The following is a 115,343-nucleotide window of genomic DNA, read 5'->3' as shown; positions in this document are numbered from 1 at the left end:
AACTGGTGCGTATGCAAATGGTTAAACGCCATGTAAACGAGGCCGATGTTGCCAAAAAGATTTACAGAAAAGCCACCCCTGCCGATGTAGACAAATGGAAATTAGCGAAAGATCTGGAATGGGAAACCATGCACAAGGCCCGCACGCTGGCTATCGAATTAGGTTTATCGATGAAGATAAGCGATGTAGATTACCAGGGCGATAAAACCAAAGCCACATTTTATTATACTGCCGAAGGCCGTGTAGATTTCCGTGAGTTAATCAAACGCATGGCCGAATCTTTCCGCATTCGTATCGAGATGCGCCAGATAGGTATGCGTCAGGAAGCAAGCCGTTTAGGCGGAATAGGCTCATGCGGCCGCGAATTATGCTGTTCAACCTGGTTAACCGATTTTAAAACCGTTTCTACCTCAGCGGCACGCTACCAAAACCTATCTTTAAACACCTTGAAACTGGCCGGCCAATGCGGCAAGCTAAAATGCTGTTTAAACTATGAGCTGGATACTTACATGGATGCCTTAAAGCACATCCCGGATAATGTAAACTACCTCAAAACTGAAAAAGGTGATGCCCGTTTGCAAAAGACAGACATCTTCAAAAAGATCATGTGGTTTAGTTACCCCAAAGATGATAACTGGGTTCCGGTTCCGATAGACCGTGTAAAAGAGATCCAGAAGTTGAACCGCGATGGCGTTACAGCTGTTGATTTGGGTGAGTTTGCCGATGTTCAGGAAATAGAAAAATTACCGGATTACGAAAATGTAGTTGGTCAGGACAGCTTGACCCGTTTGGATGATCGTAACCGCAATAAAAACAAAAACCGCAACGGTAATAATAACGACAGAAAGAAATTTGGCCGCGATGGCGACAAACCGGCTAATACCGGCGACAGGCCAAGATCACAAAACCCACAGCAGCAACAGCAGCAAAGGCCTCAGCAGCCCCAACAACCAAGGCCGCCACGCCCCGAGGGAAATCAACAGCAACGCCCGCAACAACCACGTCCGGAGGGTCAGCAACAGCGTCCGCAAGGTCAGCGTCCGCCGCAGCAACAGCAAACGCCGCGAACTGTTGATGGTGCAATAAACCCGGAAGGAGGTGCTACGCCAAACACTAACCCTAACAGGCGTAACAATCGCAGGCACAGACCAAACCGCGGTAATGGCGGCGGCGGTAACCCAAACAATCCAGAGAATAACAACCCTAAGCCAACCGGGAACGAATAATGAAACAGGCTTTAAAAAGCTTTATTGTTATCATAGCGGCTGTGCTGGGCATAGCGTTAAATGGCTGTAACGTAACAGACCCTAAAATGATTGTCGATCAGAATACCGAGATCGACAATCAAACCTGGTCGTACAATAACAAGGTGCGAAGTGATTTTGAGATCAAAAACACCGCCATCGCTTATAACCTGTACCTAAATTTGCGTGTTACGCCAAATTACAAATACTCCAACATTTTTGTGCTGATACACCAAACCGGCCCGGATAAAAAAACCGAAACTATCCGTTACGAATTCAAACTCGCTAATCCAGATGGTGAATGGCTAGGCGCCGGAACCGGGAATCTGTATAGTTACCAAACCATTTTCAAAACCAATTTCAAATTTGCTTTGGCTGGTAAATACCACATTGAAATAGAACAAAACATGCGCGATAATCCACTGCGCAATGTGAGTGATGCTGGTTTACGGGTAGAAAGGACAGAGTAACTCCATTACGTGTTGGAATAATAATATTTTTAGTTTTTGACAAAATTGATACCTTTGTTTACTAAAAATATTATCAAATGGATGTTGCTTTATTGATCGTTTCGGCCGTGATATTGATCATCGCCGTAGTATTGTTTTTAAAGAAACCGGTTGGGGGTGGTATATCAGCAAATGAACTGAGCGAAGCTAAGATCAAACTCGCCCGTGCCGAAGAGCGCGCCATCAATATTGCCGTTGAACGGGATAACCTGTCGCAAGCATTGCATAACGAACGCCTGCGTTTAGAAGCCGGTTTAGCCAATCTTAACCAGGAGTTACTGACCGAAAAAAACATCAGCACCAAAGCGCAGGAAGCTCTGAATGCTCAGCGCGAGCGTTTAGCCGAACAGGAAGTTTACCTACAGCAGGTACAAGCCAAATTTAAACATGAGTTTGAAAATATGGCCAGTAAACTGCTGGATGATAAATCGCAAAAGTTTACCGAGCATAATCGCACTAATCTGGATGTGATCTTAAATCCGTTTAAAGAAAAGCTAAAAGATTTTGAAGACAAGGTAGACAAGGTTTACAAAATGGAAGCCGAAGAACGCAACGTTTTAAAGGGTGTGATCAGTCAGTTAATGGAACTAAACAAACAAATTAGCGATGAGGCCCAAAATCTAACTAAGGCCCTAAAAGGAGATAGCAAAAAGCAAGGCAATTGGGGCGAGGTAATTTTAGAGCGGGTTTTAGAGCGTTCCGGATTAGTGAAAGATCAGGAGTACCGCATACAAGCCAGCATGCAAACCACAGATGGCAGCCGTTACCAGCCAGATGTTATTATTGATTTACCAGATGAAAAGCATCTGGTTGTTGATTCCAAAGTATCGCTGGTTGCATACGAACGTTTGGTAAACTGTGATACCGAAGAAGACCGCAAGCTTTTCGCGAGGGCGCATATTGAATCCCTGCGGAGTCATATCAACGGGCTATCATCCAAAAGATATCACGATCTGTACCAGATCAACTCCCCCGATTTTGTACTGCTTTTTGTACCCATAGAATCATCGTTCAGCATCGCCGTACAACTGGATGGCGAACTGTTTAACTATGCCTGGGATAAACGGGTGGTTATTGTAAGTCCTTCTACGTTGTTGGCAACTTTGCGCACCATAGCCAGCATCTGGAAGCAGGAACGCCAAAACCGCAACGTGTTAGAAATTGCCCGCCTAAGCGGCGAGATGTACGATAAATTTGTAGGCTTTATTAGTGATATGGAAGGCATCGGCAAAAGCATCCGCTCAACGCAGGATAGCTATGATAAGGCATTGAACAAACTATCAACCGGCCGTGGTAATTTGACGGTAACGGCAGATAAGATCAAAAAATTGGGCGCTAAAGCGGATAAGCAAATTGATCAAAAATACCTGATCGACTCTGTAGATTAATTAGTTCGGAATAATGGTAGTTTGTAACCCCATTTCCATTTTCATCCTACCGTTCATTTTTGTTCCTTCCGACTGGGGCATATTCATAGTATAATTTAAGTTCATATTCATTGTAATGCTTGTAGCATAGTTTGATGTAATATCATAAACCATTTTGCCATTACCATCTCCTACTACCGTCATTGATATCCCTTGTAGGTTTAGTGCCATATCCAAATTGTTTTTTGTGTCAAAAAAGGCCTTATTTCCTTCTATTGAACGTAAGGTATAAATCGTTTTGGCTTTCACATCCGAAGGCGTTGAAATAAGTGGAATGTTCAAAGGCAAATCTTGTGTAAATGTATCACCAACCTTCATTGGTGTATTGGGAAATTGAATTTTTGACTGGTAGTTTTCAAACGTTTTCTGCATTTTTTGTGTAAGAGTATCTCCCAATTTTTTGCCGGCCAACGAATCTAAAACAAATGTAGTACCTACCGGGCTGTAAGAGCCATACATTACCTGGCTTTTCAATATATTGGGCAAAGGGGTTGTTTGGCCGTTCACTGTCATTTTGATATCCTGTATCCTGATGTTAGTTACCGCGGGTATCCTGTTTTGAGCGTTGGGCATAGCTGTCTTAATATCCATGCCTACATTGTTTTCCATATTCATAATCATCGGAAATTTTTGACCTTCATTTTTCAATTTACGGACAGCAGCGCTATCGCCAGATACATCCATTATCATATTCATGTTTATTTTAACAAGTATATCATAATGGTGATTGGGCATTATCCGCATTCTAAACAGTACTCCTTTTTGCGCCTGGGCATATGCCGATACAGATAGAAACAGTACGATTATAGTTAGCAATTTTTTCATTGTTGTGATGTTCCAATAAACATAGCAAATATTTATTCGATATTCGTAATTCAAATTCAGCAGCTTTTATTGATATGAAGATCATAACCTACAACGTTAACGGCATACGTTCTGCCATGAGTAAAAACTGGATGGGCTGGCTGGAAGCCAGCGATGCAGATGTAGTTTGCTTACAGGAAATTAAAGCCACACCCGATGTATTGACCGATTTGCATTTAGTTGAGCAATTAGGCTACGAACACTACTGGTATCCCGCCGAAAAGAAAGGCTACAGCGGTACCGCCATCCTAACCAAACGCAGCCCAAAACATGTTGAATACGGCTGTGGCATTAGCGATTTTGATCGCGAAGGCCGTAACATCCGTGTTGATTTTGACGAGGTATCGATAATGAGCACATACTTCCCATCCGGTTCAAGCGGTGAGGAGCGGCAGGATTTTAAGTTCAAATTTTTAGATGAGTTTGGCGAATACCTTAATTACGTAAAAACCACCTGCCCTAACCTGGTTGTATCCGGCGATTATAACATTTGCCATAAAGCCATTGATATTCACAATCCAAAATCGAACGCCAACTCATCCGGCTTTTTACCTGCCGAGCGCGAGTGGATGGATAACTTTGTACAATCGGGCTTTGTAGATACCTTCCGTCATGTAAACCCTGAACCTCATAATTATACATGGTGGAGCTTTAGGGCCAACGCAAGGGCCAAGAATTTAGGCTGGCGTATCGATTATAATATGGCTACCATGCCTTTACAGGATAAAATAAAACGCGCAGCTATTTTATCGGAGGCAAGGCATTCAGACCATTGCCCGGTGTTGTTGGAATTGGATTTGTAGGTAATTGTCATTGCGAGGCACGAAGCAATCGCACGGAGGCAGAGCGGGGCCATGCATATTCCCCTGTACAGTTCGCGGTTGCTTCGTGCCTCGCAATTGACACAGTTTATAACTCCTTCCGCATCACAAAATCATTCATCCAATATGGCCCGATAGAAATATCCTCTTCGTAGGCAACCTTAAACCCCATCTTCTCATAAAAGCTTTTGGCGTTATTGTAACGGTTTACATTCAAATCCAAAACCTGCTTGCCGGCCAATAATACCCGTTGGATAACAGCATCAATTAACACTTTACCATAACCCTTTCCTTGTGTTTGGGGCAAACAATAAAGCTTATGTAATTTATAGATTTCCGGCGCGTCTTCGCGCGGAGAGTATGCAGCAAAAGCTACAGGTTGTTCATCTTCGAGCAAAAGAATAAACGTTTGCTCGGCGTTAAGTATCTGTCCGCTTATCTTTTCAACAGAGTACAGAATACCCAGCATATAGCTGATCTGTTCTGTACCTAAAATGGGAGAATAAGTTGGCCACCAGGTTTGTTCGGCTATCCGGCGAATCGTTTCAACATCGTCAATAGTTGCCTCGCGGATAGTCATTATTCTTCTATTAAAGATGTTGAAGTTGAGCCAACGGCAAAATATTGTTCCAACTCGGCTAAAGTTGATGAGTTGGTAGCAATATCTTTGATGATCTTTCCTTTTTCCATCAGCAAAATGCGGTCACATACATCGGTAACGTGGTTCAAATCATGGCTTGATACAAGGGTTGTCATTCCACGCGATTTGTTCAGATCCTTGATCATATTCTTCAACCTGATCTGGGTACTTGGGTCAATATTCGCGAAAGGTTCATCCAACATCAGCAATTCCGGGTTTTGCAACAGGCAGGCAGCAACACCAACCTTACATTGGTTTCCTTTAGATAGATCGCGGATATACTTACCGCGTTTTAATATCTCACCATTAAAAAAATCGGTAAAGGTTGCCAAAAACTCATCTACCTGGGCGCGGCTTTGTTGCGCCAGTCCGCCGATGAAGTAAAAATATTCTTCGGGCGTTAAGTAATCTATCAAAAAGCCTTCATCTAAATACGATGCTGTATAGTTTTTCCATTTTTCGCTATGGGCCACGTTTTCTCCATTTGATAATACTTCGCCGCGCTCGGGGCGGATCAGATCAAGCATCATGCGGAACAGCGTGGTTTTACCGGCGCCATTGTTGCCAATTAAACCAATGCTTTCGCCCTTGCGAATCTCTAAATGTGGTATATCAACTACTATAGCAGCAGCGTAAACTTTTTTCAGGTCTTTTATTTCTATCATGATTATTTATTTCTAAAGCCTTCGGCAATGGTATATCTTTTTTGTTGAAAATCTTCTTCTAATTTAACGATCAGCGAGCCGCGTATCGTTACAAATAGCAAACCTACAGCGCCCAATATCACCAATGCAATATCGGGATGGTTAAACCAGGCCAATGGCGCATATATTAGGTATGGGAATAATAGCAAAGGGAAACCTATTAATAATTGTGTTGCGCCAACACCTTCCCAGTTAAAGGATGCGCCCTTGCTCAAATCTATCCGCTTATTATTACGGTTGGCAAAAAACAGTACAATAGTAGTATTAACCCCAATGTTCCACAAAAACATGGCGAAGTGTACGGCGATGATGTGCCAGCCAAAATAAGCATATGGAATGGTCAATATAAAGGCAACGGTTGATACTGCGGTGAACAATAAATATTTAGCCCTTAAAAAATCGCGGAAGTTAATTTTGCTTACCAAAATGCCATCAAAGTGACCGGCCTGCCAGCCAAACATAAACTGACCGTAGTTGATAATGAAAACACCCGTCATAAACGTTCCGCAGAAAACTTTCCAGCCTTCGCCGTAGTGTTTGTTGGTATAAAATAGTAATCCGTATAGCAAAAACATCACCGTCATAACTAAAGCCGAGCGGGGGCGCTTATTGCGGAAGATGAGTTTGATCTCGTTACCCACCAGATCGCCAACTTTACCAAAATAGTTAAGCAGCGGAAACTCGGTACTGCTTTTGTATGATTCTTTTCGGGAGCCTAATTCTTCAAGATATAAATTACCTTTCAGATACATGAAGTTTACATAATACACCAACGTACCTAATGCCAGGGGTAACAATGCCAATATAGGCTGAGTTGTTAAATGCCCGAAAAACCATTTTGATGGTTCACGGAAAGAAATAATATGAAATTTAAAATCGGACAGCATCAGTAAAGCTAACCCTATACCAAAGCCAACCGACACCCATCCGTTTAAGTTGGATTTGCGTTTGATATACAAGCTGAGGTAGTTATTAAATGTAGCAAAACTAATTACAGCGATAAAAAAGGTAAGCGCCGCTATTGCGCCGTATTGAGGTACAATAACCTTAAAGATAAAAGGCGTAAACAGTATAAAAGGCCATAGGTTAAAGAAAGACCGCAATGACGCCAGGGACAGATACCTGATCAGCGTATTTTTTTTGATAGGAAGGTGCAGGTATGGCTGAACCCTTAGCGTTGGCAATTCCTGTAGTTGGAAGCGCATTAAAAGATCAAAAATATAATAGTAAAACATCAGGCCTCCTAAGGCGATAACCGTGTTTGGCTCGTCCGAGGTTTTCTTTAAGATGTTATCTAAGTGGTAGGCTACAAAACCAATGCAAGCCGCGAAGTACAGAATAAAAAGACCCAGTATCACACGAACCGCGATAGCTTTACCTGTATTTTTTGAACGCCAAAAAGCTTTAAACTCGTGCTGTATAAAAGAAGTGGTCATGTTAATGTTTTGATTTTGTTAGTTAGATACAAGGTAAATCAAAATATTACAAAAAATCACATTCTTTTTTATGAGAAAGCGTTTTACCTTGTCAATACTTATACCGGTTACCCCAAAGCTTTTTGAGTTTTTCTTTGGCTTCTGCTTCGCGGGCGTTATTGCCGGGCTCGTATATTTTAGTGCCCCTGATGGCTTCGGGTAAAAAATCCTGATCAACAAAGTTGCCTTCAAAGCCGTGGGCATATTTATAGTCTTTACCGTAGCCAATGTTCTTCATCAATTTGGTTGGCGCGTTACGCAGGTGTAGCGGAACAGGTAAATCGCCGGTTTGCCTAACCAAAGCCATAGCCGCGCCAATAGCCGTAGTTGCCGAATTGCTTTTTGCCGATGTGGCCAGATAAATAACCGTTTGGGATAAGATCAATTGCGACTCGGGCATCCCAATCACATTTACCGCGGTAAAGCAGCTTTGGGCCAGCAGTAAAGCATTTGGGTTGGCATTTCCAATATCTTCGGAAGCTAAAATGAGCATCCGGCGGGCAATAAATAAAGGGTCCTCGCCACCGGCTATCATCCGGGCCAGCCAGTAAACGGCACCGTTAGGATCGGAACCGCGCATGGATTTAATGAAGGCCGAAATGATATCGTAATGCTGCTCCCCCGCCTTGTCATACAGGGCTAGGTTTTGCTGAACATTTTGTAATACCAGATCGTTGGTAATGGTAATTTTTTTACCATCTATAGAGTTAATAAGCAGCTCAAAAATATTAAGCAGCTTACGCGCGTCGCCTCCCGAAAGGCGGATCAATGCCTCATAATCCTGAATGGTAATACTTCGTTTTTTAAGCACATCATCTGTTTCCTGAGCGGTTTGCAGCAGGTGTATCAGATCGTCCTCGCTCAATGGCTTCAAAATGTAAACCTGGCATCGCGAAAGCAAAGCCGATATTACTTCGAATGATGGGTTTTCGGTAGTGGCGCCTATCAGCGTAACTATGCCCCGTTCAACAGCGCCAAGCAATGAATCTTGTTGCGATTTTGAAAAACGATGGATCTCATCAATAAACAAAACCGGTAAAGTTTCACCCTGATCGCGCAATATGGATGCTTTTTCAATCACCTCGCGTACATCTTTTACACCCGAGTTTATCGCGCTAAGCGAAAAGAAAGGCCTGTCTAAAGATTGCGAAATAATATAAGCCAGCGTAGTTTTACCTACCCCCGGCGGCCCCCAAAATATCATAGAAGGCAGCGAACCCGATTGTATAGCCTTGCGCAAAACAGCCCCCGGCCCCACCAAATGTTTTTGACCAACATATTCGTCGAGGTTTTTTGGGCGCATGCGTTCGGCTAGTGGCGGTAGGGTACTCATACAGTAAAATTAAGCAAATATGGAATGTAAATCCTAAAAAAATTAGTAAACAATCAAAATTTATGCCTTAAATCTTATACTTATCCCTCAACCTCTCGCTCATCGCGTAAGCATCGTCAATAACCGTTTCCGGATAGCCCAAGCCAGCCATTATGGCTATGGCATTTTTATTTTTAAGGATGCCGGGTTTTATCTTGTAATCAAACACCAGCCGGGTATCGGCAACCTGCTCTTCAAAGCAATAGACAGCGTATTCGTCACCTAATAATTCGGCCAGTTCCAAATCATGGGTTGATACAAATACAAAGTTTTTGTTTGCTGTAAAGTAGGATAAAATAGCCTTTGCAGCAGCAACCCGCTCAATGGTGTTGGTGCCGCGGAAGATCTCATCAATAATAACCAAACTTTTAAGCGGTTGAAGCTGGCTTTGCTGCATAATGTTGAGTACGGAGATAGCCTCGGCCTGGAAATAGCTTTTATGCTCCTCAATATCATCGCTTACGCGGATACTGGTAAACAATTGTAAAAGGGGCGCTTCATACTTTTGTGTACACGAGGTATAGAGTGTTTGCGATAATAATGTATTTAAAGCCATTGCCCTGATAAAAGTAGTTTTGCCCGACATGTTTGAACCGGTAACCAGCACACCCTGATTATCAAAAGTATCCAGCGAGTTGGGTACACAATCCTCTACCAGCGGATGGTATAACCCTGTAACACTTAAAGTGTGATGGTTATTAATAAAATTAGGCTTGCTGTAATAAGGCAAACCAACTCTTAACGATTGTATGGAAATAGCCATATCAATTTTACCTACATATTTAAACAAGGCCTCAATATCATCCCGGTATTGAACAACCTTTTTTATGGATGAAATGAACATGGCCGGCTCAATAAGCAATATGGTTTTGATCAGTTCCCAAACAGCATAAGCCATATCGGTTGGATCGTTGGCTACACCGCTCTCAAAGGTTACGTAACGGAGTGATTTGTTAAGATCGTGGGTGTTATTTAAATGGGGTTGGATATTATCCCCGGCTCCTGTTTTATTAAAGATACTTTTAGCTACATGCGTTAAAATGAAAAGCTGCGGTAACGAATGGATGTATTTTAAGATGTTGTTTTTGTTGTTATAATGCAGGTAAAAGTTAAACAAGGTTAAGCCCAGAGCCAGCAGAAACAAAGCGCCAATATGCAATACAATGGTTAAAATAACCGCCGAGATCCAGATGGCCCAGGCCAGCCTGATGTAGATGCTCAAAATAACGTTGTATAAAGGTGGGTGCTGGCTGGTAAAAAGCTGGTACAAGTAATAAGCGTTTTTATTGCTGAGCCGAAATAATTCTAATTGAACATCGGTTCGGGTAGCTTCGTCGGCAGTTAGTTTTTCTGCCAGTTTGTCCAATTCCCTAAGTTTCTCAACATCGGTTTCGGGCGAACGAAGTTGATGATACAAATATTGCTGGCCTGGTTTTGAACTTGTTCTATCCACATAATTGAAAACGCTTTCAAGGTCTATATCGTTGGCAACCTGGTCGGATAGGGAGCCGTCTGCTTTAGCATGATCGTGGTATGCAGATACCAGATCTATGTTTCTGTAATTGTCGGCAGGTTTCCCCCAAGCCTCTATCAGTTGAACTTTTAACTTTTTAAGTTTAGCTTGTTTGGTGTTTTGATTGTAAAAATAAATGAGTGAAATAGCGACAACTACAATTACCAGGTATATCATATTCTAAAGTAACAGTATTTACTTAATTTAACGCCGATGTTCAGTCAGTTTAACACTACCAACTTTAAACAGCTTTGTAACCAGCTTGGCAACAATGATGCCGACCTGCAGCGCATCATCCAAAAATACGGATACCCGCCTTTATGGGAACGCCCCAATACTTTCGAATCATTGGTTCACGTTATATTGGAGCAGCAAGTTTCATTGGCATCGGCATTGTCGGCATTAAATAAATTAAAGGAAAGGATCCAGGAGATAACTCCTGAAAAGGTAATGCTGCTAACCGACGAAGAATTGCGCACCTGTTATTTTAGCAGACAAAAAACGATATACATCCGTCACCTAGCCGAAAATATTTTAAGCGGCGCACTCAACCTGGACAAATTAGCGTTAATGGATGACGATACCATCCGGCAAAAACTATGCGCCATAAAAGGCATTGGCAACTGGACGGTTGATATTTACTTGATATTTATCGTTCATCATACCGATGTATTTCCGATAGGTGACCTGGCAGCGGTTAACGCTTTAAAAAAGGTGAAAAACATACCATTAGCCTCTCGAGAAGATGTTTTGACTATAGCCGATAATTGGAAGCCATATCGCACCATAGCTACCATGTTGTTATGGCATTTTTATTTGGAGGAGCGGAAGAAGAAATAATGTATATTTAGCTATGGTGAAATATTATTGGTTAACGGTTGCTGTGTTGCTAATGGCAGCATGTAAACCAACTGCCCAAAAACAGCCACAACTTACAGTTACTGATATTGATTATTTAAGAAAAAACACCTACATCCCACTGGAACGCAAGGAAGCGCATGCGTTTATTAATAAATTTATTTTGCCTTGGATGGATAGCTCTTTTAACCATCGTAAATTATTTATCCACCCGATGGCTATCAATCCACCCGATACGCCATCGTTAAAAGCAACCAAATACACCACAATAGGCGGTGTTACGATAGCGCCGCCACCTCCCAATAGGGCAGATACTAATACCAAATGGGATGGTCAACTACTCAACGAGGTAAAAATAGTTGAAGATGCCGATGTGGAAAATTTTAAGAGCACTGGAGGGAACGATGCTACCTATAGTGAAAGATGGAAAAAGAAATTTGGCTGGGGGTATTGGGTTGTATCTTACCCTGCTTATAACCAGTTTACCAACCGGTTGATAATTGAGGCTTATTCTGAAGATGATACCCATTGTGGTACTGGCAGAGAGTGGACCTTGACCTATACTAAAGTGGACAACCACTGGCAATTTAAAAGCGCTTGCTCAAATTAATACACTTAAAGTAAAACAATTGTCATACAGCAATATGCCTGCAATTTAATTTAATATTAAACGTATATTTGTTTTATATAGGAATAAAACGGGTTGATTTATGAGGAAAGCATTTTTACTATTCTTAGTTAGTATTTTTATTGGTTTAACAGCAAATGCCCAGTTTTGGAAAAAGGTACCTCAGGTACGATTCCCGGTTATCCAACCAGTCAATACAAATACAATCGATCTTATTGCTTTAAATCCTCTTCATACTAAAAACATCAATCAGGCGGTTGTTTGGGGCCGGGGCCGCTACAGTCAGGATTTGGAAGAAGCCGCTATCATGAAGGATTTATATCATACCCTTCGCTTTCGGATGTACCCCGAAGCTATTGAGAGCTTTAACCAACTTATCACATTATACATAGAAGAGAGCCGCTATTCCGAAGCCAAATGGTATCTACTGCAGATCATCTACTTCGGTAAAAAGAGCAATAATAACTTCGCCGTAGTTAACGGGATGGTATCCTTAGGCTTATTGAAAGCTGATATTGGCGAATATGAGCAAGCCCGGCAGGATCTGTTGGATGCCAAGGACATTTGCTTTGCCCAAAAAATGAATACACAGGCTATAGATATTGATAAGAAGTTAAAAGTTGTTGAAGCCAAACGCTTTGCCAATGTGAAGAATGATGTGCAATACGCCGAAGTTTTTGAAAACAAAAAAGGATAGTATTTAACACATCTTGCCCGGATGGACGCCCCCAAACTCAAAATTTTTATTGTAGACGATCATTACCTGATACTACAGGGTTTAAGCGCTTTGCTGGCAGACGAGCCTGGTTTTGAGATATGCGGATTAAGCAGCGACCCTACCGAGGTATTAGAATTGCTTGAAAAAACGCGCCCGCATGTTTTATTAACGGATATAAGTATGCCGGTTATATCGGGTGCGGAGCTTACTGTTATGGTCCTCAAAAAATTTCCGGAGATACGTGTTATCGCGTTATCCATGTTTAACGAACCCAAAATTGTTAACGAAATGGTTGATGCCGGTGTATCCGGATATATTTTAAAAGCCACCAGTAAAGTAGAACTACTCAAAGCGTTAATTACGGTGGCAAGCGGACAAAAATATTTTTCAGGCACTATACAGGATAGTTTTAATTCGCCCGCAGATAAAGCTGAATCTCTTTTCACCACAAGGGAAATTGAAATACTCCGATTGGTAGTTAAAGAATTTACCACCAGGCATATTGCCGGAAAGTTGTTTATTAGCGAAAGAACGGTAGAAACCCATCGCCGTAACATTTTGCGTAAGGCCGAAGCCGCCAATACCGCCGGCTTAATGAGGTACGCTTACGAGAACAAGATCATCTAAAGGTCATCCCACGGTAAAGTCATTTTATTTTATAATAACAAACAATAAAAGCACGTTATTCGTACTATTGCTATACTAATTGCGAAACAGCTAACAGGCTGTTTCGCTTTTTATATACATTAGCAAAAATAATACAGATAGAAAATTGATGTTTGGTTCCAATTTTGATTTAAAGAGAGTAAAAGATATGTTCAAGAGGTTATATTTATTTGCATTACTTGCTGCCGCGCTGGCATGTAAGGCCGCCCCATCCCATCCAATAAAAGTTAGAGGGGGCAGTGATTTACAGCCCGACGAAAAACAAATGCTGGTGAGCAGGTATATCGCTCAAATGATAACCACGCAGAACTATAAAAAGGTTGCCCTTAACGATTCCCTGTCTGCCGTGGTATACACCAAGTACCTTAAACTGCTTGACGAAAACCACAATTACTTTTTAGCATCAGACATACAAAGCTTTGAGCCTACTAAAACCAAGCTCGACGACGATATGAAGAATGGCGACCTGAACGACATCTTCTACATTTTTAACGTTTATCAAAAAAGATACGAAGAGCGGGTTAAATATTCACTTACACAAGTAGATAACAATTTTGATTTTAATGCCAAAGAGGTTTTTACTTATGACCGGGAAAACCTGCCATATGTTGCAAGCGAAGCTGAGATGAACGACATCTGGACCAAGCGTGTTAAATACGACCTGTTAAACCTAAAGCTGGCCAGCCCGGATATGGTTGCTAATCGCACCAAGCTTAAAAAACGCTATACCGATCTGTTGAGCCAAAGCAATAAGCTAACCAACCAGGAAGTTTTTCAAACCTTTATGGATGCCTTTACCACATCGGTAGATCCGCATACCAACTACTTTAACCCGTTCAACGCGTCGCAGTTCAATATGGAGATGTCGCGCTCGTTAGAAGGTATCGGCGCTACACTACAATTAACTAACGATTACGTAACCATATCAAGCATTGTACCGGGTGGCCCGGCTTTTAAAAGCAAACAACTTGATGTGAGCGACCGTATTATCGGTGTAGCCCAGGGTAAGGATGGTGAATACCAGGATATCATTGGATGGAGATTAGATAATGCCATTTCGCTTATTCGCGGAGCAAAAGGAACTTTAGTTAAACTGAAAATACTACCTAAAGCCGCAGCGGCATCTGATAAACCCAAAATCGTAGAGATCGTTCGCGAAAAGATCATTTTGCAGGAGGCATCGGCTAAAAAAGAAATCCGTACTTATAACTCAAACGGCCGCACCATAAAAATAGGTATTATCAATATCCCGGCGTTTTATATGGATTTTGAAGCTTACCGTAATGGCGATGCCAACTATAAAAGCACCACCCGCGATGTTAGGCTGATATTGGATACCTTAAAGAAAGCCAATGTTGATGGTATAATTATAGACCTTCGCCAAAATGGTGGTGGCTCATTACCCGAAGCAATTAACCTGACTGGTTTGTTCATCAAATCGGGCCCGGTAGTTCAGGTTCGTGATACCCGTAACCGGATAGAGGTTGAAGAAGACGAAGATCCAACGGTATCATACGCTGGTCCGCTTGCTGTAATGACAGACCGTTTTAGCGCATCGGCATCCGAAATTTTTGCAGGTGCCATTCAGGATTATGGTCGTGGGTTGATCATTGGTTCACAAACCTATGGTAAGGGTAGCGTACAAAGCGAGATCAGTATGGATAAGGTGATCCCTACATCTATTAAAGATCAGATCATGGCTTTGATAGGTTCTGGTCCGGCCAAGCCAACTAAAACTAATCTGAGCGATTTTGGTCAGATCAATTTAACCATAGCTAAATTTTATCGTGTTAACGGTAGCTCAACACAGCATAAGGGTGTAACACCGGATATTGGCTTCCCATCATTAATTCCAGCAGATAAATATGGCGAAGATACAGAGCCATCGGCAATGCCATTTGATACCATAGCCAAAAGCAATTATACTAAAGTTGGTAGTTTTACCGCGGTAATACCTAAGCTAACTAAAATGCATGCCGACCGTATGGTAAACAGTGCCGGTTACAAATATGTATTGAACAGTATTGCTGATTTCAAAAAACGTGATGCTGAAAAAAGCATTTCGCTAAGTGAAGCAGACCTGAAAAAGCAACGTGACGAAGATGAGGCAAAATCGCTTGAGCAAAGTAATATGGTACGAGTGGCTTTGGGTTTACCAGCCTTGAAAAAAGGCCAAACCAAACCTAAAAACGAAGACCTTGATTTCAACAAGGTTGAAGCCGGCCAAATATTAACCGACTATATTTTAATGGATGGTAAGCTAACCAATGCAGGTACCCCGGTTAAGCCTATTAATAAGGATAGATAGCATAAAATAATATCAAATAAAGCAAGCCCTGGCCATAAGCCGGGGTTTGTTGTTTTAGGCTATTTATAAAATAGTAGCCTATGTTTGGATAATTATCGATATTTTAATGCCCTTAAATAAATATATTATTCAACCTTAACCAATTTTATGAAGCAATTTTACCTCAGTACTCTACTTATTATTTTTGTTTTTATCGGTCTTACATCATGTAATACCAAATACCGTTTTGTAACCCGTGGCCTGCCCGATGCAGATTCAAGCTATATTGTAAATAAACGCGGCGAGCGTATTGATGCCACTAAAATTGAAGTTAGAAGAAACACATTAACCGTTGATGGAGAAGAGATGAAGCTTGATGGCCTGACAGCCATTAAATCAAAAAAAATGTATTTTGTTGTAAACGATGGTAGGCTATACTTTGGCGAAATATATGGTAAAATCAATTTACTTTATACCATAAGCTATACGCATACTTATGGCTCTGGTTCTAATCCGGGAACAACCACAACAACCAAAAGATATTATTTGCAAAAGCAGGATAGCGAGGCAGTAGATCAATTAACCAAGGCTACTTTTTTAGAATATGTGGGTGATAATGAAAAAGCGCTGAGCCTGGCAAAGGCACATTACATATGGAACTATACAAGTTACGTGTCTTTTGGTGGCTTTATAGTAGGTGGGGTTTTACTGGTTAAAGCATTAGGGCCGGATAAAACCTTTAAAGATTATACTGCACCTTTAGCATTAGCGGGTGGTACTTTTATTTTGCACGGGGTTTTAACAGGAATATCTAATCATAAGCTTAAAAAATCAATTGAGGTTTACAATAAGCAATAAAACATTGCTTATGCATTAATGTTATCAAAGGCCCGGCATATTACCGGGCCTTTTTTATGGCGAAGAAACCCTTGCTCGAATTTACAGATAGCGGCATATATTGTGCCGAGGGCAAGTTTTATATTGACCCCTGGAAACCGGTGGACGATGCCGTAATTACTCATGCCCACAGCGACCACGCCCGTTTCGGAAGTAAACGCTATCTGGCACATAAACTATCGGAGGAGGTGTTGTTATACCGTTTGGGCGCTATTCAATTGCAAACCGTTGAGTATGGCGAAAAGGTGATTAAAAACGGCGTAGAGATTTCGCTTTACCCGGCGGGGCATGTGATTGGTTCGGCGCAGATCAGGATTTGTTATAAAGGCGAGATTTGGGTAGTATCCGGTGATTATAAGACCGAGGACGACGGTATAGCGACACCCTTTGAACCCGTGAGGTGCCATCATTTTATTTCGGAGTGCACTTTCGGGATGCCGGTGTACAAATGGAAACCGCAGAAAGAGATTTTTGATGATATGAACAGCTGGTGGTGCCAAAATGTAAAAGAAGGCAGGTCATCGGTTGTGGTGGGCTATTCGTTGGGTAAGGCGCAACGTATTTTGCAAAATCTTGATCTATCCATTGGTAAAGTATATACACATGGAGTTATCGAAAATACTAACGAGGCACTGCGCCGTAACGGTGTCATCTTAAACCCAACTACCCGGATCTCCATTGATACACCTAAAGAAGAAGTAAAAAAAGGAATTATCCTGGCTCCACCATCATCCGTTGGTACCCCCTGGATGAAAAAGTTTAACCCATATGATTTTGGCTATTGCTCAGGATGGATGAGTATCCGTGGCGCAAAAAAACGCAGGGCTGCGGATCGGGGCTTTGTACTATCAGATCATGCCGACTGGGACGGTTTGATAAGCGCCATTGACGCTACCGGTTGCGAAAAGGTTTACTTAACACATGGTTACACAGCCAGCTTTTCGCGATATTTAACCGAAATCGGTTTTGACGCGCACGAAGTGCATACCCTTTACGGCGATGATGAAGGTGAGGAAGAGCCGGTTGTATTGCCCGAAGAAGCCGCGATAAACCAAACGAAGGGAGATGCCGAATGAAAGCCTTTGCCCAACTCTTCCTCTCGTTAGACGAAACCAACAAAACCAACGAAAAGGTTAAGATACTGAAAAACTATTTCCTGTCCGTTCCGGATACCGATAAAATGCACATGCTGGCCCTCTTTTCCGGGAGGAAACCGAAACGGCAAATTAATGCCACGTTGGTTAGAACCTGGGCCATGGAGATGTCGCGCATCCCCGAATGGCTTTTTGCCGAAAGCTACCAGGTAGTAGGTGACCTGGCTGAAACAATAGCCTTGCTGCTTCCGCAGAACGATCAAAGCAGCAACAAAACCTTAACAGAGTGGATAGCTGAAATTAACGAACTCAGTACCAAAACCGATGAAGAAAAAAAGCAGTGGCTGCTTGGCTCGTGGGCGATGCTGGATAACCAGGAACGCTTTGTGTTTAATAAATTATTAACCAGTAGCTTTAGGGTTGGCGTATCGCAAAGCCTGGTGATCAAAGCGCTGGCAGATATTACCAATCACGATGCCGCTACATTAACCCATCGCATTATGGGCAAGTGGATGCCAGACGATTACACTTTTGATCAACTGGTTCAGGAAGAGGGCGCGTCGGATGATGTATCCCGGCCCTATCCCTTTTTTCTGGCTTATCCCATTCAGGAAACATCCGAAAAACAAAAAAGCCCGGATGAATTGCAGGCTTCGTTAGGTGATGCCGCTGGGTGGCAGGCCGAATGGAAATGGGACGGCATCCGGGCACAAATGATCAAACGCGATGGACAGATCTTCATCTGGAGCCGGGGTGAAGATCTGGCTACCGAAAAGTTCCCCGAGTTGCACCCATTTTTGAATGCCCTGCCGGACGGGACGGTTTTAGATGGTGAGATATTAAGCTTTAGCAGCGGCTTACCACTGCCATTCAATATTTTGCAAACCCGTATTGGCCGGAAAAACCTAAGCAAAAAGATACTGGAAGAAAGTCCGGTTGCGGTAATTGCTTACGATTGTTTGGAGTATGCGGGCGAAGATATCCGCAGCAAAACACAAAGCGAACGGCGCGAGATATTAGAGGGTTTGCAAAGCGCCACAGAATATCCGGAAATATTCAGGATATCTGCATTGATTAAGTTTGATACCTGGGAGGCATTGGAACAGGAAAGAACCCGGTCGAGAGAAATGGTTGCCGAAGGTATTATGCTAAAACGCAAAACGGCCCCATATCAGGTTGGCCGTCGCCGTGGCGATTGGTGGAAATGGAAAATAGACCCGCTATCGGTTGATGCGGTAATGATCTATGCGCAAAAAGGGCACGGTCGCCGGGCTGATCTATATACCGATTATACCTTCGCCGTTTGGGATGGTGATAAATTAGTTCCATTTGCCAAGGCTTATTCCGGTTTAACCGACGAAGAGATACGCAAGGTTGATAATTTTGTAAAGCGCAACACGCTCGAAAAATTTGGCCCTGTACGTACTGTGAAGCCACAATTGGTTTTTGAAATAGGCTTTGAAGGGATCAACCGGTCTACCCGGCACAAATCTGGCATCGCGCTGCGCTTCCCGCGGATATTGCGCTGGCGTACCGATAAGCCCATGGAAGAGGCCGACAGCATAGAAACCTTACGGGCGCTGTTGGGTTAGCCCGTAGCAGCTTTGTTAAAGCCAACCGTATCCCTAAATACTTGGGGCGATATGCTGGTATTGGTTTTGAAAAAGCGGCTAAAATAGCTTTCATCGTCATAGCCCAACTCATAGGCAATTTCTTTAACGGCTTTGTTGGATAGGTAAAGCTCACGCTTGGCTTCCATAATGATGCGCTCGGCTATCAGATCGGTAAGGGTTTTGTTGAAGTGATTTTTAGCAAGTTTAGCCAGTGCCTTAGGGGTAATATTTAACAGATCGGCATAGTTGCTGGGTGAGTGTTTTGTTTTAAAGTGTAGTTCAATATTATCCTTCAGCTTTTGTAAAATAAAAGGTTCGGGATTATTGGCGAGCGCTTTTTCTGCATCGGGCTGTTGTTGCTTTTTTAAACGCGAAGCAGTGATCAAAAATATTTTCAGGTACGATACCAATAACTCGTGCTGGGCAAGCCCGTGTATCTGCATTTCGGTGCGGATCTGATCGATCAGCATATTGAAGGAGTGCGCTGTGATTTCGTCGATATGTAAATAAGGAGGTTTGTAAATGTTATGGAACAGCACCCCATTGCAGGCAACCTCCTGGTGGTGTTTATGTATGCAAAAAAAATCTGAATGGAAGTTGATAACAATGCCTTCTATTTCGCCATCGGGTAAAAACATGTATGGCTGATAAGGCGAGAAAGCGAACAGGGTATTGGCTTCAAATGAATGTTCTGAAAAATCAGCTTTTACTTTGCCCATGCCAGCTTTTAACCAGATGAGCGTGAAATAATTATTGCGCTGTACATGGTCAAAATAACTATTATCTGTAAAGGGAAACACCTTAAATGCCAGGTTGCCATTTTGAGGGTTAACTAATGTAAGCGCGGATTGATCGGTCATCTGAATAGGGTGTTATAATTTACGTTCGGCTTCGGTAATGGGCATATCGTTAATGCTGGCATAGCGTTTAGCCATATAGCCGTTCGCGTCAAACTCCCAAAGCTCGTTGCCATAACTGCGAAACCATTGGCCGGAGTGATCATGCCATTCGTACTCAAACCTTACAGCCATGCGGTTTTCGCGGAAGCCCCAAAGTTCTTTTTTAAGCTTATAGTCTAACTCATTTTGCCATTTGCGGGTTAAAAACTGTTTTACCTCTTCGCGGCCGTTGATAAACTCGGTACGGTTGCGCCATTCGGTATCTATGGTATAGGCGATGCAAACCTTCTCGGGATCGCGGCTGTTCCAGGCATCTTCGGCGGCTTGCACTTTTAGTATCGCCGTCTCCATGGTGAATGGTGGTATAGGTGGGCGTGGTTGTTCTGTATTCATGGTATGAAGCTATAAATAAAAATAACGTACCGGCAAATATAATGACCGGTACGTATGTACGATGTCATTTTTACAAAGCGGGGGCTAACGGAAAATCAACCGGAACCTGGGTTAAGTTGTGCAGGTAGTTCATTGCTGTTTTATCGCTGATCAATAGTATGGTATCAACCAAATTTTCGTTGGTATAACCTTGCGCGAAAAAGTCGTCAACTAAATCGCCATCTGCTTTTCCACGGTTTTTGGTAATATCGGCGGCAAGCTTAACCAGTGCGTTTAGTTTCGCATTTTCGCTTTTCCCTTTACGAATGTCGAGCAGTTGTTCATCGGTAAAACCATTCATTTTACCTAATACAAGGTGAGCGCTTTGGCAATAAACACATTCGTTCACCTGGCTCACTACCAGGTTAACGGCTTCTTTTTCTTTATTGGTTAAGGATGTTTTGGCATTTTGATAAGCGATGAAGCGGCCCAGGCCATTATCGGAATAAGCGATGGTTGCGTATAAATTGGGTACAAAGCCAATGGCTTTTTGCAGGTTATCAAATATGGCTTGGTTGGCAGGAGCTACTTGTTCGCGGGTTGGTACAGAAAATTGAGTTTTCATTGTTGTGATAATTTATTTGTCGTTATTGACAATACAAAGGTGCGGTGCGGGGGTGCTATAAAAAATGGATGAATGGCGCAAGCACATGGACAAATTTCCCTGCTTTATAAGGAATAGCTATCTTAGTGCATATACAACAATTAATAATGGCTTCTAAAACATACATCATCAGCGGCGCGGGTAGCGGAATAGGTAAAGCAATAGCTCAAAAATTGGCAGCAGAAGGCCATGTCTGTTTTTTATTGGGGCGAAGTGAGCAGACTTTACGGCAAACCCTGTCAAAATTAAAAGGAAATGGCCATCAGGTTTTAGTTGCTGATATCCGCGACAAGCAGAGTTTAGCAGCAGCAGCAGCCAAAATAGGCGGAACTTTAATTGATGGTTTAATAGCCAACTCCGGCATTGGAGGCGAAAACTATTGGGGTGATGCCGACCGCTGGGATGATATCATTTCAACAAATCTTACAGGCACCTACAACTTTGTGAATACCTTTTTGCCACAGTTGCTTAATACGGGCGAGGAAAAACAAATCGTGATCACATCATCGGTACTGGCCCGTTTGGGTGTAGCTAATTACTCAGCGTATTGTGCTTCTAAGGCGGGATTGTTGGGTTTGATGCGATCGTGGGCCGTTCAGTTTGCCCCGCAGAAAATATTAGTGAACGCGATTTGCCCGGGTTGGGTGGATACCGAAATGTCGCAGGATGGTTTACAGGGTATTGCCGATAATATCGGGATAACCAAAGATGAGTTTTATGATATCGCTATGCAAAGCGTCCCTTTAAGACGTATGAGTCAGCCCGATGAAATTGCCGATCTGGTTTACTATCTAACCCGGCAACGCTCTATAACCGGGCAAACTATCGATATCAATTGCGGCGCCATTATGAATAGCTAAATTTTGGTGTATTCCCGCTGATAACTTAAGGGGCTTTTTCCTGTGATCAGTTTAAAATATTTGTGAAACCCTACCAGGTTATTAAAACCGCATTCAAAGCAGATCTGTTTAATGCTCAGCCTGTCTTCAATTAACAGTTTGCAGGCATCGCCAACGCGGATCTCGATTAGAAACTGGGAGTAAGTTTTGCGCGTGCGCGATTTAAAATAGCGACAAAATGAGTTTTCGCTAATGCGGGCTACATCGGCAATTTGTTTAAGTTGGATCTTGTTGCGGAAATTGGCCAGCGAATATTCATAAATGGCATTAATGCGTTCGTTCTCCACATCATTAAAATCGTGCCGGAAACCTATGGAAGATAAATATGCCAGATTGTTAGAAGAGGCTATTTCCGACAAAAGTTCGATCAATATAATAATGCGGTGGATGCCTTCGCTGTTGGCCATTTGCTTAATAAGTTCAGCCACCTTTTTAGCTGTTTCACCGGTGATGTGGATGCCCCGTTTGGCTTTTTCGAGCATTATTTTAATAGCCTTGCTTTCGGGTAAGCCTAAAAACGGATCGCCCCAAAAGTTTTCCAGAAAGTGAATTACGTCCGCATCGGCATGCGCTTCGGCATCCTGCTGAAAATAGAGTTCGTCATATCGCCAGTAATGCGGTAAATATGACCCTACCAAAACCACATCGCCTTCGTTAAACCGCTTAATGTTATCGCCAATAAATTGCGTTCCTGCACCTTTACGGATATGGATCAGCTCAACTTCGGGATGGTAATGCCAATGGTTATTAATGTAAGGATAAGTATCCTGCCTGACGCTGAACGAGTGGGCCGGACCATTGGTAACTTTGAGTAGCTGGGGTTTCATTAAGCTAAAAACTCGTACTTGAGAATAAAATTGTTATTTATATGCCAAAATAAGTTATTATTTAAATAAATCAAAAGAATTGATATCCCACAAAACCTACTTTCTTTGTATTACCAATTATTTTAACCGTTAAACGCCATACCGGCCATTTGTTATGAATAAATACTGTTTAGCCTGCGACCTTGCCAACGACCCGGAATTGATAGCCGAGTACGATAGGCAACATATGGCGGTTTGGCCGGAAATACTAAAAAGCATCACCGATTCGGGCATTAGCAATATGGAAATATATCGCTTTGGCACACGTTTATTTATGATTATGGAAACTGATGATAGTTTTACATTTGAGCGTAAAGGGGCAATGGATGAGGCTAACCCCAAAGTACAGGAATGGGAGCAGTTGATGTGGAAGTTTCAACAGGCTATACCGGGCTCAAAGCCAGGTGAAAAGTGGGTGTTTATGGATAAAATATTTCAACTATAATTTTCTACCAACAACAATATAAACATGTTAAACTTACAAGGAAAAACAGCGGTAGTTACAGGTGGCGGCAGTGGTATTGGTAAAGCTGTTGCCAAAGTATTTGCCAGGCAAGGTGCGGTGGTTCATATTTTAGATCTGAGCTTACCAGCTGGTGAAGTTGCCGTTGACGAAATTAAAGCAGATGGCGGTATAGCTTACGCGCATGCCTGCGATGTGAGCAACCAGCAACAGGTGAGTGCTATTTTTGATCATATAGGTATTGTTAACCTTTTGGTGAATAATGCCGGTATAGCACACGTGGGTAAGGCAGATACAACCAGCGAAGAAGATTTTACACGGGTATTTAATATTAATGTGCGGGGCGTTTACAATTGTTTACATGCCGCTTTGCCTATTATGAAGGCTAATGGCGGTGGTGCCATCCTCAACCTGTCATCAATTGGAGCGGTAGTGGGTATTGCCGATAGGTTTGCCTATAGCATGAGCAAGGGCGCCGTTCACGGCATGACCTTATCTACAGCCCGCGATTACCTGGCCGATAATATCCGTTGTAACTCCATATCCCCGGCAAGGGTGCACACGCCTTTTGTTGATGGTTTTATTGCTAAAAATTATCCTGGTAAGGAGCAGGAGATGTTTGATAAACTATCAAAATCGCAACCTATTGGTCGTATGGGTAATCCCGAAGAAATTGCCAATTTGATACTATATTTATGCTCGGATGAAGCATCTTTTATAACCGGATGCGATTATCACATTGATGGTGGGTTTATAAAATTGAATAACTAAACGCTTTACAGCGAATATATCGACACATGAAACTAATACGATACGGAGAAATTAACAAAGAGAAAACAGGCGTTGTGCTTGATGATCAATATTATGATACCTCGGCATTTGGTGAGGATTATAATGAGGCCTTTTTTGAGAATGATGGCTTGAGCCGCTTGAAAGCCTTTGTGGAGGCTAACAAAGTATCTTTACAACCAATACCAACAGGTTCGCGTTTGGGTAGCCCGGTGGCAAGGCCGTCAAAAATACTTTGTATTGGCTTAAACTACGCCGATCATGCTAAGGAAACCGGTGCGGCTATACCACCTGAGCCTATTTTATTTATGAAAAGCACCACCGCTTTAGCTGGTCCTTTTGATGATATTGTGATCCCCAAAAACTCAGTTAAAACAGATTGGGAGGTTGAGTTGGCTGTAGTGATCAGTAAAAAAGCAAGTTACGTTGACGAGGCCGATGCGCATGAATACATTGCGGGTTACGCGCTACATAATGATGTATCAGAACGTGAATTCCAGTTGGAGCGTGGCGGTACATGGGATAAGGGTAAAGGTTGCGATACATTTGCACCAATTGGTCCCTTTTTGGCTACGCCAGATGAAATAGCCGATGTAAATAACCTGCGCGTTTGGTTAAATGTGAACGGCCAGAAAATGCAGGATGGTACTACATCTAATTTGATATTCAATGTGCCTTATCTGATATCATACTTAAGCCAGTTTATGACCTTGTTACCGGGAGATATTATCTCGACAGGTACACCGGCTGGTGTTGGACTGGGCTTTAAGCCGCCAATTTATTTAAAGGCCGGTGATGTAGTTGAGTTGGGTATTGATGGCTTAGGCACATCAAAACAAACGGTTAAGGCATATGCTAAAGGTTGATTCGCACCAACATTTCTGGATTTTTGACCCGGTTAGAGATAGCTGGATCAACGATGAAATGCGTGTAATTCAACACGATTTTTTACCTCAGGATCTTGGTGCCGTTTTAACGGAAAACGGCGTAGATGGCTGCGTAGCTGTTCAGGCCGACCAAACCGAAGCGCAGAATGATTTTCTTTTAGGATTGGCTCGGGACAATGATTTTATCAAAGGCGTTGTTGGCTGGGTTGACCTGCGGGCTGATAATATCTCCGAAAGGCTGGCATACTACAGCCAATTTAATTTGATGAAAGGTTTCAGGCATGTATTGCAAGGTGAAGAAGATCGGGCGTTAATGCTGAAATCGGCTTTCAGGAATGGCATTGGCGAACTAAAAAAACATGGTTTCACTTATGATATATTGATCTTTCCGGATCAGTTGCAATATGTAAGCGCTTTTGTAGGTGGTTTCCCGGATCAAAAATTTGTGATAGACCATTTGGCTAAACCCTATATCAAGGACCAAAAGATAGATGATTGGGCAAAGGAGATCCGCGCGGTAGCGAAGTATGAGAACCTGTATTGCAAGGTATCGGGCATGATAACTGAGGCCGACTGGAAGAACTGGAAGGCTGAAGATTTTACACCATACCTGGATGTGGTTTTTGAAGCTTTCGGCGCTGACAGGTTAATGTTTGGCTCGGACTGGCCGGTATGCAAAGTAGCTGCTGACTATACCGCGATGAAAGATATTGTTGAACAATACGTATCCAAACTATCTGCAAATGAACAAACCGCGTTTTGGGGTGGTAACGCAACCCATTTTTATAATTTGAAACAATAAAACCCATTAGGGAAGAAATATGGATTTATTATTAAAGAACAAAGTTATTATAGTAACTGGTGGTGCAAAGGGCATTGGCGAAGGCATTTGCAAAGTTTTGGCTGGCGAAGGTGCTATACCGGTTATTGTGGGCCGTGGCGAAAAGGATAACCAAAAAACGGTTGATGCTATTGTGGCTACTGGCGGGCAAGCCTTTCAGGTGGCGGCGGAGTTATCAAATCCTGATGAATGCAAAAGAGCTGTTGAGGCTGTTGTTGCGCAATTTGGCCGTATTGATGGCTTGGTTAACAATGCCGGAGTTAACGACGGTGTAGGCTTAGAGAATGGCACCTACGAAGGCTTTATGGCTTCGTTGCATAAAAATGTGGTTCATTATTATTTGATGGCACATTATGCCTTGCCGGAGTTGAAAAAATCTAAAGGTTCTATCTTAAATATCAGTTCTAAAACTGCCGAAACCGGGCAGGGTAATACTTCGGCTTATGCTGCCGCCAATGGTGGTCGTAATGCTTTAACCCGTGAATGGGCGGTTGAGTTATTGAAATACAGTATCCGTGTAAACGCCATTGTAGTTGCCGAATGCTGGACTCCGGCTTACGATACCTGGATAAATGGCCTGGAAAATCCACAAGAAAAATTGAAAGAGATCACCAACAAAATACCCTTCGAAAACCGCATGACCACTGCCGAGGAATTGGGTAATGCTACAGCTTTCTTATTATCAGAACGCTCGAGTCATACTACAGGGCAAATTGTGCATGTAGACGGTGGTTATGTGCATTTAGATAGGGCGCTGGCTAACGCTTAGATAAAACCTAAACAAACGCCATGTCATTTCGACGATAGGAGAAATCTTCTGCATGTGCCGGGTTTGCTGTAGACTTATCATGCTTAGAAGGCTTCTCTCGTACCTCGTTCGAAATGACATTAATTTTTATCCAATCTTATAATTGTCAATAAAACAATAAATCATGAAAACATTAGTATGTACCACCCCCGGCGAATTTGAATACAAAGATGGGGTAATGCCTGAATTAATACCAGGACATGCTATTATCAAAATAAACCGGATAGGCATTTGTGGAACGGACTTACATGCTTTTGAAGGTACCCAGCCATTTTTTAGCTATCCGCGGATATTGGGCCATGAGTTGGGTGGCGAATTGGTTGACTTTGACGATGCTCCCGGTTTTAGCAAAGGCGAAGCGGTAACTTTTATCCCCTATTTTAACGATGGAACCTGTATCGCTTGCCGAAGTGGTAAGCCCAACTGCTGCCAAAATATTAAAGTATTTGGGGTACATATTGATGGTGGCATGGCTGAGTACGTTTCGGTGCCAAGCTATTCGTTGATCCATGGCGAGGGTTTAAGCGCCGATGAACTGGCTTTAGTTGAACCGCTGGCTATTGGTGCGCATGGCGTGCGGCGTGCGGATGTGCAACCAGGCGAGTTTGTATTGGTAGTAGGTGCCGGACCAATTGGCTTGGGCATTATGGAGTTTGCCCGTATTGCCGGCGCACAGGTTATCGCTATGGATATTAACGAGAACCGACTTGATTTTTGCAAAAACAAATTGAAGGTACACTATACCATTAACGCCGCCACGCAGGATGTGGATGCCGCTTTGCGCGAGATAACCAATAATGATTATCCTACAGTAGTAATTGATGCTACAGGGAACTTAAAAGCTATAACCAACGCGTTTCAATACATGGCTCATGGGGCGCGTTATGTTTTGGTGGGATTGCAAAAGGGAGAGTTAAGCTTTAGTCACCCGGAGTTTCATAAACGCGAGGCTACCTTAATGAGCAGCCGCAACGCTACCCGTGCCGATTTTGAACATGTAATAACCAGCATGAAAAAGGGCTTAGTTGACCCGACCAATTACATTACCCACCGGGTTAAGTTTGATGAGGTGAAGGATAATTTCGCAAGTTGGTTAGATCCTAAGAATGGTGTAATCAAAGCGATGGTTTCCATATAATTGGCACTATACTTGTTTATATCTCATCAAAAACAAAACCATGGGATTTATAAGAACATTAGTAATAGGCGCGGCGGTAGGCTACGGCATACAATACATCACTAAAAAACGCGAAGATGGTTCATCAATATTAGGCGATATTATGAATGATCCGTCTGATTTTGTGAACAAAGCACAAAATTACGCTACCGAAACTGTTGAACGTGTAACAGAAACGGCTAAGAGAAACATCAATATATAATAGCCAATGTTATTAGTAAAAGCCGGGTCTCCGGCTTTTTGTGTTTTTATAAAGAGACAGTTTTCAACTACTTTGCCTTTACTACAGCCTCGGCCAGCCAGATAAATTCGTGAACGAACGTATCAATCTGGTTTTGGAAGGTCGCGTCGATCAGGTTACCATCGGCATCAAACTTTTTATCAACCAAAGGCACTACCAGCAGATAAGGTAGCCCAATGCCAAACAATGCGTTAACCAATAGTTGAAGTTGCTGCGTAGCGCGGATACCTCCAAATGCACCGGGCGATGCCGTAGCTATACCAAAAACTTTATGGTGCTGTTTTGGGAAATGATCAAGCAGGTTTTTCAATGCTGGTGAATAGCTGCCATTATATTCGGGTGTTACCAGTATAAATGCATCGGCGGCAAACATTCGTGTGGACAGTTCTTTATGTTCAGCGGGTGCGGCATCTGCGTTAACAAATACATTTTGGATGGGCGGTAAGGGATTATCGCGAACGTCTATCAGGCCAATATGATGTTCAGTTTTTTCGTTTAGTATTTTGTGCAGAAATATTGCTACACGGTGTGTTAAACTTTGCGCACGCGGACTTCCTGATATAATTTCGATGTTCATGGTTGAGTTTTATTTGTCTTAGTCATTTCGATTATCGGGAAACTTTTGGAGTACTTATTACTACGTGGATTTGTCGCGCGTAGCAGGTCTCTCTCGTACTTCGTTCGAAATGACAACGGTGTATTAAATTAATTTTCGTTTTTATTTGCTGCCTTAGCGGCGGCGATAGCAATAGATGGTTTTCCAATGATCTTGTAATTGCCTTCGCCTTTTAATATGGAAGCTACCAGGGCTTTATCCTGCATGGTTTTTACAGCTTGAGCCAATTCTTTATCGTATTTAAAATGGCATTCGTAACGGCCCTTATCGTAATAATAGCGCGAACTGATCTCATTCTCCAGTATTTGTTTGATCTCGGCTTTGTGCTGATCTAAATCATTAGCTTTCGCGGATGCCAGTTTGGCTTGCAGGGCTTCAAATTCGGGTTTTATTTGGGCAAACTCTTCATCTTTAGTTGCAGCGTTCTTTAACTCTTTCAATACCTTTTCTGATGGGTTACTATAACTGTAATCTTTTTTACTCAGGTATTTTGTAAAGTCGGCAAAGTCGGCATCACTCAGGGCAAATGTTTTGGCAGGGGCCAATTGTGAGTGCGCATTACGGTATTGTGTAGCATAATTAAATACCAATAGTTTACTAACTAACGATTGGGTAATGTTGGCAAAGCGCTCCTGCTTAACTACCATATCCGGATAAATAGCACTACCATCGTAAACAGAACGACCATCTTTGGTTTTAAACTCATGCATTACCGAATCGGCAACACGCTCAACCGAGCCATCATCTTTACGGTGTGTATAATCTAAAGATTGAATACATCTGCCAGAAGGGGTATAATATTTGGCGATGGTGATCTTCACTAAACTATTAAAAGGCAGGTTAAAGGTTTGTTGAACCAGGCCCTTACCATAGCTGCGCTGACCGATGATAACGGCGCGATCCAGATCCTGCAAAGAACCGGCCACAATTTCGGAAGCCGAGGCAGAATGGTTATTCACCAGCACCACCAAAGGCAGGTTAGGCTCAATAGGGTTATTGAAGGTTTTGTACGTGTAGTTTTTCTCTCTAACCTTCCCTTTTTGCGATACTACTTCAACATCTTTGGCAACAAACAGGTTCACTATTTTAACGGCTTCCTGCAAAATACCGCCACCATTTGAACGCAGATCAAGTATGATACCGTTAGGGTTGTTTTTTTTCAGCGTAACTAAAGCGTTGGTTACTTCGTCGCCGGAGTTCTCTAAAAACTTATCGAGTTTAATATATCCCATATTACCATCAACCATACCGAAATATGATACATTGGGTTGTTTGATTTCGTCGCGTATCAGGTTCTTTTCTATGGGCGATGCCGAACCTTCGCGTTTTAAAAGCAACTTGATGGGTGAGCCTTTGCTGCCTTTTAGCAATTGACTAACCTGATCTCCGTTTTTTGAGCTCAGGTCAATATCGTTGATCTTTAAAATTTCATCGCCGGCACGAACATCCGCTTTTTGGGCAGGGAAACCTTCGGCAACTTCGGATATCAGGGTCCTTTTTTCTTTAGAGAAAATGCTGGCTCCAATGCCACCATATTGGGTACTTACGTATTTAAGCTTATAATCTTCAATTTCCGATTCGGGAACAAATTCGGTGTAGGGGTCAAGGTTATCCAGCATGGCGTCCACGCCGGTTTTAACCAGTTTGGCGGGGTTAACCTCATCAACATAATTAACGTTTATCTCTTTATAAACTGCTGTAAAAACATCAAGGTTTTTTGATATCTGGAACAGGTCTTCGCTAAAACTCCATAGCAACAGGGGTAACGAAACCATTACCGCACCTATCGTTATCTTTCTGTATGTTTTGGTCATCACAAATCGCCTTTCCATGGTAGTATTACTTTAAAATATAAAAGTAATAAAAAAGGCGGTGTGTTTTAAATGCGCTTAAAATTTTACAAACGGTTGTTATCCATGTTTACCAAAGCCTTTTTGAGGGTGAAAACAACGTACTCACGCTTACGGTTAACCAGTGCCATTAAACGGGTTATCAGGTCTTCTTCCTGGCCCTCGGTGTAGGTTAGCTGCGCATCGGTAATGTGGTTATACTTGCGTTGCACTTTAATTTTAATTCTGTCCCAATCTTTATTGCTGATAGTGATCTCGGCCATTGCTGTGTTAATTTTGAACAAAAATAAAAAAAATCGGTTCTATATGGTGTATTATTAATTTTGGTACATCAATTGTTGCAATAAACTTGTTATAAATCTTTAGCACCATGAAAAAGTATCTATTTAGTTTAGCTGCTCTGGTTCTCATCAGCGCAAGCGTTAAAGCACAATTTACTTTAGGGATAAAGGGCGGCGTTAATGTTTCGAAACTTAATACGGATAACTATACACAATCAAGCGTAGCAGGTTATTTAGTTGGCGCTTTCGCGCGATTTGGTAAAAGCTTATACCTGCAACCCGAAATGTATGTGGGCAGCAAAGGCGGGCAGTTTAATTATGAAACCAACGGCAGTACAGTTGGCGGCGATGCCAAGGTAAAGTTCACCACTTTAGATGTTCCGGTGTTGATAGGCGAATCATTCGGCGCCAGCCACTTTAATATCAGGGCCATGGTTGGTCCGGTATACTCTTATATACTGGATAGAAATGCAAGTTTCTCCGACAATTTAAGTTCGGCCTATAAAGATCTGGGCGATTATAACCATAGCTCTTTAGGCTATCAGGCTGGTTTGGGTGTCGATTTAGGCAACATAGCTTTAGATGCCCGTTATGAGGGGGGCCTAACCACGCTCAACAAAAAATATGGCGACCGCCCTCACCTGTTCAACTTTACTATTGGCTTTAAAATACTGTAATATCCAAAGTATCTGTAAAGCTAAAATAACAAACGCTCCAGTAATATGGGGCGTTTGTTATTTTAGGATGGCAATATTAGTTACAAACCAACTCATATTTGAGCTTTGTTGTTGATTGATCGTGTTTTGTGCATTAAAATTAAACTATATTAACATATACATAAGCTATTTTATCTGTACTGCTATTTGCTGTTTAAATAATCGGCAATTTAGCACAGTCAATGTACCAAATAAGCGGTTAAAGCCAATTGTTCGGGAACGATTGCGTAGTTTTTTTCAGGAATAAATAGTGGTTTCTAACATAAAACTCCTTAAAATTGCTTGGGAAATACAATACAGAAAGCCAATAACCACATCTATTATAACCAATATGCAAATTCAAAAATTATTTGACCTAACCGGTAAAACAGCCATTGTAACAGGCGCTAACCGGGGTATAGGTAAAGCTATGGCTTTGTCGCTTGCTTCAGCCGGTGCCGATATTATCGCCGTTTCGGCTAACATCGCGTTAAGCGGAAGCGAAATTGAAAAAGAAGTTACCGCTTTGGGTCGTAAATTTAAAGCTTACCAATGCGATTTTGGCAACCGTGTATCATTAGAAGCCTTTGCCAAACAGGTATTAGCCGAAAATGAAGTGATAGATATATTGGTAAACAATGCCGGTACCATTATGCGTAAACCAGCCGCCGAGCACCCTAATGATTACTGGGATACTGTGATCAATATTAACCTGGACGCGCCATTCATCCTGACCAGAGAAGTTGGCCGCCGCATGCTGGAGCAAGGACACGGTAAGGTGATATTCACCGCTTCGTTATTAACCTTCCAGGGAGGTATCAACGTTCCCGGATACGCTGCAAGTAAAGGCGCTATCGGTAGCCTAACCAAAGCATTTGCCAATGAGTGGGCATCAAAAGGTGTTAATGTGAACGCTATTGCGCCGGGTTATATCTCAACAGATAATACTGAAGCTTTGAGAGCAGACCCGGATAGAAGCAAATCAATATTAGACCGTATACCTGCTGCCCGCTGGGGTGAAGCAAGTGATTTAGGCGGTGCAACCGTATTCCTGGCTTCATCAGCTTCTGATTATATCAGCGGTGTTATTCTGCCTGTTGACGGCGGATGGATGGGCCGGTAATTAGTTAATGTGCAGATGTGCAATTGAATCACATCTTTTACAATAAATGAAGAACAATTAAACTCATCGGTGAAATCGTAATCAAATCGGTGGAATAAAATAAGAATATGGAACAACGATATCATAACAGCGCGAAAGAAGTAAGCACTATGGCTACTGTCGATCTGCGCGCTAATTTTTTAGTAGATAACCTGATGAAGGCTGACGAGATCACCTTTACTTACAGCCATTACGACCGTGTAATTGTTGGTAGCGCAGTGCCTGCTAATGGCCCTATCGCTTTGCCAAACTATCCTGAGCTCCGTGCCGAATACTTTTTGGAGCGCCGCGAATTAGGTGTCATTAATATTGGTGGCCCAGGCGAGATCACTATTGATAGCCAAACATTCCCTATCAATAAACTGGATTGCGTTTTTGCGGGTAAAGGGTCAAAAGAAGTTATCTTTAAAAGCCTTGATGCCGCTAATCCTGCAAAGTATTACTTATTATCGGCACCAGCGCATAAAGAATACCCTGCCGCTTTGTTGAAAAAGGAAGATGCTACGCCGGTAAGCATTGGCTCGGCCGAAACGTCAAACGCGCGCACTATTTACAAATACATTCATCTGGAAGGTATCCGCAGCAGTCAGTTAGTAATGGGTTTAACGGTACTGAGCACTGGCAGCGTTTGGAACACTATGCCATCGCACACGCATGATCGCCGTATGGAAATGTATTTCTATTTTGATGTAACTCCTGGTCAGGTTGTATTGCACCTGATGGGTGAGCCACAACAAACCAAGCATTTAGTGATGAAGAATAACGAAGCCGTTATTTCTCCGCCATGGTCTATCCACTCTGGTTGTGGTACTGCTAACTACTCATTTATTTGGGGCATGGCTGGTGAAAATCAGGTTTACAGTGATATGGACCCGGTTGCTATTGACGAATTGAAATAATGAATAAGATATTAAAGTTAAGTTTTGGTCTGCTTGCGATAAGTAATTGCGCTTTAGCGCAGTTTCCGGGCATTAGTTTGCCTAAAGTGAAGCAGGTAGGTTTTAAAACCGATACCATTAATATCACACAATACAAAGCTAAGGGTGATGGCATTACGCTGAACACCATTAGCATTAACGATGCTATAACCGCCTGCAGCGAAAAGGGCGGCGGTGTAGTATTGGTTCCGGGCGGGGTATGGCTCACTGGTCCGGTTGAGTTAAAGAGCAATGTGAATTTGCACCTTGAACGGGATGCGGTTTTGCTATTCACAAAGGATTTTACCCAATACCCTATTGTTGAAGGCACCTACGAGGGGCAACCTGCCGGGCGGTGCAAATCGCCAATATCAGGTAAGGACCTACAGAATATTGCCATTACCGGAAGCGGCATAATAGACGGCAACGGTGATGCCTGGCGCATGGTTAAAAAAGATAAACTGACAGAAACCCAATGGCAGGATAAAATAGCTTCGGGAGGATTATTAAGCGCAGATAAAAAAACGTGGTACCCGAGCGAAAAATCGTTTAAAGGTGCGCAGGCTAAAGATCCTGGTGTTTTAAAAGATGGTCGTACCATTAAAGATTTTGAAGAGTACAAGGATTTTTTACGTCCCAATATGGTTGTGTTGAATAATTGTAAAAGGGTATTGTTGGAAGGGGTTACCTTTCAAAACTCACCGGCTTGGAATTTGCACCCGTTTTTATGTTCTGATCTGACGTTGCGCGGTGTTAATGTTAAAAACCCATGGTACGCTCAAAATGGAGATGGTATTGATTTGGAATCAAGCACTAACACATTGATCGAGAACAGCACTTTTGATGTTGGCGATGATGGTATCTGTATCAAATCCGGCCGGGACGAAGCTGGTCGCAAATTAGGTAAACCTACCGAAAATGTGATCGTTCGTAACTGCGTGGTTTACCATGCGCATGGCGGGTTTGTTATTGGCAGCGAAATGAGTGGCGGTGCGAAAAATATTTTTGTTTATAACTGCTCTTTTATAGGAACCGATGTTGGTTTGCGTTTTAAAACAACACGTGGTCGTGGTGGTGTGGTACAAAACATCTATGTCACCAATATCAACATGAAAGATATTTTAGGCGAAGCAATCCTGTTTGATATGTATTACAGTGCTAAGGACCCTGTTCCGTTGGCTGGAGAAAAACGCGAAGCACCTAAAGTTGAAATATTGCCAGTTACAGCAGCTACACCACAGTTTAAAGACTTTCATGTAAGTAACATTGTTTGCAATGGAGCTGGTACCGCCTTATTCATCCGCGGTTTACCAGAGATGAATATTTCGGGTGTGTACCTTAATGATATGGTGATCCAGGCCAAAAAGGGCATTGTTTGTACCGAGGCTACTGGCATATACATAAAAAACTTAAAACTGGTTACCAGTGATACCAACCCTGTGATCAGCATTGATAACAGCAATAGTATTAACCTTGATAACGTTACATATAATACAGGCAGCGAATTGCTGTTCAAAATATCAGGTGCTAAAACAGATGATATCTCGGTGAAAAATACAGATACCAAACAAGCCAAAAATAAAATTGAGTTTAAGGATGGGGCTACCGCTAAATCAATTGTCATTAAATAAACCGGAATGAAGAAGAATTTAAAATTGGGTATCGTATTGCTTGCGGCCTTGGCCACAGTAAACACGTATGCTCAGGATAAACCCTTATCGCAAAAAATAGCGGCTACCATTATGAAAACCTGGTCTACCGATACTTCGGCAGGGAACAAATCATTCAGAAAGTGGAACTATGATGAAGGTGTAATATTGAGAGGCATGGAAGGCGTTTGGCTGCAAACCGCCGACCGTCAATATTTTAAATACATTCAGCAAAGCATGGATAACCTCATCAGTGCCGATGGTAGCGCCATTACAGGTTACAAAGCCGATGCTTACACTTTAGATAACGTACTTTGCGGCCGCAACTTGTTGTTGTTATACAATACGGTGGGCTCGCTCAAATACTACAAAGCCGCCACTACTTTATACGATCAGTTAAAAACCCACCCGCGGACTCCCGAAGGTGGTTTTTGGCACAAAAAAATATACGAAGAGCAAATGTGGCTTGACGGCTTATACATGGGCGATACCTTTTATGCACAGTACGCCGCCAATTTTCATCAAAATGCCGCTTTTGACGATATAGCCAAGCAGTTTATCTTAATGGAACAGCACGCCCGCGACCCTAAAACCGGCTTGCTTTACCATGGTTTTGATTATAGTAAAACACAAAAATGGGCCGATCCTAAAACCGGCTTATCTCCAAACTTCTGGGGCCGTGCCGTTGGATGGTACGCCATGGCTGTGGTTGATGTGCTGGATTATCTTCCGACGAACCATCCAAAACGCCCGGAAATTATAGCGATATTGAACAGGCTTGCAACAGCTATCCAAAAATACCAGGATCCAAAAACGGGTGTATGGTACGATATTATGGATAAGCAAACCGAAAAAGGCAACTATCTGGAATCATCAGCGTCAAGCATGTTTTTGTATGCTTTGGCAAAGGGTATCCGCAATGGTTACTTATCGGATAGTTATCTGGCCATGACCAATAAAGCTTACGCGGGCATTCAAAAAGAATTTATTGAAACAGATGCCGATGGCTTTACTAATTTAAAAGGAACGGTTACCGTATCTGGGTTGGGGGGCAAACCTTACCGCGATGGTAGCTATGCTTATTACATGAGCGAGAAAGTTATTACTAACGATGCCAAAGGTATCGGTGCATTTTTACAGGCCTCGGTTGAAATGGAGCGTTTAGCTAACCGTAATTTAGGCAAAGGCAAAACCGTAATATTGGATTCTTATTTTAACGATGAGCATAAAAAGGATGTAACCGGAGCCAATATTTCGTTTCATTATAAATGGGATGAAGAAGATAACAACGGATTCACATTCTTTAATAATGTGTTCCAAAATTATGGTGTAAGAACCACTACTTTATCTCAGGCGCCAACAGCGGACAACCTGAAAAAAGGTGATATCTATATCATTGTTGACCCGGATATCCCGAAAGAAAACCCAAATACCAAATACATTGAAGAAGCGCATGTTAAAGCCATAAGCGATTGGGTTAAAGCTGGTGGTATGCTCATTGTGTTAAATAATGATACAGGTAACGCTGAGTTTAACCACCTCAACAAGCTGATGGCTAAATTCGGTATTCAGTTTAACCAGGATAGCCGCAACCATGTAACTACGCCGCATTTTGAAACCGGAGCCATCAATATCCCGGCAACGGACCCGATATTCAAAACAGCTAAAAAGATCTACATTAAAGAGATCTCGACCTTTAAAGTAACTGCTCCGGCTGTAGCATCATTGGTTGATAATAAGGATATCATCATCGCGACAGCAAAGTATGGTAAAGGAACTGTATTTGCCGTTGGCGACCCCTGGTTTTACAATGAATATACTGATGGTCGCAAACTACCTGCCGATTATGATAACTACAAAGCCGCACAGGATTTAGTAAAATGGGCGCTTGAACAAATAAAGAAATAACAAAATGGGCAAGTTATTAAGGCATATTCAGTTGGTAATTGTAGCAGGTTTAATTTGCTATGGTTGCGCCTACGCGCAGGATGTAAAGAAAGATGCTGTTGCCGAGAATATGTTAATTTACCAACGTAATGTGGGTGGATGGCCTAAAGCGGTTAACGAGGTTCCCGTAAATTATAACAAAACATTAACCGATGAGCAGCGCCAGGCTGTTGCAGCCGGAGCCAATGGCATTGATGCGACCATTGATAATAACGCTACTTTTAAAGAGATCACTTACCTGGTAAAAGCCTACAAGCAAACCAATAATCCGGCCTATCTGCAAAGTGCCGAAAAGGGCATTAAGTATTTGCTAAAGGCACAAAACAAACAAGGAGGCTGGCCTCAGTATTTTCCGGATGCGAGGTTATACCGAGCTCAGATCACGTTTAACGATAATGCCATGATCAATACCCTGAACGTATTGTTTGATGTTGCGCATGGCTTGAATAATTTTGAGGTTGTTGATAAAACGTTAGTTCCGCAGGCTGATGCCGCGGTTCAAAAAGGGGTAACCTGTATTATTAAAACACAGATCCGCAGGGATGGGGTACCAACAGGCTGGTGCCAGCAATATGATCAGAATACATTGAAACCCGCTATGGCGCGCAAGTTTGAGTTGGTTGGAAATTCTTCATCAGAAACGGTTGGTATCGTGTTGTTTTTGATGCGGATCGATAAGCCATCCGAAGAAGTTAAAACGGCTGTTGCCAAAGCCGTTGAGTGGTTGAACAATGTTAAGATAGTTGGTTATAAGTTTGAACACTTTGCTGATCCATCGCAAGCTAATGGCAAAGGCGCTCGTTTGGTGGCCGACCCTACATCAACCATCTGGTCTAGATATTATGATATTGATACCGATAAACCATTCTTCTCCGGCAGGAACAGTGAAAAGGTTTACGATGTACAACAAATAGAAAACGAACGCCGTACAGGTTATGCCTGGTATGGTACATGGCCACAAAAATTGATTGACAAAGCTTATCCGCAATGGGCCAAAAAGAACGGATTAGCAAATTAATACCTTAAAATAGTATGATACTTTCACAAGATAATTTAAAAAACATTGCTGTACCGGGCCTTATAATTCCCGAAGAAAAACTGTTTAGCCTGCCCGAAAAGGTATTGCAGTTTGGTACCGGCGTTTTATTGCGCGGCTTGCCCGATTATTTTATTGACAAGGCTAACCGCCAGGGAATTTTTAACGGCCGTGTAGTGGTTGTAAAATCGACGGATACGGGTTCGGCTACCGAGTTTGATCAGCAGGACAGCCTATACTCACTTTCGATAAAAGGTATTGAGAATGGCGAACGTATTGAAGAAAACATAATTTGCTCGGCAATTAGCCGCGTGTTAACAGCCGGTAAAGATTGGGCCTCCATTATGGAGTTTGCCCGCAACCCGGAGTTTAAGGTTGTGATATCAAACACTACCGAGGTTGGCATTCAATTGGTTGAAGATGATAATATCACCAATACCCCGCCAATATCTTTCCCAGGTAAATTATTAGCGGTTTTGCATGAGCGCTATAAAGCTCTTGGCGGAACAGTAGAAAGTGGATTAGTAATTGTACCAACAGAATTAATTGTTGATAACGGCAAAAAACTAAAAGCTATTGTTTTACAATTAGCTTCGAATAATAATCTGGATGGTAAGTTTATCGATTGGTTAAACGATGCTAATCATTTCTGCAACTCGTTAGTTGATAGAATTGTTCCCGGTAAGCCGGATGCTAAAACTCAGGAGTTATTAGAATCGGCAGGTGGTTATCAGGATGATTTGCGTATCGTATCCGAAGTTTACAGTCTTTGGGCCATTGAGGGCGATGAGAAAGTAAAATCGGTATTAACCTTCGCGCAAGCAGATAAAGGAGTGGTTATAGCTCCTGATATTGAGATATTCCGTGAGTTAAAGTTGAGGTTATTGAACGGTACCCATACCATGAGCTGCGCGGTTGCTTTCCTTTCGGGATTTCCAACAGTGAAGGTTGCTATGGATGATAAAGCCTTTGGGGAGTTTATCCACGAGCTGATGATCCACGATATAGCCCCGGCAATTCCTTATGATGTATCTACGGAATTGAAACACGATTTTGCGAACAAGGTTTTGGATCGGTTCCGTAATCCGCATATCGAGCACCAGTGGATAAGCATATCAGCCCAATACTCATCAAAAATTAAAATGCGTGTATTGCCTGTTTTACAACAGCATTACCGTACAACAGATGTAGTACCTGAGTATTTAGCATTTGGTTTTGCAGCTTTCCTTCGTTTTATGAAAGTTGAAAAGAATGCCAAAGGTGAATACATTGGCACGAACAACGGTGTTGAATACAAAGTGACTGACGATAATGCAGCTATTTTTGCCGAGGCATGGAAATTGGGTAGTTTGAACGAAGTAGTTGAAAGCATCTTATCTAACGAAAACCTTTGGGACGGGCCAAACCTGACCATTTTACCTGGCTTTAAAGATGCGGTATTAGAGAAACTAACCGCCATTACAGAACATGGCGTGTTGGAATTGATCAGTAAAAAAGAATTAGAAAGTTAAGAGCATGAAGCAGACCATATTAAAAGTGCACCCAAGCGATAATGTTGTTGTTGCACTAACAGACCTTCAACTAGGCGAAACCGCAGAGTACGCCGGCAGAACCTATACTGTTAAAGAGTTTATAGCAGCCAAACACAAGTTTGCCGAAGACCTGATCAAACAGGACGAGCAAATTATTATGTATGGTGTACTGGTTGGTAAAGCACAAAGCGATATTCAGGCGGGTGGTTTATTAAGTACAGCCAATGTTAAACACGCGGCCAGCGGCTTTTTAACCGCGCAGCACCATGATGATTGGCACAAGCCAGATACATCAAAATGGGCAGGTAAAACGTTCAACGGCTTTCATCGTGAAGATGGTGATGTAGGTACAGCTAACTACTGGCTGGTTATACCAATGGTGTTTTGCGAAAACCGGAATTTAGAAGTACTTCAGGATGCCTTGGTAAAACCATTAGGCTATGGTCGTCATAACTCATACCATACTAAAGCGCAGCAATTGATCAATTTGGTAAAGCAGGGTGGCAGTGTTGAGCAGGTTTTGTATACCGAAGTAAAGGATGGTTTGGCTGTTGATAAAGCAAGCCGTGTATTCCCTAATGTAGATGGTATTAAATTTTTAACCCATAACGGCGGTTGTGGTGGTACCCGTCAGGATGCTACTGCCCTTTGCGGATTATTGGCAGGTTATATTACTCACCCCAACGTTGCGGGTGCTACAGTAATGAGTTTAGGCTGCCAGAACGCACAGGTTTCGATATTGGAAGAAGAGATCAAAAAGCGTTCTCCAAATTTCAGTAAACCGCTTTACGTGCTTGATCAGCAAAAGGTTGGTAAGGAGTCTGATTTATTAGAGTTGGCTATCCGCCAAACTATGGCCGGATTAATTGAGGCTAATAACAATGTTCGTCAACCGGCACCATTGAGCAAAATTACTATTGGTTTAGAGTGTGGTGGTTCTGATGGTTTCTCCGGTATATCGGCAAACCCTGCTATCGGCTATACTTCCGATCTGTTGGTGAGTCTTGGTGGTTCTGTGATCCTGGCCGAGTTCCCTGAACTTTGCGGTGTTGAGCAAAACCTGATAGACCGTTGCGTTGATAAAGAAAAAGCAGATCGCTTTAGCTATTTAGTTAAAACATATGCACAGCGTGCCGAAGAGGTAGGCTCTGGTTTTGACATGAACCCTTCTCCGGGTAATATTAAGGATGGTTTGATTACCGATGCCATCAAATCTGCCGGGGCAGCCAAAAAAGGTGGTACATCACCGGTGGTTGACGTTTTGGATTATCCCGAAAAGGTAACCAAACCAGGTCTGAATTTATTATGTACTCCGGGTAACGATGTGGAAAGTACTACTGCCGAAGTCGCTTCTGGCGCTAACGTGGTATTGTTTACTACGGGTTTAGGTACACCTACGGGTAACCCTATTACTCCGGTTATCAAAATATCAACCAATACCAAACTCTTTAATAAGATGAGCGATATTATTGATCTCGATACGGGTTCAATTATTGATGGCGATGAAACTATTGAGCAGGCAGGCGAGCGTATTTTAGATTACGTTGTAAAAGTAGCCAGCGGCGAAATTGAAGTAAGCGCTGTACGCCACGGTCAGGACGATTTTATTCCATGGAAACGCGGTATATCACTTTAATCAAATACTAATCGGTGTGATCATCACAAAACATCGGTGAAATCAAAATTATAATGAAGAAGTTCTTAGACGAAAATTTTTTGCTGCAAAGCGCAACGGCACAAAAGCTTTATCATGATTATGCTAAAGAAATGCCTATTATAGATTATCACTGCCATTTGCCCCCAGATCAAATAGCTGATGATATCAACTTTAACAACCTTACCCATGCCTGGTTATATGGCGATCATTACAAATGGCGTGCAATGCGTGCTAATGGTGTAGATGAGCAATATGTTACCGGTGGCGCCAGCGATGCTGACAAGTTTCAGAAATGGGCCGAAACGGTACCATATACCTTACGCAACCCGCTTTACCACTGGACACATCTGGAGCTTCAACGCTATTTTGATATCGACGCGGTTTTAAGTGGGAAGAATGCGAAGGAGATTTACGATGCCGCTACAGCTAAATTGCAAACCAAAGAGTTTTCAATTCAGGGGTTGATCAAAAAAATGAATGTGAGGGTGATCTGTACAACGGATGATCCGATCGATAGCTTAGAACATCATCAAAAAATTGCCAGGGATGGCGCTGTTGCTAAAATTGCACCGGCTTTCCGTCCCGATAAGGCAATGCATGCCGACGATGTTCCGGCTTTGAATACTTATATTGATAAGGTTGCCGCGGTTAGCGGTATCGAGGTAAATAGCTTTGATGACTATTTGAAGGCTTTGAAAAACCGTCATGATTACTTCGCGGCCAATGGCTGTAAGGTATCTGATCATGGTTTAGAGCAAATTTATGCTGAGGATTATACCGATGCCGAGATCGGCGCCATCTTCAAAAAGATCCGTGCAAACGAAGCCATTACTTATACCGAATTGCTGAAATTTAAATCGGCAATGTTAGTTCATTTTGCCTATTGGGATCACGAAAAGGGATGGGTTCAGCAATACCATTTGGGTGCTTTGCGTAATAATAATGCGCGTATGCTATCTAAATTAGGCCCTGATACGGGGTGGGATTCCATCGGTGATTTTAGTCAGGCACGCGCCTTGTCTAAATTCCTGAATAAACTTGATGGTACTGACCAATTGGCTAAAACTATACTATATAACTTGAACCCTGCCGATAATGAGTTGATGGCTACCATGATTGGTAATTTTAACGATGGATCGGTTGCTGGTAAGGTTCAGTTTGGTTCGGGCTGGTGGTTTTTAGACCAAAAAGATGGTATGACCAAGCAACTGAATACATTATCAAACATGGGCTTATTGAGCCAAATGGTTGGTATGCTGACTGATTCTCGCAGCTTTTTATCGTTCCCTCGGCATGAATATTTCCGCAGGATACTTTGTAACCTGTTTGGCGATGACATAGAGAACGGTGAATTGCCTAACGATATTGAGTGGGTAGGTAAGGTGATACAGGATATTAGTTATAACAACGCTCAAAAATATTTTAACTGGTGATAAGTAAGGTTTTGTGTTTTGGCGAATTGCTGCTGCGCGTATCACCAGCGCTACAGGATAGTAATGCCGAAAAACATCCTTTTTTACTATACATGGGCGGTGCCGAGGCTAATGCCGCAACCGCTTTGGCAGGATGGAATGTTCCGGTAAAATATTGTACTGTTTTACCGGACAATTTCATGTCGCATCACCTGATCGATTACCTTGAATACAAGGGCATCTTCACTTCATCCATCTTATTCGCAGGAAACCGTATTGGCGTTTATTATTTAGAGCGTGGCGCCGATTTAAAAGGCAGCATGGTTTATGATCGCGACCGTTCATCGTTCTCCGAATTGAAACCGGGAATGATTGATTGGGACAAAGTGCTCCGCGATGTATCGTGGTTTAACTTTACAGCGATAAGCCCTGCATTAAACCAAAATGTAGCGGATGTTTGTTTGGAAGGTATAGAAGCTGCGTCCCGAAAGGGTATCACCATTTCTGTTGATTTGAATTATCGCTCTCGTCTTTGGAAATACGGGAAAGAGCCCATTGAGGTTATGCCTGAATTAGTAAAGCATTGTGATGTAATTATGGGGAATATCTGGAGTGCTAATACTTTGCTGGGAACCGCCATAGATAGTGATATACATGGTAAAGGAAGCAAACAAGCTTATCTTGATCACTCCACAGCTACAGCAGCAGAAATTATGCAGCTATTCCCTAAGTGTAAAACGGTTGCCAATACCTTCCGCTTTGACAGCGATGGCGACCATTTGAAATATTATACCGCCTTACATACCAACGGCAAACACTACCACTCGCACGAGTTTAGTTGTGCCGGTGTAGTTGACCGCTCGGGCAGTGGCGATTGCTTTATGGCCGGATTAATATATGGCCTGTACAATCAGCACGAAGCACAGGAGCTATTAGATTATGCTACCGCGGCAGCATTCGGTAAACTGCAAGAACAAGGTGACGCTACTGGTCAGGATGTTTTGACTGTGAAAAAAGTTAAAGGGGTTGATTAATTATCAGCTTCGGAATAACCCAGATCCAACAGCGTAAAAATATCTCCGGGCTCATTGATCGGAGTTTTGGATTGCCAGCCTTTAATGGGCACATAATCTATTTCGGCATCCCTGAGTTTATACTGTGCGAAGCTGACGCGGCTGTAAGTATCCTGCAATTCGCTTAACTCATTTGCGGTGAAACCCGCGAAAATAAATTTATCAGTATCAAATTCATCTACAACAGCGGTTATGGTATAGCCCTGTTCGGTTAGCTCAACCTGCTTTTTTACCTTGGCCATTGTGATTATACAAACTTCCTGACCGGTTATAGTGTCCTGATTATCTGTAATGTTGATCACTTTATAATCTCGCTCAACGTTAATGATGTGTTGCAGGGAAAACCAGTCGCTCGTGCTATTGTTATCAAAAAACCTTTCGTTAATATAGGTGTCGTTGTTGAAAACAATTTTATAACAATGTTCTTGCTCATTAATTTCGAGAACGGTACCCACCTCCAGATCAAGATCATCCAAAGTTGACATTTTAGTAGGCGATAGCTCAACTATATCACCAATGCGTATTTCTGTTTCAATTATCATATTATCCACAAAACAAGAATAAGGCCAAAATGATAATCTATAGTGGGATTGCGACAACAATCACATATACAAGCGATACTAATTAATCTATGTTTATGATACTTGCAATAGCGGGTTTAATTTCAGGGTATTCAAATTTATAGCCGGCTTCGAGCAACCTTTCGGGTAAAACCCAACGGCTCTTCAGTATCAATTCGGTTTCGGTACCAATTAAAAACGCGCCTATTTTAAGCATCCATTCGTAAGCTGGCAGCCCTAATTTCACTCCCATGCTTTCGCGGATAGTTTTCATCAATGTACTATTATCAACCGGGTTTGGTGATGAGCAATTGTAAGCGCCTGTTAGCTGCGGGTTATCCCGGATGAAGAGAATGATATTAAACAGATCGCGAATGTGCAGCCAGCTAAATATTTGTTTGCCGCTACCTTGTTTGCCACCCAAGCCAAATTTAACCAGATTTTTAAAGGGCTTCATCACGCTGCCATCACCTAAAACAACAGCGATACGTAGTGCTATCTGCCGCGTTTGGGGCAATTGGAAAGAGTAAAACATATGCTCCCATTGCGTGGCTATATCTACAGAAAAGCCGCTGCCAATCTCGCCGGTGCTTTCGGTCATGGGCCTATCGCGTGCATCCCGGTAAATAGTTGCCGTGCTTGAATTTAGCCATAGCGGCGGTGGGTTTTTACATTTCAATATCGCTTCGCCCAATGCCTTTGTTGTTAAGGTACGAGAAGATAATATTTCGGCTTTGTTAGTTTCGTTATATCGACAATTAACAGATTTTCCCGCAAGGTTAATTAGCATCTCGGCACCATCTAAAGCAGCGATAATACTTTGTTCATCGCCCCATTGTACATGGCCGGATTGCCTTGATATGATGATCACCTCATAGCCCAATTTAGCGAACTCTGTGTTGAGGTTGCTTCCTATAAAGCCGGTACCACCAGCTATTACAATTTTTTTATTCATGATAGGTAAGATAAATAAAACGCCGGAATAACTATTAAATATCCGGCGTTTTAAAGATAGAATTAATTGACTGTTTCTTCTTTCAATTGTTGTTGCGCACGGTTTCTCAATTTGAAAAAGATGATGAGATTTAAAAAATGCATAGCACCGAGTATGAGTATAATGCAACCGAGTTTGCGGCTCAATACTTCTACCACCACTTGTGTGCTTGGTATGGCATCCACCTCTTTGAGCACCAGGCTCATGTAGCCAATGTTAATGAGATAAAAGCCAACTACTAAAAGTCGGTTAACAGAATCGGCCAAGAGGGTGTTGCCATGAAAGATATCCACCAAAAATATCCGCCCGTTTTTAAAAAGAACTTTGGCTACCCAAACAGTTAGGGCGATGCTGATAGTTAAATAGAACGCATAGGTTAAGATAAAGTAGTTCATGATGATTGTTGTTTAAGTTATTTAATATTGAAATTTCAGTAATAAATGAAATATTGATTTAAAAAATATAGAGCTTTGTTGCCCTATATTTTTTATGCTTTCAATTACATGTACAAATGTAGAAATAGTTTTTAAACTTTCAAATAATATTGAAAGTTTATTTTTGGTATTTGATAGCCATCACCAATGCTGAAATTTTATTAACTTTAGACATGTCATTCACTTTAGCTAGTTTCTTTCCTTCCGGCAATCTAGTTAATGAGCCATTCTTAACACTTGACTCACCACAATGGAAAGAACTTGAAGGTGGTTATAGAAGAGTAAAGTATGATGCTTCGGTTGCGTTGAAAAAACTTGAACAAGCAATTGAAATTAAAATTGTGAAAGAACTTTACCTGGAGCTATGGAACGAATTGCACCACCAGGGAGATGTAGGCCCTGCCTCTTATTACGCGGTTCCTCATTTGGTAAGAATCGCTTTAGAAACTAAGCTGATTGATTATAATGTGCTTGCCCTAGTGTCAGTTATTGAGATACAGCGGCATAAAAATAACCCACCATTGCCTAAAGCCTTTGCTACAGTTTATACGAGCGCGATTAGTCAACTACAAGATATTGTCAACATCATATTGGAGCAAGACTGGAATCTTGATCTCACAAACTCAGCGTTAACTGCTATGGCTTTAGCCAAAGGGCAATTGAAATTGGCCGAAGCAATATTTGGTCTTGATAGCGATGATAGAATTGATGAGGTTTTGGAGATATATTAGCCTACATCAAATCAAACCCAATATCTTTTCTAAAATAAACCCCGTCATAATAAATCCTTGCCGCATCGGCAGTAGCGTGCTGTAAAGCTTCAAATAAATTATCCTGTAAACTGGTTACAGCCAAAACACGGCCACCTGCTGTTCTGATCACGTCATTATCCAGTGTGGTACCTGCCTGGAAAACGATTGAATCGCGTACATTGTCAATTCCTGTTATTTCTTTGCCGTTAACGTAATCACCGGGGTAACCGCCTGCAACACACATAATGGTGGCGGCTGTTTTGTTGGATATCTTCAACTCTTTGGTTTCGAGGTTCCCTTCGGCTACACCTAAAAGCAGATCGGCAAAATCACTTTCTATACGCATCATTACGCTTTCAGTTTCCGGATCGCCCATGCGGGCGTTGTATTCAATGGTATAGGGTTCGCCATCGCAATTCATTAGTCCGATAAAAATGAAACCTTTGTATGGGATGCCTTCCTTTTTCAAGCCTTCAACCGTGGGTATCACAATACGCTCTTCAACCTTGCGCAAAAAGTCGCCCGCTGCAAAGTGAACCGGGGAAATAGAACCCATGCCACCGGTATTCAAACCAGTGTCGCCTTCGCCAATGCGTTTGTAATCTTTGGCTTCGGGTAATATTTTATAATTTTTACCATCGGTTAATACAAATACCGATAATTCAATACCTTGTAAAAATTGTTCAATTACTACTTTGGAGCTGGCTTCGCCAAATTTTGCATCCTGTAGCATGTTCACCAGTTCAAGCTGGGCTTCTTCTAAAGTCAAACAGATCAATACGCCTTTACCTGCCGCCAAGCCATCCGCTTTTAACACCACCGGAAGTCCGGCGGTAGCCAGATAAGTTAATCCATCCTGTAAAGTATCTTTAGTGAAAGTTTTGGAAGCAGCTGTAGGAATATTATGCCTGAACATAAATTGCTTCGAAAAATCTTTGCTGCCTTCCAATTGTGCACCCTCTGCTTGCGGGCCAATTACGGGGATGTTTTTCAATTGTTCATCCGCCAAAAAATAATCATGAATACCTTTAACCAATGGCTCTTCGGGGCCAACCAAAACCATGTTCACGTTATTGGCTAAAGCAAAACTGCCAATGCCTGCAAAATCGGTAACCTTTAGGTTTACGTTGGTGCCATACTCCCCAGTTCCGGCATTACCGGGCGCAATAAATAACTGGCTGCATTTTGGGCTTTGCGAAAGTTTCCAGGCAAAAGCACTCTCCCTGCCGCCGGAACCTATGATAAGGATGTTCATACCGGCAAAGATAAAATTATAAAGTCTACCTGTTTAGAAGATTATCAAAAAAACCAGCTCCGATACCTTTCACATAGCTTACCTATCATAATTAACACCTGTTAACATACTTATTCGTGCTCATTACTTAACTTTCCGGCAAATAAACCGTAATTTCGCCTGTCATTATGGCCTTTAAATTGCCGTGGCGCAATTGTTGTTTAAGCCATTTTATAAAATATAATAAACCATGTTGGGATTTATCAGTAAGCTTTTTGGTAATAAGAGTGACAGAGATGTCAAAGCAATACAACCTATAGTTGAAAAAATTAAAGCTGAGTTTGCCAAATTGGGCTCACTAAGCAATGATGAGTTAAGGGCCAAAACCCTCGATTTTAAAGAAAGAATAAATAATGGCCTGGCCGAAATTGATGCTCAACTGGTATCATTAAAAACGCAAGCGGAAGATCCGACCCTGGATGTTAGTGTCAAGGTTGAATTATATACCGAAGCCGATAAATTAGAGAAAGACCGTAATAAAACGCTTGAGTCTATTTTGATGGAGATTTTACCGGAGGCTTTTGCCGTGGTGAAAGAAACCGCCAAACGCTTTACCGAAAACAAAACCATTGAAGTTACCGCTTCTGATTTTGACCGTGAACTGGCCACAAAGAAGAAGAATGTAACCATCATCGGTAATAAAGCTACACACAATAATAGCTGGTTGGCCGCCGGAAACGAGGTTACCTGGAATATGGTACATTACGATGTGCAGTTGCTGGGTGGTGTGGTATTGCACCAGGGTAAAATATCGGAAATGGCCACTGGTGAGGGTAAAACATTGGTTGCAACCCTGCCGGCCTACTTAAATGCCGTTGCCGGACAAGGTGTTCACATTGTTACTGTGAATGATTATTTGGCTAAACGTGATAGCGAGTGGATGGGGCCATTGTATGAGTTCCACGGGTTATCTGTTGATTGTATCGACAAGCACGAGCCTAATACCGAAGAACGCCGCAACGCGTACCTGGCCGATATTACTTTTGGTACCAATAACGAGTTCGGTTTTGATTACCTGCGTGACAATATGACACGCAGCCCCGAAGAGTTGGTACAACGCAAATTGCATTTTGCCATGGTGGATGAGGTCGATTCAGTTTTAATTGATGATGCCCGTACACCTTTGATCATATCTGGCCCGATACCCCGCGGTGATGAGCACGAGTTTTACGACTTAAAACCACGTATTGAGCGTTTGGTAAACACCCAAAAGAATTATGTTTTAGGTGTATTGAACGAAGCCAAAAAGCTAATTGCCGAAGGCAAGACAGATATCGACACCGGCGGTTTAGCCCTATTGCGTGCGCACCGTGCCCTACCTAAAAATAAAACCTTAATTAAGTTTTTAAGCGAGGGCAATCACAAAACCATCCTGCAAAAAACCGAGAACTATTACATGCAGGATTCGGCCAAAGAAATGCCTAAGGTTGACGCCGAGTTGTATTTCATTATCGACGAGAAAAACAACCAGGTTGAACTGAGCGAAAAAGGTATTGAACTGATCACTACTTCTGGCGAAGACCCACACTTTTTTGTGATGCCTGATGTTGGCAGCGAGGTTGCTGATATTGAAAAATCGAGCTTAAGCATAGAAGAAAAAGTTGCCAAGAAAGATGCGTTGATGCGTGATTTTTCGATCAAGTCGGAACGGATACACTCGATCAATCAACTATTAAAAGCTTATACCCTATTTGAAAAGGATGTGGAATACATTTTGGACGAGGGCAAAGTTAAAATTGTAGATGAGCAAACAGGCCGTATAATGGATGGCCGCCGTTACTCTGATGGGTTACACCAGGCTATTGAGGCTAAAGAGAATGTTAAGGTTGAAGATGCATCGCAAACCTTTGCTACCGTTACGCTGCAAAACTACTTCCGTATGTACCACAAGCTTTGCGGTATGACGGGTACCGCTGTAACCGAAGCCGGCGAGTTTTGGGAAATATACAAACTGGATGTGGTTGAAATACCAACCAACACGCCAACAAGCCGCAGCGATTACCAGGATCTGGTTTACCGTACCGTGCGCGAAAAATACAATGCCGTAGCTGCCGAGATACAGACCTTAGTGTTCCCATACTCGCATTACGAACCACAATACGAAAAGGATAAAGAAGGCAATAACAAAATTAAAGATGGCAAGCCCGTTCCTAAGTTTGATAGTGCCGGTAAAGTTATTCCTCAGTTGGATGGTAAGGGTATGTTAATACCTGCTCCAAACCCAGCAACTGGCCAATTAGAGTCACGTGTTGGCCGCCCGGTTTTGGTGGGTACAACATCTGTAGAGATATCTGAATTGTTGAGCCGCATGCTTAAACTTCGTGGTATTAAACATAATGTGTTGAATGCCAAGATGCACCAAAAGGAGGCTGATATTGTTGCCGAAGCCGGTAAAAATGGAACGGTTACGATAGCGACTAATATGGCTGGCCGTGGTACGGATATTAAATTGGGCGAAGGTGTTAAGGAAGTTGGAGGTTTAGCCATTGTGGGTACCGAGCGCCATGAATCCCGTCGTGTGGACAGGCAGTTACGTGGCCGTGCCGGTCGTCAGGGCGATCCGGGTTCTTCACAGTTCTTTGTATCGTTAGAGGATAATCTGATGCGTTTATTCGGATCGGACCGGATCTCTGGCCTTATGGTGAAGATGGGTATTGAAGAAGGCGAAGTTATCCAGCACTCAATGATCACTAACTCTATTGAGCGTGCGCAGAAGAAGGTTGAAGAAAATAACTTTGGTATTCGTAAACGCTTATTGGAGTATGATGATGTGATGAATTCACAGCGTACCGTGATTTACACCAAGCGTAAAAACGCTTTATTTGGAGATCGTTTAGATGTTGATTTGAGCAATACCATTTTTGATGTTACCGAAGATGTTGTTGGCGAATATAAAGGCGAAAACAATTACGATGGCTTTAAGCTGGAAGTGATCCGTTTGTTCTCTGTAGATGTTGAAGTTAGTGAGGACGATTTTGCAGCCATGTCTGTAGCGAGCCTAACCGATTTAACTTTCCAAACCGTAACCGAGTTTTACAAACGTAAATCGGAAGCGATAGCCAACCAGGCTTACCCGGTGTTGAAAGATGTTTACGATAATCGCAAAGAGATCGAGAACATCGTTGTTCCGTTTACTGATGGCATTCATGGATTACAGGTTGCTGTTCCGTTGAAGAAGGCTATTGAAAATCATGGGTTAGAGGTATTTAAATCGTTTGAGAAAAACGTTACGCTCACTTATATTGACGACGCATGGAAAGAGCATTTGCGTGAGATGGATGAGTTAAAGCAATCCGTTCAGAATGCTGTGTACGAACAAAAGGACCCTTTATTGGTTTACAAGTTTGAGGCGTTTGAATTGTTCCGCGCGATGCTGGCTAATGTGAATAAAGAGATCGTTACTTTCTTGTTCCGTGGCGGTATCCCGATGCAGCAGGAAGAGGATGTACAAGAAGCGCGCCCTCAACCTAAAACTGATATGCGCAATATGCGTACAACCAAAGCAGAACTGGTTCACGAAACTAACGGTGTGCCGGATATGTTTGATGATACCCGCGAATTGCAAAAGCAAATGCCGGTACGTGTTGAAGCAAAGGTTGGCCGTAATGACCCTTGCCCTTGCGGTAGTGGTAAAAAATTCAAAAACTGCCATGGCGTAGGTCTGGCTTAAAATATAATAAACACGTTCTTACGAGATCGTAGCAATCTTAATAGTCAGAGTGGCAATGCATGTTTGCTTGTCCTGAAGAGATTGCTTCGTTCCTCGCAATGACGCTTCAATAAGAAAACATGCAAAAAAGCAATACCATATCCTTATTAAGTTTAAAAGCTTTAGGATGTGGTGTTGCTTTTTTTATGCTCTTATCCGTTGCGGCATCGGGGCAAACCAGGGGCAAAGTAACCGTGATAAAAGATTCGCGGATAGATTCGCTGATCGCCTTGCGCATCGCGTTAAGCAAAACACCTAACACTGTGCCGGGAGTATATTCTCCTACATCTACGCAGGGTTACCGTGTTCAAATATTCAGCGGTTCAAACCGCAACGAGGCCTATAATGCCCAATCAAAATTTAACGGACTTTATCCGGAAATGAAAACCTATGTTATTTACAACGAGCCAAACTTTAAGGTTCGTGCAGGCGATTTCCGTACCCGGTTGGAAGCCTCTAAACTCATGGAACAGATACGCCCACAATTTGTGAGTGTATTCATCATCTCCGAAAAAATCAATCTATCTAAAAATGATTAAAGAAAAGATTCAAGAGTTATCCAAAAGCATTTTTAACGATGTTGTGGGCAACCGCCGCCATTTGCATGCTAACCCGGAGTTATCGTTCAACGAGCATAATACCCAGGCCTTTGTATCCCAGCAATTAGATGCCTTGGGTATCCCTTACGAGAAGATGGCTAATACAGGTTTGGTTGCCCTGATAAAAGGCAGCAAACCATCTGATAAAGTAGTAGCGCTTCGTGCTGATATGGATGCTTTGCCTATCACCGAAGCTAATGATGTTCCATATAAATCAACCAATGTAGGCGTTATGCATGCCTGCGGACATGATGTGCATACCTCATCACTTTTGGGTACAGCTAAAATATTAACCGAACTTAAAAATGATTTCGGCGGAACTGTGAAGTTCATTTTCCAGCCAGCCGAAGAAAAATTGCCTGGTGGCGCAAGCCTCATGATCAAAGAAGGCGTATTGGAAAACCCTAAACCACAAGCGGTATTGGGTCAGCACGTAATGCCTTTAATAGATGCGGGCAAAGTAGGTTTCCGTTCGGGAAAGTACATGGCATCAACTGACGAGATATATGTTACCGTGAAAGGTAAAGGGGGGCACGGCGCACAGCCACAGCAAAACGTTGACCCGGTAATTATTACCGCTCATATATTAGTGGCCCTGCAACAGGTGGTAAGCCGTATGGCCCAGCCAAGCATTCCATCGGTACTATCATTCGGTAAAGTAATTGCCAACGGTGCAACTAACGTTATACCAAACGAGGTGTATCTGGAAGGAACCTTCCGCACTATGGACGAGGTTTGGCGCAAAGAGGCCCACAAAAAGATGAAGAAAATGGCCGAAGGTATTGCCGAAAGCATGGGTGGTAGCTGTGATTTCAATATTATGCACGGTTATCCTTTTCTGATCAATGAGCCCAGACTAACTGCCGCAACCCGTAGCCACGCCGAGGATTATTTAGGTAAAGAGAATGTGCTTGACCTGGATATCTGGATGGCTGCTGAAGATTTTGCCTATTATACCCAGGTTGCTGATTCGTGCTTTTACCGTTTGGGTACCCGTAACGAAGAGCGGGGTATCATCTCGTCGGTACACACCCCAACTTTTGATGTGGAAGAAAAGGCCTTAGAAGTAAGTACAGGCTTAATGGCATATTTGGCATTAAAAGAGTTGGGTAATTAGTAACCCGCGTCATTTTTTTAAGGGATAATGTGTTGTAAGCTTGTAGTTAACATTGATCTATGAAAAAACTCCTCACCATCATAATTCTCCTTTGCATTGGCACAACAGCCTTTGCTCAACAGATCAAGCGTTTTAACCCGGATACGATCCGGTCTATCATGATCGATAGTAATTTGGTGAACATCAAATCGCACAGGTTAAACGCCCAGGATTTTATTGATGCAATGTTAGCAGATACCAGCTTTTACCAGGCCTTTCGGAATATGAAACGGTTTGCTTTTAATGCGGAGAACCGGGTTTATACCTACGATAAAAAGAATAAGGTTAACGGTAAGATCTATCGCAAAATACACCACAGTAATAATATGGGTGCCCATAAAATGGAGTATCTTGCTAAAAATGACAGTGGGGCCATCTTAAAAAAGAATGGCAAATACGAACTCTACACGGTAGAAATGTTCGATTACATTTTTATGAATGCCTATAACTCCGATTTTGTAAAATCGGATGCTCCGGTAGGCGGTGGCAAGAACGAGGGGTATAAGGCCAAGCTTAAAACTTTAATATTCACACCCGGACGCAAGGTGACTGGTATACCATTCATTAGTAGTAAGACGGAGATATTCGGCCCTGATCTTAAACAATTTTACACCTATCAATTCGCTCGCGGTAAGTATTTGGATACTATTCCGGTTTATCGCTTCAAGATCATACCTAAAACGAGTATTCAGGATGATGATGTAATGATCAAAGAAGTGACCACCATTTTTGATACCCGGACCTTTGAAATTTTGGGACGCTATATTGATATGAAGTTTAAAAACTTTTTGGTTGATTTTGATGTGCAAATGAACATTGAATGCAACAAGTTTGATGGCGAATTGCTTCCCATCAAAATAACCTACCAGGGTAACTGGGATATCCCCTTCCACAAAGAAGAACGCGCCAGCTTTTTGATAGTGCATAAGGATTATAAGAAGGAGAAGTAAGCCCTCCTAATAGACAGTCACCGTTTGTGTGTTTTTAGTGTTTTGCTGCAGCGTAATAACCGGAGCATCTACTTTGTCGTTATTGTTTATTATACCGTCACCATTAGTGTCCTGATATTTTACTCCACCTACGGTACCCGCCGGACTTTGTATCGGGCTACTATTGATATCTGTCTGCGACTGGAAGATACCAATAGGTTTAAATCCGCTGTAATAATTTTTAGCTGTTCCTTTTATAACTACCACATAATATTGGCTTAAGTAGTCGACAGTGATATTAACCTGGTTGTTTTGATCGGTAGTTTGGGTGTATTTAGGTGTATTGTTGTTTACCCCGGCCATGTCTGTATAGAGGTTAACAGTAGCGGTGGCAGCAGCAGATCCCGTGCGTCCGTCTGCAACAGTAATCAGAACCGTAGTTGCTACTTCTGTCTCTGTTTTTTGGTGCATGCGCCAAATGTCATAAGTGCCACAAGTGCAAATAAAATCCAGTTTAAGGTGTTTTTCATTTTTAGAAATTTGGGTATAAACAAAGCTACATTTTTTAGATCGGAAAATCAAAACGTAAACCATGTAATCATCTCATTACTAAAGCATAAAAAAGGAAGTTGGTTTTAAAATTTCAGTTTAGATCAAAAAAATGAGCGCTTTTGGCGCTCATTAATATCAGTGTAATCAATTTTATAATCAGTGCGATCCCAGCAATTAAAACTCCGCAGTCTTCGGCGCTCTTGGGAAAGGGATCACATCGCGGATGTTACCCATTCCGGTAACGAATAACACCAAACGCTCAAAGCCTAAACCGAAACCGGCATGCTCGCATGCTCCAAAGCGGCGGGTGTCTAAATACCACCATAGCTCATCTTTAGGTACGCCCATTTCGTCCATGCGTTGGGTAAGCTTGTCGTAACGTTCTTCACGTTGTGAGCCGCCTATGATCTCGCCAATGCCGGGGAACAGGATGTCCATAGCTCGTACGGTTTTATCATCCTCGTTTAAACGCATGTAGAAGGATTTGATATCTTTAGGATAATCGGTGAGTATTACCGGTTTCTTAAAGTGTTTTTCAACCAAATAACGTTCATGTTCGCTTTGTAAGTCGGCACCCCAACCTTCAATCAGGTATTGAAATTTCTTCTTCTTGTTATGGTTTGAATCTTTTAAGATTTCTATAGCCTCGGTGTAGGTAAGGCGCTGGAAATCGTTATCTAAACAAAACTGCAGCTTATCTAACAAAGTCATTTCAGAGCGCTCGGCTTGTGGCTTTTGCTTTTCTTCGTCTAACAAACGTTGGGTTAAAAACTCAATATCCTCACGGTTGTGTTCCAAAGCGTAGGCTATTAAATACTTTAGCATCTCTTCGGCCAGGTCCATATTATCGTTCAGGTCATAGAACGCCATTTCGGGTTCTATCATCCAGAATTCGGCTAAGTGGCGGGTGGTATTCGAGTTTTCGGCACGGAATGTTGGTCCGAAAGTGTAGATATCGCTTAAGGCCATCGCGCCAAGCTCACCCTCTAACTGGCCGGATACTGTTAGGTTAGTGGCCTTGCCAAAAAAGTCCTGCTTGTAGTCAACTTCGCCGGCATCGTTTAACGGCGGCTTTTGTGCGTCGAAGGTAGTTACGCGGAACATCTCGCCCGCGCCTTCCGCATCCGATGCGGTGATGATGGGCGTGTGCAGATAAACAAAACCTTTCTCATTAAAAAACTTGTGCACGGCGAAAGCCAGCGTATTACGCAAACGGAATATTGAACCAAAAGTACTGGTGCGGAAGCGCAGGTGTGCTTTCTCCCTCAAAAACTCCAGTGTTTGCTTTTTAGGCTGTAAAGGAAATTCTTCCGGATCGCAATCGCCCAGTATCTCAATGGTTGTAGCATTCACCTCAACCTTTTGGCCCGATCCTAAAGAGGGTACCATCTCGCCAATCACACTAATAGCCGCGCCAAAGGTAATGCGCTTTAGCAAAGCAGGATCAGTATTCTCAAAATCAACAACGATCTGGATGTTATTATTTGTTGAACCATCATTTAAAGCGATAAAACGATTCTGGCGGAACGCGCGTACCCATCCCTTCACAGTTACTTCTGTACCGGTTAATTCGCCGGTTAATAGTGCCTTAATTTTAATACGATGACTCATTATTTCTATAAATTGTATTGAAGCGCAAAATTACAATTATTTAGGTATTGCGGTCAATTTGATTGGCATTTAATGCGACATACTTGGCAGCCAAATTAACATTCATAAGTTTGCAACGCCAATTCTATCTTATGAATCCTAAGTTGAGCCTTGCTATCGGCATTATTTGTATCTCGTTTTCACCCATATTTGTCAAACTGGTACCATTGGCGGCACTACCTGTTGCGTTTTACCGTTTAGCTTTCGCCTGGATATTTTTAGCCCCTTATTGCTTTTGGAAAAAGGATCTGCGTATTGGCAGCAAGAGCCTCATCATCGCTATTGTTGGTGGTTTGGTGTTCGGGTTAGATATTGCTGTTTGGAATATTTCCATCCTCAAATCAACCGCAACTATTTCTACCCTTATCGCTAACCTGGCACCGCTTTGGGTGGGCTTGCTTACCCTGCTCATCTTCAAAAAACAACCCGGAATCAGCTTTTGGTTAGGCACGCTAATTGCCATTTGCGGCATGGTTATCCTTGTCGGGATACAAAACATATTGCACCTGCAATTGACGGAAGGTGTACTTTACGCCGTAGCATCAAGCTTTTTATACGCCTTCTACATCCTGATCACTAAAGATGTATTGACCCGCATAGATACCCTCACCTTTATGTTTTACAGCATGTTATCGGCGGCATTGTTTTTAGGAACGGTATGCTTTTTTAGTGATGATGTAATGACGGGCTTCTCCATCCAAACCTGGAGCAACCTCGTCATACTGGGGTTGATTTGCCAGTTATTGGGCTGGATAACCATCAATTATGCTATTCATCATCTCGATCCTACACAAGTATCGCTAACCCTGCTATCGCAAGCCGTGATAACCGCTTTACTGGCTTGGCTAATGCTTGGCGAAAAAATCCACATCACCGAAATTTTAGGCGGAATAATTGTATTAATTGGCATTGCTTTTACGTTTGTTAAGCGGAGATTAATTAGCTAAATTTATTCCTGTTAAACAACAAGGCAATGTATCACCCCTTATTGGAGTCCATTTTTAACGCTTACGAGGATAACTTTATAGACGATCCGGATTACTGCATCCGGTTTTACGAGGGCAACTCGTACAACTTTGACGCGGTGGACGTATTTGACGGGGAGTACCTTTATAAGTACGAAATGATAACTGCCAGGTACATTACCGCGCTGGTTCAAAATAGGCAATACAAAAAGGCTGTTACCGAGTCGGAAAAAATAGTAGCCATTATTAACAGTAATGCCACCCGTTTATGCATTGAGCATGCTATGGACAGCCCCTACAATGGTATTATTTATCAGCGGGCTATTGCCAAGTACAACAGCTATGTGTTTAAATCGGCTTTACAGGATTTTGAGTTTTTGCTCCGTCTTGATCCCGAAAACGAACACTTGCAGCGTTGGCGCATAGCTTCCAAGTACTATTATTACGAGTATTGCTTTATGGGTTTAGCATTTGCCTTGTTTGCCTGTAACTGGTTTTTAGAGCATCATGTACATCGTTTTGTGAACATCGGCATATTGGTGGCAGGCTTTATCTGTTGCGGAATAGCCATCAGATACAGCATTATAACTCGTCGCCGTTTAAAAAAGGCAGAAGAGCCCGAATGATTTAATTCCGGTGCCGTTTAAAATCGTATTTTCGCTGTTGCTATATGATCACAAAAGCTACCGTCGACAAAATAATGGAGGCCACCGACATTGTGGAGGTGATAGGCGAGTTTGTGGCCCTGAAAAAGCGAGGCGCTAACTACATCGGCTTATCGCCATTCGCTAATGAGCGTACACCATCGTTCACGGTATCACCCGCAAAGGGCATTTTCAAAGATTTCTCGACAGGTATTGGCGGCTCTGCCGTGACCTTTTTAATGGAGCACGAAAAGTTCAGCTATCCCGAAGCGCTAAAATGGCTCGCCAAAAAATACGGTATCGAGGTTGAAGAGATCAACAATACCCCCGAGGATGCGGAGCAGGACAATCGTCGCGAAAGCTTACTGATCGTTACCGGATACGCCTCCAAGTTTTTCCAGGAGAGTTTATGGGATACCGACGATGGCAAAAGCATAGCCTTAAGTTATTACAGAGAGCGTGGTTTTACCGATGCCACCATCCGGAAGTTTGAGTTAGGCTACTCGCCCGATCAATGGGAAGCATTTACTTCGCAAGCTATAAAAGAGGGTTACCAGCAAGAGTTTTTAGAAGAAACCGGCTTATCCGTTAAACGGGATAACGGTACGCTATATGATAGGTACCGTGGCCGTGTAATGTTCCCTATCCATAACTTCACCGGAAGGGTGATCGCTTTCGGTGGAAGAACGCTCAAAAAAGACAAGAACGTACCCAAATATGTAAACTCTCCCGAATCGGAAATTTACCATAAATCCAACGTGCTTTATGGACTAAACTTCGCCAAAAAAGCTATCCGAGATGAGGATAATTGTTACCTGGTTGAAGGTTATGCCGATGTAATATCCGTTGCCCAGGCAGGTATCGAAAACGTCGTGGCATCATCGGGTACATCACTTACTGTTGAGCAGATCAAACTAATAGGCCGCCTCACCAAAAACATCACCATTTTATACGATGGTGATCCCGCCGGTATCAAAGCATCCTTACGGGGATTGGATATGATATTGGAAGAGGGCCTTAACGTAAAGGTGGTGTCCTTTCCGCCTGGGGAAGATCCCGATTCATATGTTCGCCAGTTGGGCAGCACCGGGTTCAAAAACCATATTGAGCAAAACAAAAAGGATTTTATCCTTTACAAAACCAATATCCTGCTGGCCGAAGCGGGTAACGATCCGCTCAAGCGTGCTGAGGTGATCCGCGAAATCGTGGAGAGCATAGCCAAAATACCCGATACTATTAAGGCCGCCGTATTCATCCGCGAATGCAGTATGCTGCTGCAGATAGAGGAGCGCTCGCTCAATACCGAGCTCAACAAAATGCGCCAGGCCAAATACAAAAAGGATGGCCAGCAACAATACAAGCAAAACCAAAAGCAGCAGCAACAGTTTGATAACGACCAACCGCCCGAAGATCTGTTCCTTGATGAACCCGTTGCCGCACCGGTAGTAAAGCAAAGTGGCGAAACCCAAGAGAAAGAGATCATCCGCCTGCTGGTAACCTATGGCAGCCGCATCATCAACTGGGATGGTATCGCTAATACGTACATTGGCCCTTTCATCATCGCCGAGTTAAACGATGTGGAATTTGAAACTCCGTTATACAAGCACTTTGCGGATGTGTACCATAAGGAGATAGAAAAAGGCAACCTGCCCGAAGAAACCTTCTATATTAACCATACCGACAAGCAGATCACCGATCTGGCCATTACCTTCCTTATGTCGCAATATGTGTTAAGCCATAATTGGTACGATATGCACCAGATATCAACCAATAATGAAGAAAAGGACATGAAGTCAACCATTCTCGGCGCCATCTTCCACCTAAAAAAGCAAAAGGTAGGCAAAATACTGGCCGACCTGCGCAACCAGCTTAAGGATACCAAAAGCCCCGAAGACGAGGAGATATTATTGAGCCAATTCGTCCACATGAAAAAGGTGGAGAAAAGCATCACCGATTATTTAGGCATCGTAATTACCAAATAATGGCCTTGCATAATGATCTTGGCCGCGAGGGCGAACAATTAGCCAAAGTACATCTGGAAGCCGCGGGATACGAGATCATGGACGAGAACTGGTGCCATGGCAAAGCCGAGATCGACATCATCGCCTATCATAACAAAACCATCATCTTTATAGAAGTAAAGGCCCGCAGCGGTAACTACTTTGGCCAACCCGAAGATTTTGTGGACAATCGCAAACAAAAATTATTAGCTAAAGCCGCAGATGAATATATTTACCTGATGAACCACCAGGGCGAAGCCAGGTTTGATATTGTATCCATCCTGTTCAACAAAAGCGGCGGCCATACGTTAAAGCACATTGAGGATGCCTTTTGGCCATCACCATCTATTTAAAACAGAATAATGAAGTACAGAATTATAGCGCTTATCACGATCGTTGCCACAGCATTTGCGGCCTGTCATAATACAGAAACAGCCAACCTAAGTATTAGCCCCGATGCCGGCACCCGTTACAATCAGGGCCAGGATATCGCTATTAAGGTAAGCGTACCATCGTCTATCAAAGCAGATTCTATCCAGTACCTGATAGATTCCATTCGCATCACATCCCGTAAGGATACTCTGACCGCCAAACTCAAAACCGACTCGCTTAAACTCGGCTTCAAGCTTATTACCGCCAAAGTGTTTAGCGGGGGCCAATCGCAGGAAGTATCAACCAATGTGCTATTGCTGGCTGCCAAAGCTCCCGAAGTTTTAACCTATGTGGTTGAGAAAACCTATCCGCACGATACTACATCGTACACCGAAGGCCTGCAATATGTAGATGGCTACCTGTACGAAAGTACTGGCGAAAAAGGCAAATCGCACTTGTTAAAAACCGATGTGGCCAATGGTAAGATACTGCAATCAGTAAAGCTGGATTCTATGTACTTTGGTGAAGGTATCGCCGTAATAGGCAACAAAATCATCCAGTTAACCTGGCAAGAAAAAGTAGGCTTCATTTACGATAAAACCACCTTTAAACAGCTGGGTACTTTTAACTACAACTGGGGAAAAGAAGGTTGGGGCATGTGCTTTGATGGCACAACCGTTTATAACGACGATAGCACCAACCGCATCTTTATGCTTAATAAAGACAACTACCAACCCAAAGGCTTTATTGATGTGTACGATGATAAAGGCCCGATAAACCAACTCAACGAACTGGAATACATCGACGGTAAAATATACGCCAACATATACACCACCGATACCATTGTAGTGATAGACCCTAAAACCGGCGCCGTACTACAAACCGTCGACCTAAAGAACCTTTACCCGCTATCATCCCGCCCGGCCAGTTTCGGTTCCGATCCGGACAACAACGTGCTCAACGGTATAGCCTGGGATTCATTCGGCAAGCGCCTCTTCATCACAGGCAAAAAGTGGGACAAAATGTTCCAGGTAAAATTCATGAAACAACCCGGAAACCCGATATAAAGCAAATCTCCACAAACAGTAATCACCACTCGTCATTGCGAAGCAAATGCACGGAAAAGATTGGCATGATGTAAACTACTGCCGTAAATAGACCGAATATCTGTTGCCGCCCCGCCAGCAGGCAGCTTCGGATGAAAGTGAGCAGAACAATGGTGGGCTTATGAGGTTGGAGGGCTGGATAGCCCAGGTTCTGCGCGCTTTGCAGGGCAATGGCCTGTGCGTAAAGAAGCATCCTGTTGGCTTGATTTTTTGGTTACTTTTTTATCAAGAAAAAAGTAACTAAGCCTCCGCGGCTATGAGCGGAAACTATGCAAGATCATCACCATACAATCAATACTTCTGATAAACATTATACAGAATATTCAAATCCAATTGCGTCATTTTCCCTTTTACGTCAGTCTGCACAAAATGCCGCTTAAACGCCACAATAGCGCTATTTAAATCGCTAACATCATAACCAATCAACCGCAAGGCGGTAACATAATCAAAATTATCGGGTGCTACTTCCAGCACATCATCGCTCCAGTAACTAAAGCCATGAGCGGCCATTTTCTTCCACGGAAAATAGGGGCCTGGGTCTGGTTTCCGCCTCGGTGCAAAATCCTCGTGCCCAATAAAGTTGGCTGTAGGTATCCCGTAAGCACTCTTTAAGCGGCTCAATAAAGCAATCAGGCTGTTCACCTGCGCGTCAGTATAAGGCTCATCGCCGTTGTTGTCAATCTCTATCCCTATCGAGCAACTGTTCATATCGGTAACACTGCCCCATTTGCCTATACCGGCATGGTTGGCTCTAAAGTAGTCATTCACCATGTGTACTACCTTGCCGCTTTTAGCTACTACGTAATGCGCGCTGGTACCCGTGTGTTTCACGGTAAAAGTACGAAGCGTTTGCCCCAGCGAATCCTGAGCTGTAAAATGAATGATCACATAATTAGGCTTGCGGATGCCAAAATTCACCGTACCCACCCAGTCCGACGGTACTTCCATACCGCTGCTATCCTTCAGCATAGCCGGCTGCTGTAACTGAACAACCTTAGCAAACGAATCTGCCTGATGCTTATAATATTTGTTAGTAACCGCGTACCGCCCCTTAGGCGAACAAGCCGCCATCAGCAGCATAATAACTCCAATAACAAAATATGCCTGCCTGTCGGCAGACAGGGGTATATATTTATGGGTGTTTTTCAAAGCGCAATATCTAAGTGTGAAAAGGTGAAAGTACAAAATAACCGCAATAATCAAAGTAACAAAATCAATGCATTCACCGGCAGTTCAAGGGGGAATAAGGGGGTGTTTTTTCTTCCAACCCGTCATTCCTAATTTATTTCGGAATCCCAAGGTCAATGTCTACATCAGAAACAGGGGGGATAAAGTAGGTTTTTTCCCATGTCTTGATTCCTGACTCTTGTCTCTTGATTCTCTCAAGGGGGATAAAGTAGGTATTTAAAGAAAAATAAACCAATCCCAACGCTGGCGCGTGCGTCCCGCTCGTGACTACTATTTCAAGGCCTCTGGCCTCTTCCACATTGCAGCACATGGGTAAATATGGGTATTTAAAAGAACTATAAAAAGGTGGTTTCAACATCGAGATCAGCGAAACCCACTCCCATAAAGATACGGAAAAATCAGCGAATATTTACAACTCCGAACTCCCAAACGTATCCCCTTCCTTTAAATCTCCCGTATCAAAGCCCTTCTTAAACCAGTAAGCCCGCTGGGCCGAGGTTCCATGCGTAAAACTATCCGGCGAAACATGGCCCGTGGCCTGTTTTTGCAGGCGGTCGTCGCCAATGGCATGGGCGGCGATGAGTATCGAGTCAATATCGCTGCGTTCAATCACAATACCTTTGCCTTTGGTTTGCTCATAATGCGCCCAAACCCCGGCATAAAAATCGGCCTGCAATTCCAGTTTGACCGATAGTTTATTGTATTCCGTACGGCTCATCTGGCTACGGGCGTTATCCATCTTAGCCGAAACCCCTAACAGGTTTTGTACATGGTGACCAATCTCGTGCGCTATCACATAAGCTTCGGCCGCTAAACCCGGGGCGTGAAAACGTTGCTGCATTTCACTAAAAAAGGCCGTATCCAAATACACCTTACTATCAGCCGGGCAATAAAACGGACCGGTTGCCGAACTGGCATACCCACAACCCGCCTCAACACCCTCGCTATATAAAAACAATTTAGGCTTTACATAAGTTCGCCCCTCAGCACGAAAGAGGCTATCCCAAACATCCTCGGTACCAGCCAGCACCACCCGCACAAAACGGGTTTGCATACTTTTTGGCCCGGTAGAGCTGCTGGTTTGCTGCTCATAACCATCACCACCCCGCTGACCGATCCCGATCTGCTGCGGATCGTTCCCGGTGAACAAATAAAACAAAAGCCCTATCACCCCCAAAATACCCCCACCACCAAATATCAACCCGCGGCCACCGCCGCCGCTCCCGTTACCATCCTCAACATTATCACTCTCGCGTCCGCCAAACCATTTCATAATATCCCGTTTAAATCCAAAATATTAACCAGAAGAATTGGTGATTGTTTGACAAATAAATAGTCAAAAATATAATTTACTTACAGCGAACGCAAAAGCATGTGATCACCCTGCAAACCAATCTAATTTAAAACGAAGATATTGTTCTTCTCCCGTCAGCAAAGGGAGCTTCGGCCAAAAGCGGGCAGAACGTGTAAGCCTGTGCGGCAGGAAGGGCCTTTCAGATTTTACAGAAGCCAAGGCCTTGTGCGCATTACGGGGTAAAAGCTGGGCAGCCCGTGAGTTCTGCCCGCTTGTGCGGCATGGCCTGTGTGCAAAGAAGCCTTTTTGCTGACTTGACTTTTGGTTCTTTGTGTCAAGACAAAGAACATATAAGCGATAAGTAAAGTGCAGACCTATCTCATGAAAAAGATTTTTCCTATCGTCAAAATGACAACCGATTAAGCAGTAAACACCTCCAAAGCAACCCCAATCCTCTCAACCGTCTCCTCTTTACCCAATAAAGCAGCAATATCAAACACATGCGGGCCAAACTTGCCACCCACCAGCATAATGCGGAAAGGCAGCATCACATCACCAATTTTTAAACCCTTTTCTTCAACCAGGTATTTAAAAATTACTTCCAATTGCACAGGTTCCCAAACTTCGGCGCTGCTTAGTTTCAAAATCAGTTCGTTAAAAAAATCAGTCTTGGCATCAGTCCATTTCGGCTGAACCGATGGCAGGTCATATTCCGCAGGGATCTCAAAAAAGTACCCTGCCTGCTGCCTAAAATCAGCCAGCAAAACGCAGCGGTCTTTAACTGCCTCAATAACTTTAACCAAATAAGCATCATCAGTAACCTCAACCCCACGTATCTCCAACTCATGCTTAACTTGTGGCTCAAGGCTTGTAGCTTGCAGCTTTTTAATCCACTCGGCGTTATACCATTTGGCTTTTTCAAAATCAAACTTAGCACCAGCTTTACTCACCCGCTCAATCGAAAAACTGTCAATCAGTTCATCCAAAGTGAATATTTCTTTGTCGGTACCGTCATTCCAGCCCAGCATCGCCAACAGGTTCAAAAACGCTTCAGGCAAAAACCCTAACTCACGGAAACCTGGCGTTAATTCCTGCGTCTTCGGGTCAAGCCAGTTCATGGCATATACCGGGAAACCTAAACGCGCGCCATCGCGCTTGCTTAGTTTACCATGCCCGTCAGGCTTTAATATCAAAGGCAAATGCGCCCATTCCGGCATATTGGCTTCCCAGCCTAAATAACGCCACAATAGCAAATGTATAGGTGCGCTTGGCAACCATTCCTCGCCCCTAAAGGCGTGGGTTATTTTCATCAAATAATCGTCAACTACAACAGCTAAATGGTAGGTCGGCATACCATCGGCTTTCAGCAAAACCTTATCATCAACCAAATTGGTTTCAAAGCTTACGTGGCCGCGTATCATATCATTAAAATGCACACTCTCATCAGTCGGCATTTTAATGCGGATCACATGCGGAACGCCTTTATCCAACAAATGTTCAACCTCACCTGTAGTTAACGCCAAAGAGTTATTTAAACCATCACGGTAAACCTGCCCGTACTGAAAGTTGGGTATCTCTTTACGCTTTTGCTCCAGCTCTTCCGTAGTATCAAAAGCATAATAAGCATGGCCCTGCGCAACCAGGCGCTCGGCATATTCGCGGTAAATGGCTTTGCGCTCGCTTTGGCGGTAAGGCGCATAATGGCCGCCAACTTCGGGGCTTTCATCCGGCGTTAAGCCGCACCATTTTAAACAGTCTAAAATATATTTTTCGGCGCCATCAACGTAGCGGTTCTGGTCGGTATCCTCAATACGTAAAACAAAATCGCCGCCATGCTTTTTGGCAAACAGGTAATTGAACAATACGGTACGCACGCCACCAAGGTGTAAACCACCGGTTGGGCTGGGCGCAAAACGCACACGGACTTTTGAATTTGACATGCCGCAAAGGTAATATTTTTGATTCCGGATGTGGGATTTTCGATTTCGGATTTTTGAATCATTACCTTAAAGAAACATTTGCCCTGTTTTTACGTTAGAAAAGCAATCTGAAATCAAAAATTGACCACCTGTAAATCAAATAAATACCAAATCTGGAATCCAACATCCAAAATAATTTCACTTAATTTGGGTATCCGATGAAGATAAACCCATACGAAAACAAACGCCGCTGGAAATACCTGCTATTGGCCTTTGCCGTAGTTATAGCAAGCGGCTCGTTATTGTATACCAGTTTTTTGGTGCGTGGCATTGCCCGCAGCGAGCGTACCCGTGCCGAAGTTTGGGCCATGAGTATCCGTCAGCAATTTTATTCGGACGATAACGACTTTATCAAATTTGTGACCGATGTGCGCGATAGCCTGGTAGTGCCCGCCATTGTGGTTGATGAGATTGGCGATATCAAATTCGTTCGCGGTTTAGATACCAACCGCACTTACCTTCAGGATCCCGTAAATCAGGCCGGTAAAAAGAAAAAGAAGTTTGATCCAACTTACTTTCGTGCCCAGTTGGAATACATGAAGAGCCAGCACGAACCCATCAAGATCAATATCTTCAGTAACGAATATTGGCTCGTTTATTATCAGGATTCGGCCCTTTTAACGCAGTTAAAGGTGTTCCCCTACATTCAGCTAACCGTTATCGCTATATTTTTGCTTGTGGCCTATACGGCCTTCAACTCCTCCCGGAAATCCGAACAGAACCAGGTTTGGGTAGGTTTGGCTAAAGAAACGGCTCACCAGTTAGGGACGCCCATATCATCGCTCATGGCTTGGATAGAATTAATGAAAGATAAGTTTAGTGCCGAGGATGATCCGCTTATCGCCGAAATGGAAAACGATGTAAAGCGACTGGAAATAGTTGCCGATAGGTTCTCTAAAATAGGTTCCAAGCCCATACTCGATGTCCATTTTGTTTACGATGTGATCACCGAATATGTCAATTATTTTAAGGTTCGCGTAAGCAATAAAATAAGTTTTGAGGTAAAAGGCGATCAAAGCTTAAAGGCAGGTATTAACGTGCCGCTGTTTGATTGGGTGCTCGAAAACTTAATGAAGAACGCCATCAACGCCATTGATAACACAGGCAATATCACGCTCGAAATATCATTAACAGCCAAAAAACAAATTGCTATTGATGTGACAGACACGGGCAAGGGTATCCCTAAATCAAAGTTTTTAACCGTGTTCCAACCGGGTTATACAACCCGTAAACGTGGCTGGGGCCTGGGCCTATCGCTAACCAAGCGTATGGTAGAGAGTTACCACGATGGGCGCATTTACGTTAAAGATTCCGAACTGGGTAAAGGCACCACATTCCGCATCATTTTAAATAACCGAACCAATGGCTAAACCACAACCGGGAGATTACGTTCCCTATCACCAAATTTATATAGGTAAAGTTGGCGATGGCAATATTGTAGATATCCTGCAAAGTCAGCAGCAAAGCACCTACGAGTTTTTGAAAAGCATTCCGGCAGATAAGGCTCAGTACGCTTACGCCGATGGCAAGTGGACGGTTAAGCAATGCATAGGACACATGACGGATACCGAACGTGTAATGGCCTACCGTGCCCTGCGTTTTGCCCGTAACGATAATACCGCGTTACCCGGCTTTGATCAGGATGATTATGTAGCCAACTCCCGCCACAACAATTTTGAACTGGCCGATCTGATAGAAGAGTTCCGCTTAACGCGAGAGGCCAATATGTATTTCTTCAAAAGCCTTAACGCCGAAGAGAAGCAACGCTTTGGTTTAGCCAGCGGCAACCGGGTAACCGTAAACGCCCTGCTCTATATCATAGCCGGTCACGAATTACACCATATCCAAATTTTTAAAGAACGCTACGGCTTATGAAAAGATTATGGTTCGGCGAAGCCGATGTAAAAACGATAAACGATCGTCCAAAGAATCACATTGGTGCCTTATTGGGGATTGAGTTTACCGAAATTGGGGATGATTATATTAAAGCCACCATGCCGGTAGATGAGCGCACCCATCAACCCGTGGGTATTTTGCACGGCGGCGCCTCTGTAGTATTGGCCGAAACCCTTGGCAGCGTAGCATCATGGCTAATTATTGATCCGGATAAATATATGGCTGTTGGTTTGGATGTGAATGCTAATCACCTGCGCCCGGTACAATCGGGTTTGGTAACAGGTATTTGCACTCCCATTAACATTGGCGGTAAAATTCACGTGTGGGATATCAAAATTTACGACGACCGCGGCAAAATGACCTGCATCAGCAGGTTAACGGTGGCGATTATACCGAAGGTTTAGTTGCGGGAGTTTCCTGTTGCGGGTTGTCAGTAATTAAATTCACAATGCCTAACACTCAACTCACAACAGGCAACTCGCAACTAATCTTCCTTAATCTATCGTATTCTTTTTTTCTATTAAATAAGATACAAACAAGCCCAATCCGCCAAATAGCATAATGAGCGAAAAATAAGTGGCCGGGTTATCTCCCTTGTTTAGGCCGGATAATAAGGTTTGATCTAAAACATTGGCTAAAAACAAGCCAAAGCCGGAGCCAATTAAAAGTAAAGCCCATTTCAAATATCTAAAAGGACTTTTAGCCGGCCTGCCCAAACGTGGGTCCATACCGCGCTCTATCATCGCCATGGTTTCGCGTTTGTATAAGTAAAATATGCTAAACACTAAAGCAAAAAAGCCTAGTCCAAGTATAATTGCGCACAGTATTCCTAAGTTTCCAGTATCCATGATATTGTTTTTAATGTTATGTTTTCTAATTAATTCCGTTGTATTTGTAAGCTATGACTACATGGTTTTCAGACAGGTTACACCCCGTTACAGAAAAAACAAAATATATTATTAAACCCAATTCCGCGTTAGGGATAGAAGCGGATACCGGCCCGTGGCTAAGGCCCGTGCAGTATGAGCGTATAGCCCGGCCGAAGGCAACGCCCCAATATTACATAACAAATATTCAACAAAGAACCCAATCCACACATTAATATACCCATTTTACCACCCTAAACTAAGCCCAATTAAAATCCACTCTTCTACTATCAATAAATACATTATAATAAACTTCACACCTTATACACAACAATAAGCACAACACGCCCAATAATTAAACGATCTAGCCCTACCCACAATAATCTAATAAGCACTACACTCAATAACTAAATAAACTATATTTACATATACACTGTAACCTCATCAACACAACCCGCGTCATAAACGATAATTGATGCAATCAAAGCTTACAGATATCGAATTGATAAACCAGTCGTTGGCAGGTAACCAGGCCGCATATGCCGATCTGGTTAAACGGCACCAGCGTTTTGTGTTCACTTTGGCCATGCGTTTTTCTAAAAGCCGCGAAGACGCCGAAGAGATCACGCAGGATTGCTTTGTGAAAGCCTACCGTTCACTGGCGCAGTTTCAGGGCGGGTCAAAGTTCAGTACCTGGCTGTATAGCATTGTGTATACCACCGCCATGACGTTTTTGCGAAAAAAGCGATTGAACACCACATCAATTGATAACGAGGACACCTATATTCAACTGGAAAATACCTCGTCGGGATTAGAGAACAATTTAGCCGAGAACAGATCCCGGTCGTTTTACGTGAACCAGGCCATTGATCAATTACTGCCCGATGACGCGGCTATTATAACGATGTTCTATAAAGGCGAGCAATCTCTCGAAGAAATAGCCCAGGCCATGAACATGGAAGCCAATACCGTTAAGGTAAAACTATTTAGAGCGCGCCAGCGTTTGAAAGATAAGCTGGAGCAAAATTTGAAACACGAAGCACGCGAACTGATATGAATGCGATAGAAGAAAAACTCTGGAACTATATTGATGGCACTTGCAGCCCCGAAGAGCAGCAAGCCATCAGTATTTTAATTGATACCGACGAGGTGTACAAACAAAAGTACACCGAACTGCTACAGCTTAACGCCGACTTTGGAGCGATGGAGCTGGATGAACCATCAATGGCGTTTACTTACAACGTAATGGAAACCATCCGTACAGAAAATGCTTTAAAGCCATTAAAAGCCAAGGTTGATACCCGCATCATTTGGGGAATAGGCGGCTTTTTTGTGCTCACCATTACCGCGTTACTGGTATTTGTACTGGCAAGTATTAACTGGCAGCAAACCGGGCATGCATCCACATTTGAACTGCCCAAAGTTGATTTGAACATACCAAAGGTTCAGGATTTGTTTAATGGCAACATTATGCGCGGTTTTGTTCTGTTCGACCTGGTATTGGCATTGTTTGTATTGGATACATTTTTGCGCAAAAAACTAAACAGTAAACAAACACAATAATACACTGTATGGCAAACGCGACAGCGTGTACAGACTGTACGTGCTTATAAGGACGGATTTTTAACCGGATACTGTCATAAATAACCATCAATAATTTTTTTTAGACCGATAATTAATTTTTGGTACAGAAATTGTATAAGTTATAGTGAATCGGTAAAATTACCGGTTTAATTGTGATAAGGTTTAGGTTGAAAGTCTCCCGACGCAAGGTTGGGAGGCTTTTTATTTTTATAGGAGTTTTGTAATCTTCTGAGGCTTACTTTAATTCTCCCCATATTTCCCTAATTTCGTCTAAACCAAAAACTCAAATGAAAACATTAGCATACCTATTCTTATCCGCAATTATATTTTGCGGCAGCTTAACCGTTAATGCGCAGGGCTTAAAAACTCCCGCCGCAAGTTCTGGCCAAACCATTATTCAGGATCTGGGCTTAGGCAAAGTTACCGTAGTTTACTCCCGCCCAAATTCAAAAGGCCGTAAAATGTTGGGCGGACAAGAACCTTTCGGACAGGTTTGGCGCACAGGTGCAAACTCGGCAACAACCATCACCTTTACCGATGATGTAACCATAGAAGGTAACAAAGTACCTGCCGGCACCTACGGCTTGTTCAGTATCCCCGATCCAAAAGAGTGGACCATCATCCTCAGCAAAACCAGCAAAACATGGGGTGCCTACACTTACAAACAGGAAGACGATTTTTTACGTTTCAAAGTTAAGGCCATAGCCTTAAAAGAGCCGGTTGAAACCTTCACCATCCAATTCGCCAACGTTTTCCCAACCAGTGCCGATCTGCATTTGATGTGGGAAAAAACAGCTTTCGCATTTAACATCAAAACCGACGTTGATGCCCGCGTAATGGCCAGCATTGACGAAGCCATGAAAGGCGAAAAGAAACCATACTTCGCGGCAGCACAATACTATTACAACAACGATAAAGATTTGGCTAAAGCTTTAGAGTGGATCAGCGAAGTTGAAAAAACCAACGCCAAATCGCCCGCAATCAAAGTTTGGAAAGCCCGCATCTTATTAAAGAAGGGTGATAAAGCCGCTGCCTTAGCTACCGCCAAAGAAGGTGTTGCCTTAGCACAAGCCGCCAAAGATGGCGAGTATGAGCGTTTGAATGCTGCTGTTGTAGCACAAGCGAAGTAGACATGGCTAAATATTTATATATTTTGGGGGGGGATTATTTTTGTTTGCCTATTAGGTACTTGTATATATTTTGTTGGTGGGGTAAGTGCTACTTACCCGCCAATTATAACTTACGAGTACAACGGGAACAGGGAGCAATTTGAAGATGCTCTTAAGAACTATGATAAAGCTAATTCCAATATTAGATATAAACACATCGATGTGGTAGGTGATAGCAAAGATGGGTTTGCTTATGACTTTAGCATTAAAGATTCAATCACAAACGATAGTGCCAGTATCCGGTATGAAGAGGGTTACAAATCCGATTTAAAAAAGGTTAAAATTTCGGTTATCGGTATCTTCAATACAAAAACTTATAAGGGCGGTTATGGAATAAAGGCTGATGGTATGAAAGAGCTTCTAAGTAATTTTGATAAATACTTTATAATGCCATTGAAGCAACAGCCAAACGTAAAGCTTACGCTGATGCCAAAAGAGTTTTCGCTATATTAAACTACTTTTAGTAATTGAGGCTCCCTTCTCCCTCTTAAGCATCTGCACCACTAAAGCTATCCCAATCACCAAAACACACCCAATCGCGTTAAGCCATAAATAGGCAACTGCATTATAATAGCCCAAAATACAAATGATGATCTCGGTAATCACAGCCGCTATAAACACTGCCTGCCCCTTAACCTGTTTCACATAAAAGGCGACTACAAATACGCCGAGGATGGTTCCATAAATGTATGAGCCTAACTGGTTCACCGCTTCTAATAAATTACCCAGGTGACTGGCATATAAAGCCATTCCTAAACAAACCAAGCCCCACAATACGGTTGCACCGCGCGATGCAAGCATGTAGGTTTTATCGCTGCCGTTGGGGTTTATCATTCGTTTATAAATATCCACCACCGTGGTTGAGGCCAGCGAGTTCAGCGCGCTTGCCGTTGATCCCATCGAAGCCAAAAATATGATCGCGATAAGTAAGCCTATCAAACCCTTAGGCAAATAATGAGTAACGAATGTGAGGAATACATAATTGGTATCATTGGGGTCACTCTTCGGGTCGCTTTTTTTCATCAAAGCTATGGCGCTTTCGCGGATAGTTCCTGCTTGCTTATCGGCAGCTTTTAATTCGCTTTGCGCGGAATCTATCCTAACCTGATCTTTTGAATCTAATGCCGCAACTAAGCTTTCGGCTTTAACCTTTTTCTGACTAAAGGCCACGCTGTATTTCTGTTCTATTGTGTCGTACTGTTTAGCGTATTGGCTTTGTTTGATCTGTTCAACCTGATTATTGTTAAAAAATACCGGTGGCTGGTTAAACTGGTAAAAAACGAATACCAAAACCCCTATCAGCAATATTAAAAACTGCATGGGTATCTTAACCAATCCGTTCATAATTAAACCTAACCTGCTTTGGCCGATAGAACTTCCGGTAAGGTAACGCCCCACCTGGCTTTGATCGGTTCCGAAATACGATAACTGCAAAAAGAAACCACCAATAACACCGCTCCAAATATTGTAGCGGTTGTTTACATCAAACTTCCAGTCAATCACATTCATGCGGCCCAGTTTGCCGGCCAGTTTTAGGGTGTGTACAAAGCCTGTTCCTTGTGGCAGCAGATTAAACACCATAACCCCCGCCACAAACAAGCCGCCGAATATGATACTCATTTGCAGCATTTGAGTATAAGATACCGCCTTGGTGCCACCATAAACGGTATAGCAAATCACTATCCCACCAATAAAAAGCGTAGTGTAAGTAATGTTGATATGCAGTATAGCAGATAGGATGATAGACGGCGCGTAAATAGTAATGCCGGTTGATAGCCCGCGTTGTATCAGGAAAAGGAATGCCGTTAAGGCGCGTGTTTTCAAATCAAAACGCTGCTCTAAATACTCGTAAGCGGTAAATACTTTAAGCTTGTGAAATATAGGCACAAAGGTGATACAAAGCACAATCATGGCCAGCGGCAGCCCAAAATAGAACTGCACAAAACGCATCCCATCGCTGTAAGCCTGGCCCGGTGCCGATAAAAAAGTGATAGCGCTGGCTTGCGTAGCCATAACCGAAAGCCCAACGGTATACCAGGGCATTGATTGATCGCCAAGAAGATAGGTGTTGATGTTTTTGCTGCCCCGGCTTTTCCAGGTGCCATATATTACTATGGTGAGGATGGTGGCGGCAAGAACGATCCAGTCGAGAAGGCTCATCTAAAAATTATGGTGATGAGCCAAAATACAAAAATTAACAGAACCAGCCATGTAATAACAATGCCATAAAACTGGTTCCAGTTACGGATGAATGGAGGCAGATCGGGATCAGCCCTTCTCACTGCTTTTAGACACAACGTTGGCAAAAAATGCCGCGGTTAATAAACCTAAAACACCGCCAATAGGTACCCATATGAACGATTTGTCGATAACGAAACCAGTGATCAGTCCGAAAACTAAACCGATAACATAATACAGGTAATCGTATTTTTTAGCTTCCTCTTCTTGCTTGTGCGAATGTTGATGACTCATAGCTTTTTATATGTGGAGCAAAAATAGTGATTAATTGATGTTTAGCAATTAATTAATCAAATATGTTTATGATTAACCATAAATGGCACTAAGGGAATGCGTAGAGAGAAAAAAAGCCTTATAACGCACCAACTGTGTTCTCTTTAATAAATAGGCCTGTTTCGTTCTTTTAACATTGAATTTAGATAAGTCTAAATTCAATGTTAGCTTTGTCTAATAAGTTAAAAAACAATTCAATCAAATTTTAGTTGATTACCTAATAAATTAATATGAAAAAAGCTTACTCCACCATCATACTCTCGTTGATTTGCTATATTGCGGCAGCGCAAAATAAACCCGACTCAATCGAAAAATGGAGCACCCATTTCCAGATGACGGTTATTGATCAAAGCCACCCATCTTTCAAAGCACCATACTCAGGCGATAACAGCCTGAACAAAGATGCCGAAGAAGCCTTGAGTTTAACTACCACACTTTACATTGGCCGCAAGCTTTGGAAAGGTGGGGCAGTTTATTTTAACCCCGAAGTATCGGGTGGTAGCGGCGTAAGTTCGGCACGTGGTATAGCAGGCTTTTCAAACGGCGAAACTTTTCGCATTGGCAATCCATCGCCTGCATTATATATGGGGCGCTTGTTTTTAAGGCAATATATTCCATTATCAAAAGATGCGGAATTGGTTGAATCGGATATGAATCAACTCAAAGAATATGTGCCTAAAAAACGGATCGTAATAACAGCGGGTAAGTTTGCCTTGTCGGATATTTTTGATGCTAATTCTTATAGTCACGATCCCCGTTCGCAATTTTTAAACTGGTCGCTAATGGGTAATGGAGCCTGGGATTACCCGGCCAATACCCGTGGTTATACCGATGGCGTAGTGGTTGAATACATTACTCCGGAGTGGGAAGTACGCGCGGCAGGTACATTAGTGGGCACCTATGCCAACGGACCAGATTTTGATTACCATTTCTGGGATGCACACAGCGCTACAGTCGAGTTCACCAAAAACATGGTTTTTAACAACCATAAAGGGAAAGTGAACCTGTTATTATTCCGTAATGTAACCAAAGCCCCGGTGTACCGGGATGTGATCAACGCATATTTAAACCACACCGATGTATCATTAGATGTGATAAATGGCAAAACTTATGGCAACGTTAAATACGGCATAGGTGTTAACGCCGAGCAGGAGTTAAACAAAAGCCTGGGCGCATTCTTCCGTGCAAGCTGGAACGATGGCAAAACCGCCACCTGGGCCTTTACCGAAATTGACCGTAGTATAAGTTTGGGCTTTAGCTATAAAGGCGATGGTTGGAAACGCCCGGATGATGTTTTTGGTGTAGCTGGTGTAGTGAACGGTATCTCAAAAGATCACCGCGATTTTTTAGCGGTAGGCGGTTATGGCTTTATTATTGGCGATGGTAAATTGCCAAACTACAGCACAGAGCAAATTGCCGAGGTTTTTTACAATGCCAAACTCAATAAAAACCTTTACCTATCCGGCGATTACCAGTTTGTAAACAACCCGGCTTATAACAGTGATCGTGGCCCGGCAAGCGTGTTTTCTATCAGGGCGCATGTAGAATTTTAAGACTTAAGCCTGATAAAGCTACCGCATAATTTTGCGTAATTTGCCTCAATGAGTGCAAAACGTGTTTCTGGTAAAAACGGATCAAAACCCGATAAGCTAACCTTTAAAGAACGATTAGCAGCACTTAAAAATCTGCCCCGGTTTTTTAAACTGGTATGGCAAACCAGCCGATGGATGACGGTGTGCAGCTTTTTGCTCCGCATCACCCGGTCGGCGTTACCCTTGTCTATTTTATATGTAGGTAAATTAATTATAGATCAGATTGTGATGTTGAGCCGCAGCCACGGTGTGCAACCTCATGATCATTTATGGCAATTGGTAGCGCTGGAGTTTGGCCTCGCCATTCTATCAGACATGTTGAGCCGGGGGATTACCTTGTTGGATAGCCTGCTAGGAGACCTGTTCTCCAATAATACGTCCATCAAAATAATGAACCACGCGGCTACGCTTGATCTTGATCAGTTTGAAGATTCGGTATTTTACGATAAGCTTGAACGGGCGCGGCAACAAACCGTTGGCCGCACGGTATTACTATCGCAAACCATGAGCCAGGTTCAGGACCTGATCACGATGGGGTTTTTAGCTGCGGGCTTAATGGTTTACAACCCATGGCTCATTGTATTGTTATTGGTGGCGGTTATCCCGGCCTTTTTAGGCGAATCGTATTTTAATGATAGAAGCTACGCCCTAACCCGCGGGCAAACACCCGAACGGCGCGAGTTAGATTATGTAAGGTACCTGGGCGCAAGCGATGAAAGCGCTAAAGAGGTTAAGATATTCGATCTGTCGGGTTTTATCATCAAACGATTCAAAAAACTATCCGATCAGTTTTATACCGATAATAAACAATTGGCAGTGAGCCGCTCGGCATGGGGTGTTTTTTTCGCCATGTTAGGCAGTGCCGGATATTATGGCGCTTATGTTGTGATTATTTTAAAAGCGGTAAACGGCAGCACCAGTATAGGCGACCTCACATTCCTGGCGGGCTCATTCAGGCAACTCCGTTCCTTACTCGAAGGCATTTTAACCCGCTTTACCAGTGTATCACAAGGGGCAATATATCTGCAAGATTTTTTTGAGTTTTTTGACATCCAACCAAAGATAAAAGCAGCCACAAACCCGAGGCCCTTTCCAAATCCTATCCGCGAAGGCTTTAGCTTTGAGGATGTTGGTTTTAAATATCATAACGCTGAGCGTTGGGCCAACCGGCATTTAAACTTTACCCTAAAAGCCGGGGAAAAACTGGCGCTTGTAGGCGAAAACGGTGCGGGGAAAACCACACTGGTTAAATTGCTTTCGCGATTGTACGACCCAACCGAGGGGCGCATCACGCTTGACGGTTATGATTTGAAAGAATATGACATTGCCGACCTGCGCTTACAAACGGGAATCATATTTCAGGATTATTTGCGCTACCAGTTAACCTTTGCCCAAAATATAGCCATCGGCAACATTGCCGAAGAAGAGAACCGCGATCTGATCCACTCTGCGGCCCATCAAAGCCTGGCAGATGAATTGGCCGAAAGGTTACCCGGTAAATACGACCAGATGTTAGGCAAGCGTTTTTACGATGGTGTTGACCTATCCGGAGGCGAATGGCAAAAGGTTGCCCTGGCACGTGCCTACATGCGTAACTCGCAATTATTAATATTAGATGAGCCCACTGCCGCCTTAGATGCACGGGCCGAATACGAAGTTTTTGAACGGTTTTCTAAACTAACAGAAGGAAAAACAGCCGTCATTATTTCGCACCGGTTTTCGCCGGTACGAATGGCTGATAGGATATTAGTGCTTGAAAAAGGAGAACTGAAAGAAATAGGTAGCCACACCGAATTATTAAACCTTAACGGCCGTTACGCCGAACTGTTCAATTTGCAGGCTATGGGATACCGGTAGTTAAAAATTACGAACCACAGCAAAAACCGCCGCGGCTATCAAGGCCGAAATAGGGATGGTGATTATCCATGCCCATATCAAATTGATGGTTACTCCCCACCGCACGGCTGAAACCCGTTTGGTTAATCCCACACCAATGATCGATCCCGTTAAGGTATGTGTTGTAGATACAGGGATACCAAACTTTTCGGTAACAAATAAGGTTACGGCACCGGCGGTTTCGGCACTAAAACCTTCCAATGGGCTTACTTTGGTGATCTTGGTTCCCATGGTTTTTACAATTTTCCATCCACCGCTCATGGTACCCAAAGCTATAGCCGAGTAACAGGCCAAAGGTATCCATTCGGGCATATCCGCCTTTGCGGGCAGGGCGCCGCCGGCTATCATCGAAATATAGATAATACCCATTACCTTTTGCGCGTCGTTACCACCATGTGCAAAACTTAACGCGCCCGACGATATGAGTTGCAGGCGTTTAAACCAAACCTCGGCTTTGGATGGTTTGGCGTTTTTGCAAATGTGTAGCATGGCCGCATTAATAGCAAAGCCAATAAAACTACCTATAAAGGGTGCCAGAAATATAAAAGCAATGATTTGGATTATTGGCCCCATATTTATAGCGCCCAATGCGCTTTGATGCATAAACATGGCATTGGTCATTCCGGCTCCGGCAAAACCACCTATCAGCGTATGTGATGAACTTGATGGAATACCAAACCACCAGGTAATTAAATTCCAGGTAATAGCGGCAATCAACCCTGCTAAAATTACATCAAGGGTAATAAATTGCTCGTGAACTGTTTTGGCAACTGTTGCGGCAACTTTATGGTCTTTTAATAAAAAATAAGCCAGAAAATTAAAGGCGGCCGCCCACAAAACAGCTTGCAGGGGGCTTAGTACTTTGGTTGATACCACGGTAGCAATAGAGTTTGCCGCATCGTGAAAACCGTTTATAAAATCGAAACAAATAGCCAGGGCTATTACAATAACCAATAACGACATACTGGTTACGCGTTTTTAACTAATATGGTTTCCAAAACGTTAGCCACATCTTCGCACATGTCAGTAGCGGTTTCAAGGGCTGCTAATACTTCTTTGTATTTGATCAGGTTTATCGCATCTTTTTCGTATAAAAACAGGTCGGCTACGGCACGATCAAAAATATCATCCGCCTGGTTTTCTATATTATTAATGCGGATACAACAATCGGCAATAGCACGAACATTCTTCAGATCTTTTAGCTCCTTAATAGCTTTGTCTATTTCAAGGCTCCCGGCTAATATGAGTTCTGAAAGACTGATCATCGACTTACTGATCTCTTCAACCTTATACAAGCTCATCCGGTTTACCGATCCCTGTATATAATCGGCAACATCATCAATAGCGCTTGTAAGGGCGGTGATGTCTTCCCGGTCAAAAGGGGTAATAAAGTTTTTGCTGAGTTCCTGGTATATCTGGTGGGTTAGCTCGTCGCCAAAGTTTTCCAGCTTATCTATCTGATTATACAGCTCTTCTCTTTTTTTCAGATCAGCAGTATTCACGGCTTCTATTAACACGTTCGACATTACAACCAGGTTGCCTGCCGCCTGCTCAAACAAAGGAAAAAACACTTTTCTGTCTTTAGGGACAAAGTACTGGAATATGCTGTTTAACGACATCGCTTAAATTAATATGCTACAAAGGTACATGTCGAATGTTAAATCTATGTTAACTCTTCAACACCGGTAACACAGGGAACGGTAATTGCTGACGTACCTTTTGTAAAGTAAAGCCAAAAGTAGAACCCAGCCCCTCGGTGCTGCGCACGTTAATGGTTTGCTGGTGCGATTCTATAATGTGTTTCACAATAGCTAACCCTAATCCCGAGCCACCAATTTGCCTTGACCGGCTGCTATCCGTACGGAAGAAACGTTCAAACAAACGGGGCAGGTACTTTTCTTCAATACCTATGCCATCATCGGTAACTTCAACTAAAACCTGCTCATGCAGGTCGTATAACCTTACAAAGGTATTGCCGTTTTCTTTACCGTATTTAAACGAGTTATCAATCAGGTTCACCAATACCTGGTGGATTTTTTCGCGGTCGGCATTTACCAGTACCGATTCATCGTATTTATCTTTATAGGATAACTTGATCTTATGTTGTTGAGCTTTAAGTTCCAACGATTCTATTACTTCTTTGATCAGATCGTTGATCTTAAATTTGCTGTAATTGATCGGTATCTCGCCCGATTCCAGTTTTGAGATCTCGTCCAGGTCTTTAACCAGGTAACTTAGCCGGTCCACATTTTTTGATGCCTTATCTAAAAACTGCTTTATCATTACCGGGTCGTCCATATCATCCTGTAACGCTTCAATGTAACCCTGTATGGCAAAAAGCGGCGTTTTAAACTCATGCGAAACATTAGATAAAAAATCCCGGCGAAATTGTTCCTGCTTTTTAAGGTCTTCAATTTCCGATTTCTTTTGCTTGGCCCATTCCTTTACGTCTTTTTCCACATCGTTTATCGGGTCGCTGGTAACATGGTCGCCAATGGCATCTTTCAAATCTTTACCCAGTTTAAGGTTATGGATAAGCTTGTAAATGATCTTGATCTTACCCACAATAAAGCGCTCTATCATATAATAAATGAAGATAAAGCTGCTCACAAAACTCGCCGAAAAGGTGATGGCCACATCGTACCAGCTATGGCGGAAGTAGTAGTTGACTATAGATATAGTGATGGCAACGGCCAGCGCATTAATTAAAACGAGTACACGGAGTTTCATGTTTAGATACCGGGATAAAAGAATGTTACCCGCTAAGTTACGATTTGTAAATGATGACCTGCCACCTGAAGGCCCATTTCCACTCGATTTTATAATTTGTTAACCCACTTTGTTGTAATAAGTTAACAAGCTCGTGTTTTTTAAAGCTGCGCTTAACGGATAAGGGCCCATCAAACCTTGCCATTTTACTTTTGGTGAAGGTATAAGCGATGAAGATAATAGCATAGTATAATAACCAGTGCCGGTGCAAGTCGGTTATAATAACGGCCTTTTTACTGGAATCAACCATCTTTTTAACGAGCACTATCCACTCTTCATCGGCGAAATGGTGCGTGAACAGGCTAGAGAAAACAACATCGAATTGATTGGAGTGTAACTGGGACCTTTCAAAAGAAGCGTTGGCCATGTGCGATTCCCCTCTTGAGAGGGGTGGAGGGGTGTGTCCTTCGCCGTTTGGCAAACACACCCCTGCTGCCGCACTATATACCGCGCCCCCTCTCGAGAGGGGAATGGTATCGTCGCTTAATACGTCGGTTAAAATAAAATCGATGTTTGGATAGGGTTCAGCCTCCTGCCGGGCAAATTCAACGGCGGATGCGGTGGCATCAACCCCAGTTAATTTAAGTTGGATGTTTTGTTTAGTTGCCCACTTTGCAATGGCTCGTAAAGCATCGCCACCACCGCAACCCCAATCGCTTACCTTATCGCCCGATTTTATGGATAGGCTTTTTAATGCTTTGATCAGCATTTTATGCCCACCGAATAAAGCATTCATTTTTTCCAGCCCTTTCAAAACGGGCACAACCTCGGTATCGGGCAAACTAAAGTCGTCCATTATTTCGGCATCGGTGGAGCGTTGTTTTAGGTTGACCATTGTTTTATGAGAATGGTTGGCCGTGAGTTTTACTGATCAGGTAATCTGCCAATGGCGGCAAGGCATTCAGGGTTTTTAAACTCAAAGTAGTCATGGCGTTAGCGCCGAATAGGCGTTGTAACTGTCGGCCTATCCATAGCCTGCGGGCAAATTTGCTTTCCCATTCGGCGGTATAGGCTTGTTCTATTTGGTTACGCTTGCGCGGATTAAAGTCGTTAGGCTGATAGTATTGCAATATAGTTTCGGATAATATTTTGGCCGAGTGGATAGCCATCGTCATGCCGTTGCCACAAAGCGGTGCAATCATGCCGGCGGTATCGCCACTCATTAAAATGTGGTTTTCTACAGGTTGCTTTTTCTCGAAAGATATCTCGTTGATCACTTCAGGTTTATCCAATAAAAATTCGGCTGTATCAAAAAGCTTTTTGAGATGTGCATTTTTGCAGATGATATTTTGCTCCAGCTCTTGCAGGTTACCATACTTACGCAAATCATCCCGATGTGCAAGGTAGCACATACAATAGCGGTCGGCTTCAATTTTACTCACGCCGCAGTAGCCATCTTTATAGTTGTTGAGTTGGATCAGATCATCCGGAAAATCGGCACGGATATGGAATTTTACGGCGAGGTATGGGCTGCGTTTATAGAAGAAATCGCGCTTTAGTTTTTGATCGAGATTGGAGCGTTTACCGAATGAACCGATAACCAAAGGCGCGGTTAATACCTTGCCGGGGATGGTAACTTCGAATCGTTCATCTTTAAAAACAATGTCTTCTACCTTGGTATCCAGTAGAAAGTTAACGCCTTCGGCCTGTGCTTTTTTGTAGAGGTAGTTATCAAAGGTATATCGGCTCAGGCCAAAACCACCTAAGTCGAGTTTTTTAGAGAGTGCTGTGCCCGATACTGACGTAACTTGTAAACGGTTGATGCGGGCCACATCCAAATCATTCAGATCAATATCTAATCCCGAAAGGAAGGGGATCACTTCATTAGAAATATACTCGCCGCAAACCCGGTGAAAGGGGTAGCTTTTACGTTCTATCACGGTTACCTGCAAACCAGCCCTATTCAACTGTATGGCGTTGAATAAGCCCGCTAATCCGCCACCAACTATGATCACATCTGTCATGCCTTTGTTTCCAGTATCATGCCTTCAACCGTCAATCCCGGTCCAAAAGCAAAGCTCAGGATGTTTTTTCCGGCTTCAATATCCGATCTCAATATCTTCTCCAATACAAATAATATGGTTGCCGATGACATATTGCCGTATTCCTTTAATGTCGCGTAAGCTAATTGGTTAGCTGCCGGATTAATATCAAGCGCCTGCTCGGTAGCCTCTAAAATACTGCGGCCACCGGGGTGAATGGCAAAGTTATGTATCTGCTCAAAGCTCAAGCCTGCTTTTTTTAAAACACTTTCGGTTAATGGTTTGATGTGTTTTTTGATGTGTTTGGATACCTTGCTGGTGAGCTTCATTTCGAAACCGTGGTTACCTACATACCAGCCCATATCATCACTGGCTTCAGGTATAAACTCCGAATAAAAACTCTTTAACAACAGGCTTGGGCCTTTGCTATTCCGGTTAACTTCATTCTCAACCAAAACGGCCGCGGCACCATCCGAGAATAATGAATTTGCCACCCAGTTATCCAATGTATTCGCTTTCTGAAAGTGCAGGGTACAAAGTTCAACACTAACAACTAACACCTTGGCATCAGCATCGGCACGGCAAATGTAATCGGCGGTTTTGAGGGCGTTGATAGCGCCGTAGCATCCCATAAAGTTAATACACGTGCGTTCGGTACGGCGATTGAGGCTCAGTTTTTCTACCAGGTCTATATCTATTCCCGGCGCGTACATGCCGGTGCAGCTTACCGTGATGAGGTGCGTTATGCTTTGCGCGATATCCTGATCAAAAGCTTCAAAACACTTTTTAGCGGCATCGGCGGCAACGCCAACCGCGGTTTGCTGGTATAGTTGTAAGCGATTTTGAGTGCTGGGGAATGGTTCAAGGTTAGCCCCCTTCCCAAAAAAAGTATAAGCTTGAGGGTCAGAATATCCAAAATCCGGAATCACGGAATAGCGATGATCAATACCCGAACCATCATAAATTTGTTTAAGGCGCGATGCGTTATTATCGTCCAAACCAAAAGCCTTCACCATAAAATGGTAAATGGTTTGCTGCGGTATTTTATATTGTGGATTAGCGGTGCCAATGGCACTGATGCAACTGCCCATATTTGTTTGTTCTCTCTTAAAAGGCAGTCTCCACGTTTAAAGTTATAGTTACTTCGTTTGATAACACCATGCTTTTATCGCCAATGGCAAAATCAAGCCGGTTAAATTTGAAACTTCCTTTAAAAACAGCCGTACTGCCACTAACTACGTACGTAAAAGGTAATTCAACAAGTTTTGTTTTACCCTTAATAGTTACGTTGAACTGACCGGTATAGTTGCTTGCATTCTTCGTTTTAAACGAAACAGATTTGATGCTGATCTTTGGATAATGTTCCGCATCAAAATAATCCTCCTTTTTGAGGTGCTCATCACGCATATCGCTTTCAGAATTGATGGTATTCACATTAACCGAAGCTTCGATGCTACTGGTAGCTAAATGATCTTTATCAAATAAAATTGTGGCCTCAAAACCGCCGATGGTTCCGGTTGACATAAAGCCCATGTTTTTAACCTGGTAACTTATATCGCTTTTGGTAACCCTGTGTTTGGTTTGCGCAAAAGCGGAAACGCTAAAACAAATGCATAATATATACAGAACGATTTTTTTCATCCGGATGTTTAATCAATTATCTCAAACATAACAATTACTGGGCTTATTGTTACATTAGCGCATGCAATTTTTACACAACATCATCCCCAGCCGTTCTGCCATTGCACACCTGCGTTTTGTGTTTTCGCTGTTTTTGATGCCTGTTTACTTGTTTGCTTATAGCCAGTCTGTAGCGGTTAATCCAATTAATGCCTTGCTTGTATTCTTAATTTGGCACTTGTTGGCTTTCCCGGCGAGCAATGGTTATAACAGCTATTTTGATAAGGATGAAGAAAGTATTGGTTTGTTGGATAAACCGCCGGTGGTTGATATCAGCCTGTACTACTTCTCATTACTACTTGAAGCGACCGGGTTTTTATTGGGATTTTTAGTGAGCTGGCAATTTGCCTTCGCGGTATTGCTTTATGGTGTGATGTCAAAGCTGTACAGTCACCCCAAAACACGGTTGAAGAAGTATCCCATTATCAGTTTTTTAACGGTATTCATTTTCCAGGGATGCTTTGTTTACTGGACCACCTATACCGCCCTAACCGATACAAGTTTATTTAATGGCTGGACAAGCGATATGCTGATAGCGGGAGCCATATGCTCATGCCTGATCGGCGCGTCATACCCCCTGACCCAGATTTATCAGCATGGCGAGGATAGCCGCCGTGGCGATATTACCATTAGTATTTTATTGGGTTATAAAGGCTCGTTCATTTTCTCGGGAGCTTTGTTTGGAACGGGGATAATCCTGTCTTTTTTCTACTGGCAGCAGCATAATATGATCGAGTATTTCTACTTCTTTTTGCTGTGCTCGGCACCTGTGTTTGTGTTTTTTAACTGGTGGTTTTATAAGGTGGGGCAATCAACCACCAATGCCAATTATAAAAACGCGATGATGATGAATTTTGTGAGTTCGGGGTGTATGTTGTTTTATTTTGGAGTGCTGGCGGCATTGAGCGGGCATATGGTGATTTAGCTGGAGAAGGCCAGAGGCCTAATTATGGCGGGACGCTCGCGCCAGCTGGGTTTTTAGGTGTAAACAGATAATATAATTAAACCGTGCAAACAAAAACGTATATCATCAATACCACAGCGTGGGTTTATGCACGCATAGCTATATTGCTTGCTATTAATTTTATTGTATTATGTAGTTTGAAATCAGATGGAATGATATATCTCGCCGGGTTTGATTTGATCTATTTAGCGTTTAGTTTTCGGGTTTCTAAAATAAGAAGTGTTAGTATAAACGATCAAAAGCTCATTATTGCCAGATCTAATTTTTTAAGAAGTAGTTCAAAAGATGAATACGGATTATCCGGGTTGGACTTTAGTTATAGAAACAACGTTATAGGATATGGCAGAATGGCCAGAAAGGGCAATGTTTTAACTGTTTACCACAATGAGCAATCTGTTTTTGATTTGGAACCTGGTAAGAAAGGCTGGTCTGATAATTCAATTAAAGATGTTGTTGCCGATTTAAAAGGATTGGGACTTAAACAGACTTTTGAAAAGTTTGGTAGTAACGACATTGAGGTATAAATTCCTGATGAGTCACGTTCGCGCCAGCTTGCTTTTTTAGGTGCAAAGAGGCAAAGCCTCTTTGCACCTTTTGTTGTTTCTTTTTCTACTATTTAATACCTCACCCCCATATTGGCAAACACAAACGCCCATTTATCAGCAGCCTCACTAATGCTTTGCGCTGTTGATTTGCCAGCGCCATGCCCTGCTTTGGTTTCTATACGAATTAATACGGGTGCTTCGCCAGTTTGGTACTCCTGCAACCGTGCCGCAAATTTGAAGGAGTGGGCGGGTACCACACGGTCATCATGATCGGCGGTGATTACCATCGTTGCCGGGTAATCTGATGGTTTTAGCGCGTGGTATGGCGAGTAGTTGTACAGGTATTTGAACATTTCTTCGCTATCCTGAGCGGTGCCGTAATCGTAGGCCCAGCCTGCACCGGCGGTAAATTCGTTATATCGCAGCATATCTAAAACACCTACCGCGGGTAGGGCTACTTTAAAAAGATCGGGGCGTTGAGTGATGATGGTGCCAACCAGTAAGCCGCCATTTGAGCCGCCAGCTATGGCGAGATGATTGGCCGAGGTGTATTTGTTATCGATCAGGTATTCCGCGGCAGCGATAAAATCATCAAATACGTTTTGCTTTTGGAGTTTGGTGCCGGCTATATGCCAGTTTTCGCCATACTCACCACCTCCGCGAATGTTGGGTACAGCGTAAATCCCGCCCTGCTCTAACAAGATGATGTTAGACAGGCTGAACGCCGGAGTTAAGCTAATGCCAAAACCCCCATAAGCGTAAAGCAGGGTTGGGTTTTTGCCATTCAGCTCGATTCCCTTTTTGTGGGTGATGATCATGGGTACACGGGTGCCATCTTTCGATTTATAGAATACTTGCTTTGATTCGTACAATTCAGGATCAAATTGAACGCCCGATTTTTTATAAAGTTCAGATGATCCGCTTTCAATATTGTATTTAAAAATGGTGGTTGGATAGGTGTATGATGTAAAAGCGTAGTACAATTCCTTTTCTTCCTTTTTTGCACCGAAACCATTCGCTGTTCCAACGCCGGGCAATTCAATGCTGCGTTCCAATTGCCCATCCATATTGTATTGCTGAACTAAGGATGTGGCATCTTTTAAATATTCGGCGAAGAGTTTGCCGCCACCTGTTGAAGCGCTTAAAACATTTACGGTTTCGGGGAGCAGATCTGTCCAGTTACCGGGAGTGGCTTTATCCGCATCAGCGATAACTACTTTATAATTGGGCGCGTTTAGGTTGGTGAAGATGTAAAGCTTACTGCCGATATTATCGATCACATGGCTTTGGGTATCAAAATTATTTACCAGTGTAATGATCGGGCTGCCGGATGTATTCAGATCCTGTAAATATAATTCGTTGCCTGTGGTTGATGTAGCGGCTGTGATCACCAGGTAACGCTCATCTTCGGTTAAGTAACCGCCTATGTAACGGCGCGGGGTTTCTGTTCCGCCAAAAATCAATACATCATCCTGTTGTGGTGTATCCAGTTTGTGAAAATACAGTTTGTGATATTGGGTTAGACCTGATAACTGGCTACCCGCATCGGGCTTATCATAGGTGCTATAATAGAAACCTTCGTTCCCTTTCCATGCTATGCCACTGAATTTGATATCCTTTAATACATCGCCAAGCTGCGTTTTGCTTTCGGTATGCATGATCACCACATCGCGCCAATCTGAACCGCCTGCCGATAGCTGGTAAGCGCAAAGGCTGCCATCTTTACTAAAATCAATCCCGCCAAGGGAAGTGGTGCCGTCTGTCGAAAAGGTATTCGGGTCAAGAAAAACTTCCGGCTCGCCCCCGCCTGATTGCCGGTATAAAACCGACTGGCTTTGCAGGCCGTTATTCTTATAGAAATAGGTGTAATTGCCCTCTTTAAAAGGGGCGCTATATTTTTCGTAGTTCCACAGGTTTTCCAAACGTTGGCGGATGCTTTCGCGATAAGGTATCTGGCCCAGATAGTTTTGGGTAACATTGTTCTGCTCAATTACCCAGGCTTTGGTATCATCGGCCTCATCATCTTCGAGCCAGCGGTAAGGATCGGGTACCTCGGTGCCGAAATAAGTATCTATGGTGTCGCCTTTTTTTGAATGCGGGTATGGCAAAGGTTTAATATTCATAGCGCAAATTTAATCGTTGGTTTTTGTGATTGGCATGATTTACCTGATTATTTTGATATGATTTTTGCTGGTGCGGACGATTTTGCGTATATTGTATGAAGGCGCAAGGCTATGGAAGATGTGTTAGATAGGATGTAAAATGTGTATGAAAATATCTTACTTTATCCCCCTCTACAATGATTGAAGCCTGCCCGTGTCGGCAGACGGGGATTGATATGTTGAATTAATAAGGGAATGTATAAGTATTAATTCCCCCTTAATCCCCCTCACATTTTTTCGGAGCGAAGCAATAGTGCAGCTGATAGTTTTAAAACACCCGTATTTACCCATGAGCAGGTTGTTTTAAACATAACATAGCTAAAAATCAGCGAAATCGTAAAAATCATTATCAATCAACGGTCAAAAACTCCTACTTTTGACCCCTAATAATTAAAATGCCAGACCGTTATAAACTGTATTTCGCTTCCGACTTTCATTTGGGGGTACCTGATTATGCATCGAGCCGTGTTCGCGAAGATAAGATCGTTCGCTGGCTGGATATGATCAAGGCCGACGCGGCTGAGGTTTTTTTAATGGGCGATATCTTTGATTTCTGGTTTGAGTATACTACCGTGGTACCTAAAGGCTATATGCGCCTGTTTGGCAAATTGGCCGAATTGAGCGATAGCGGCATTAAGCTGTACCTGTTTAAAGGGAACCACGATATGTGGATGTTTGATTACTTTAAAAAGGAACTGAATGCCACCATGGTTAGCAACGAGTTGGAGATTGAGCGCGACGGTAAAAAGTTTTACCTGCACCATGGCGATGGTTTAGGCCCCGGTGATGCAAAGTATAAGGTGTTGAAGAAGTTTTTCCGTAGCCGTTTATGCCAATGGTTGTTTGAGCGGATCCATCCTAATTTGGGTGTAGGGGTGGCCAATAAATGGTCGCAACATAGCCGGATAGTACAGGGACATAACCAGGTACGTAAAGATGTTGAACAGGAATGGCTGGTGGCTTTTAGCCGCGAGCAATTGAAGGTTAAGTATTATGATTACCTGATATTTGGCCACAGGCATTTGCCGCTTGATATACAGTTAGACGATAATAGCCGTTATATTAACCTGGGCGAATGGGTTAATTATTTTAGCTATGCAGTTTTTGATGGGCAAAAGCTGGAACTTAAATATTTTGAGAAGAGTGATACAGTGTAAAAGTTTAGTATGGATAGTAGCCTTATTATTCATAAGCAATGGCCCGGTTATAGCCGGTAAAGTTAAACCCGATTATATTAAGATAACCCAGGTAACAGCCAAACAACGTGTTGACATTACCATTGGTGGCGAACTATTTACCTCGTTGCTTTACGCGGATAGTTTGAAGAAGCCTTCGCTGTTCCCTATATATACCGCGAAGCAGAATATGGTTACCCGTGGCTGGCCGCTGATGCCCAAACACATGGACCGTACCGATTACTCGCACCAGTTTGGCCTGTGGTTTACTTATGGTAACGTAAACGGCGCCGATTACTGGAACAACCAACCCGATGCCGATACCATTCATAATGTTTATGGCTACATCAGGGTTCAAAAGGTGAGTGGTATTAGCAATGGCGAAGGTAAGGCCAGCTTTACCATGGTGTGTAAATGGTTTAACCCAGGCGCTAAGGCCGTGCTGGAAGAAACTTCGGTATTTGTGTTTAAGGTTGAGAATAACCTGCGTATTATAGATCGGTTTATTACTTTGAAAGCCTTAACCAATGTTGACTTTAAGGATAGCAAACAAGGTTTATACGGCTTTAGAGCCGCTACCGAACTGGGCCAGCAGGTATCATCATTAGAGAATGCTATGCTTACTGATGCCAACACCACTAAAACAGATTCTATCCCCCTTACGGGACATTTTACCAGCAGCGAGGGTGTTGAAGGTGAAGCGGTTTTTGCCAAACGGGCCAAATGGATGAAGCTAACCGGCGTAGTAAACAACGAGCCAGTTACCATGGTGCTGATGGATAGCCCTCAAAATGTGAATTACCCGGCATATTGGCTGGCAAGGAGTAATGGTTTAATGTCGGCCAATCCTTTCGGCGCCGATATTTTTACCAATGGGAAAGAGAAGTTTAACTATAGTTTGGCTAAAGGCAAACAGGTTAGCTTTAAATATCGTTTTGTGCAGGGAGGTGATAAATTGGATAAGGATACGATAGAGAAGCTATTCGCTGATTTTAGTGGTGAGCGCTTATAGGGTTGCTATGCTTGTGCTTCTCATGAGCATGTCAATAATGCAGGTGCGGTTATAATTCGCCGAAAATATTAGCCAAAAAGTGCTTATTTTTGTAGCTTAATAGCACAGGACTATGTGAACTAAACCCGATTGCAACGAAAAGCGGCAATGGCATGTGTTTTGGGGATTGTAGTGTAAAGCGGGGCTATCGGAACTGATGGAACGCAGGAAATTGATTTTCAAATAATAAAATGTTAGACAAGTTAGAAGCGATAAAAGAACGCTGGCAAGATGTTGAGCGTGAGCTTAGCAGTCCGGATATTATGAAGGACATGAAGCGTTTTGCGCAAATGAACAAGGAATATAAAGACCTCACCAAGGTTGTGGAGCGCTACAACGTTTACGCCAATGTGATGAGCAATATTGATGGCAACAAAGAGATTTTAGCTACTGAGAAGGATGCGGAGTTTCGTGAGATGGCCAAATCTGAACTGGATGAACTGCTTAAGCAGCAGGTAGAGCTTGAAGAAGAGATTCGCCTGATGCTGATACCTAAGGATCCTGAAGACAGCCGTAATGCTGTAGTTGAGATACGTGGCGGTACAGGCGGTGATGAAGCTGCGTTGTTCGCCGGTGATTTGTACCGGGCCTATATCCGCTTCTGCGAAAAACAAGGCTGGAAAACTGAACTGGTTGACTGTACCGAAGGCACAGCCGGTGGTTATAAGGAAATTGTGTTTAACGTATTGGCCGAGGATGCTTACGGTACGTTAAAGTTTGAATCGGGCGTGCACCGTGTACAACGTGTGCCTGATACCGAAACACAGGGACGTGTACATACATCTGCCGCATCGGTAGTGGTATTGCCGGAGGCAGATGAGTTTGATGTGGATATCCATGTGAATGATATCCGTAAGGATCTGTTCTGCGCGTCTGGTCCGGGTGGGCAATCGGTGAACACCACATATTCGGCTGTAAGGTTAACACACTTACCTACCGGGATAGTGGCGCAGTGCCAGGACCAAAAGTCGCAATTAAAGAATTATGACAAGGCTTTGGCCGTTTTACGCTCACGTATTTACGAAATGGAGTTGCAAAAGCACCTGGAGGTGATATCAAAGAAAAGAAAAACGATGGTATCTACAGGTGACAGGTCGGCCAAGATACGCACTTATAACTACCCGCAAGGTAGGGTTACCGAGCACCGTATAGGCTTAACAATCTACAACTTACCCGAAGTAATGAACGGTAACTTATTAGAGATAATGGAAGCTTTGCAATTTGCAGAGAACGCAGAAAAGTTACAAGAAGGCTCAATGGCCTAACTTATTTGAAATTTTATTTGCGGATTGCAATTAAGACCCTATATTTGCAGTCCCAAACGGGAGGAGTGGTAGTTCAGCTGGTTAGAATGCCTGCCTGTCACGCAGGAGGTCGCGGGTTCGAGTCCCGTCCATTCCGCTTTTTCAATATCAAAAACAGTAAAAACCCCTTAAATGACATCATTTAAGGGGTTTTTCATTTTCAGGCATACCAAATTATTCATCTTTTCGCATACTAAAAGGGAGTAATTCGGGAGTCATTTACAAGTCTGCTTTTGAACTCCCGAATTTTCTTATAATAATTTGATATACAACATGTTCAGTGCTTGAACATCTTGATTCCAAGTGATTAATTAATCAATTTTGTTTCACTTTTAATTAATCAAAAGTTATGAGAACTACACTCACTTTGCTTTTTTCCCTGAGAAAGCCTAAAAATTATCAATCAGGTGAGATGCCAATTTATTTACGCATCACCGTAGATGGACAGCGCACGGAAATTGCCGTCAGCAGAAAATGCCACCCTGAAAGATGGGACGCGGTAACTGGCAGGGCGATTGGCTCAAAAGCAGACTCCCGGACACTGAACGCTTATTTAGAAGATATGCAGTATAAAATCTATGAACTCCAACGCAGGATGTCGGACTCGGATGAATTGATAACCGCAGAAACTGTGAAGAATCGTTTTGTTGGAAAGGCAGAAAAGGAGCGCACATTACTAGCTATTTTTGAGGATCACAATAGCAAAATGAAAAATCTTGTCGGGCAGGAGTTTGAAAAAAGCACACTGCAACGTTATGAAACTTGTCTTATGCACTGCAAAGATTTTATGCAATGGCAATACAACATTTCAGATATACCGGTAACCAAGATCAACTTCGCATTTCTAAATGATTTTGAATACTACCTGCGGAGCGTTCGCAAATGTGGAAACAACTCCGCCATTAAGTACATCAAAAACTTAGGTAAGATCGTACGCATCTGCTTGGGTAACGGCTGGCTGACAGTAGACCCTTACTTGAATTATAAGCCCAAACAAAAGGCGGTACACAGAGAAGTATTAACGAAAGAAGAATTAGAACGCCTAAGCAAAAAGAAATTTAGCGTGGACCGTTTAAGCACGGTTAGAGATATGTTTGTATTCTGTTGCTACACAGGTCTCGCTTATGTAGATGTACATAAGTTGAAACGCTCAGAGTTGGTGAAAGGTGTTGATGGTGATTTATGGATTTATACCCACAGGCAAAAGACAGATACGCTTTCAAGAATACCGGTATTACCCGCTGCTTTGTCTATTATCCGTATTTATGAAGATCATCCGCAATGTGTGGTAAAAGATACCTTACTCCCTGTAATGAGCAATCAAAAAATGAACGCTTATCTTAAAGAGATCGCAGACCTGTGCAACATAGACAAACCGTTGACCTTTCACATTGCCCGGCACACCTTTGCGACAACAGTAACACTAAACAATGGCGTACCTATTGAAAGCGTGGCGAAGATGATGGGGCATACCAGTATTAAGACCACTCAAATCTATGCTAAGGTGATGGATCATAAGATCAGTTCCGATATGCAACTGCTAAGAGAGAAATTAGCAGTTGGGTAAGCCCCTTTAAATCAACTACCGAGTTCTGCTCGGTAGTTGAAATTTAAAAAGAAAACTCAGCCCTTAAATATTTGGTTACGATGCCATTCAAGATTTTCTAATGCAGGTCGGTATTGCTCGACAGTTGGCAGGATCAGCTTTTTCCCTCTTAATTGATTTAAACTATAAGTATGTATAATGTCCTCATTGATATGTTTGGATGTAATTACATTATAATTAGAATCAACGGTGATTAAGCCGCGATCAAAAGCGCGATGTAGGTTAGGGCAGAGCGCTAAACCATTACTGACCTTATCATCGTGGGATATGCTAAAAGGGGTAATATGGCAAGCATCAATAAAATTGTGACCAAATGTACTTTCCAATCTCATCCCGGTAATGCAGCAAGTATTGTTATAAACTTTAGGGATCAACTTTTTAAATAGTCCCCCGCGAACAAATACATCTTCTTCCGTTTCAATCTTGACCGTTTTATACTGTGCCTCAGGTTCATTCAATACATAGCCCTGTAAATCGTGATAATACCCCTCACCTGACTGCTTGTTGTTAAAATACGCCTGTTGCGTCTCCGGAAAACAGGTATAGAGCAATGCCGACAACAAAGACTGGCGGGCTATTGGTTCAGCCAGCAATTGAAATAGTTCAGGATCAAAATGTCCGTATTCCAAGACCTGTATCAGTGTATTCACACTTTTAATGTGAGCGTTAATCTGACAACCCGGTTTGGCAATTAACTGCCAAATGGGTTTATCACCTATCTTCTCACTTTGCAAGTAAAAGAAAGGTTGCGTGAAATCCGGTTGATGTAGAGTATTAACCAATAATCGCCAGTTCTCCTGGAATACACCGACGAGATCCGTATCGACAAAAACCCTGTTCTCCGTAAGATGTCCGTTTGTGATCAGTTCAAGAAGGGTGATTAGCAAAATAGGTTTGTGTGGTGCCAAGCCATACTTTGTAATCCCACGTTTCAGATGAGTAAGTTTATGCAGGTAATTGTTTAAGTTCAGCATTTAGTTCCTTACAGCTTATTCAAATATAAAATATAAAATCAGTCCGCCACTTTGAATTACATAAGAAACCTACTGCCAGTTTGAAATGTGAGGGGCGTGCGGTTTGAGCGCTTGTGAACGCCCGATCCTTATTCAACGCTTAAGCAACAAAAGCGCATAGCCGGATCAAATGTCAAGGGCGGGCCATCCGCTGAAAGCGGACAAAACGGCCCGCTTGTGTACCCTTGACGTTTGATTCCGGCGTGGGCTATATTCGCGAGTGCGGGGAATGAGGATTTTATTTTTTTCCTCACCAGAAGAAACAACCTATAATATGTAAGAGCGACTTGTCAATCAAACACCCGTTGCTTTTTATTCCAAATTTCCTGGTATAATTCCTTTTTTTGGGGACTCAGAAAAGATGCCGTAATCATCTCACTAACTTCCTTGTTACCAGAAGAAAATTTATTATACGTGTTCCGGACGGCGGTTGCAGGTATATTCATGCTTCTTGCCAACACATCAAAATCAGCTAATCTAATTCTTTTCTTCTTGCCGTTTATTGTCAAGGCCAGTTCTTCATCGTCCTGTGGATTAACCAAATTCACATTGAGCAGGTCATAGGCAGGACTTAAACTTACTCCTTCGTCCCCATATAGCACGGAGAAGTTTTTCAGGTGCATATCATTGTTCCCAGTCAAAAAAGAAAATAACACCAGTTCAAAATAAGTCAGCGCATCAAAACCAGTTTGCGTGCAGTATTTAAAAATAAGCTTACCGATCTTTTCATAAGATCCCTTGTATTTATTTTCTGTTAAAAATTCAGAAAGCTGGCAGAAATCTTCCATATGAACTTTATGGCCCTTCACCCGGTCAAACCGCCGGGCAAGATAAACCAAACTACCATCTGACGCTTCCATTAAAGTATGATCACAAGTTGGCATTTTAAACAAGGTTGCCAAATGCATAGTCAGATCTTCTGATTGCGGCATTTCCGGAAAATCAGGATGCTGCGGTTTAAGTATGTATTCTCCCCAAAGCCCTACTATAGTCAGACGGTTCTGCTCCCTCGTCTTTTCCAGGGTCACAGAAAGTTTGGGCTGAACTCCAGTCACAGCGATCCTCTCGTTGATGGTTTGTTCAGCTAACGTTTTTAAGAGTTTATTATTCAATTCCAGCTCAGGTACTTTAGCCGTACCAAAAAATCGCCTTGAACATTTTTCATGATAAGACGCCGTACCTGCATCCTGATAACAAAACCAACAATTTGCCATAGCTTAATCTATTTCGGGAATAACCGTAACAGCTCCGATCGCATCCCTACATGTTAATAGTAATAATTCAAACCGGTCATTGCTTTTGACCTTCCAGTGTGTTGTTGCCAGATCCAGCAGCCAACCTTCCGGTATTAAGCCATCGAAAAAAGCAAACAACACTTTGCTTTCATATTTCTGGGTTGACAATGGAAGCGTTAAGCTCACAGGCTTTGCGTTCTTATGCTCCAAGTAATCTGCCTGGTAAGTAAATTCATAACCATCATCTGTTTCCGCAAGTACACCAGCCAACTTATCCTGAAAATAAACCAAACCTTTTCTACTCATCGTTTTTTACTTTTAATATTACCCCAAGTTCTGCGCCAAACAACATCAACACCTGGTTCACTTTGTCCATCCGTAACGTTGGTTTTCCCTGTTCCATTTCACGAACAACTCTAAGCCCAACACCTGCCTTTGACGCCAGATCTTCCTGTGTAAGATTTAGCGATTTCCTTTTTTTCTTCAAATAATCTGATAACATATTTATACCCTTTCGGGTACAAATATAAGTAAATTTTATTAATTATACCCCATCGGGGTTATAATGGCTTTTTGTATCTAAATTATACCCCATCAGGGTTATAATGTATTATTATACTTGCTTTATACCCTATCGGGATTAGCGGACAGTTCAAAAAATTCAAACATTGGTACTGAGCGTACCAATGTTTGAATAAAAAATAAACTACTCCATAATAACATCAATATCGGAATCTCATTTCACTGATTTCACTTTTTCGAGGTTATCTTTTGCCGCTTTCTGTTCCTTATCCGCTTGTTCTGCCTGGGCTTGAGCTGCCGTAATTGCTTCTTGTTTTTCCATTTCTTTTTCTGCCTGTTCGTTTAAGCTCTTCGGGTCATCCGCTAACTTTTTTTCGATAGTTTTAGATACTTCAGGATACAGCGCCTTAACCAGCCAAAAATTATAGGCGTCATCGTTTAGCCTGTCATTTTGGTGATTCAGGTATAAGGCCGTACCAACAGATAAGGCTGTAACCACAAAGCAAACTACTAACCCGATGATCAGGCTTTTTGACCAAACCCCGAAATGGTGGCTGTTTTTTACCCCTATCACTTTAGGCACGGTTGCCACAAGTTTTTTTACCTCGTCGATCTGTTGCTGGATCTTCGCATCATCGTAACGTTTATTAGCCGTTTCAATTCGGGAGGCTATCCGGTCCAATGTTTCCTTGTACTGCTGTAAAAAGGTCTTTAGAAACTCCGGCATTTCGGTTTCTACAAGGGTCATCCTGGCAACAAAGTCCTGTATCAACTCTTCCATCATCGTTACCTTTTCTTCTAATTCTTCATTTTGCATAACCTTTAATTTTAAAGTTCATGTAATAGTTAGTTAATTACTACCTGCTTATACCCTGTGATTGGGACTGTTCCGCTTCATGTTTCTTCCGTTTCCTGCGGGCTATATCGGCATCACCCATCGGGTCCGGTGCCGCTGCCACAAATTGTGGTTCCAACAGAATTTGCAGCAACCCTTTAACACCATCAGGACTATGGCGATATTCAGCCTGTACGCTTTGCCGAATGGAATCACGTAACTGGCTGGCTATAAATGGTTCATTTGCTTTCATTGCGGCATGGTATAATTTCACCTGCTGGTTCCGGTCCAAAACCGCATTTATTTTGGCATAGCTCAAACTGCGGTCAATAGCAGAACCTTTCATCTTGATGTCGCCCTTTTCAAAAGAAACACCTTGTACCTCGCTGGTACCACTGCGGAATTTATAGGCGATCTTGATACCCTGCTTAGCCAGTTCAATTTCCAGTCCTTTCCAGGTGGTTGCCGTTTTCATACCTGCCTTAATCGCGTCATAGAGTTCATACCTGATCTTCTCTTTTCCTTTCAAGGCTTGGCGGTTCACCTGTTCTTTACCTTCGCCTAAATGGAAGCCATATTTCAAGGTGATCTCCTTACAGGCTTTGACATTCTTAACGAAGTTGTTTTTATCGCTAATCGTCTTACCATTATTATCCACCCTGTTATAAATCAGGTGCAGGTGCGGATGTTCCCGGTCGCTATGTCGCACCACTACAAATTGCGTATTACGGATACCCACTTTTTCCATGTACTCCTTAGCCCGTTCTACCATGATGTCATCACTCAGTTTGGCTAAATCTTCCTTGCTCCAACTCAGTACCAGGTGGCCGACTGCTTTACCCAGCTCCGGCCTCATTTTCCGTTGCAGGTTAAAGTCGTGCGCTAGGGTGCTGGCGTTCTGCATCCGCACGCCTTCGGCTGCCAGTATCTTAGCTTGTTGCTTATCCACCACGTAGCGGATACAGCCGCCGAAGCTTCTTCCCGTAATTGGCTTACCCATCATGGCTACTGATCTTAGTTAATAATTCTTCGATCTGTCTCAGCATAGCCTGGCATTTTAAAGCCAGAGAAAATAGGCCTGCCACATGCGCCAAGTGTGTGAGCTGGTTAAGGTTGTTAGCAAAGCCTGCCAGCATCCTGAACCAGCCGCTTTCTTCGGCAGTAAAGCGCGGAAAAACCTTGGCGCTTTTAGCCGCCCTGCGAAACCATTCACTTGGTTTCAGCCCTGCATTTTTCGCCCGGCCTTCAATCAGTATCCTTTCCGTCGGCGTTAACCGTATCATCAAAAGATCACTCCGCCGGATCGTTTTCTTTGGCCTTCCCGGTGTCCGCCTTTTTAATAAATTGTTATTTTCAACAGTTGCTTTCATGTGTTCGTTCCTTCCTGATTCTTAAAAAACCGACCAACGGGAGCGAGTTCCGGATCATCCCTTTAGGGTGTATCCGGGTTTTTGTATAGCAAAAACATTAACTCGCTCCTTACAGGCGGATAATTTTCTTTACAACCAGTTACTGTGTAACTGGTTCCCATTTTTTTCTTCCGGGCTTAGCCCGTTTCGCTTCCCGATGCTTCGCATCGGGCCTGTACTATTGTCATTTGCAACACCCGTTTTGCTAACGCTTATTCCAATCCGGCCAATAAACAAGGCTACCTTTTGCCGGATGAAAAGATGGTTGGTAACGGATATAGCCATACTCATCCAGTTCCCTGATACACTTATGGTACGTGGCAATGGATGCGATTTTGGCATAAGCCATCACCGTTTTACGGGTGATGGCAAAGGGACTGGCAAAACCACCCCGCTGCCAAAAAATAAACAATGAAGTGAACAAACTTGCATGGGTTGACAATAGCCTTTTGTCCGTTCCCATGCGTTTGACCAAGTCGTTATAGCTTGCTAATTTTTTTGAGACAATCATCTTCCGTTACCCTCCAAAATCTTGTTAATGTCTTCCAACTTGTAATAAATAATGCTGCCTATCCTGGTAAAGCGAAGCGTACCATTGATGCGCAGGTTCTGTAAGGTGCCGGGTGATATATTCAACATCTTCCTGACCTCGCTGCTTTTTAGCCATTTCTTGGTTTGTCCTTGCCCTGGCTGCATGATCTGTTTGAGTTCAATGAGCAATTCGTTTTTAAATTCCCGGAGATCCTCACGGGTGATTAGTTCCACATTCATCTTTCATCCTCCTTCTAATCTTTAATAGTTTGTTGCATGGCATTGAGTACTTCACTTTTTTTGAAGTACACCCGTTTATGCAGGCGCAAATACGGTAAGCCTTTTTTCATCCAGTCGGTAAGCGTTACTAGTGACACGCCGAGTTCAGCGGCAAGCTCCTGCTTGGATAAAAGTCTTTCTGAATCCGGTAGCTGGCTGCCACCTGTTTTAAAGTGTTGCTGTAGTTCTGCCCTGACTGCATCCCTGATGCATTGGCTAAGGGCTTCCTGGTTAATAATCTGCATAGCATTTGTTTTGGTACAAATGTGTGCTATACTGGGTAGATTTCTTGACCACGCAAATCTGCGTGGTTAAAATGGAGTGGTTTAAGGAAAGTTAAAATTGTTTATAAGGCACTGATTGCCAAATTACTGCCATGATGACAAAACAGTCGGCTAATTGATTGGCAAAACACAATATCAGCTTCGCTTTTTTACAGGAATGATGGTAAACAACTTTGATTTGGCTGGAATATCGGCATGTTTATCGCCTGGTTCCCGCTTATCACCGGGGAAATAACGGCGTATAGTTTCGTGGTTGATCTCCTTATCTCCCTCACGGAAATACTTACAGATCATCTTTGTCCAGACACTTTGCGTTTGGGAAAACATCAGTTCTTTCCCTTCAGGGGTTTTGAGTTCCTGCATTTGCAAATGGATGTTTAAAACGGTATTACGGTAACCGTCTGGAATATTGATATAACCTTCGGTTTCCAGCGCAGTCGCTTTCTTGAGGTCGGCTTTCAGCTGAATAATCTCTTGTCTAAGTACAAATATTTCAGAATCCTGTTGCGCAATTACTGCATCATTTGATTTATGAAAATTCCAGCGGTCAATAGAAATTAGCAATTCTGTAAATTTTTGCAGCCGTGCTATTTGACGCTCGTTTCGTAAATGGTTCTTGTCGTAGACATCCTTCTTCAATAAAACATTTAGCTGTCTTTCGATAAGTGACCAGAAATATTTAAAAAATATCTCGTCTGTACCATCTGGGTGATTCGATAAATAGTAAGCCAAGTGCCGCTGGTAAAACTCCTGTATAAGATTCTCGGGGATAGCGAATACCCGTTTGAAAAAATGTTTTAAAAAATGTGACCGGTTCCAACTTACTGGGTTGCCTAAGTCCAAAGTATCCGGTGCGAAATCGAGACGCTCGCGCGGTTTGAAATAAGTTACGCTCATAGGTAGGTGATTTATTCAAAAATAGGCGTTTTGCATGTTGGAAAAAAGACATAATGGAAGCTATTCATTATGCAACTATGTGGTCAAATTAAAAAAGGTTATTAAAAGTGATTAATGTAGTTAGTTCGATCTTGCTTTCGCGGGAGAGTTAGACCTAGCCAGATCAGGAAATGCTGGAATGGTACCCAAAAATCGTTTCGTAGCCTAATTTCCGCACTAACATGATGTTAACGCCGGAGTTTAAGCATATGTTTGGGAAGCTTTAGTAAAGAATGATCGTTAATATCTTTTTGTTTTTCATAATGGTCTTTGTACCGGCCGTCATATCCATAAACGCCAAGGTGAGTGCCATCATTATCAATGACCTCGAACGCACCATTCTCATTATCCACAGAGATCAGTAATTTCGTTCGGTCATAACCACCTTCATAAATATCATATTTTTTATAGTGGCGTGTAAGCTCCGCATTAAACTCGTAGCCGTTTAGTCTTAGAACTAGTCCGCCCCGGATTTGATAATTCGTGATATTTTCATTGGTACCTCCCTTGGGACGCTCTGCCCATCCCGCGAAATATTTCTGGAGTTCCGGCTGTGAACTGGCCGGAAAGGCATAAGTTGAGTTTAACCGGGGAATTGGGGTGCCGCTGACCTTTGGAGTCCAGGCATCTAGGTCGAAGCCGCGCTGGAACTTGAAATAATTCGCAGTAAAGGCGTCGAGATCTTCCTTTTTTTCGAACAACTTTTTTGCCTCCCGATTGATCCATAGCTTTGCAATGGCCGTCCAGGTATCACTCACCGAGGGAATAATGGCCAACTCATCGGCCAGGCTGTCATCAAAGGCGGATCGGAGGACAGGGATATGAGGTCTGGTACAGAACCTGCTGCCCGGCAGATTCAGGATGGAAATATTTTGACCTTCCAAGGTCTTATCGGCAGCAACCGCGATGGTCGTATTGGGGAAATTCTCGAACGACAGCGCGTTTTGGTCATAATAATGGTAAAAATGTGTCGCATCGTTCACATCAATCGAAGGCATCTCTTCCAGCAGCGTATGAAACCGGGTCAACTGCTGCGTCCTCATGACTTCTCCCCAAATACCCAGCCAGCGCTTAAAGGCCGGAACGTCCCCGCTCAAGCGGATATCCGCGGTTTCCAGGGCTACGCCAGCATTTTTAAGAAAGGATAATATGAACTGAAAATCCTCCTGCTCATCCAGGCATTTCTCATTAAACAGCACTTCCATTTCTTACGCTTTTTTTTCAATAGGCGTAAAAAGTATGGTATCGAGATCTTTGTTGATCTGATCAAAAAAGCCGTCGATGTGTTCTTTTTTCAATGGCCGGTCATCCAGCTGGCCGGATACCTCCAGTTCAACGATATGGGACGAACTTGCCAGTTGTTTAGGTCTTTTATAGAAATAGTAAACTTTGGCCAACTTGTGATCCAGGGCGCCCTGATGAACGGCGACACCTACTCCGTTAATGATATGGTCGCTATGAGTTTCGATGAAGACCTGCACGCCAATACCGGCTGTCCTGGCGATCAATTTTCCCAAAGCAGACTGGCCCTGCGCATGCACGTGTGCTTCCGGATTCTCAATGATCACGATATCACCAGGCTGGGCACTGAGCAATTGAACGATCACTGGCAGCGCATAGGTCATCCCAAATCCGGCATTGGTTGGTGTCACTTCGTTAGACCGCCCACTTTCGGATTCATATTCATAGGTCAGCTTGATCGCGTCTATCCCGGGGATCTTTTCGGACCGGACGTAACATCCGGGACTGATCTCGCCCATCCAGGCGGATACTTGATAGTCGAGCGTTCGCACATCGGTAGCAGGGTACCATAAGGACTGATGTACTTCAGCCTCCTTATCGGTTCCGAAATGTGCCAGGAAATGTGCCGTAAATTCACCGTGTTTACCCACGTTGCGGCCTTGCCGTACCTGGAAATCAGATCGCTCATATTGGTTCTTTACCCACCGGTCGGCGTTAAGATATTTTAGACTGGAATTGAACAAAGGCAATTCCTGCAAGCCTTCCGGCGGCGGGCTGGCGCTATCTTCTGCGAATGGGATTACATCCGAATCGGCATACTTAGTACCGTCCGAACCCTGATAATTGAAGATCCACGAGTGCTTCACCGTCTGATCGCCTTCATAAAAGGTTAGATCAAACGAGGTCTCTTCCTTTTCGGCATCCTGGAAAAGCACATCCTTGCCGGTGCCCAGATTGACCAGGTCCCCCTTAAGCGTAAGCCCATTCTTGAGCAGATACCCCTTGTCGAGCGACTGACGCAACACTAACAAACTTTGGATGACAGATGATTTACCCATGCCGTTCATCCCGGTGAACAGGTTCAGGTTGCTGCAGTCCAGTTCAAGAGTTTTAAGCGATTTGAAGTTTTGTATCTTGATTTTACTGATCATGGTAGGTAGCTAAGGTCTGGTCGATGATATGATGGATGTCCGTAAAGCGTCTCACTACCTTTCTGCGATCCCCGGTTCCGGAACTGATCGCGGCATTGAACTCTTCGCTGTTATTCAACAGGTGAATAAAGGCCTCCTTGAGTTTTAACTTGTTGCGCACCAGCAAATCGATCGCCCCGTCATTCAAGCGGCTGATCGCGACCGACCAAACTTCAAATAGCGCCTTGTTGATCGGCTTCCGTTTGTCGCGGATCCGGTAGCGTTTGCGAAAAGCATCTTCTCCAAAGATCTTAATAGCTGCCAGCATGGCTTTATCGAACCGGTCCATCACTTCATCAAGGTCTGTTTTGCTCATGGAGTAGATCACCTCCATTCCCATGTTCAAAAACGAGTCGAGGTCTGATCTATAACGATCCAGGGGCAGCACATAAAATGAAAAAAAGCGGGTGGTAAATTCCCGGTCCAGCATCCGGTCATCTTTGATCGAGAAGGAGGTCGCTTTTTTAAAGGACCGAAGTTCCGCCAGCCGTTTGATAAAATCGGCAGGAACACCTTGGTTCAACGCGTTCCTGATTTCCTGGGAAGTCAGAATGAGTCCGCCCGTATTGATCCTTTTGAAGACAATAAACTTCAATTGCTTAGGCGTCCCCGGTGAAATGATATAGGTCGTGATCTCGAACTCTTCGATCCTTCTTTGCAAGTTGCCAGGAAGATCTGTAAAACGGAAGCCATTGAATTGATTAAGGAATTCCAGGTTTTGCAGGGCGAAAGTTTGCCTGACCACGAAGCCGTTCAGTGCGCTCAACCGCTGCAACCCGTCGACGACCAGCCAGTTGTCGTCATCAGACCCATCGAAATAAAAGGCCGGTAAAGGAAATCTGATCAGGATAGATTCGATCAGGCGGCTTTGTTTGGTCAGATCCCACAAATTGGCCTTGCGCTGAAAGCTGGTGTTCATGTCGATCTCTTCCCGGTCCAATCGTTTTAATATCAGGTCCATCGACATGGTCCGCGTCTTGATGTCCACTTTTCCGGGATCGAAAGGGTTTTCGATGGTATAGTCGCCGCTTTCTACATCTTCGTATTCAACGTCGGTATTGTTGCTATCGGTTTGTATCTCGTATAAATAATCGACCTCGATGTCCCGCTGATTTTCTTCTGAGGCAGATTTGATCAAACGTATCACTTCTGTGGGTTCTATGGAGAATTTTCGTTTACCCTCATCAGTCAGCCGCCACATAGAACGTTTTGGACTGTCGATCAATCCAGTCCTTTTCAAATAATTTCTTGCCCAGGCCAGCCGATAACCAAGTTCTGTCCGGTTACCCTCTTTTTGATTATGCGGTAAGGAACGCGCTTCTTCCGATAGGTTCAATCGCGTCGCGATAACGGACTCCATGGCGTCAACACTGAGTTGTCCTAATTCTTTTAAAGCTTCAAATACCAACGGGGTCAGATGTTCATATTTAGGCACTTCCTGCAAGACGCCGCTGGCATCGTAAAGATGCGCTTCACCCTGGATTTCAGCGGGTAATCCCTGCCCTTTGTCCGTCAATGCGGTACTTTGCAGGTAGAAACGGAGCCAGCTTTCCCGGAAGCAATAAGCCACTTGTCCGATCGATGTACGGTAACGCACAATACCCGAGGCATAGGCTTTCGCCAGTGCCCTCACGTCAACATAGCAGTTGAAAGCCCGCCCGATATTGGCGCCCCATTCCTCGATATTCCAGGCACACAGTAGTTCCGCGGCGCTTGGATCAGGTTTATAAATACCTAAAAGCAGCGTAAGTTCGTTCTCCATATCGCGGAGATCGAATCCCATACGGTCGAGCGCCGCCGAGAACTGAACCTTTTTTTCATAAGGCCGATTTTCTCTTCCGCCAAAAGTGATCTTCTTCAGGTAGACATGTAGGATCCTGATATGCCCTTCCATAATAATATGAAATTGATAATAACCGCCGCGGCCAGTCAGGAGTAACTGAGGGTCAAAGCCTTGATCTTGAAGCATCACCGTTAGCGATTGCAATTCATCAAACTCGGTGAATACTTCACCGGTTTCTATACTGCCATCCATATGTGCTTCGAACCCTGTCATTATAATATTTTAACACAATAATATTCATTCTTTCTGGTATTCGCTTTATCAAAAGCGCCTTTTACGCTATTAACTCGGCGGGAGAGGCATGGTCGTCAAAATTGTCACATGAGATCCGGGTCGATATAGGTCAGGTAAAGAATTTGGTCCTGAAAATGGTAACGTGACCGAAAAGCGAAGATGCTAATGATTTTTGCAAAACAAAAAGACGTGTAAAAAAATCGGTTTTTAAGAATTCGGCTCTTAAATTTGATCCTATGAAACCTTATCCAACAGATCTTCGAAGCCTCACCCGCCAATTAGAAACATTTGAAGGCTGCAGCGATGTCACCGAATATTTCCTTAAACGGTCGATCGATGAAGTGATGTCCACGGATGACGGCGGCGAACTGAGTTACGGCAGTTTTTATCAACTGTTCCTTCCGGGTGTGGTCAGATCGAATATCGAACATATTTATCAGCATAGTGGATCGCCAATAGAGAAGATCTTTTTTGCGTCCCTGCAATTGCTGTTCATTAGAAGTCAGGTCCCATGTCTGCATTTCTGGGGCGCTTCAGAGAATGCCGAAGCGACGATCGCTGCTTACCGGGAAAAACATCTGGGGATCATGCGCTGGATAGATAGTTACCGGGAAGCAACCTGTGATCAGGAATTAGCGCGCTTTAATCTTGCTTTAAACGAAAAGGTCGAAAAAGGACAAATGACCGCGGAGGATGTGACTGAGGTCGGCATCCATCAGCACCTGATCGCCAATTTTGAATGGCATGGCATTCATGCCATGATGCAGGCCGGGCTACCTGGGATCAAGGTGAACGGCCGTTCGATCCGCTGCGACCTGCTGATATGGGTACCCGGCGATGAAAGCGTCAAGATCATTATTGAATGTGATGGTTTTGCCTGGCATTCGTCAAAAGAAAGCTTTGTGAGCGACCGGGCGAGGGACCGGCAATTGCAATTGAATGGCTACCGCGTCATCCGTTTTTCCGGCAGCGAGATCAATGAGGACCCCAGCCGGGTAGCCAGCGAACTTTTTGATCTTTTACAAGCTATTAACCCGGAGATCATCTAGCAATTAACCCAAAACGCCTCTTTCCTGGTACAGCAAAAAAGCCTCCGATACGATATCCGCTGCCTGGGGGTCTAAATAGGGGATCACAATGTCCCGAAAATTTTGAGGCGTCCGAACGATATACTTGCGCAGATAGGTATGCGTTTTTTCTTCCCGCAGGGTGAGTGTATGCAACAAGTGGATGCATTGCAGTAGTTGTGCTTTGAATTGCAGCTGATCGATCTCGCCAGCCTGGAGTTGTACTAATAAGCCATGAATGCCGTCTTTAAAATTACTGATCACGGATTCCGCGCGATCCAGACGCAATTCCAGGCGGTTCAGTAAACAGATCTCTATGGTGCGCTGACCTCTTAGTTGCCCGTCAATGCCGGTGATCCTGATCCCTTCGCCGTTGGGGTCCAGGACAAACTCAAAAAAATCCTCTGGATGGTCGATCTCCGGATGAAGCAGGTAAGGCATTTCATCCAGCAGCGGCGCGGTATGTGCCCTGCAAAGCGCCAGGTCCAGCTGACCATCCGTTAAAAAACTGGGCCCTGCTACCCTTGGCCCAAGAATGGGAAATTGATTGTGTTTAGCGCCATCGCGGTTACAGGTGATACAGGAAGGTATCAGGTTACTCCATTCGTAGCATAACCAATAATACCCCAGATGGCCCGCTTCTTCGGATATGCCCTTTTTAGGCCGGTAATGTTCGATATCCGCTTTGGTAAGCCGTTCGCAATAAGCGCATTTATATTGATAGGCTATCGACAGCTGATCCTCTACGCGGGAGCGCCGGCCGTCGGGGGTGTTATAAGTCTCCCGGTAGACGGCATCTGAGATCAGCGTTAAGTTACGCGTATTTACAATAAGCGTTAAAGCCGCGAGCGTAGCTTCGGAGGCCAGCCGTACCGTTTTGTCTTCATCCCGCTTGATCACATATCTCATTGGCCGCGCTGTCTAAATAAACGGATCAGTTCCTGTTCTTTTTCATCAGAGAGATAGGCAGCGATCCGGGACTTGACCTGATCATTGAATTCCAGTTCGGAGTAAGTGGTCTCAGTTCTTACCAATTTCTTGTCCTCGTGACTTTCCGGAATGATGTCATCAAGACCGAAGATCGGTGAGGTCAAAATGGTATTGGGTAGCAGGTCCCCTAAATGCAAACGCTCGTCAAGGCGTGTTACCCTGACCCCCTCATCGCGGATGCGCTCCACCCTGAACAGCTGACTGTTCTTGGGAGCCCCCAATAGTGGAATAGGGCTATGCGTTGATGCGATGAATTGGATCTTAGGAAAGGTCCTGGTCAATTGGATCACGATATTCTTCTGCAGCTTGGGATGGAGATGGATATCGATCTCATCGATCAGCACAATACCAGTGAATTCCGAGGGATCGCTGATCTCGGGCTGCTGCATATAGAGGCGGACAAGGATATCGCCGATCATTGCGATCATGCTTTTAAGCCCCGAAGCCAGCTTATCAAAGGTAACACTTGGTAATTCCTGGCCGTCGTTATCCTGCTCGATATAGGTGGTGCCGGCCTGATCATTGACCTGATGGCTAAAGTCGATGCGATGCAGGTTCGGCAAAATATCGGTCAGGATCTCCGTAATAAAATATTTGCGCTTATCGAAAAGCGCTTTGCCGGCCGGGTCGCTGCGCCAACGTTCGAATTGGTGCTGCAAATCGATCAAATAGGTCTCGTCATCAAATAAAGAGGCGGTCAAATCATCGAAATTTGGATCCGGTAAGGGCGATTGTGGCCGGTTCTTAAGATGATTGGTGCGTAACCGGGATTGCCCGTAAGCTGCGAATCCATAAGTGAGCGGATAATTTTGTACAGAGCCTTCAGGCGGGTGCACGATCCAGGTGACCTCGCCGTCTTCAAAAAACAATTTCAGATTCACTTTGGGTGCCGCGTTGTCTATGCCCTTTGAACCCACATCAATACCGCAGATCGCGGCTGCAACCGCTCTTAATATCGACGACTTCCCGGTACCGTTCTCCCCGGTAAAAAATATCCATTGGGAGGAAAAAGGGATATCGGTGATTTGCAAATGCTTGATCGGGCCGAAATCCGTAATTTCGATGCTCTGGAGTTTGATGGTTGCGGGTGCTTCACTATCGATATAGGCGTTGGTCTGCTGAGCCCTGTAACTATCTACCTTCGATTTTTGTTCCTCAAACTCGGTCGCCGAAATGAAGCCGATGCTAGTTTTGTCGTCTTTAAAAAAGGTGGGACCATATTGGGTGATGATCTCATCGATCTCAGCTTTGTCCGTACGGATAAAAGTGTCTAATGAAGACAAATAAGGGCCGGCGTATTTTTTGCGAAAGCGCTTGCCGCTGACCTCCAACTGAAGTTCATTTAACAGGTAGGTATTGATGAACCGCCGCTTCTCATCAGAATCCGAGGTGTTTATCTCCAAATAGGTCTCGCCGGTAAGAAATTCTATGACGAAAATAATATTGGGGGATTTATTCTTCCAATCCATCCCTGTCCAAAAAGAAACTGCCAGATAGCTTTCGTTACCGTAGAACCAGTAGCCGTGTTCCAATTTACCTTCCCGGTTGCTCCGCCGAAATGTAAAATGGAACGATGGATCAGTATTCCAATGTCTGACCAGCAGTTGGTAAACTTCATTATGTACCGTCTGGACTTGCATTGTCAAGGTCTCAACTCAAAATAACTTGTCATTTGATTAGGGTCACTTTTCTTGGGCAGTTTTTTCGTTCCCCATTTTCCGATACCGAACTGCTCGTTCATAAATCGGGGCACCCAATCCTGTGCAAGGTCTTCTTTGTTTTGAAGATCGTCAGGTAAAGATCCGGCGATCTTCATTTTTAAAGCCATCCAGCGCCCGGTCCCTGCTTTTATTTCGCTTAAAAGCTTACTATCATCGCGGACCTTTGCGAATGCGTTCTTGACATACATTTCCAAGACGTCTTCCTGACTCAGTTCTGCCTGATATCCTTCCTCATCATCAATTTCTACTTCTACTGTACCAACAGTCTCCCGTACACTCTGCAGCTGCTTGGCGAACTTGTCTTTTAGAAGTGACCCATAGGTTTTAGCGGCCGGAGCCTCATAAGCCAGATCACGGACTTTATAAATGGCTTCGAAGCTTAAAACTCTTACCGATAAAGGATACGGCTTACCGCCCGAACTACTCCAGAAAATTCCGTTACCGGGTATCGGCTCATTCAACAAGGAACTGAGCAGGTCATTACTGAAGTGCGCATTCGCTTTGCGAAGTGCGGTCAGATCGACTGCTGATAGTAGATGAAAGATGAACCAATTATCGCCTTGACTTAGGATCTCATCGGAAATACTGCCCGGTTGCTGGGTGATCAAAACCGCACCTAAACCGAATTTACGGCCTTCTTTTACCCAGGCTACATATGGCCCTTCCGCGCCTCCGGAACTACCCAATACAGACTGCGCTTCTTCAATGACCGCGATAGTCGGTATGCTGTTAGGCTCTGCTTTCGTAAATTCATTTTGATTATGCTCGAAGATTTGCTGCAAAATGATACCTGATAAGATCAGTCCGTTCTGACCGCGCATCTGCGAGATATCGACAACACATAATTTACCGTTGCGCAGAGATTCAAAAAGCATATCCAGCATTTGGCTGCTCGGATCGTGAATGAGTCTGACGATAGTGGTAATATTCGATCGGATAGCGATAATCTCGGCATCCTGACGGTCCGTTTCTCTGTCTCCCAGAATGATTTCCCGAAGATCTTCGAGCGGCGTCGTATTTCCAAGCCGGTAAACGAGGTCGACCAGTCTGGTCCAATTGGCCGCATTTAGGGCTTTCAATTTTTGCACGTTTTGCTGCGCCTGCCGTTCAGCAGGCAAGGCGATCGCAATAACCTCTGCGGGTTTTAAACGCCGGATATCTAGCTTGATACTTCCTGCTACGAAGGACTGGTATAACGGGCTTGTCGAAGCTCGGTTGGTAAAAACCACAACCTTATCTTCCAATTCCGGCACATCGCAAAGCCCTGGCCGGCCGCTATCGTCGGGCCAGAAATACTCACCATCAGGGTCAAAGATGACGGTACCTACCGGAACCTGTTTCCCTTTTCGGGTGATAGTTGGCGGTGTGGCATAGAGGGTACTGAACAAGAGTTTAACCAGGTTGGATTTTCCGAATCCGGCTCTCGCAAAAACGAAAGAACGCCTGGAGACTAATTGCTCGACTTTGAATCTGGCCTTTACCTCAGGCGATTTTGGCAACATCCAGGGTTCCAGAATAGCTTGGCTATTAGGTTTAGATCCATTGAAGACAAATTCACCATAAGCTAGGTAGCCAAAGGCTGCGGCGGGTCTGACTTCATCGATCATTAGGTTATGTCCTGCGACCTCCTGTAATAATTCATCACTTAAAAAAGCCACTTTACTGCCTACATGTGGAAGACGGCGGTGAGAAGGAGCGAATTGTATCTCTTCCCCTTTTTTGCGCAGCACACCCAATACCCGGATATCGATCTTATATTTCAGATAACCTTCTCTAAGATCCTCCGAAATTTCTCTGCGTTCAGAGATAGACCGCAGAGCGTAATCCTCGCCTGCTGAACCTGCCAGCTTTCCCATAGCGGCTACCGCAGTGATACGGCCAAGAACGGCCTCATCGTCGCCTTCCAAAGCTACGATCAAAAACTGTCCGTGCATTGGGATGTTCTGGAACGAATTGTCATAACCAAGTACGATATCCGCGTGGAATTCAAGCCCGCCTTCGCTAAAGCCTTTGAATATGCCTACGATCTTGCCTTCTGAGAAAAATTTCATGATTGACGATTTGCGATAGAGGAGTTAGTAAAGGTTTGGTGATCAACAATATGCCGTTGATCAGATGGAAGTAAATTTTTTACGGAAGCAACGACCTCGTCCTGTAGGATGTCCAGATCAAAATCGACCACTTGAGCATGTTCCAGTGCTTTTTGGAGGCAAGCCGGATAATGCGGTACCGGAAAGCCGTCGAAGGTATCCATGTATAGATAACCAAAGATATCAGCATCAGAATCCGTCTGCGAATTGAGCAGGTCAATTGCCCAGACCGGGTCACCCGCTTGTTTACCGAAACGGGCTAAATATAGACTGCCTGCCGAGAATTTATTCACTTCGCTATCGGCATTGTCTTCGTCTGTACGAGCCATGTATTCTTTCCATACATAAGACCGCTCTTCCATCAGTTCCGGTACACGAGCGAAACGGGGATCTCCGGCAGGAAAGACCCCTTCGAGTTGCATGGCCAAGGAATAACGGCTCAGCACCTGACTATGTTTAGCGATGCCCGCAATATAGATTCTGATCTTTTTTTCTTTGTAGTCATTGTCGATCTTCTGCTTGATCCGATCCATCATTTCAATGAACAAAGGTCGCTTCTTCGCTTGATCGTATTTGAAAATCTTGCTTCGGAGCAAGCCGTCCCGGACGATCACTGTATGGTTAGCAAATCCTTTATAACAGATCTTATCATATAAGACCGCCCATTCACAAAGGTCCCGATAGGTAAGTACCCAAGATTTTGAGATATCCTCGGGATGTTCCCGCATCTTTTTACCAGAAGGTATCATTGGACTGAGTTCACTCAGCGTTTTGCATTTAAGATCGCGCATTAGTGTGCCCAAAACTGTTTTAGGTTCGCCTCGTTCGTCAAACTGGCGGGCGCTTAATTCGTCCGTATTAGTCGAAGGTGTCAGGACGTCCGAACACTCATTATTGCCATTAGAATCTACTACGCGGATCAACTGAAAATAAAAAGGGTTGTAGACCAGTTTATTGCTCGTTCCATCGGTCGCCACTAAAGAAAAGGTATTGATCGTACGCGGCTTAATCACCCGGACGGAGGCCTTGATCTCCGAAACTTCGCTGCGCAGATCAGTTAATAGCTGCCGCTCTACAAATGCGCAATCTCGGATCGCCTGCTTGATATAAGGTAATTCATCCGGATCAAACATAATTAAATGGTTAAGGTCGCATAAACATCTATTTCTTCTACGTAAGTCCCGGTTTGCCCTTTGAACTGATTCGCCTGCCGTTTCGCTGGAAAAGGCTCACCGGCTGATCTCAGTGCTTTGAGTTCCCAGCCGCAATCTGCCGTGATCAGGGACTCTTTGATGATCTCCCTGGGTGTTTTAACCGACAAACTGGGCAAGGCGCCGAAGCGGATCACCATCTTTGCATTGGGTTTGCATTTGAGCGCCGTATTAGACCATACTTTGGCCAGATCATTGATAAAAGTTGTTTCCGAACCATGCTTTAACTGACTGGCCGAAGAGTAATTGACCTGGTCACTTCCGCCCAGAAACCAATTTCGCAGCCATTGGTCCTGTTCGTAGGTGGACATCCCAAAATAAGGCGGCGAGGTGATCACCCAGCTGATATCCTGATCGAAAGTATCCGCTATCGAACGGCTGTCTCCTAGAATGATTTGACCATCCACTTTTCGGGGCAGTTCTTTGTTGAACACATAGGCTGCCTTTCGCTTGACCAGGCTAGCCAAGTCAACTTTATCAGCGATCAGCCCATTTTTTATCCAATATTGGACGGAATAATTTGGCTTGGTCGCAAAGGTCCTCGGCATCTGATTAGACAGGTAAGAAGCTTGCGTTTTCATTTTGGGGCCGTGCAGAATACCAAGGATAATTGCACGCAGAGAAATATCGATGTCGTCCAGCACCGCTTTGGTCATAAAATATAGACGTAATTTGCATATTTCCGCCAGTGTTTCAGGATGATAAGCTAGTTCCCAGTATTCACCCTGCGGCAGATCAGTATCGGACATTTCGGCCAATACCGCCCGGCAGCGGGCATCGATCTCGTTCTCTGATACATAGAGTAATTTACTTTGTGCTACGGCCTGCGCAATAGGGTTGCTGTCAACACCATAAGAATTTAATCCCAGCAAGCGTGCCGCAAAATTTGTAGTCCCCCGCCCGCAGAAGGGATCGTAGACCAAATCGGTTTTCCTGGCGCGCTGCAAAGTTTGAAACGGAAAAGCCAAAGGAAACATCGTAAAATAAGGGCATATCGTATTAAGCCTAAGCCTAGGATGTGATCTGTTATGTATCTGGATAGTTTCCTTTTTCATACGGCCGCAGCGACGTCTCCATCGTTATAGTTTAAAAACAGTGCGCTGAACTGATCGATGATCACCAGCCCGTTTGTACTTAACGGTGACCGCAGATCATAGTGGATAATCCGATCAAAAAAACAGTTTGATGATCGAAAAATAAAATTGTATAAGTTGCTATTGTTGAGGATTATGGTCATGAAGTTGGATCACGCTTAGAGCAGCTAAAGCTATAAATGTTTTTTAAATTTACAATTTTTAAATTGATTACGGTTTTGTCTATCAAATTAACAAAAATGTAGCCTGTTTTGGTTGAATCTTTATCTAAAATCAGCGGCGCCGTGCCACAAAATGATGGGAGGCCGCCGTTTATGTAGTTGTTTTAATACTATCGGCAATCGCCTCCGACGCCGCCCAACTTGTTTCCTTTTTTCCTTCTTTTGGGAGTAGCTGCAAGCATCAAATAGTTGTTAATGGTGTTTCGCGAGTGCAGATGCATTCAAGGCTATGTAAACTAAATTACAGATTAGAAGGGCTTGTACCTAAAAAACTCGTTTTGCTGATATGCTCCCAAATCGTTACTTTTATCCAAAACCCTTATAATGCCTTTTCAACCTGAATTAATTACCCGGGAAAGCGTACTGCAGGCTGTTGAGCAGATCGAACGGGATCAGTTCCAGCTCAATCCTGCAACTGCCTACCAGGTAAGGATCAACGATAAAAATTACCCAACCAAAGAGATTGTTCGCTATGCCTACCGCCTGGCAACAGGTGAGGAGCCGGGTATCCTTTATGGCGGCGAACAGGTAAACCGCATCCTGCGTAACCTTAAATTTGAGGTAGAACGTAAAATCAAATTGTGGAAGCTAGGCTGTAACTGGGATAGCGGCGCGCCCAATTTCTTTCCCATGCTTCAACGCGAGCGGATGGTTATTACGGTTGGAAAGTATCACTATAATGTTGGTGATATCGTCATCATCACCGAAGGCTTCACGGTTATTGCATTGGGTAAAGTGCAAACCAAACTAACGCCGATAACGGAACGCCCGGAGCTGAACGAAGAATTCGACCGTCTCGAAGTTCCGTTTGACGATTGGTTGCTTTTCGCATCAGTAGAATGGTATAATCTGACCGAAACACAAATTTTTCTTTATAAACTTCAGCCGGGCATCCGCCAGGTGCACAAACACGAAGTTATTCAGAAAGTACTTGATATCTGGGATAACCGCCAGCTCAAATACTCTGAGATCAGTTTTTACCTGAAAGACTACCACGAAAAAGCAGATCCCAACTGGCATTTTCCCTGTTTGGTGCTCGTACCAAGGGCCTGGAATGACTTCGGCTATCAAACGTGCTTCGAACTGCTGTTTTTTACCACCGAAGAAAAACGCACCAGTTTCGGCGAAGTGAAGATCCTGCAGCGCGGAGAAATGCTGACTCGTCTGCCACGGGAATTTACAGAACTCGGCCCGGAATACGCCTCACTGGGACAGTCGATCGCTTACTATAAAGACCTCCGGAGCGAGTTTCCTTCGGAATATAGGGATATTGCACGTGCATTGCGCGACTGTAGTTATTTCCCAGATGTCCGCAGGCTAGTCGAAGATGAGCCCGCGTTTAATTCATCGCTGATTCGTACCAGCGAAGCACAGCTTGCGCTCTACGAATCCAGCGACCTTATACAAAGCGGGCTGGCCAATATGGAGCCGGAGTTTAGCTTTAAATTTGAATACCAGGTTCCCGGAGCTGCTTTACCGCACGAAGTTGACTTTTCCTTTAACAGAGAAAAACCCTTAGCAAACAGTTTTTTCTGCCTGATCGGGAAAAACGGCACCGGAAAAACACAACTACTAGCCCAACTCGCTAAAAAACTTTCTGATAACAGTGAAGAAGGGGTCTTCTCACCTGAGCGGCCTTCCTTCACCAAGATTATCGCCATTAGCTTCAGCCTCTTTGATGATTTTGAAGTGCCCACTAAACAAGCGATCAATTATGAACTCATCAGTTTCAAACAAAACAAAAACCTGCTGAACACGGAAGAAATATCCCAACTGCTCTGGAAAGCTTACAACCAGCTGCTGAAAAGCCGGACCCGAAAAAATATCTGGCTAAACTGTATACGAAATTACCTAGACGTGGATTTCATGCGCATCAATCTCACCGAACTGGAAATGCTCGGGAAAAGGCAGGATTTTGATCAGCGGGTCAACCAGGCACTCAGTTCCGGCCAGCGCATCATCTTTCACCTCATCACCCGACTGGTTGCGGGGATGGAACAGAATTCGATCATCATTTTCGATGAACCTGAAACCCATCTGCATCCCAATATCGCAGGCAAACTCATGGCCGCATTACGCTACGTGCTACATAGTTTCAGTTCCGTTTGCGTGCTCGCCACTCATTCCCCAGTCATAGTCCAGGATATTCCATCGCGCTTTATCCGCATCATTGACCGTAAAGATGATATCCCTTTTGTCCGCCGGCCGATTATTGAATGCCTCGGTGAAAACCTCACCAATATCAACAATGACATTTTCCACGTGGATGAAGACACCACCTTATACAAAACGATCCTGAAGGATTTGTTTGAACGCTTGTCCTTGCAGCAGATCGACCGCCTTTTTGATGGCCACCTGAGCCTCAATGCCAGGATGTATTTACAAAACCTAAGCGACAACGCCA

Annotated in this window: 109 protein-coding genes and 1 tRNA gene (2 of these 110 cut by a window edge); 58 read left to right on the top strand and 52 right to left on the bottom strand. The window is 43.4% G+C overall.

From position 1 onward, the window contains the following. From ricT to rmuC, 3 genes are all read left to right on the top strand, one after another. Nucleotides 1-1,226, top strand: the 3' portion of a protein-coding gene (gene ricT / locus ABIN91_RS13090; protein ID WP_348051562.1) for a regulatory iron-sulfur-containing complex subunit RicT. Its footprint begins 286 nt before the window's first position; only the last 1,226 of its 1,512 coding nucleotides appear in the window; its start codon lies off the left edge, out of view; the stop codon is at nucleotides 1,224-1,226. Continuing rightward, entirely contained in the window at nucleotides 1,226-1,714 is a 489-nt protein-coding gene (locus tag ABIN91_RS13085; RefSeq protein ID WP_348051561.1) for a gliding motility lipoprotein GldH, read from the top strand. The genes ricT and ABIN91_RS13085 overlap by 1 nt, the downstream gene beginning before the upstream one ends. A gap of 77 nt (nucleotides 1,715-1,791) precedes the next feature. Further along, nucleotides 1,792-3,141 (top strand): DNA recombination protein RmuC, encoded by a 1,350-nt coding sequence (gene rmuC / locus ABIN91_RS13080; protein WP_348051560.1) that lies wholly within the window; start codon nucleotides 1,792-1,794, stop codon nucleotides 3,139-3,141. On the opposite strand, the gene ABIN91_RS13075 is transcribed toward rmuC, so the two are convergent. After that, entirely contained in the window at nucleotides 3,142-4,005 is an 864-nt protein-coding gene (locus ABIN91_RS13075; protein ID WP_348051559.1) for a hypothetical protein, read from the bottom strand. A gap of 74 nt (nucleotides 4,006-4,079) precedes the next feature. Here ABIN91_RS13075 and ABIN91_RS13070 point away from each other — a divergent pair, with 74 nt between their 5' ends. Beyond that, nucleotides 4,080-4,847: an exodeoxyribonuclease III gene (locus ABIN91_RS13070; protein ID WP_348051558.1), complete on the top strand. Its 768-nt coding sequence runs from the start codon at nucleotides 4,080-4,082 to the stop codon at nucleotides 4,845-4,847. A gap of 106 nt (nucleotides 4,848-4,953) precedes the next feature. Here ABIN91_RS13070 and ABIN91_RS13065 read toward each other — a convergent pair whose 3' ends face one another. The 5 genes from ABIN91_RS13065 to ABIN91_RS13045 all read right to left on the bottom strand — a co-directional run bounded on the left by ABIN91_RS13065 (nucleotide 4,954) and on the right by ABIN91_RS13045 (nucleotide 10,746). Next, complete coding sequence (locus ABIN91_RS13065) at nucleotides 4,954-5,445, bottom strand: GNAT family N-acetyltransferase (RefSeq protein WP_348051557.1); 492 nt, start codon at nucleotides 5,443-5,445, stop codon at nucleotides 4,954-4,956. Further along, nucleotides 5,445-6,170: an ATP-binding cassette domain-containing protein gene (locus ABIN91_RS13060; RefSeq protein WP_348051556.1), complete on the bottom strand. Its 726-nt coding sequence runs from the start codon at nucleotides 6,168-6,170 to the stop codon at nucleotides 5,445-5,447. The genes ABIN91_RS13065 and ABIN91_RS13060 overlap by 1 nt, the downstream gene beginning before the upstream one ends. A 2-nt stretch (nucleotides 6,171-6,172) precedes the next feature. Continuing rightward, nucleotides 6,173-7,645 (bottom strand): DUF5687 family protein, encoded by a 1,473-nt coding sequence (locus tag ABIN91_RS13055; protein ID WP_348051555.1) that lies wholly within the window; start codon nucleotides 7,643-7,645, stop codon nucleotides 6,173-6,175. A 91-nt stretch (nucleotides 7,646-7,736) separates the two neighbouring features. Beyond that, complete coding sequence (locus tag ABIN91_RS13050) at nucleotides 7,737-9,017, bottom strand: replication-associated recombination protein A (RefSeq protein ID WP_348051554.1); 1,281 nt, start codon at nucleotides 9,015-9,017, stop codon at nucleotides 7,737-7,739. Nucleotides 9,018-9,084: 67 nt separating this feature from the next. Continuing rightward, nucleotides 9,085-10,746 (bottom strand): hypothetical protein, encoded by a 1,662-nt coding sequence (locus ABIN91_RS13045; protein WP_348051553.1) that lies wholly within the window; start codon nucleotides 10,744-10,746, stop codon nucleotides 9,085-9,087. A 36-nt stretch (nucleotides 10,747-10,782) separates the two neighbouring features. Here ABIN91_RS13045 and ABIN91_RS13040 point away from each other — a divergent pair, with 36 nt between their 5' ends. The 8 genes from ABIN91_RS13040 to ABIN91_RS13005 all read left to right on the top strand — a co-directional run bounded on the left by ABIN91_RS13040 (nucleotide 10,783) and on the right by ABIN91_RS13005 (nucleotide 19,309). Continuing rightward, nucleotides 10,783-11,409 carry a DNA-3-methyladenine glycosylase 2 family protein gene (locus tag ABIN91_RS13040; RefSeq protein ID WP_348051552.1) on the top strand — a complete coding sequence of 209 codons (627 nt, stop codon included), beginning with the start codon at nucleotides 10,783-10,785 and terminating at the stop codon, nucleotides 11,407-11,409. A gap of 13 nt (nucleotides 11,410-11,422) precedes the next feature. Continuing rightward, complete coding sequence (locus ABIN91_RS13035) at nucleotides 11,423-12,037, top strand: hypothetical protein (RefSeq protein ID WP_348051551.1); 615 nt, start codon at nucleotides 11,423-11,425, stop codon at nucleotides 12,035-12,037. 100 nt (nucleotides 12,038-12,137) lie between these two features. Beyond that, nucleotides 12,138-12,752, top strand: coding sequence for a hypothetical protein (locus ABIN91_RS13030; RefSeq protein ID WP_348051550.1), 615 nt, complete (start codon nucleotides 12,138-12,140; stop codon nucleotides 12,750-12,752). A gap of 21 nt (nucleotides 12,753-12,773) precedes the next feature. Further along, nucleotides 12,774-13,400, top strand: coding sequence for a response regulator transcription factor (locus ABIN91_RS13025; RefSeq protein WP_348051549.1), 627 nt, complete (start codon nucleotides 12,774-12,776; stop codon nucleotides 13,398-13,400). Between the two features lie 187 nt (nucleotides 13,401-13,587). Next, the gene (locus tag ABIN91_RS13020) at nucleotides 13,588-15,747 is read left to right on the top strand and encodes a carboxy terminal-processing peptidase (protein ID WP_348051548.1); all 2,160 of its coding nucleotides are present in this window, start codon (nucleotides 13,588-13,590) and stop codon (nucleotides 15,745-15,747) included. A 147-nt stretch (nucleotides 15,748-15,894) separates the two neighbouring features. Continuing rightward, the gene (locus tag ABIN91_RS13015; protein ID WP_348051547.1) at nucleotides 15,895-16,584 is read left to right on the top strand and encodes a hypothetical protein; all 690 of its coding nucleotides are present in this window, start codon (nucleotides 15,895-15,897) and stop codon (nucleotides 16,582-16,584) included. 56 nt (nucleotides 16,585-16,640) lie between these two features. Then, on the top strand, nucleotides 16,641-17,699 hold the full coding sequence (locus tag ABIN91_RS13010; RefSeq protein ID WP_348051546.1) for a ligase-associated DNA damage response exonuclease: 1,059 nt from the start codon (nucleotides 16,641-16,643) through the stop codon (nucleotides 17,697-17,699). After that, entirely contained in the window at nucleotides 17,696-19,309 is a 1,614-nt protein-coding gene (locus ABIN91_RS13005) for an ATP-dependent DNA ligase (protein WP_348051545.1), read from the top strand. The genes ABIN91_RS13010 and ABIN91_RS13005 overlap by 4 nt, the downstream gene beginning before the upstream one ends. Here the strand turns inward: ABIN91_RS13005 and ABIN91_RS13000 are convergent. The 3 genes from ABIN91_RS13000 to ABIN91_RS12990 all read right to left on the bottom strand — a co-directional run bounded on the left by ABIN91_RS13000 (nucleotide 19,306) and on the right by ABIN91_RS12990 (nucleotide 21,226). Then, nucleotides 19,306-20,190: a helix-turn-helix domain-containing protein gene (locus tag ABIN91_RS13000; protein ID WP_348051544.1), complete on the bottom strand. Its 885-nt coding sequence runs from the start codon at nucleotides 20,188-20,190 to the stop codon at nucleotides 19,306-19,308. The two genes, ABIN91_RS13005 and ABIN91_RS13000, sit on opposite strands and share 4 nt — an antisense overlap. Before the next feature lie 12 nt (nucleotides 20,191-20,202). Next, nucleotides 20,203-20,622 (bottom strand): nuclear transport factor 2 family protein, encoded by a 420-nt coding sequence (locus ABIN91_RS12995; RefSeq protein ID WP_348051543.1) that lies wholly within the window; start codon nucleotides 20,620-20,622, stop codon nucleotides 20,203-20,205. 70 nt (nucleotides 20,623-20,692) lie between these two features. Continuing rightward, nucleotides 20,693-21,226: a carboxymuconolactone decarboxylase family protein gene (locus ABIN91_RS12990; RefSeq protein ID WP_348051542.1), complete on the bottom strand. Its 534-nt coding sequence runs from the start codon at nucleotides 21,224-21,226 to the stop codon at nucleotides 20,693-20,695. Between the two features lie 146 nt (nucleotides 21,227-21,372). Between ABIN91_RS12990 and ABIN91_RS12985 the strand changes: the two genes are divergently transcribed. Then, the gene (locus ABIN91_RS12985; protein WP_348051541.1) at nucleotides 21,373-22,125 is read left to right on the top strand and encodes an SDR family oxidoreductase; all 753 of its coding nucleotides are present in this window, start codon (nucleotides 21,373-21,375) and stop codon (nucleotides 22,123-22,125) included. On the opposite strand, the gene ABIN91_RS12980 is transcribed toward ABIN91_RS12985, so the two are convergent. Further along, complete coding sequence (locus tag ABIN91_RS12980) at nucleotides 22,122-22,991, bottom strand: AraC family transcriptional regulator (protein WP_348051540.1); 870 nt, start codon at nucleotides 22,989-22,991, stop codon at nucleotides 22,122-22,124. The two genes, ABIN91_RS12985 and ABIN91_RS12980, sit on opposite strands and share 4 nt — an antisense overlap. A 154-nt stretch (nucleotides 22,992-23,145) precedes the next feature. Between ABIN91_RS12980 and ABIN91_RS12975 the strand changes: the two genes are divergently transcribed. The 7 genes from ABIN91_RS12975 to ABIN91_RS12945 all read left to right on the top strand — a co-directional run bounded on the left by ABIN91_RS12975 (nucleotide 23,146) and on the right by ABIN91_RS12945 (nucleotide 28,197). Next, on the top strand, nucleotides 23,146-23,475 hold the full coding sequence (locus ABIN91_RS12975; protein ID WP_348051539.1) for an L-rhamnose mutarotase: 330 nt from the start codon (nucleotides 23,146-23,148) through the stop codon (nucleotides 23,473-23,475). 24 nt (nucleotides 23,476-23,499) lie between these two features. Continuing rightward, complete coding sequence (locus ABIN91_RS12970) at nucleotides 23,500-24,264, top strand: SDR family oxidoreductase (RefSeq protein WP_348051538.1); 765 nt, start codon at nucleotides 23,500-23,502, stop codon at nucleotides 24,262-24,264. Between the two features lie 26 nt (nucleotides 24,265-24,290). Further along, nucleotides 24,291-25,148, top strand: coding sequence for a fumarylacetoacetate hydrolase family protein (locus ABIN91_RS12965; protein ID WP_348051537.1), 858 nt, complete (start codon nucleotides 24,291-24,293; stop codon nucleotides 25,146-25,148). Continuing rightward, entirely contained in the window at nucleotides 25,135-25,971 is an 837-nt protein-coding gene (locus ABIN91_RS12960) for an amidohydrolase family protein (protein WP_348051536.1), read from the top strand. Before ABIN91_RS12965 ends, ABIN91_RS12960 begins: the two co-directional genes overlap by 14 nt. A 19-nt stretch (nucleotides 25,972-25,990) precedes the next feature. Further along, a complete protein-coding gene (locus ABIN91_RS12955; RefSeq protein ID WP_348051535.1) occupies nucleotides 25,991-26,779 on the top strand; it encodes an SDR family oxidoreductase in 789 nt (262 codons plus the stop codon). 163 nt (nucleotides 26,780-26,942) lie between these two features. Beyond that, entirely contained in the window at nucleotides 26,943-27,956 is a 1,014-nt protein-coding gene (locus tag ABIN91_RS12950; RefSeq protein ID WP_348051534.1) for a zinc-binding alcohol dehydrogenase family protein, read from the top strand. Between the two features lie 40 nt (nucleotides 27,957-27,996). Continuing rightward, the gene (locus ABIN91_RS12945) at nucleotides 27,997-28,197 is read left to right on the top strand and encodes a YtxH domain-containing protein (protein ID WP_348051533.1); all 201 of its coding nucleotides are present in this window, start codon (nucleotides 27,997-27,999) and stop codon (nucleotides 28,195-28,197) included. A gap of 67 nt (nucleotides 28,198-28,264) precedes the next feature. On the opposite strand, the gene ABIN91_RS12940 is transcribed toward ABIN91_RS12945, so the two are convergent. From ABIN91_RS12940 to ABIN91_RS12930, 3 genes are all read right to left on the bottom strand, one after another. Then, entirely contained in the window at nucleotides 28,265-28,813 is a 549-nt protein-coding gene (locus ABIN91_RS12940; protein WP_348051532.1) for an NAD(P)H-dependent oxidoreductase, read from the bottom strand. 128 nt (nucleotides 28,814-28,941) lie between these two features. Further along, nucleotides 28,942-30,684 (bottom strand): S41 family peptidase, encoded by a 1,743-nt coding sequence (locus tag ABIN91_RS12935; RefSeq protein ID WP_348051531.1) that lies wholly within the window; start codon nucleotides 30,682-30,684, stop codon nucleotides 28,942-28,944. Nucleotides 30,685-30,749: 65 nt separating this feature from the next. Then, nucleotides 30,750-30,965, bottom strand: a complete 216-nt coding sequence (locus ABIN91_RS12930; protein ID WP_348051530.1) for a hypothetical protein — start codon at nucleotides 30,963-30,965, stop codon at nucleotides 30,750-30,752. A 107-nt stretch (nucleotides 30,966-31,072) separates the two neighbouring features. On the opposite strand from ABIN91_RS12930, the gene ABIN91_RS12925 reads away from it, so the two are divergent. The 10 genes from ABIN91_RS12925 (at nucleotide 31,073) to ABIN91_RS12880 (ending at nucleotide 44,024) form a co-directional block, all read left to right on the top strand. Further along, complete coding sequence (locus ABIN91_RS12925; RefSeq protein ID WP_348051529.1) at nucleotides 31,073-31,660, top strand: porin family protein; 588 nt, start codon at nucleotides 31,073-31,075, stop codon at nucleotides 31,658-31,660. 370 nt (nucleotides 31,661-32,030) lie between these two features. Then, nucleotides 32,031-32,801 carry an SDR family oxidoreductase gene (locus tag ABIN91_RS12920; RefSeq protein ID WP_348051528.1) on the top strand — a complete coding sequence of 257 codons (771 nt, stop codon included), beginning with the start codon at nucleotides 32,031-32,033 and terminating at the stop codon, nucleotides 32,799-32,801. 107 nt (nucleotides 32,802-32,908) lie between these two features. Further along, entirely contained in the window at nucleotides 32,909-33,739 is an 831-nt protein-coding gene (gene kduI, locus ABIN91_RS12915; RefSeq protein ID WP_348051527.1) for a 5-dehydro-4-deoxy-D-glucuronate isomerase, read from the top strand. Then, nucleotides 33,739-35,388, top strand: coding sequence for a glycoside hydrolase family 28 protein (locus ABIN91_RS12910; RefSeq protein ID WP_348051526.1), 1,650 nt, complete (start codon nucleotides 33,739-33,741; stop codon nucleotides 35,386-35,388). The genes kduI and ABIN91_RS12910 overlap by 1 nt, the downstream gene beginning before the upstream one ends. Before the next feature lie 6 nt (nucleotides 35,389-35,394). After that, complete coding sequence (locus tag ABIN91_RS12905; protein WP_348051525.1) at nucleotides 35,395-37,314, top strand: glycoside hydrolase family 88 protein; 1,920 nt, start codon at nucleotides 35,395-35,397, stop codon at nucleotides 37,312-37,314. 4 nt (nucleotides 37,315-37,318) lie between these two features. Next, nucleotides 37,319-38,371, top strand: coding sequence for a pectate lyase (pelA, locus tag ABIN91_RS12900; RefSeq protein ID WP_348051524.1), 1,053 nt, complete (start codon nucleotides 37,319-37,321; stop codon nucleotides 38,369-38,371). A 14-nt stretch (nucleotides 38,372-38,385) separates the two neighbouring features. Then, on the top strand, nucleotides 38,386-39,900 hold the full coding sequence (locus ABIN91_RS12895) for a tagaturonate reductase (protein ID WP_348051523.1): 1,515 nt from the start codon (nucleotides 38,386-38,388) through the stop codon (nucleotides 39,898-39,900). Between the two features lie 4 nt (nucleotides 39,901-39,904). After that, nucleotides 39,905-41,557 (top strand): altronate dehydratase family protein, encoded by a 1,653-nt coding sequence (locus tag ABIN91_RS12890; RefSeq protein WP_348051522.1) that lies wholly within the window; start codon nucleotides 39,905-39,907, stop codon nucleotides 41,555-41,557. A gap of 53 nt (nucleotides 41,558-41,610) precedes the next feature. Next, on the top strand, nucleotides 41,611-43,011 hold the full coding sequence (gene uxaC, locus ABIN91_RS12885) for a glucuronate isomerase (RefSeq protein WP_348051521.1): 1,401 nt from the start codon (nucleotides 41,611-41,613) through the stop codon (nucleotides 43,009-43,011). Next, a complete protein-coding gene (locus ABIN91_RS12880) occupies nucleotides 43,008-44,024 on the top strand; it encodes a sugar kinase (protein WP_348051520.1) in 1,017 nt (338 codons plus the stop codon). The genes uxaC and ABIN91_RS12880 overlap by 4 nt, the downstream gene beginning before the upstream one ends. Here ABIN91_RS12880 and ABIN91_RS12875 read toward each other — a convergent pair. The 3 genes from ABIN91_RS12875 to ABIN91_RS12865 form a co-directional block, all read right to left on the bottom strand. Beyond that, nucleotides 44,021-44,605, bottom strand: a complete 585-nt coding sequence (locus tag ABIN91_RS12875; protein ID WP_348051519.1) for a hypothetical protein — start codon at nucleotides 44,603-44,605, stop codon at nucleotides 44,021-44,023. The two genes, ABIN91_RS12880 and ABIN91_RS12875, sit on opposite strands and share 4 nt — an antisense overlap. A gap of 82 nt (nucleotides 44,606-44,687) precedes the next feature. Further along, complete coding sequence (locus ABIN91_RS12870; protein WP_348051518.1) at nucleotides 44,688-45,578, bottom strand: TIGR01777 family oxidoreductase; 891 nt, start codon at nucleotides 45,576-45,578, stop codon at nucleotides 44,688-44,690. 62 nt (nucleotides 45,579-45,640) lie between these two features. Continuing rightward, nucleotides 45,641-46,012: a hypothetical protein gene (locus ABIN91_RS12865; RefSeq protein ID WP_348051517.1), complete on the bottom strand. Its 372-nt coding sequence runs from the start codon at nucleotides 46,010-46,012 to the stop codon at nucleotides 45,641-45,643. Between the two features lie 149 nt (nucleotides 46,013-46,161). Here ABIN91_RS12865 and ABIN91_RS12860 point away from each other — a divergent pair, with 149 nt between their 5' ends. Beyond that, nucleotides 46,162-46,782, top strand: coding sequence for a hypothetical protein (locus tag ABIN91_RS12860; protein WP_348051516.1), 621 nt, complete (start codon nucleotides 46,162-46,164; stop codon nucleotides 46,780-46,782). Nucleotide 46,783: 1 nt separating this feature from the next. On the opposite strand, the gene purD is transcribed toward ABIN91_RS12860, so the two are convergent. Beyond that, the gene (gene purD / locus ABIN91_RS12855; RefSeq protein WP_348051515.1) at nucleotides 46,784-48,058 is read right to left on the bottom strand and encodes a phosphoribosylamine--glycine ligase; all 1,275 of its coding nucleotides are present in this window, start codon (nucleotides 48,056-48,058) and stop codon (nucleotides 46,784-46,786) included. A 229-nt stretch (nucleotides 48,059-48,287) separates the two neighbouring features. Here purD and ABIN91_RS12850 point away from each other — a divergent pair, with 229 nt between their 5' ends. From ABIN91_RS12850 to ABIN91_RS12835, 4 genes are all read left to right on the top strand, one after another. Continuing rightward, nucleotides 48,288-51,767: a preprotein translocase subunit SecA gene (locus ABIN91_RS12850; RefSeq protein WP_348051514.1), complete on the top strand. Its 3,480-nt coding sequence runs from the start codon at nucleotides 48,288-48,290 to the stop codon at nucleotides 51,765-51,767. A 119-nt stretch (nucleotides 51,768-51,886) separates the two neighbouring features. Further along, a complete protein-coding gene (locus ABIN91_RS12845) occupies nucleotides 51,887-52,345 on the top strand; it encodes an SPOR domain-containing protein (RefSeq protein WP_348051513.1) in 459 nt (152 codons plus the stop codon). After that, the gene (locus ABIN91_RS12840; RefSeq protein WP_348051512.1) at nucleotides 52,338-53,522 is read left to right on the top strand and encodes a M20 family metallopeptidase; all 1,185 of its coding nucleotides are present in this window, start codon (nucleotides 52,338-52,340) and stop codon (nucleotides 53,520-53,522) included. The genes ABIN91_RS12845 and ABIN91_RS12840 overlap by 8 nt, the downstream gene beginning before the upstream one ends. Nucleotides 53,523-53,581: 59 nt before the next feature. After that, a complete protein-coding gene (locus ABIN91_RS12835) occupies nucleotides 53,582-54,511 on the top strand; it encodes a hypothetical protein (RefSeq protein ID WP_348051511.1) in 930 nt (309 codons plus the stop codon). 6 nt (nucleotides 54,512-54,517) lie between these two features. Here the strand turns inward: ABIN91_RS12835 and ABIN91_RS12830 are convergent, their stop codons facing one another. Both ABIN91_RS12830 and asnS read right to left on the bottom strand, forming a co-directional pair. Then, complete coding sequence (locus ABIN91_RS12830) at nucleotides 54,518-54,961, bottom strand: hypothetical protein (protein ID WP_348051510.1); 444 nt, start codon at nucleotides 54,959-54,961, stop codon at nucleotides 54,518-54,520. A 255-nt stretch (nucleotides 54,962-55,216) separates the two neighbouring features. Beyond that, nucleotides 55,217-56,653, bottom strand: a complete 1,437-nt coding sequence (gene asnS / locus ABIN91_RS12825) for an asparagine--tRNA ligase (protein ID WP_348051509.1) — start codon at nucleotides 56,651-56,653, stop codon at nucleotides 55,217-55,219. A 131-nt stretch (nucleotides 56,654-56,784) separates the two neighbouring features. Here asnS and ABIN91_RS12820 point away from each other — a divergent pair, with 131 nt between their 5' ends. The 5 genes from ABIN91_RS12820 to ABIN91_RS12800 are packed head-to-tail and all read left to right on the top strand — an operon-like array spanning nucleotide 56,785 to nucleotide 61,740. Beyond that, on the top strand, nucleotides 56,785-57,639 hold the full coding sequence (locus tag ABIN91_RS12820) for a DMT family transporter (protein ID WP_348051508.1): 855 nt from the start codon (nucleotides 56,785-56,787) through the stop codon (nucleotides 57,637-57,639). Nucleotides 57,640-57,665: 26 nt separating this feature from the next. Next, nucleotides 57,666-58,283: a hypothetical protein gene (locus ABIN91_RS12815; protein WP_348051507.1), complete on the top strand. Its 618-nt coding sequence runs from the start codon at nucleotides 57,666-57,668 to the stop codon at nucleotides 58,281-58,283. A 44-nt stretch (nucleotides 58,284-58,327) separates the two neighbouring features. Continuing rightward, nucleotides 58,328-60,283 carry a DNA primase gene (gene dnaG, locus ABIN91_RS12810; RefSeq protein ID WP_348051506.1) on the top strand — a complete coding sequence of 652 codons (1,956 nt, stop codon included), beginning with the start codon at nucleotides 58,328-58,330 and terminating at the stop codon, nucleotides 60,281-60,283. Beyond that, nucleotides 60,283-60,654, top strand: coding sequence for a YraN family protein (locus ABIN91_RS12805; RefSeq protein WP_348051505.1), 372 nt, complete (start codon nucleotides 60,283-60,285; stop codon nucleotides 60,652-60,654). Before dnaG ends, ABIN91_RS12805 begins: the two co-directional genes overlap by 1 nt. 9 nt (nucleotides 60,655-60,663) lie before the next feature. Continuing rightward, nucleotides 60,664-61,740, top strand: coding sequence for a glutaminyl-peptide cyclotransferase (locus ABIN91_RS12800; RefSeq protein ID WP_348051504.1), 1,077 nt, complete (start codon nucleotides 60,664-60,666; stop codon nucleotides 61,738-61,740). A 330-nt stretch (nucleotides 61,741-62,070) separates the two neighbouring features. Here the strand turns inward: ABIN91_RS12800 and ABIN91_RS12795 are convergent, their stop codons facing one another. The 3 genes from ABIN91_RS12795 to gltX all read right to left on the bottom strand — a co-directional run bounded on the left by ABIN91_RS12795 (nucleotide 62,071) and on the right by gltX (nucleotide 66,201). Beyond that, on the bottom strand, nucleotides 62,071-62,928 hold the full coding sequence (locus ABIN91_RS12795; protein ID WP_348051503.1) for an N-acetylmuramoyl-L-alanine amidase: 858 nt from the start codon (nucleotides 62,926-62,928) through the stop codon (nucleotides 62,071-62,073). Nucleotides 62,929-63,376: 448 nt separating this feature from the next. Then, a complete protein-coding gene (locus tag ABIN91_RS12790; RefSeq protein WP_348051502.1) occupies nucleotides 63,377-64,240 on the bottom strand; it encodes a neutral zinc metallopeptidase in 864 nt (287 codons plus the stop codon). 440 nt (nucleotides 64,241-64,680) lie between these two features. Then, nucleotides 64,681-66,201 carry a glutamate--tRNA ligase gene (gene gltX / locus ABIN91_RS12785; protein ID WP_348051501.1) on the bottom strand — a complete coding sequence of 507 codons (1,521 nt, stop codon included), beginning with the start codon at nucleotides 66,199-66,201 and terminating at the stop codon, nucleotides 64,681-64,683. A gap of 203 nt (nucleotides 66,202-66,404) precedes the next feature. On the opposite strand from gltX, the gene ABIN91_RS12780 reads away from it, so the two are divergent. The 3 genes from ABIN91_RS12780 to ABIN91_RS12770 are packed head-to-tail and all read left to right on the top strand — an operon-like array spanning nucleotide 66,405 to nucleotide 68,540. Next, nucleotides 66,405-67,610 (top strand): HAMP domain-containing sensor histidine kinase, encoded by a 1,206-nt coding sequence (locus tag ABIN91_RS12780; protein WP_348051720.1) that lies wholly within the window; start codon nucleotides 66,405-66,407, stop codon nucleotides 67,608-67,610. Then, nucleotides 67,603-68,115, top strand: coding sequence for a DinB family protein (locus ABIN91_RS12775; protein WP_348051500.1), 513 nt, complete (start codon nucleotides 67,603-67,605; stop codon nucleotides 68,113-68,115). Before ABIN91_RS12780 ends, ABIN91_RS12775 begins: the two co-directional genes overlap by 8 nt. Further along, a complete protein-coding gene (locus ABIN91_RS12770) occupies nucleotides 68,112-68,540 on the top strand; it encodes a hotdog fold thioesterase (RefSeq protein WP_348051499.1) in 429 nt (142 codons plus the stop codon). The genes ABIN91_RS12775 and ABIN91_RS12770 overlap by 4 nt, the downstream gene beginning before the upstream one ends. A 90-nt stretch (nucleotides 68,541-68,630) precedes the next feature. On the opposite strand, the gene ABIN91_RS12765 is transcribed toward ABIN91_RS12770, so the two are convergent. Next, on the bottom strand, nucleotides 68,631-68,984 hold the full coding sequence (locus tag ABIN91_RS12765; protein WP_348051498.1) for a DUF6249 domain-containing protein: 354 nt from the start codon (nucleotides 68,982-68,984) through the stop codon (nucleotides 68,631-68,633). A gap of 493 nt (nucleotides 68,985-69,477) precedes the next feature. Between ABIN91_RS12765 and ABIN91_RS12760 the strand changes: the two genes are divergently transcribed. The 4 genes from ABIN91_RS12760 (at nucleotide 69,478) to ABIN91_RS12745 (ending at nucleotide 72,208) form a co-directional block, all read left to right on the top strand. Further along, nucleotides 69,478-70,059 carry a sigma-70 family RNA polymerase sigma factor gene (locus tag ABIN91_RS12760; RefSeq protein ID WP_348051497.1) on the top strand — a complete coding sequence of 194 codons (582 nt, stop codon included), beginning with the start codon at nucleotides 69,478-69,480 and terminating at the stop codon, nucleotides 70,057-70,059. Further along, a complete protein-coding gene (locus ABIN91_RS12755; RefSeq protein ID WP_348051496.1) occupies nucleotides 70,056-70,565 on the top strand; it encodes a hypothetical protein in 510 nt (169 codons plus the stop codon). The genes ABIN91_RS12760 and ABIN91_RS12755 overlap by 4 nt, the downstream gene beginning before the upstream one ends. Nucleotides 70,566-70,873: 308 nt before the next feature. Next, nucleotides 70,874-71,716 (top strand): DUF2911 domain-containing protein, encoded by an 843-nt coding sequence (locus ABIN91_RS12750; RefSeq protein ID WP_348051495.1) that lies wholly within the window; start codon nucleotides 70,874-70,876, stop codon nucleotides 71,714-71,716. Between the two features lie 201 nt (nucleotides 71,717-71,917). Then, entirely contained in the window at nucleotides 71,918-72,208 is a 291-nt protein-coding gene (locus ABIN91_RS12745) for a hypothetical protein (RefSeq protein ID WP_348051494.1), read from the top strand. Here ABIN91_RS12745 and ABIN91_RS12740 read toward each other — a convergent pair. After that, nucleotides 72,200-73,915 carry a sodium:solute symporter gene (locus tag ABIN91_RS12740; protein ID WP_348051493.1) on the bottom strand — a complete coding sequence of 572 codons (1,716 nt, stop codon included), beginning with the start codon at nucleotides 73,913-73,915 and terminating at the stop codon, nucleotides 72,200-72,202. The two genes, ABIN91_RS12745 and ABIN91_RS12740, sit on opposite strands and share 9 nt — an antisense overlap. A 108-nt stretch (nucleotides 73,916-74,023) precedes the next feature. Beyond that, complete coding sequence (locus ABIN91_RS12735) at nucleotides 74,024-74,227, bottom strand: hypothetical protein (RefSeq protein WP_348051492.1); 204 nt, start codon at nucleotides 74,225-74,227, stop codon at nucleotides 74,024-74,026. A 269-nt stretch (nucleotides 74,228-74,496) separates the two neighbouring features. On the opposite strand from ABIN91_RS12735, the gene ABIN91_RS12730 reads away from it, so the two are divergent. Further along, nucleotides 74,497-75,819 (top strand): carbohydrate porin, encoded by a 1,323-nt coding sequence (locus ABIN91_RS12730; RefSeq protein WP_348051491.1) that lies wholly within the window; start codon nucleotides 74,497-74,499, stop codon nucleotides 75,817-75,819. A 48-nt stretch (nucleotides 75,820-75,867) separates the two neighbouring features. Further along, the gene (locus ABIN91_RS12725; RefSeq protein ID WP_348051490.1) at nucleotides 75,868-77,715 is read left to right on the top strand and encodes an ABC transporter ATP-binding protein; all 1,848 of its coding nucleotides are present in this window, start codon (nucleotides 75,868-75,870) and stop codon (nucleotides 77,713-77,715) included. Here the strand turns inward: ABIN91_RS12725 and ABIN91_RS12720 are convergent, their stop codons facing one another. The 7 genes from ABIN91_RS12720 to ABIN91_RS12690 are packed head-to-tail and all read right to left on the bottom strand — an operon-like array spanning nucleotide 77,716 to nucleotide 84,146. Further along, nucleotides 77,716-78,717 (bottom strand): inorganic phosphate transporter, encoded by a 1,002-nt coding sequence (locus ABIN91_RS12720; RefSeq protein ID WP_348051489.1) that lies wholly within the window; start codon nucleotides 78,715-78,717, stop codon nucleotides 77,716-77,718. 5 nt (nucleotides 78,718-78,722) lie between these two features. Further along, nucleotides 78,723-79,373, bottom strand: a complete 651-nt coding sequence (locus tag ABIN91_RS12715; RefSeq protein ID WP_348051488.1) for a DUF47 family protein — start codon at nucleotides 79,371-79,373, stop codon at nucleotides 78,723-78,725. 49 nt (nucleotides 79,374-79,422) lie between these two features. Continuing rightward, the gene (locus ABIN91_RS12710; protein WP_348051487.1) at nucleotides 79,423-80,484 is read right to left on the bottom strand and encodes an ATP-binding protein; all 1,062 of its coding nucleotides are present in this window, start codon (nucleotides 80,482-80,484) and stop codon (nucleotides 79,423-79,425) included. Nucleotides 80,485-80,521: 37 nt separating this feature from the next. Next, complete coding sequence (locus ABIN91_RS12705; protein WP_348051486.1) at nucleotides 80,522-81,358, bottom strand: methyltransferase domain-containing protein; 837 nt, start codon at nucleotides 81,356-81,358, stop codon at nucleotides 80,522-80,524. Between the two features lie 4 nt (nucleotides 81,359-81,362). Then, complete coding sequence (locus ABIN91_RS12700) at nucleotides 81,363-82,487, bottom strand: NAD(P)/FAD-dependent oxidoreductase (protein ID WP_348051485.1); 1,125 nt, start codon at nucleotides 82,485-82,487, stop codon at nucleotides 81,363-81,365. After that, nucleotides 82,484-83,623, bottom strand: a complete 1,140-nt coding sequence (locus ABIN91_RS12695; RefSeq protein WP_348051719.1) for a type III polyketide synthase — start codon at nucleotides 83,621-83,623, stop codon at nucleotides 82,484-82,486. The genes ABIN91_RS12700 and ABIN91_RS12695 overlap by 4 nt, the downstream gene beginning before the upstream one ends. Next, on the bottom strand, nucleotides 83,613-84,146 hold the full coding sequence (locus tag ABIN91_RS12690) for a YceI family protein (protein ID WP_348051484.1): 534 nt from the start codon (nucleotides 84,144-84,146) through the stop codon (nucleotides 83,613-83,615). Before ABIN91_RS12690 ends, ABIN91_RS12695 begins: the two co-directional genes overlap by 11 nt. A 61-nt stretch (nucleotides 84,147-84,207) precedes the next feature. Here ABIN91_RS12690 and ABIN91_RS12685 point away from each other — a divergent pair, with 61 nt between their 5' ends. Further along, nucleotides 84,208-85,110, top strand: a complete 903-nt coding sequence (locus tag ABIN91_RS12685) for a UbiA family prenyltransferase (protein ID WP_348051483.1) — start codon at nucleotides 84,208-84,210, stop codon at nucleotides 85,108-85,110. Nucleotides 85,111-85,193: 83 nt separating this feature from the next. Then, entirely contained in the window at nucleotides 85,194-85,673 is a 480-nt protein-coding gene (locus ABIN91_RS12680) for a hypothetical protein (protein WP_348051482.1), read from the top strand. A 92-nt stretch (nucleotides 85,674-85,765) separates the two neighbouring features. Here the strand turns inward: ABIN91_RS12680 and ABIN91_RS12675 are convergent, their stop codons facing one another. Continuing rightward, on the bottom strand, nucleotides 85,766-87,817 hold the full coding sequence (locus tag ABIN91_RS12675; protein WP_348051481.1) for a prolyl oligopeptidase family serine peptidase: 2,052 nt from the start codon (nucleotides 87,815-87,817) through the stop codon (nucleotides 85,766-85,768). Nucleotides 87,818-88,251: 434 nt separating this feature from the next. Between ABIN91_RS12675 and ABIN91_RS12670 the strand changes: the two genes are divergently transcribed. The 5 genes from ABIN91_RS12670 to ABIN91_RS12650 all read left to right on the top strand — a co-directional run bounded on the left by ABIN91_RS12670 (nucleotide 88,252) and on the right by ABIN91_RS12650 (nucleotide 92,953). Further along, the gene (locus ABIN91_RS12670) at nucleotides 88,252-89,013 is read left to right on the top strand and encodes a UDP-2,3-diacylglucosamine diphosphatase (RefSeq protein ID WP_348051480.1); all 762 of its coding nucleotides are present in this window, start codon (nucleotides 88,252-88,254) and stop codon (nucleotides 89,011-89,013) included. Continuing rightward, on the top strand, nucleotides 89,000-90,043 hold the full coding sequence (locus tag ABIN91_RS12665; protein WP_348051718.1) for a PmoA family protein: 1,044 nt from the start codon (nucleotides 89,000-89,002) through the stop codon (nucleotides 90,041-90,043). The genes ABIN91_RS12670 and ABIN91_RS12665 overlap by 14 nt, the downstream gene beginning before the upstream one ends. Before the next feature lie 230 nt (nucleotides 90,044-90,273). Continuing rightward, entirely contained in the window at nucleotides 90,274-91,347 is a 1,074-nt protein-coding gene (gene prfA / locus ABIN91_RS12660) for a peptide chain release factor 1 (protein ID WP_348051479.1), read from the top strand. A 62-nt stretch (nucleotides 91,348-91,409) separates the two neighbouring features. Beyond that, nucleotides 91,410-91,483 (top strand) — tRNA-Asp (locus ABIN91_RS12655). Between the two features lie 252 nt (nucleotides 91,484-91,735). Next, on the top strand, nucleotides 91,736-92,953 hold the full coding sequence (locus ABIN91_RS12650) for a site-specific integrase (RefSeq protein ID WP_348051478.1): 1,218 nt from the start codon (nucleotides 91,736-91,738) through the stop codon (nucleotides 92,951-92,953). A gap of 56 nt (nucleotides 92,954-93,009) precedes the next feature. On the opposite strand, the gene ABIN91_RS12645 is transcribed toward ABIN91_RS12650, so the two are convergent. The 14 genes from ABIN91_RS12645 to ABIN91_RS12580 form a co-directional block, all read right to left on the bottom strand. Further along, a complete protein-coding gene (locus tag ABIN91_RS12645) occupies nucleotides 93,010-93,966 on the bottom strand; it encodes an HNH endonuclease (RefSeq protein ID WP_348051477.1) in 957 nt (318 codons plus the stop codon). A gap of 329 nt (nucleotides 93,967-94,295) precedes the next feature. Beyond that, a complete protein-coding gene (locus tag ABIN91_RS12640) occupies nucleotides 94,296-95,219 on the bottom strand; it encodes a HipA domain-containing protein (protein WP_348051476.1) in 924 nt (307 codons plus the stop codon). A gap of 3 nt (nucleotides 95,220-95,222) precedes the next feature. Continuing rightward, the gene (locus ABIN91_RS12635) at nucleotides 95,223-95,546 is read right to left on the bottom strand and encodes a HipA N-terminal domain-containing protein (RefSeq protein ID WP_348051475.1); all 324 of its coding nucleotides are present in this window, start codon (nucleotides 95,544-95,546) and stop codon (nucleotides 95,223-95,225) included. After that, on the bottom strand, nucleotides 95,539-95,742 hold the full coding sequence (locus ABIN91_RS12630) for a helix-turn-helix transcriptional regulator (RefSeq protein WP_348051474.1): 204 nt from the start codon (nucleotides 95,740-95,742) through the stop codon (nucleotides 95,539-95,541). Before ABIN91_RS12630 ends, ABIN91_RS12635 begins: the two co-directional genes overlap by 8 nt. A 234-nt stretch (nucleotides 95,743-95,976) precedes the next feature. Continuing rightward, nucleotides 95,977-96,579, bottom strand: coding sequence for a hypothetical protein (locus tag ABIN91_RS12625; RefSeq protein WP_348051473.1), 603 nt, complete (start codon nucleotides 96,577-96,579; stop codon nucleotides 95,977-95,979). Between the two features lie 40 nt (nucleotides 96,580-96,619). Then, nucleotides 96,620-97,600, bottom strand: a complete 981-nt coding sequence (locus tag ABIN91_RS12620) for a relaxase/mobilization nuclease domain-containing protein (RefSeq protein ID WP_348051472.1) — start codon at nucleotides 97,598-97,600, stop codon at nucleotides 96,620-96,622. After that, nucleotides 97,590-97,967: a plasmid mobilization relaxosome protein MobC gene (gene mobC / locus ABIN91_RS12615; protein ID WP_348051471.1), complete on the bottom strand. Its 378-nt coding sequence runs from the start codon at nucleotides 97,965-97,967 to the stop codon at nucleotides 97,590-97,592. The genes ABIN91_RS12620 and mobC overlap by 11 nt, the downstream gene beginning before the upstream one ends. A gap of 244 nt (nucleotides 97,968-98,211) precedes the next feature. Beyond that, nucleotides 98,212-98,469, bottom strand: coding sequence for a hypothetical protein (locus tag ABIN91_RS12610; protein WP_348051470.1), 258 nt, complete (start codon nucleotides 98,467-98,469; stop codon nucleotides 98,212-98,214). 44 nt (nucleotides 98,470-98,513) lie between these two features. Continuing rightward, nucleotides 98,514-98,777 carry a helix-turn-helix domain-containing protein gene (locus tag ABIN91_RS12605; protein ID WP_348051469.1) on the bottom strand — a complete coding sequence of 88 codons (264 nt, stop codon included), beginning with the start codon at nucleotides 98,775-98,777 and terminating at the stop codon, nucleotides 98,514-98,516. A gap of 14 nt (nucleotides 98,778-98,791) precedes the next feature. Beyond that, a complete protein-coding gene (locus ABIN91_RS12600; protein ID WP_348051468.1) occupies nucleotides 98,792-99,061 on the bottom strand; it encodes a helix-turn-helix domain-containing protein in 270 nt (89 codons plus the stop codon). Between the two features lie 174 nt (nucleotides 99,062-99,235). Further along, complete coding sequence (locus tag ABIN91_RS12595; protein ID WP_348051467.1) at nucleotides 99,236-99,997, bottom strand: hypothetical protein; 762 nt, start codon at nucleotides 99,995-99,997, stop codon at nucleotides 99,236-99,238. Between the two features lie 227 nt (nucleotides 99,998-100,224). Further along, nucleotides 100,225-101,241: a hypothetical protein gene (locus ABIN91_RS12590; RefSeq protein WP_348051466.1), complete on the bottom strand. Its 1,017-nt coding sequence runs from the start codon at nucleotides 101,239-101,241 to the stop codon at nucleotides 100,225-100,227. Between the two features lie 3 nt (nucleotides 101,242-101,244). Beyond that, nucleotides 101,245-102,429, bottom strand: coding sequence for a DUF3696 domain-containing protein (locus tag ABIN91_RS12585; RefSeq protein ID WP_348051465.1), 1,185 nt, complete (start codon nucleotides 102,427-102,429; stop codon nucleotides 101,245-101,247). After that, nucleotides 102,419-104,524: a DUF262 domain-containing protein gene (locus ABIN91_RS12580; RefSeq protein WP_348051464.1), complete on the bottom strand. Its 2,106-nt coding sequence runs from the start codon at nucleotides 104,522-104,524 to the stop codon at nucleotides 102,419-102,421. Before ABIN91_RS12580 ends, ABIN91_RS12585 begins: the two co-directional genes overlap by 11 nt. A gap of 257 nt (nucleotides 104,525-104,781) precedes the next feature. Here ABIN91_RS12580 and ABIN91_RS12575 point away from each other — a divergent pair, with 257 nt between their 5' ends. After that, nucleotides 104,782-105,594: a DUF559 domain-containing protein gene (locus ABIN91_RS12575; protein WP_348051463.1), complete on the top strand. Its 813-nt coding sequence runs from the start codon at nucleotides 104,782-104,784 to the stop codon at nucleotides 105,592-105,594. Between the two features lie 3 nt (nucleotides 105,595-105,597). Here ABIN91_RS12575 and ABIN91_RS12570 read toward each other — a convergent pair whose 3' ends face one another. From ABIN91_RS12570 to ABIN91_RS12550, 5 genes are read right to left on the bottom strand one after another with little or no spacing between them, the layout of a single operon-like run. Next, nucleotides 105,598-106,521 (bottom strand): hypothetical protein, encoded by a 924-nt coding sequence (locus ABIN91_RS12570; RefSeq protein WP_348051462.1) that lies wholly within the window; start codon nucleotides 106,519-106,521, stop codon nucleotides 105,598-105,600. Further along, on the bottom strand, nucleotides 106,518-108,242 hold the full coding sequence (locus tag ABIN91_RS12565) for an AAA family ATPase (protein WP_348051461.1): 1,725 nt from the start codon (nucleotides 108,240-108,242) through the stop codon (nucleotides 106,518-106,520). The genes ABIN91_RS12570 and ABIN91_RS12565 overlap by 4 nt, the downstream gene beginning before the upstream one ends. Before the next feature lie 2 nt (nucleotides 108,243-108,244). Beyond that, complete coding sequence (locus ABIN91_RS12560; RefSeq protein ID WP_348051460.1) at nucleotides 108,245-110,374, bottom strand: DUF87 domain-containing protein; 2,130 nt, start codon at nucleotides 110,372-110,374, stop codon at nucleotides 108,245-108,247. Beyond that, entirely contained in the window at nucleotides 110,371-111,546 is a 1,176-nt protein-coding gene (locus ABIN91_RS12555; RefSeq protein WP_348051459.1) for a hypothetical protein, read from the bottom strand. The genes ABIN91_RS12560 and ABIN91_RS12555 overlap by 4 nt, the downstream gene beginning before the upstream one ends. A 2-nt stretch (nucleotides 111,547-111,548) precedes the next feature. Then, nucleotides 111,549-112,601, bottom strand: a complete 1,053-nt coding sequence (locus ABIN91_RS12550) for a DNA methyltransferase (RefSeq protein WP_348051458.1) — start codon at nucleotides 112,599-112,601, stop codon at nucleotides 111,549-111,551. Between the two features lie 662 nt (nucleotides 112,602-113,263). Between ABIN91_RS12550 and ABIN91_RS12545 the strand changes: the two genes are divergently transcribed. After that, nucleotides 113,264-115,343 carry the 5' portion of an AAA family ATPase gene (locus tag ABIN91_RS12545; protein ID WP_348051457.1) on the top strand. The gene runs 14 nt beyond the window's last position, so the window shows 2,080 of its 2,094 coding nt (coding positions 1-2,080); the start codon lies at nucleotides 113,264-113,266; the stop codon falls past the right edge of the window.

The organism is Mucilaginibacter sp. (assembly GCF_039921305.1).
Lineage (GTDB): Bacteria > Bacteroidota > Bacteroidia > Sphingobacteriales > Sphingobacteriaceae > Mucilaginibacter.
Note: the sequence above shows the minus strand (reverse complement) of the source record. Positions and strands in the feature narration are given on the sequence as shown.

What these genes read in the sequence shown, in the direction of transcription:
- ABIN91_RS12600 (WP_348051468.1), bottom strand. Translation starts at nt 99,061, where the DNA reads ATGCAGATTATTAACCAGGAAGCCCTTAGCCAATGCATCAGGGATGCA.
- ABIN91_RS12635 (WP_348051475.1), bottom strand. Translation starts at nt 95,546, where the DNA reads ATGAGTAGAAAAGGTTTGGTTTATTTTCAGGATAAGTTGGCTGGTGTA.
- ABIN91_RS12905 (WP_348051525.1), top strand. Translation starts at nt 35,395, where the DNA reads ATGAAGAAGAATTTAAAATTGGGTATCGTATTGCTTGCGGCCTTGGCC.
- purD (WP_348051515.1), bottom strand. Translation starts at nt 48,058, where the DNA reads ATGAACATCCTTATCATAGGTTCCGGCGGCAGGGAGAGTGCTTTTGCC.
- asnS (WP_348051509.1), bottom strand. Translation starts at nt 56,653, where the DNA reads ATGAGTCATCGTATTAAAATTAAGGCACTATTAACCGGCGAATTAACC.
- ABIN91_RS12760 (WP_348051497.1), top strand. Translation starts at nt 69,478, where the DNA reads ATGCAATCAAAGCTTACAGATATCGAATTGATAAACCAGTCGTTGGCA.
- ABIN91_RS12580 (WP_348051464.1), bottom strand. Translation starts at nt 104,524, where the DNA reads ATGACAGGGTTCGAAGCACATATGGATGGCAGTATAGAAACCGGTGAA.
- ABIN91_RS12710 (WP_348051487.1), bottom strand. Translation starts at nt 80,484, where the DNA reads ATGAAACTCCGTGTACTCGTTTTAATTAATGCGCTGGCCGTTGCCATC.
- ABIN91_RS13025 (WP_348051549.1), top strand. Translation starts at nt 12,774, where the DNA reads ATGGACGCCCCCAAACTCAAAATTTTTATTGTAGACGATCATTACCTG.
- ABIN91_RS12570 (WP_348051462.1), bottom strand. Translation starts at nt 106,521, where the DNA reads ATGAGATATGTGATCAAGCGGGATGAAGACAAAACGGTACGGCTGGCC.
- ABIN91_RS12975 (WP_348051539.1), top strand. Translation starts at nt 23,146, where the DNA reads ATGAATAAATACTGTTTAGCCTGCGACCTTGCCAACGACCCGGAATTG.
- ABIN91_RS12690 (WP_348051484.1), bottom strand. Translation starts at nt 84,146, where the DNA reads ATGAAAAAAATCGTTCTGTATATATTATGCATTTGTTTTAGCGTTTCC.
- ABIN91_RS12920 (WP_348051528.1), top strand. Translation starts at nt 32,031, where the DNA reads ATGCAAATTCAAAAATTATTTGACCTAACCGGTAAAACAGCCATTGTA.
- ABIN91_RS12925 (WP_348051529.1), top strand. Translation starts at nt 31,073, where the DNA reads ATGAAAAAGTATCTATTTAGTTTAGCTGCTCTGGTTCTCATCAGCGCA.
- ABIN91_RS12865 (WP_348051517.1), bottom strand. Translation starts at nt 46,012, where the DNA reads ATGAACTACTTTATCTTAACCTATGCGTTCTATTTAACTATCAGCATC.
- ABIN91_RS13040 (WP_348051552.1), top strand. Translation starts at nt 10,783, where the DNA reads ATGTTCAGTCAGTTTAACACTACCAACTTTAAACAGCTTTGTAACCAG.
- ABIN91_RS12830 (WP_348051510.1), bottom strand. Translation starts at nt 54,961, where the DNA reads ATGCACCAAAAAACAGAGACAGAAGTAGCAACTACGGTTCTGATTACT.
- ABIN91_RS13055 (WP_348051555.1), bottom strand. Translation starts at nt 7,645, where the DNA reads ATGACCACTTCTTTTATACAGCACGAGTTTAAAGCTTTTTGGCGTTCA.
- ABIN91_RS12970 (WP_348051538.1), top strand. Translation starts at nt 23,500, where the DNA reads ATGTTAAACTTACAAGGAAAAACAGCGGTAGTTACAGGTGGCGGCAGT.
- ABIN91_RS12800 (WP_348051504.1), top strand. Translation starts at nt 60,664, where the DNA reads ATGAAGTACAGAATTATAGCGCTTATCACGATCGTTGCCACAGCATTT.
- ABIN91_RS12990 (WP_348051542.1), bottom strand. Translation starts at nt 21,226, where the DNA reads ATGAAAACTCAATTTTCTGTACCAACCCGCGAACAAGTAGCTCCTGCC.
- ABIN91_RS12890 (WP_348051522.1), top strand. Translation starts at nt 39,905, where the DNA reads ATGAAGCAGACCATATTAAAAGTGCACCCAAGCGATAATGTTGTTGTT.
- ABIN91_RS12960 (WP_348051536.1), top strand. Translation starts at nt 25,135, where the DNA reads ATGCTAAAGGTTGATTCGCACCAACATTTCTGGATTTTTGACCCGGTT.
- ABIN91_RS12725 (WP_348051490.1), top strand. Translation starts at nt 75,868, where the DNA reads ATGAGTGCAAAACGTGTTTCTGGTAAAAACGGATCAAAACCCGATAAG.
- ABIN91_RS12715 (WP_348051488.1), bottom strand. Translation starts at nt 79,373, where the DNA reads ATGTCGTTAAACAGCATATTCCAGTACTTTGTCCCTAAAGACAGAAAA.
- ABIN91_RS12610 (WP_348051470.1), bottom strand. Translation starts at nt 98,469, where the DNA reads ATGGGAACGGACAAAAGGCTATTGTCAACCCATGCAAGTTTGTTCACT.
- ABIN91_RS12590 (WP_348051466.1), bottom strand. Translation starts at nt 101,241, where the DNA reads ATGGAAGTGCTGTTTAATGAGAAATGCCTGGATGAGCAGGAGGATTTT.
- ABIN91_RS13035 (WP_348051551.1), top strand. Translation starts at nt 11,423, where the DNA reads ATGGTGAAATATTATTGGTTAACGGTTGCTGTGTTGCTAATGGCAGCA.
- ABIN91_RS12875 (WP_348051519.1), bottom strand. Translation starts at nt 44,605, where the DNA reads ATGATAATTGAAACAGAAATACGCATTGGTGATATAGTTGAGCTATCG.
- ABIN91_RS12995 (WP_348051543.1), bottom strand. Translation starts at nt 20,622, where the DNA reads ATGAATACAGAACAACCACGCCCACCTATACCACCATTCACCATGGAG.
- ABIN91_RS12605 (WP_348051469.1), bottom strand. Translation starts at nt 98,777, where the DNA reads ATGAATGTGGAACTAATCACCCGTGAGGATCTCCGGGAATTTAAAAAC.
- ABIN91_RS12965 (WP_348051537.1), top strand. Translation starts at nt 24,291, where the DNA reads ATGAAACTAATACGATACGGAGAAATTAACAAAGAGAAAACAGGCGTT.
- ABIN91_RS12815 (WP_348051507.1), top strand. Translation starts at nt 57,666, where the DNA reads ATGTATCACCCCTTATTGGAGTCCATTTTTAACGCTTACGAGGATAAC.
- ABIN91_RS12840 (WP_348051512.1), top strand. Translation starts at nt 52,338, where the DNA reads ATGATTAAAGAAAAGATTCAAGAGTTATCCAAAAGCATTTTTAACGAT.
- ABIN91_RS12980 (WP_348051540.1), bottom strand. Translation starts at nt 22,991, where the DNA reads ATGAAACCCCAGCTACTCAAAGTTACCAATGGTCCGGCCCACTCGTTC.
- ABIN91_RS12560 (WP_348051460.1), bottom strand. Translation starts at nt 110,374, where the DNA reads ATGAAATTTTTCTCAGAAGGCAAGATCGTAGGCATATTCAAAGGCTTT.
- ABIN91_RS13045 (WP_348051553.1), bottom strand. Translation starts at nt 10,746, where the DNA reads ATGATATACCTGGTAATTGTAGTTGTCGCTATTTCACTCATTTATTTT.
- ABIN91_RS12650 (WP_348051478.1), top strand. Translation starts at nt 91,736, where the DNA reads ATGAGAACTACACTCACTTTGCTTTTTTCCCTGAGAAAGCCTAAAAAT.
- ABIN91_RS12750 (WP_348051495.1), top strand. Translation starts at nt 70,874, where the DNA reads ATGAAAACATTAGCATACCTATTCTTATCCGCAATTATATTTTGCGGC.
- ABIN91_RS12950 (WP_348051534.1), top strand. Translation starts at nt 26,943, where the DNA reads ATGAAAACATTAGTATGTACCACCCCCGGCGAATTTGAATACAAAGAT.
- ABIN91_RS12720 (WP_348051489.1), bottom strand. Translation starts at nt 78,717, where the DNA reads ATGTCGTTATTGGTTATTGTAATAGCCCTGGCTATTTGTTTCGATTTT.
- ABIN91_RS12820 (WP_348051508.1), top strand. Translation starts at nt 56,785, where the DNA reads ATGAATCCTAAGTTGAGCCTTGCTATCGGCATTATTTGTATCTCGTTT.
- ABIN91_RS12575 (WP_348051463.1), top strand. Translation starts at nt 104,782, where the DNA reads ATGAAACCTTATCCAACAGATCTTCGAAGCCTCACCCGCCAATTAGAA.
- ABIN91_RS12735 (WP_348051492.1), bottom strand. Translation starts at nt 74,227, where the DNA reads ATGAGTCATCAACATTCGCACAAGCAAGAAGAGGAAGCTAAAAAATAC.
- ABIN91_RS12705 (WP_348051486.1), bottom strand. Translation starts at nt 81,358, where the DNA reads ATGGTCAACCTAAAACAACGCTCCACCGATGCCGAAATAATGGACGAC.
- ABIN91_RS13085 (WP_348051561.1), top strand. Translation starts at nt 1,226, where the DNA reads ATGAAACAGGCTTTAAAAAGCTTTATTGTTATCATAGCGGCTGTGCTG.
- ABIN91_RS12620 (WP_348051472.1), bottom strand. Translation starts at nt 97,600, where the DNA reads ATGATGGGTAAGCCAATTACGGGAAGAAGCTTCGGCGGCTGTATCCGC.
- ABIN91_RS12555 (WP_348051459.1), bottom strand. Translation starts at nt 111,546, where the DNA reads ATGTTTGATCCGGATGAATTACCTTATATCAAGCAGGCGATCCGAGAT.
- ABIN91_RS12850 (WP_348051514.1), top strand. Translation starts at nt 48,288, where the DNA reads ATGTTGGGATTTATCAGTAAGCTTTTTGGTAATAAGAGTGACAGAGAT.
- prfA (WP_348051479.1), top strand. Translation starts at nt 90,274, where the DNA reads ATGTTAGACAAGTTAGAAGCGATAAAAGAACGCTGGCAAGATGTTGAG.
- ABIN91_RS12805 (WP_348051505.1), top strand. Translation starts at nt 60,283, where the DNA reads ATGGCCTTGCATAATGATCTTGGCCGCGAGGGCGAACAATTAGCCAAA.
- ABIN91_RS12845 (WP_348051513.1), top strand. Translation starts at nt 51,887, where the DNA reads ATGCAAAAAAGCAATACCATATCCTTATTAAGTTTAAAAGCTTTAGGA.
- ABIN91_RS12755 (WP_348051496.1), top strand. Translation starts at nt 70,056, where the DNA reads ATGAATGCGATAGAAGAAAAACTCTGGAACTATATTGATGGCACTTGC.
- ABIN91_RS12945 (WP_348051533.1), top strand. Translation starts at nt 27,997, where the DNA reads ATGGGATTTATAAGAACATTAGTAATAGGCGCGGCGGTAGGCTACGGC.
- ABIN91_RS13070 (WP_348051558.1), top strand. Translation starts at nt 4,080, where the DNA reads ATGAAGATCATAACCTACAACGTTAACGGCATACGTTCTGCCATGAGT.
- ABIN91_RS12595 (WP_348051467.1), bottom strand. Translation starts at nt 99,997, where the DNA reads ATGAGCGTAACTTATTTCAAACCGCGCGAGCGTCTCGATTTCGCACCG.
- ABIN91_RS13005 (WP_348051545.1), top strand. Translation starts at nt 17,696, where the DNA reads ATGAAAGCCTTTGCCCAACTCTTCCTCTCGTTAGACGAAACCAACAAA.
- ABIN91_RS12895 (WP_348051523.1), top strand. Translation starts at nt 38,386, where the DNA reads ATGATACTTTCACAAGATAATTTAAAAAACATTGCTGTACCGGGCCTT.
- ABIN91_RS12775 (WP_348051500.1), top strand. Translation starts at nt 67,603, where the DNA reads ATGGCTAAACCACAACCGGGAGATTACGTTCCCTATCACCAAATTTAT.
- ABIN91_RS12670 (WP_348051480.1), top strand. Translation starts at nt 88,252, where the DNA reads ATGCCAGACCGTTATAAACTGTATTTCGCTTCCGACTTTCATTTGGGG.
- ABIN91_RS12565 (WP_348051461.1), bottom strand. Translation starts at nt 108,242, where the DNA reads ATGCAAGTCCAGACGGTACATAATGAAGTTTACCAACTGCTGGTCAGA.
- rmuC (WP_348051560.1), top strand. Translation starts at nt 1,792, where the DNA reads ATGGATGTTGCTTTATTGATCGTTTCGGCCGTGATATTGATCATCGCC.
- pelA (WP_348051524.1), top strand. Translation starts at nt 37,319, where the DNA reads ATGGGCAAGTTATTAAGGCATATTCAGTTGGTAATTGTAGCAGGTTTA.
- ABIN91_RS13010 (WP_348051546.1), top strand. Translation starts at nt 16,641, where the DNA reads ATGGCGAAGAAACCCTTGCTCGAATTTACAGATAGCGGCATATATTGT.
- ABIN91_RS12550 (WP_348051458.1), bottom strand. Translation starts at nt 112,601, where the DNA reads ATGTTTCCTTTGGCTTTTCCGTTTCAAACTTTGCAGCGCGCCAGGAAA.
- ABIN91_RS12765 (WP_348051498.1), bottom strand. Translation starts at nt 68,984, where the DNA reads ATGGATACTGGAAACTTAGGAATACTGTGCGCAATTATACTTGGACTA.
- ABIN91_RS13020 (WP_348051548.1), top strand. Translation starts at nt 13,588, where the DNA reads ATGTTCAAGAGGTTATATTTATTTGCATTACTTGCTGCCGCGCTGGCA.
- ABIN91_RS13015 (WP_348051547.1), top strand. Translation starts at nt 15,895, where the DNA reads ATGAAGCAATTTTACCTCAGTACTCTACTTATTATTTTTGTTTTTATC.
- ABIN91_RS12935 (WP_348051531.1), bottom strand. Translation starts at nt 30,684, where the DNA reads ATGGAAAGGCGATTTGTGATGACCAAAACATACAGAAAGATAACGATA.
- ABIN91_RS12770 (WP_348051499.1), top strand. Translation starts at nt 68,112, where the DNA reads ATGAAAAGATTATGGTTCGGCGAAGCCGATGTAAAAACGATAAACGAT.
- ABIN91_RS12930 (WP_348051530.1), bottom strand. Translation starts at nt 30,965, where the DNA reads ATGGCCGAGATCACTATCAGCAATAAAGATTGGGACAGAATTAAAATT.
- mobC (WP_348051471.1), bottom strand. Translation starts at nt 97,967, where the DNA reads ATGAAAGCAACTGTTGAAAATAACAATTTATTAAAAAGGCGGACACCG.
- ABIN91_RS12685 (WP_348051483.1), top strand. Translation starts at nt 84,208, where the DNA reads ATGCAATTTTTACACAACATCATCCCCAGCCGTTCTGCCATTGCACAC.
- uxaC (WP_348051521.1), top strand. Translation starts at nt 41,611, where the DNA reads ATGAAGAAGTTCTTAGACGAAAATTTTTTGCTGCAAAGCGCAACGGCA.
- ABIN91_RS12910 (WP_348051526.1), top strand. Translation starts at nt 33,739, where the DNA reads ATGAATAAGATATTAAAGTTAAGTTTTGGTCTGCTTGCGATAAGTAAT.
- ABIN91_RS12955 (WP_348051535.1), top strand. Translation starts at nt 25,991, where the DNA reads ATGGATTTATTATTAAAGAACAAAGTTATTATAGTAACTGGTGGTGCA.
- kduI (WP_348051527.1), top strand. Translation starts at nt 32,909, where the DNA reads ATGGAACAACGATATCATAACAGCGCGAAAGAAGTAAGCACTATGGCT.
- ABIN91_RS13000 (WP_348051544.1), bottom strand. Translation starts at nt 20,190, where the DNA reads ATGACCGATCAATCCGCGCTTACATTAGTTAACCCTCAAAATGGCAAC.
- gltX (WP_348051501.1), bottom strand. Translation starts at nt 66,201, where the DNA reads ATGTCAAATTCAAAAGTCCGTGTGCGTTTTGCGCCCAGCCCAACCGGT.
- ABIN91_RS13030 (WP_348051550.1), top strand. Translation starts at nt 12,138, where the DNA reads ATGAGGAAAGCATTTTTACTATTCTTAGTTAGTATTTTTATTGGTTTA.
- dnaG (WP_348051506.1), top strand. Translation starts at nt 58,328, where the DNA reads ATGATCACAAAAGCTACCGTCGACAAAATAATGGAGGCCACCGACATT.
- ABIN91_RS12625 (WP_348051473.1), bottom strand. Translation starts at nt 96,579, where the DNA reads ATGCAAAATGAAGAATTAGAAGAAAAGGTAACGATGATGGAAGAGTTG.
- ABIN91_RS12730 (WP_348051491.1), top strand. Translation starts at nt 74,497, where the DNA reads ATGAAAAAAGCTTACTCCACCATCATACTCTCGTTGATTTGCTATATT.
- ABIN91_RS12740 (WP_348051493.1), bottom strand. Translation starts at nt 73,915, where the DNA reads ATGAGCCTTCTCGACTGGATCGTTCTTGCCGCCACCATCCTCACCATA.
- ABIN91_RS12870 (WP_348051518.1), bottom strand. Translation starts at nt 45,578, where the DNA reads ATGAATAAAAAAATTGTAATAGCTGGTGGTACCGGCTTTATAGGAAGC.
- ABIN91_RS12585 (WP_348051465.1), bottom strand. Translation starts at nt 102,429, where the DNA reads ATGATCAGTAAAATCAAGATACAAAACTTCAAATCGCTTAAAACTCTT.
- ABIN91_RS13075 (WP_348051559.1), bottom strand. Translation starts at nt 4,005, where the DNA reads ATGAAAAAATTGCTAACTATAATCGTACTGTTTCTATCTGTATCGGCA.
- ABIN91_RS12700 (WP_348051485.1), bottom strand. Translation starts at nt 82,487, where the DNA reads ATGACAGATGTGATCATAGTTGGTGGCGGATTAGCGGGCTTATTCAAC.
- ABIN91_RS12790 (WP_348051502.1), bottom strand. Translation starts at nt 64,240, where the DNA reads ATGAAATGGTTTGGCGGACGCGAGAGTGATAATGTTGAGGATGGTAAC.
- ABIN91_RS12940 (WP_348051532.1), bottom strand. Translation starts at nt 28,813, where the DNA reads ATGAACATCGAAATTATATCAGGAAGTCCGCGTGCGCAAAGTTTAACA.
- ABIN91_RS12630 (WP_348051474.1), bottom strand. Translation starts at nt 95,742, where the DNA reads ATGTTATCAGATTATTTGAAGAAAAAAAGGAAATCGCTAAATCTTACA.
- ABIN91_RS12985 (WP_348051541.1), top strand. Translation starts at nt 21,373, where the DNA reads ATGGCTTCTAAAACATACATCATCAGCGGCGCGGGTAGCGGAATAGGT.
- ABIN91_RS12835 (WP_348051511.1), top strand. Translation starts at nt 53,582, where the DNA reads ATGAAAAAACTCCTCACCATCATAATTCTCCTTTGCATTGGCACAACA.
- ABIN91_RS13065 (WP_348051557.1), bottom strand. Translation starts at nt 5,445, where the DNA reads ATGACTATCCGCGAGGCAACTATTGACGATGTTGAAACGATTCGCCGG.
- ABIN91_RS12645 (WP_348051477.1), bottom strand. Translation starts at nt 93,966, where the DNA reads ATGCTGAACTTAAACAATTACCTGCATAAACTTACTCATCTGAAACGT.
- ABIN91_RS12675 (WP_348051481.1), bottom strand. Translation starts at nt 87,817, where the DNA reads ATGAATATTAAACCTTTGCCATACCCGCATTCAAAAAAAGGCGACACC.
- ABIN91_RS13050 (WP_348051554.1), bottom strand. Translation starts at nt 9,017, where the DNA reads ATGAGTACCCTACCGCCACTAGCCGAACGCATGCGCCCAAAAAACCTC.
- ABIN91_RS13060 (WP_348051556.1), bottom strand. Translation starts at nt 6,170, where the DNA reads ATGATAGAAATAAAAGACCTGAAAAAAGTTTACGCTGCTGCTATAGTA.
- ABIN91_RS12640 (WP_348051476.1), bottom strand. Translation starts at nt 95,219, where the DNA reads ATGGCAAATTGTTGGTTTTGTTATCAGGATGCAGGTACGGCGTCTTAT.